Genomic DNA, 89,744 nt, shown 5'->3' with positions numbered 1-89,744 from the left:
GGTTACATTCCGAACCCGGAAGCTAAGCCTCACAGCGCCGATGGTACTGCAGGGGGGACCCTGTGGGAGAGTAGGACGCCGCCGAACAATTCTTCGAGAGAAGCCCCCGCCGGGTGAACCGGGCGGGGGCTTCTCTGTTGTAGGGTCAACGTGCATTGTCATCACACAGGACAGGAGGCCCCCGGGTGGAGGTCCAGGAGACGCGGGTCCAGACCGATCGCGTCCTCACCATCCCCAACCTGCTGAGCATGGGCCGGCTGGTCGGCGTTCCGCTCTTCCTCTGGCTCATCCTGTGGCCGGCCTTCGGCGGCCCCAACAACGACGGCTGGGCGCTGCTGATCCTGGCGCTCAGCGGAGTCAGCGACTACCTGGACGGAAAGCTCGCCAGGCGGTGGGGCCAGATCAGCCGGGTGGGGCAGTTGCTGGACCCCCTGGCGGACCGGCTCTATGTGCTGTCCACATTGGTCGGATTGACGTGGCGTGAGATTCTGCCGTGGTGGGTGACGGCGATTCTGCTGGCCCGGGAGGCGTTTATCGCCTCGCTCCTGCCGATTCTGAACAAGCACGGTTACGGGCCGCTACAGGTCAGTTTCCTCGGCAAGGCGGCGACCTTCAATCTGATGTACGCGTTCCCGCTTCTGCTGCTCGGCAGCGTGGACAGCTGGATCGCGCGGCCGGCCGAGGTGGTGAGCTGGGCGTTCATCTGGTGGGGAACCACGCTGTACTGGTGGTCGGCCATTCTTTACGCCGTCCAGGCGCGGCAGATCGTCAAGGCCCGCTCCGCGGCCTCGGCGTCCACGGCCTGAGACGCGAGCTGAGAGAAGTCCCACGTCGTATCGGTGCGTCGGACGGGACCTTCCGGGTAGAGATCCCTCTGGAACGGTTTGATGGACTCGCAGGTCCACCACCGCGAAGGAGGACGCACCCGTAATGAAAGCCGTTGTAATGGCAGGGGGCGAGGGAACCCGACTCCGCCCGATGACCTCCAGCATGCCGAAGCCGCTGCTTCCGGTCGCCAACAGGCCGATCATGGAGCACGTGCTTCGGCTGCTGAAGCGGCACGGCCTCTCCGACACCGTTGTCACCGTCCAGTTCCTGGCCTCACTGGTCAAGAACTACTTCGGTGACGGTGAGGAACTGGGCATGCATCTCACGTATGCCCACGAGGAGACGCCACTAGGCACTGCGGGGAGTGTCAAGAACGCAGAGGACGCGCTCAAGGACGACTCCTTTCTGGTGATCTCCGGTGACGCCCTGACTGACTTCGATCTCTCTGAATTGATCGCCTATCACCGCAGCAAGAACGCTCTGGTCACCGTGTGTCTCACCAGGGTGCCGAACCCCCTGGAGTTCGGCATCACGATCACGGACGACGAGGGGCGCGTCGAGCGTTTCCTGGAGAAACCGACCTGGGGGCAGGTCTTCTCGGACACGGTCAACACCGGTATCTACGTGATGGAGCCCGAGGTCTTCGACTACGTCGCGGCGGGTGAGTCCGTCGACTGGTCGAGCGACGTCTTCCCGCAGCTGCTGAAGGAGGGCAAGCGGGTCTACGGGTACATCGCCGAGGGTTACTGGGAGGACGTGGGCACCCACGAGAGCTACGGCAAGGCCCAGGCGGACGTCCTGGAGGGCAAGGTCGACGTCGAGATCGACGGCTTCGAGATCTCCCCGGGCGTCTGGGTGGCCGAGGGGGCGGAGGTCGACCCCGAGGCCGTTCTGCGCGGCCCGCTGTACATCGGGGATTACGCCAAGGTCGAGGCCGGCGTCGAGCTGCGTGAGCACACGGTGCTGGGCAGCAACGTGGTGGTCAAACGCGGGGCCTTCCTGCACAAGGCGGTGGTGCACGACAACGTGTACATCGGGCCGCAGAGTAACCTGCGCGGTTGCGTGGTGGGCAAGAACACCGACGTGATGCGGGCCGCGCGGATCGAGGACGGCGCGGTGATCGGCGACGAGTGCCTGATCGGCGAGGAGTCGATCATCGCGGCCAACGTCCGGGTCTACCCGTTCAAGACCATCGAGGCCGGCGCCGTGGTGAACACCTCGGTGATCTGGGAGTCCCGCGGCCAGGAGCACCTGTTCGGGGTCCGCGGGGTCTCGGGCGTCCTGAACGTGGAGATCACCCCGGAGCTGGCCGTCCGGCTGGCCGGTGCGTACGCCACGACGCTGAAGAAGGGCGCCACCGTCACCATTGCGCGTGATCACTCGCGTGGTGCGCGTGCACTCAAACGGGCGATGATCTCGGCGCTGCAGACCTCCGCGATCGACGTCCGCGACCTGGAGAACGTGCCGATGCCGGTGGCCCGGCAGCACACGGCGCGCGGCAGCGCCGGCGGGATCTTCCTGCGGACCACGCCCGGGGTTCCGGACTCGCTGGACATCCTCTTCTTCGACGAGCGCGGTGCGGACCTCTCGCAGGCGGGGCAGCGCAAGCTCGACCGCGTCTACGCACGCCAGGAGTACCGGCGGGCCTTCCCGGGCGAGATCGGGGACCTGACCTTCCCGTCCAGCGTCTTCGACTCGTACGCGGGCAACCTGCTGCGGACGGTGGACACGACGGGGGTCCGCGAGGCGGGCCTGAAGGTGGTCGTGGACACCGCGCACGGCAGCGCCGGGCTGGTTCTGCCCAGCATCCTCGGCCGGCTCGGGGTCGAGGCGCTCACCGTCTCGAGCGGGCTGGACGAGTCGAGGCCGACCGAGGACGCGGAGGAGCGGCGGGCCGGGCTGGCCAGGCTCGGTGAGCTGGTGGCCTCCTCGCGGGCCGCGTTCGGCGTCCGCTTCGACCCGGTCGGTGAGCGGGTCGCGTTCGTCGACGAGCTGGGTCGGGTGATCGACGACGACCGTGCGCTGCTGGTGCTGCTGGACCTGGTCGCGGCCGAGCGGCGCAGCGGGCAGGTGGCGCTGCCGGTGACCACGACCCGGATCGCCGAGCAGGTCGCGGCGTACCACGGTACCCAGGTCATCTGGACCACGACGACGCCGGACGACCTGGCCAAGGCGGCCTCCGCCGAGGGCACGGTGTTCGGTGGGGACGGGCGCGGCGGCTTCGTGGTGCCCGAGTTCAGCGGTGTGCTGGACGGTGCGGCGGCCTTCGTCCGGCTGGTGGGTCTGGTGGCCCGGACCCAGCTCACGCTGAGCCAGATCGATGCCCGGATCCCGCAGGCGCACATCCGGCGTCGGGACATCGCGACGCCGTGGGCAGCCAAGGGCATGGTCATGCGTTCGGTGGTGGAGGCAGCCGGCAACCGGCGGCTGGACACCACGGACGGTGTCCGGGTCGTCGAGGCGGACGGCCGTTGGACGCTGGTCCTGCCGGACCCGGCGGAGGCGGTCACCCACCTGTGGGCCGAGGGCCCGGACGACGACGCGACCGAGGCGTTGTTGGACGAGTGGGCGGCGGTGGTCGACAGCGCGGGGCGTTGACGGCCTGAGGGGGCGAATGCCCTGATCGGCGGGGCGTGCGGCCGCGAGCCGCGCGCCCCGCTGTCCGTTTTCACACCATTGCGGACCGCCCGTCACTCCCCGTCGTGTGGGCGCCGTGTGCGCAGCTCAGGGGCCGTGCACGGGGCCCTTCGCGCGCATGGGACGATGGTCGGCATGCCAGCGACGCCGACGCCGAGTGCCCCGAACGGACGGTACAACCGTCCGGACGCCTCGATGTCCCTGCTGACGAACGTGATGGACCACAGCCTGGACGAGGGTTACGCCGAGGCGGCCGCCGCGCGGGGCGGCGACCACGACAGCCGGATACCCCGCACCCTGCGGGGGCTGCTCACGCTGGGCGCCGGACTGGCGCTGGTCGGAGCCGTGGTGACGGTCGGCGCGGTGAACGCGCACAAGGCGGAGCCCACCCTCGCCAAGGAGCGGGACGCGTTGATCCACCGGATCAACGACAGCAACGGTTCGGCCGACAAGCTCCAGCAGCAGGTCCAGGACCTGCGGCGCAAGGTCGAGGACGCGCAGCAGCAGGCGTTCCCCTCCGGGGAGGGCGATGCGGGCGGCCTGACCGGCACCGTCGGCCTGGGGGAGGTCACCGGGCCCGGGGTCAGGCTGGTGCTGGAGGATGCCCCGGGGACGGGCGCCGGGGGCAATGTCGACCCGCGCGCCGGGCAGGGCTTCTCCAACAGCGGACGGCTGCGCGACCGCGACCTGCAACTGGTGGTGAACGGCCTCTGGGGCTCGGGCGCGGAAGCCGTCTCGATCAACGGCCAGCGGCTGACCGCACTGTCCGCGATCCGCGCCGCCGGCGAGGCGGTGCTGGTGGACAACCGACCGCTCGTCCCGCCGTACACCATCCAGGCGATCGGGGACGGTCCGAAGCTCCTCGCCGCCTTCGAGAACGACATGGCCGGGCAGTACCTGCGGCTGTTGCAGGAGAAGTACGGCATCAAGTCGACGCTCTCCGCCCAGAAGAGCCTGACGCTGCCGGCGGCCGTCGGGGTCACGCTGCGGACCGCCCAGCCGCTCACACCGGAGGCCAGTGCCGCACCGGGTGGCTCGCCCACGGCCACGTCGCCGTCCGGCGCGGCGCCCGGTGCGTCGGCCTCGGGCGCCTCGGCCGGGCCGAGCGGTACGGCATCGGGCGGACCCGGCAGCTCTCCCGGAACCTCGGAGAGCCCCGCCGCGTCCGTTTCACCATCCGCGCACAGCGGTGGCCCGACCCCGAAGCGGCGTCCGTCCACCGGATCCACCAAGACCACGACAGGGACAGGAGCAGCTAGACCGTGATTGCCGTACTGGGTCTCGTGATCGGGGTGGTCGTCGGGCTCTTCGTCCAACCCGAGGTGCCGGACGCCGTCGTGCCGTACCTGCCGATCGCCGTGGTGGCGGCGCTGGACGCGGTGTTCGGCGGTGTCCGGGCGATGCTGGACGGGATCTTCAACGACAAGGTGTTCATCGTCTCGTTCCTGTCGAACGTGGTGGTCGCGGCGCTGATCGTCTTCCTCGGTGACCAGCTGGGCGTCGGTTCGCAGCTGTCCACGGGTGTCGTCGTCGTCCTCGGCATCCGCATCTTCTCGAACGCGGCCGCGATCCGGCGCCATGTCTTCCGTGCCTGAGCCGGGCCGCGAGAAGGCGGCGGAGGAGGAGAAGTCGGACCGGAAGGGCGTCGAGGCGCCCGGTACGGAGGCCGGGGTACCGGACTCCGGGGGCTCCGCTGCCCCGGCCGGGCCCGAGGCCGGGCAGGTCCGGCCGGAGCCGGTGGTACGGCTGACGAAGGACGAGCGCGCGCCTGCTGCGGAGGCCGGGCCGGCGGTCGAGGAGCCGGAGCCCGTCGAGCCGGAGCGCGCCGCGTCGAGGCCCGTGGCCCGGACGGACGGGACGGAGACGGCGCCGGAGGCCGCGTCGGAAGCGGCGCCGCAGGACGGAACCGAGCCCGCGCCCGAGCCCGCGCCCGCAGAGCCCCTGCCCACCGAGCCCCTGGCCGCCGTGCCCGCGTCCGTAGAGCCCTTGCCCACCGAGCCCGAGGCCACCGAGCCCGAGGCCGCCGAGCCCGAGGCCGCCGGGGCCGCTGACGCCGCCGAGCCCGAGGCCGACGGGTGCCCGCCCGCGGGGGACCGGCACGCCGGTCGTCGGCGGCTGAAGGCCGCGTTGTGGCCGCCGCGGCTCTCGCGCGGCCAGCTGGTGGTGGCGCTGCTGCTGTTCTCGCTCGGGCTGGGCCTGGCGATCCAGGTGCGCTCGACCAACGACCACCACAACCAGCTGCGCGGCGCCCGGCAGGAGGACCTGGTCCGCATCCTCGACGAACTGGACAGCCGTCAGCAGCGTCTCCAACAGGAGAAGGCCGAGCTGGAGCAGTCCCTGGCGAAGTTGGAGAACAGCTCCAACCAGGCCAAGGAGGCCCAGGAGCAGACCAGGAAGAAGATGACGGAACTGGGCGTGCTGGCCGGTACGGTCAAAGCCACTGGTCCGGGCATCGTACTCACGGTCGATGATCCCCAAGGGCAGGTGAAGGCAGATATGCTGCTGGACACCCTGCAGGAACTTCGAGCGGCGGGGGCGGAGGCGATTCAGATCAACGATGTACGCGTGGTGGTCAACACCTACTTCACCGACCTGTCGGGCGGCGGGGTGCAGATCGACGGGAAGAAGGTCTCGCCGCCCTATCGGTTCACCGTCGTGGGGAACCCGCAGGACCTGACTCCCGCGCTGAACATTCCGGGCGGTGTCGTCCGTACTCTGGAGAGTCACCAGGCTCGGGCGACGATCACCCAGCAGCAGAAGGTGGTCGTGGACGCCCTCGTGGATCCGAAGTCGCCGCAGTACGCCAAGCCGGCTTCGAAGTGACGGGGCGTCCGACGAACGGCCCGTCACGGGCGGGCGGCACCCGGTGCGGGGTACCGCCGTCGCGTGGGAGAGACTGGTTCGCACCAGTACGCTCCGTAGCACCAACCGCAGCACCAAACGTCGGAGTACCACTCCAGCAGGCCCGGGCCGCAACCGGGCCCGCAGCCTGTCCGAGGTTCTCACCCTGCCCCGCGGGCGGGTCTGTCACACGCAAGGGGATTCGCCCGTGAGTTTCTTCTCGAAGTTGTTCGGTCGCAACAAGGGCCGGGACGCGGCCGCCGTGGAGGCGCCCACCGCTCGGCACCGCCGCTCGGAGGACGAGCCCGCGGTGCCGGGCATGCGCCCCGCCCCCGAGGCCGCGCCCTACGCCGGACAGCAGCTGTACCGGGACGGCGGCGCCGCCCAGTACGCGGGCAATCAGGCGGGCTACGGCGCGTCGGTTGACCCCTCCGGCGACCCGCGCATAGGTTTCCCGTCAGGACCCTCAACCTCTGGTGGAGGGTTTGCCCCGGACCCGTACGCCGGGCACAACCCGTCGGGTGTGCCGCGCCAGGAGGCTGTGAACATGGCTGGCCCCACTCCGTGCCCCAGGTGCGGCAACCAGAACCCGGCCGCGGCCCGCTTCTGTTCGAACTGCGGTACGGCGCTGCGCGGTGGCCCGCTGCCCGAGGGGGCGGCGGAGACCACCTCGACCATCTCGATCTCCGGCCTGGAGTCCCACGACCCCACCGCCACGACCGGCACCGGCACCACGCCGGCCCTCTCGGCCGAGGTGCTGCAGGCGATCGACGCGCTGCCGCCGGGCTCGGCCCTGCTGATCGTGCAGCGCGGTCCGAACTCGGGCAGCCGCTTCCTGCTGGACTCGGACGTCACCACGGCCGGCCGTCACCCGCAGGGCGACATCTTCCTGGACGACGTCACGGTCTCGCGCCGCCACGTGGAGTTCCGCCGCACCCCGTCCGGCTTCAGCGTCGCGGACGTGGGCAGCCTGAACGGCACCTACGTCAACCGGGAGCGGATCGACGAGGTGCCGCTGAACAACGGCGACGAGGTGCAGATCGGGAAGTACCGGCTGGTGTTCTTCGCCGGCCACAACCGGGGGTACTGAAACCAACGTCGGCAGGAGCCCGAGTGAGCAGCGATTCCCCTTCTTCTCTCGGGGCGGCCACCCCCGCGTCGTCGTCCGGTCCGCAGGCGGACCGGGGCGGGCGCGGGGTGGTCGCGGGCCCGCGGCAGCCCGTCCGGTCGGACCGGCCCGCCGGCCGGCGCCGCGGCGGGGACGAACTGCTGAGCATCGGCGCCGTGCTGGCCCACCTGCGTGACGACTTCCCCGAGGTGACCATCTCCAAGATCCGCTTCCTGGAGGCGGAGGGGCTGGTGGAGCCGCAGCGCACGCCCTCGGGGTACCGCAAGTTCAGCCCGGCCGACGTCGAGCGGCTGGCCTACGTGCTGCGGATGCAGCGCGACCACTACCTGCCGCTGAGGGTGATCCGCGAGCACCTGGACGCGATCGAGCGCGGCGAGGCCCCACCCGCGCTGCCGCCCGCCGCCGACGCCCGGCCGGGGCCGCTGGAGGAGGCCGACCGCGAGCTGGTGGCCCACGCCGACGTCGTCTCGGGCGTCCGGCTGGGGCGCGCCGAACTGCTGGCCGCGGCCGAGGCGGGGGAGCGGGAGCTCGCCGAGTGGGAGTCCTACGGGCTGGTCGCGCCCGGTGCGGACGGCGGCTACGACGGCGAGGCGCTGCAGGTGGCCCGGCTGGTCGCGGAGCTCGGCCGGTACGGGCTGGAGCCCCGGCACCTGAGGGCCATGAAGGCGGCGGCCGACCGGGAGGTCGCGCTGGTCGAGCAGGTGGTGGCGCCGCTGCGGCGACACCGGAACCCGCAGACCCGGGCCCACGCGGAGGCCACCGCGCGGGAGCTGGCGACGCTGTCCGTGCGGCTGCACGCGGCGATGGTCCAGGCCGGGTTGCGGACCCGCGGATAGCCGCGGGAGCGCCGGCCCGACCCACCGAGTGCACCGCCCTGACCAGCGGCGTCGGCCCTGCGCTTTCATATCCGGGAGCGGAGCCATAGGGTTGCGTGTGTGAATGAGCTCGACGTCGTGGGTGTCCGAGTGGAGATGCCTTCCAACCAGCCGATCGTGCTGTTGCGGGAGGTCGGGGGAGATCGCTACCTGCCGATCTGGATCGGCCCCGGCGAGGCGACCGCGATCGCCTTCGCTCAGCAGGGCATGACTCCGGTGCGCCCGCTGACGCACGACCTGTTCAAGGACGTCCTGGAGGCGCTCGGCCAGCAGCTCACCGAGGTCCGGATCACCGATCTGCGGGAGGGCGTGTTCTACGCCGAGCTGGTGTTCGCCGGCGGCGTCGAGGTCAGCGCCCGGCCGTCCGACGCGATAGCGCTCGCGCTGCGCACCGGCACGCCGATCTACGGGAGCGAGGAGGTGCTCGCCGAGGCGGGCATCGCGATCCCGGACGAGCAGGAGGACGAGGTCGAGAAGTTCCGCGAGTTCCTCGACCAGGTGTCACCCGAGGACTTCGGGGGCGGCGGCCCGCAGTAGCGCGGGTCCGCGGGGGCGCGAGCGGGGCCTGATCGGCCGTTTCCCTCGCCGTTTTGCCAAAAACCGTCCATCTACCCACACTAGGGGCACGAAAAACCACTCTCCTGAGTGATGTGGTCTGTCTGCCCCGGCGTGGCGATCGTTGACGGGTCATAGGGGACTGCCTACCGTCAGGAGTGGCTGTCCGGGTGGCCGATGCCCGCAGTCGGGTTGCCCGCAGCACAAGTGGACGGAGGTAGGCATGAGCAGCACCGGCGATGACGCGGCCGCAGGAGGCCTGTGCGCCGTGCACGTACCCCGCACCGCTCGTACCGTGACCGACCTGCCCCGCGTGGGCAGGTTCCCGGCCGTGCAGCCGGGCCAGCCCGCGATCGAGCGGCTGGCACCAACGTCCGAACTGCTCGGCTTCCGTGGCCCGACGGCCTGCGCGGCGGCCGGCATCACCTACCGCCAGTTGGACTACTGGGCCCGCACCGGACTGCTGGAGCCCAGTGTCCGCACCGCGTACCCGGCGACCAGCCAGCGGCTCTACAGCTTCCGCGACGTCCTGCTGCTCAAGATCGTGAAGCGGCTGCTGGACGCGGGCGTCTCGTTGCAGAACATCCGGGTGGCCGTCGCCCATCTGCAGTCCGCCGACCAGGCCGACCTGGCCGGACTGACGCTGATGTGCGACGGGGCGACGGTGTACGAGTGCACGACGCCGCAGCAGGTGGTCGATCTGCTGAAGGGCGGTCAGGGGGTGTTCGGCATCGCGGTCGGAGCCGTCTGGCAGGAGCTGGAGCTGACCCTCGGGCGGCTGCACGCGGAGCGGACCGACACCGGCGAGACGCTGGTGGGGCACGACCCGGCGGACGAGCTGGCGCAGCGCCGCAACCGCGCGGTCTGACGAGGCACCGCCACCCGCGCGGCGACGGTGCGTGACCGGATCTGACGAGGCCGTGGGGGGGGGGGGGGGGCGGGGGGGGCCGGGGGGGGGGGGGGGGCCCGGCCCGGGCCCGTCGGTGGTGGGCGCGTGGGGGGGGGCACCGGGATCAGGGGGGGGTGGGGGCGCCGCGCCGCACCGGGGGGGTGGGCGGGGCCCCCCCCCCCCGCGGGGCGCGGGGGGGGGCCCGTGGGGGGGGGGGGGGGGGCCGGGGCGGGGCCCCGGCCCGGCCCCACGGCCTCGTCGTGTTGCCCGGCGGGACGATCGAGGGAGGGCACGTGAGGGTCGGCACCGGGATCTCGGGGCTGCTGCGGCGCCGGGCCGTGGGGATGCGGGCGCGGCTGCGGACGCGGCGGACCCAGCGCAGGGTCTTCCAGGCGACGGCGGTGCTCTGCTCGTCGGTGCTGGCACCGAGCGCCTGGCTGTGGATCGCGGCGGGGGACCGGGTCGGCACGGTGGAGAGCGCGCCGTCCGCGCCGGTGGCGGTGGTCTTCGGAGCGGGGCTGGACCAGGGCAGGCCCTCGCCGTACCTCGAGCACCGGCTCACGGCGGCGCTGGACCTGTACCGGGAGGGAAAGGTGCGGGCCGTGCTGGTGACCGGGGACAACGGGCGGGTCTCGTACGACGAGCCGGACGCGATGTACCGGTACCTGACCGAGCACGGGGTACCGCCGGGGCGGGTGGTCCGGGACTACGCCGGCTTCGACACCTGGGACTCCTGCACCCGGGCGCACCGGATCTTCGGGGTGGACCGCGCGGTGCTGGTCAGCCAGGACTTCCACGTCCGGCGGGCGCTGGCGCTGTGCGAGGCGGCCGGCATCCGCTCGTACGCGGTCGGGGTGCCGGAGCCGCACGACGCCACCTGGCTGTACGGCGGCCTGCGGGAGGTCGCCGGGGCGGGCAAGGCGGCGGTGAACGCCTGGCTGCGGCCGGACCCGGCACTGCTCGGCCCGCAGGAGGACGGCGTCGCGAAGGCGCTGGCGGAGGCGGCGGAGAGGCGGTAGGCGGCGGCCCGGCCGCCGGCGTCGGCCGGGTTCGCACGCACTGTCGGACCCGTGCGCGATGATCGGCGGGTGCGATCTCTGCCGAGCATCATCCACCTCGACATGGACGCCTTCTTCGCGGCGGTGGAGCAGGCGGCCAAGCCGAGCCTGCGCGGCAAGCCGGTGGTCGTCGGGGGGCTCGGCGGTCGCGGGGTGGTCTCCACGGCCTCCTACGAGGCGCGCAGGTTCGGGGTGCACTCGGCGATGCCGATGGCGCAGGCGCGGCGGCTGTGCCCCAACGCGGCCTTCCTGGCCGGGCGCTTCGAGGCCTACCGGCAGAACAGCGAGATCGTGATGGGGCTGCTGCGGGAGCTGTCGCCGCTGGTGCAGCCGCTCAGTCTGGACGAGGCCTTCGTCGACCTGGAGGCCGGTCCGTACGGCCCGGTACTGGCGGAGGCGGACCACGAGACGGGTGAGCGGCTGGTGCTCGCCCTGGCGGAGGACCTGCGGGCGGACATCCACCGCTCCACCGGGCTGACCGGTTCGGTCGGGGCGGCGGGCTCCAAGCTGATGGCGAAGATCGCCTCCGAGCAGGCCAAGCCGGACGGGCTGGTGCTGATCGAGCCCGGGCAGGAGCGGGCCGTGCTCGGGCCGATGCCGGTCCGGGCGCTGCCCGGGATCGGGCCGGCCACCGAGCAGGTCCTGCGGCGGGCCGGGCTGAGTACGGTGGCGGACCTCGCGGAGGCGGGCGAGGCGGAGTTGGTCGCGCTGCTCGGCCGCGCGCACGGCGCCGGGATCCACCAGATGGCGATAGGGCTGGACGAGCGGCCGGTGGTCGCCGACCAGGACGCGAAGTCGGTCTCGGTGGAGGACACCTACGAGGTGGACCTGGCCGACCGGGACCGGGTGCTGCGCGAGGTGGAGGCGCTCTCGACGCGGTGCGTGCGGCGGCTGCGGGCGGCGGGGCGCTCCGGGCGGACGGTGGTGCTGAAGGTCCGGCGGTTCGACTTCTCGACGCTGACTCGCTCGGAGACGCTCGGCGGGCCGACCGACGACCCGGCGGTGATCACCGCGATCGCGCGCCGGCTGGCCGAGCAGGTGGACATCACTGGCGGGGTGCGGCTGCTGGGGGTGGGCGTGGCGCAGCTCGCCGACTACACCCAGGAGGACCTGTTCGCGCAGGCGCTGCGGGAGGAGGCGGCGGAGCACGCCGAGGCGGTCGAGGCGGCGGAGGCCGAGCAGGAGCGGGAGGCGGCCGCGGTGCGGCGCTGGCTGCCCGGGCAGGACGTCCACCACGCCGAGTTCGGCCCGGGGTGGGTGCAGGGCAGCGGGGTCGGGCGAGTCACCGTACGGTTCGAGACGCCGTGGAGCGGGCCGGGCCGGGTGCGGACCTTCGCGGTCGACGACCCGGCGCTGGAGCCGGCCCGGCCGCTGCCGCTGCGGCGGGTGGCGGACGCGGGCGGGACGGAGGGGGAGGAGGGGCCGCAGCGGCCGGAGGGCTGAGGGGCCCGGGCGGCCCTGCCGGTGGAGGGGGTCGGGACGTGGAACGGCCCCACCCGGTGGGTACCGGGTGGGGCCGTTCACACCGTGCCGGCTCCGCGCGTTCGTGATGCCCTCGCGACGTACGGAGGCCGGGTCCGCGCGCCCTGTCCCTGAGCGCGCGGGCCGGACGCCTCGTCAGGCGTCGGTCTTGACCAGCTGGGTGCTGGAGTCCTGCGGGGTCGAGCCGCCCGGGGCGCCCGGGGCGGCCGCGACCGGCTTGGCGGTGCGGATCAGGAACGGGACGGCACCGGCGACGATGCAGACCACGGCGGTGGCCCAGAACGCGTGCTTGTAGGCGTCCAGGGTGGGCAGCAGCACCGGGATCTTGATCGGGAGCTTCATGGTGTCGCCGGTCAGGATGGCGGTCATCACGGCGGTGCCGATCGCGCCACCGACGGTGCGCAGCACGGAGTTCATGCCGTTGGCGATGCCGCTCTGCTCGACCGGGACGGCGCCGTTGATGAAGGCCGGCATCGCGGCGAAGGCGAGGCCGATGCCGAGGCCGAAGATGGCGGAGGCGGTGTAGATGTCACCCTCGTGGCTGTGACGCAGGGCCAGGTAGGCCATGGCGACGGCGCCGAGGACGCCACCGAGGACCAGCGGCAGGCGGGGGCCGCGGCGGGCGATCAGCATGGCGCCGAGCGGGGCGGCCACCATCGAGCCGATCGCGGACGGCAGCAGCATCACGCCGGCGTGCAGGACGGTCGCGGTGAAGCCGTAGTGGGCCAGCTTCTCCGGGGTCTGGGAGAAGTTGCTGATGACCATGAACGAGCCGTACATGCCGAAGCCGATGAGCAGACCGGCCAGGTTGGTGAAGGCCACGGCCGGGCGGGACATCATCTTCAGGTCCACCAGCGGGTGCGCGACCTTGGTCTCGATGATCCCCCAGACCAGCGCGACCACGGCGGCGACGGCGAACAGGCCGAGGGTCTTGGTGGAGGTCCAGCCCCAGTGGTTGCCCTGGCTCACCGCGACCAGCAGGGCGGAGAGCCAGCCGGCCAGGGCGAGCGCGCCGAGCGGGTCGGCGCCGCCCTCCTTGTCGGTGACCGGGTCGGACGGGACGCGCAGGGCCACCAGGGCGATCGCGATCAGGCCGAAGGCCAGGCCCATCCAGAAGATCGACTTGTAGTTCCAGTGCTCCAGCAGGAGGCCGGTGGCCACCAGGCCGAGGCCGGAGCCGACGCCCATCGAGGCGCTGATGGCGGCGACGCCGCCGGTCACCTTCTGCTTGGGCAGCTCGTCGCGGACGATGCTGATCGCCAGCGGCATCACGCCACCGCCGGCGCCCTGGAGGACGCGGGCGACGACCAGCCAGGTGAAGGAGTGGGTGCCGACCGCCAGTGCGGATCCGGCGACCAGGCCGGCCAGCGAGATGAGCAGCATGGGCTTACGGCCCCGGAGGTCGCCGAAGCGGCCCAGCAGGGGAGTCAGCACGGCTGCGGAGAGCAGGTTGGCGGTCATCAGCCAGGTGATGTTGGACGTGGAGACGTCCAGCTCCTTGGCCAGCGAGGGCAGGATCGGGACGACCGCGGTCTGCACCACGCTGAACGACAGCATCGCCAGGATGAGGGCCGGCAGGACCCGGGCGCTGCTCTGCTTCTCGGCCGCGGTGGTGGGCTGTGGTGCCTCACTCACGGTTGCTTCCTCCCGTACATAGTGAATGAACTGAAGTAAATATGCCCGGAGATACTTCAGAGTGTCAAATATCGAGCGGTTAAGCTTTGGCAAAGCGGGGAAGTCCGGGGCACGGCAAGGGCCCCGGAAGGGATCCGGGGCCCTTGGGGGAGAGGGGCGGGCGGTCAGACCACCGGGCGCGAGCCGTCGGAGCGGGCACCGTTGGTGGCCGGGGCGCTGTCGTCGTGGACCTCGACGTGCTCGCGGCGGAGCTCGTCCTGGACGACCTCCTCGGCGGTGTAGCGCTCGACGACCAGGCGCACCCGCTCGATCGGCGCCAGGTACTTGCGGACGACGGGGCGCTCCTCGCGGAGGGTGACCTCCTCGACGTCCTCGGCGATCTCCTTCTCGGTCAGCGCGGCGCGCTCGGCGTCGCTGACCGGCACCCGCTCCACCCGGACCCGCTCGCGGACCACCGGGACGCGGCGCTCGACCTGCTCGCTGGTCACGTACTTGCGCAGCTTCGCGGTGCCCAGGACGTGCCATTCGGTGGTGATGTCGAGCCGCTCCTCGCGGCAGGTGATCTCGACCGGCGCCGTCATGGCCGAGGTGCCGGTGTCGGCGGAAGGCGCGGGCACCGGCGCGGGGGTGGTCGCAGCCGGTGCGGGCTGCGGCTTCGGCTCGAAGACGGGAGCGGTCGCCACGGGGGCGGCGGGTGCGGGGGCGGCGAGGGTCGGCACGTGGGTCTCCCGGGCGGTGTCGGTGCCGAGGGCGCCGGGGCCGGCGACCGCGGTGGTCGGGCCCGGCTCGGCGGAGTGGAAGGCGAGCGGCGGGGCGGTCGTGGTGGCGGTCGTGGTCGCCGCCGCCGCGACGGCCGGCGCCGTGCCGAAGTCGAGGTCGGGCTGGGCGGTCCGGCCGGGCTCCTCGCCGGCGGTGCGGGCGTCCACCGGGGTGTCGAGCCCGTAGTAGCGGTAGAGCTGGAGCTCCTGGGCCGGCGACAGGTGCTGGCCCACGCCGAAGTCCGGCGAGTCCTTGACCAGCGACTTGTCGTAGGGAACCCGGAGCTCGTCACCGGAGAACTCGCTCGTGGTGAGGGGGACGAAGGCGTCGCGGCCGAAGATGCCGGTTCGCACGGCGGCCCACTCCGGCTGGCCGGTCGCGTCGTCCAGGTACACCTCGTCGACCGTGCCGATCTTGTCTCCGTTGCGGTCGACCGCCTTGTGGCCGATGAGATCCCGGGGGTCGATGTCGGTCTGCACTCTTTCCTCCAGTCCGCTGCGCCTGCGGAACTCCCGCAGGTACGGCGGTCGGAGCACACCCGTCCCGTCCGCCACTTCACACCAAAAGGCATGAATGGGACCGACGCGACCGGGGTGCGCCGGACGGGCTTCGTGCTGGGCCGTCCGGGGGACGCGCGTAGACCTCGAGTGACCTGACGCACCCGTGATCCGAAGGCCGCCCGCTGGTACCCTGGGCCGCGACCGCCGAACCCGCTCGGGAGAGTCCACGACCGCGAAAACCGCTGGTCGGGGCGCCGAAGGAGCAAACCCTCCCCGGAATCTCTCAGGCATCCGTACCGTGCGGGATAGGTCACTCTGGAAAGCAGGGCAGGATCGCCGGCGCGGGAGCCGACGATCACCACCCTCACCGACGGTGCAAGCCGACGGAGCGCCGACAGCGCGACGTGCGGGCGAAGCTCTCAGGTCCCGATGACAGAGGGGGAGGCCTTTCGGGTTCGCCCGCCCGAGCCGGTCCGCCGTCCGCAGCGGATGGCCGTCGGCGTGCGCGCCCCCGCCGGTCCGTGACCAGGAGGCCTCGACCACCATGAACGCCCAGCCGAACGCGGGACGCCCCATCGGCGCCTCGACCCTCACCGAGCTCGAGTCGGCCAGCCCCTTCGAGAACCGCCACATCGGCCCCGACGCCGCCGCCCAGGAGAAGATGCTGGCGTCCGTCGGCTACGGCTCCCTGGACGAGCTCGCCGCCACCGCCGTTCCCGAGGCGATCCGCTCCATCACCGCCCTGGACCTGCCCGCCGGCCGCAGCGAGGCGCAGGTCCTCGCCGAGCTGCGCGAGCTGGCGAGCCGCAACAAGGTGCTCCAGCCGATGATCGGCCTGGGCTACTACGGCACCTTCACCCCGCCGGTCATCCTGCGCAACGTCATGGAGAACCCGGCCTGGTACACCGCCTACACCCCGTACCAGCCGGAGATCTCCCAGGGCCGCCTGGAGGCGCTGCTCAACTTCCAGACCCTGGTCTCCGACCTGACCGGTCTGCCCACCTCCGGCTCCTCGCTGCTGGACGAGGGCACCGCGGCCGCCGAGGCGATGGCCCTGGCCCGCCGCGTCACCAAGGTCAAGGGCGGCGTCTTCCTGGTCGACGCCGAGACCCTCCCGCAGACCATCGCGGTGATCAACACCCGGGCCGTGCCGACCGGTGTCGAGGTCGTCGTCGCGGACCTGTCCGACGGCATCCCGGCCGAGGTCGCCGAGCGCGGCGTCTTCGGCGTGCTGCTGCAGTACCCGGGCGCCACCGGCGTCGTCCGCGACCTCGCCCCGGTGATCGAGCAGGCGCACGGGCTGGGCGCGGTCGTCGCCGTGGCCGCCGACCTGCTTGCGCTGACCCTGCTGAAGTCCCCGGGCTCGCTGGGCGCCGACATCGCCTGCGGCACCTCGCAGCGCTTCGGCGTGCCGATGGGCTTCGGCGGCCCGCACGCCGGCTACCTGTCGGTGCGCGCGGAGTACGCCCGCTCGCTGCCCGGCCGCCTGGTCGGCGTGTCCGTCGACGCCGACGGCAACCGCGCCTACCGCCTGGCGCTGCAGACCCGCGAGCAGCACATCCGTCGCGAGAAGGCCACCAGCAACATCTGCACCGCCCAGGTGCTGCTCGCCGTGATGGCCTCGATGTACGCGGTCTACCACGGCCCGGACGGCCTGGCCGACATCGCCCGGCGCACCCACCGCTACGCCGCCGCCCTCGCCGAGGGCCTGCGGGCCGGCGGCGTCGAGCTGCTGCACGGCGAGTTCTTCGACACCGTCACCGCCGTCGTCCCGGGCCGCGCCGCCGAGATCGCCGCCGCCGCCCGCACCCACGGCATCAACGTCCACCAGGACGGCGCGGACCGGATCTCCGTCTCCACCGACGAGACCACCACCCGCGAGCACCTGGCCGGCGTCTGGGCCGCGTTCGGCGTCCCCGCCGTCGAGATCGCCGAGGCCGCCGAGGCGCTGCCCGCCGCGCTGCTGCGCGAGGACGAGTACCTCACCCACCCGGTCTTCCACAGCCACCGCTCGGAGACCGCCATGCTGCGCTACCTGCGCCGCCTGTCGGACCGGGACTACGCGCTCGACCGCGGCATGATCCCGCTGGGCTCCTGCACCATGAAGCTCAACGCGACCACCGAGATGGAGGCCGTCACCTGGCCGGAGTTCGGTCAGCTGCACCCCTTCGCGCCGATCGACCAGGCCCAGGGCTACCTCACCCTGATCCGCCAGCTGGAGCAGCAGCTGGTCGAGGTCACCGGCTACGACGCCGTCTCGATCCAGCCGAACGCCGGCTCCCAGGGCGAGCTGGCCGGCCTGCTGGCCGTCCGCGCCTACCACCAGGCGAACGGCGACACCCAGCGCGACGTCTGCCTGATCCCGTCCTCCGCGCACGGCACCAACGCCGCCTCCGCGGTGATGGCCGGCATGCGCGTGGTCGTGGTGAAGACCCTGGTCGACGGCGACGTGGACGTCGAGGACCTGAAGGCCAAGATCGAGCAGCACCGCGACAACCTGTCCGTGCTGATGGTCACCTACCCGTCCACCCACGGCGTGTACGAAACCCAGATCACCGAGATCTGCGCCCTGGTGCACGAGGCCGGTGGCCAGGTCTACGTGGACGGCGCCAACCTGAACGCCCTGGTCGGCCTGGCCAAGCCGGGCAAGTTCGGTGCGGACGTCTCGCACCTGAACCTGCACAAGACCTTCTGCATCCCGCACGGCGGCGGCGGCCCGGGTGTCGGCCCGGTCGCGGTGCGCGCCCACCTGGCGCCGTACCTGCCGAACCACCCGCTGCAGGAGGAGGCCGGCCCGGCCACCGGTGTCGGCCCGATCTCGGCCGCGCCGTGGGGCTCGGCGGCGATCCTGCCGATCTCCTGGGCGTACGTCCGGCTGATGGGCGGCGAGGGCCTGAAGCACGCCACCCAGGTCGCGGTGCTGAACGCCAACTACATCGCCAAGCGGCTCGCGCCGCACTTCCCGGTGCTCTACACCGGCCCGGGCGGCCTGGTCGCGCACGAGTGCATCATCGACCTGCGTCCGCTGACCAAGGAGACGGGCGTGACGGTGGACGACATCGCCAAGCGCCTGATCGACTACGGCTTCCACGCGCCGACGATGTCCTTCCCGGTGGCCGGCACGCTGATGATCGAGCCGACCGAGTCCGAGGACCTGCACGAGATCGACCGGTTCTGCGACGCGATGATCGAGATCCGGGCCGAGATCGAGAAGGTCGGCTCGGGCGAGTGGGCGGCCGAGGACAACCCGCTGCGCAACGCCCCGCACACCGCCGCCGCCCTGGCCGGCGACTGGGCGCACGGCTACTCGCGGCAGGAGGCGGTCTTCCCGGCGGGCGTGAACCCGGCGGACAAGTACTGGCCGCCGGTGAGCCGGATCGACGGCGCGTACGGCGACCGCAACCTGGTCTGCTCCTGCCCGCCGCTGGACGAGTACGGCGTCTGATCCCGCGGACGCGGACGAAGAGGGGCAGGGCCCCGGCAGAACGTTTCTGCCGGGGCCCTGCCCTGTGCGCTGTCCGGTCGGCGGCCACCCCGTCGGGCGGTGCCGGGGCCCATGGCCACCGGTCGTACGGCTGCGGCGGTACGGGTCGGGTCGGTCGGGCCCCGGCGCCGGGTCGACCCGGCGCCGGGAGGCCTCAGGCCGCGTGGGCGACGGGGCGGCGCGGGGCGATCACCCGGCCGTCGGGCAGCAGCTCTCCGGTGTCCTCGAACAGGACGACGCCGTTGCAGAGCAGGCTCCAGCCCTGCTCAGGGTGGCAAGCCACCGGCACGGCCGCCTCGCGGTCCTCGGACTCGGCCGTCGGGCACTCAGGACGGTGCTGGCACATACGCGTACCCTCGCTTCGCTCTGCGATCCTCCCCGTGGTGCGGTCCCGGAGGGTTGCTGCCGTCCGGGGCCGCCGCGGTAGTCGGATCCTGTCCGCAACGCCGGCCAGGTGTGGACCGGCGTTCAAGTGGGTAGGACAGGTGGTCCTTCCACGCTGGTTCCCAGTGTCGGCATCTACGGACGCGCGCGCAGCGATTTCGTGACATGCGCCACAAGTCCCGGGCAGAGATCACCCGTTCAGGTGGGGCCCGGAGGAGAAAGCGCACCGACGGGTCAGCCGTGACATGGCCCGGTGGGGCCATTGCGGATGGCCCGCCCAGGTGGTGGCCGTTCGGGTGAGGCCGCCGGGGCGCGCACGGCGAAGGGCCGCCGGGCGGGGTGACCCGGCGGCCGGTGCGGCGGGGCCGCTCTCAGGTGGAGCCGAGCAGCAGCGGCCGGGAGAGCGGGGTGCGGGCGAGCAGCGGCAGCAGCTCGGCGGCCGGGTGGGCGCGGTGCGCGGTGACGCCGAGCGGAGCCGGGGCGAGCGGGATCAGCAGGTCGTCGCCCGGGTCGGCGTCGGGGCCGTGCAGCCAGAGCGCCGTCGCGTACTGGCCCGGGAAGGTGAGCAACCGGGGCTGGCAGCGGACGCGGGAGCTCTGGGCGAGCTGCCAGGCCTCGCGCAGCGCCCGGACGGTCGAGGAGAGGTAGGGGCCGGCGGTGAAGTGGGAGAAGGTGTGGCCCTCGGCGCTCTGCACCACCTCCGCGGCGGCGGCCACCTCGGCGCCGTCCTTGATCAGGAAGCGCCAGCCGGTCCTCCGGGCGGCGGTGAGCTCGGGGCGCGGGCCGTCCAGGACGTGCACCGCGAGCGGATGCGCGGGGAGCAGTGGTCCGGTCGGGTGACGCAGGGCTGCGGCGGCGGGTTGGCGCAGCGCGGCGTCCGAGTCTAGCGCGGCCAGGACCGCGCGCAGGGCACTCGGTGGGGGCTGGGGGGTTTGCAGGGTCATGGCGGGGTCCGCCTCTCCAAGCGAGATCGGCGTGCGAGTGCGGCATACCGGCGTGGCGCGGTGCGTCGTCGGTGACGGGCCTGGCCGTGTCCGGTTGTGCAGGATCGCGGAGCCGGCGCGGTCGCCGCCGTCGAGGAGTGCCTCGGGGCGGGAGAAGACCGGCCGGAGCGCAGTGCGGATTCCTCGAATTCATCGAACAAATGCGCAGGGTGATCTGTTTATCACAGGCTGTGGCGCCGGGCAAGTCCACAGATGCTCTGAATAAGCGTCAGTTCCCTTTCATTGCAAGCCAGTACAAGCATTCGGGTATCGATCTTCGGGGTGGGCATGATGCTGGCACGGTCGGACGGCCGGGTGGGTCAGGAGGAGGGGACCGTGGGCGAGAAGGTCGTGGCGACTCGGGCGGATCTGGCGGACCGGCAGCAGTACCGGCTCAAGCTCCAGGCCTGCCTCGACGCGCTCGGGCGGATGCTGCGCGAGAACCGATTCGACCGGCCCCGGGCGGTGATGGGCCTGGAGATCGAGCTCAACCTGGCCGACGACCAGGGTCTGCCGGTGATGCGCAACGCCCAGGTGCTCAGCGCGATCGGGTCCAGCGACTTCCAGACCGAGCTGGGCCAGTTCAACATCGAGGTCAACATCGTGCCGCACCGGCTCTGCGGGCACGTCTTCGAGGAACTGCGGGAGGAGATCGACACCGGGCTGCGCTACGCGGACCGGCGCGCGGCCGAGGCCGGCGCCCGGATCGTCATGGTGGGCATCCTGCCGACCCTGGAGCACGACCACACCGGGCTGGACGCGATGAGCCACAACCAGCGGTACAGCCTGCTCAGCGACCAGATACTGGCCGCCCGCGGCGAGGACATCGCGCTGGACATCGAGGGCGTCGAGCACCTCCAGCTCGAGTCGATCACCATGGTGGCGGAGGCCGCCGCGACCTCGCTGCAACTGCACCTGCAGGTGACGCCGGAACGGTTCTCCTCGGTGTGGAACGCCGCCCAGGCGATCTGCGGCCCCCAGCTGGCGATGGGTGCGAACTCGCCGTTCCTGTTCGGGCGGGAGCTGTGGCGGGAGACCCGCCCGGTGCTGTTCCAGCAGGCCTGCGACACCCGTTCGGCCGAACTCAAGGCCCAGGGCGTGCGTCCGATCACCTGGTTCGGCGAGCGCTGGGTGGACTCGGTGTACGACCTGTTCGAGGAGAACCTGCGCTACTTCCCGGGACTGCTGCCGATCTGCGACGACGAGGACCCGATGAAGGTGGTGACCTCCGGCGGGGCGCCCCGGCTGTCCGAGATGCGGCTGCACAACGGCACCATCTACCGGTGGAACCGGCCGATCTACGACGTCTCGGGCGGGGTGGCGCACCTGCGGGTGGAGAACCGGGTGCTGCCGGCCGGGCCGACGGTGGCCGACACCCTGGCCAACGCCGCCTTCTACTACGGGCTGGTGCGGGTGCTCGCCGAGCAGCCCCGGCCGGTCTGGACCCGGCTGCCCTTCGATCGGGCGGACGAGAACTTCCGCCAGGGCGCCCGGTACGGCATCGACGCGGTGTTCCAGTGGCCGCGCTCCGGCCGGGCCGGCCGCAGCGGGGGGCTGCAGACGATCTCCGCCGTCGACCTGGTGCTGAACGAGCTGCTGCCGATGGCCCACCAGGGGCTGGACGAGTGGGGCGTGGAGCCCGCCGACCGGGACCGCTACCTGGGGATCATCGAACAGCGCTGTCTGCGCCGCACCAACGGCGCGGCCTGGCAGAGCGCCACCTTCCACCGGCTGCGCGAGCAGTACGGGATGGACCGGTCGGCCGCGCTCGCCGCGATGACCAGGCGCTACGCCGAGCACATGCGCGGCGGCGAGCCGGTCCACACCTGGCCGGTGGGCTAGCCCGGCCGCTGTGTCAGGATGATCGCTCCGGCGGTCGGCCGACGGCCGGAGCGACCGCCCGCCCGCTGGAGTGCCCGTGACCACCCGCCCGACCGCGCCGGAGACCGAGCAGCCCACCCGCCGGCTGCTCGGCGCGGAACTGCTGATCGTCCTCGGGCTCTCCCTCGGGGCCAGCGGGATCAGCGCGCTGATCAGCTTCGCGGGCTCGCTCACCGAACCGCTCCAGCTCGGCCAGCAGGTCGCCACGCTGAACGGCTCGCGCGCGCCCGGGCGGCCCTGGCTGGACCTGCTGTGGCAGCTGTACTACATCGGGCGGGGCCTGATGCCCGTGGTGCTGGTCGGCTACCTGCTGGTGCGCGAGGGCACGTCGCTGAAGGTGCTGGGCTTCGACCTCGGGCGCAAACTCGGCGACCTCGGCCGGGGAGCGGCCGTCGCTGCGGCGGTCGGAGGCTGCGGACTGGCCCTGTACCTGGCCTCGCAGGCGGCCGGGTACAACCTGACGGTCGCGCCCTCCGGGCTGCCGGACGTGTGGTGGCGGGTGCCGGTGCTGGTGCTGTCGGCCTGGCAGAACGCGATCCTGGAGGAGGTCGTCGTCCTCGGCTACCTGCTGCGCCGACTGGGGCAGCTGGGGTGGTCCTGGCCGGCGGCGCTGGTGGCGAGTTCGGTGCTGCGCGGCTCGTACCACCTGTACCAGGGGGTCGGCGGGCTGGTCGGCAACATGGTGATGGGGGCGGTGTTCTGCCTGCTGTACCGGCGCTGGGGGCGGGTGATGCCGCTGGTGGCGGCGCACGCGCTGATCGACACGGTGGCCTTCGTCGGGTACGCGCTGCTCGCCGGGCACGTCAGTTGGCTGCCGACCCCCTGACGGTCGGTCCGCCGGGCGAAGATCCGCCGGCCGCGGATCGGCCGGCTGCGGATCCACCGGCTGCGGATCCGCCGAACGTCGGCGGCTGGGGGCGCGGCGGCCGGGCGAGCAGCCGGTCGACGTGCCGGCGCTCCAGGCCCTGGCCCGGGTCGATCGGCAGCAGCAGCCGGTCGCGGCGCCAGAGCGACGTGCGGACCAGCCGGGGCGGGATCACGTCGTCCACCCAGGCGAACGGACGTCCCCCGGCGTAACGCAGCAGCGGCGCCCACTTGCGGGCGGAGAACAGCTCCATCAGCGGGACGCGCGGATCGTCGGGCTGCGGGACGTAACCGGTGAAGCGCACGAAGGGCAGCGGGTCCAGGCCGATCGCCGGGGCGATGTGGGTGTTGGCGTGCTCCTCCCAGGTGGTGGCCCAGACCAGCTCGTACGCACCGGCGAGTTCGCGCAGCCACTGGCCGTGCCTGGCGGAGAGCAGGACGGCGTAACCGAGCAGGGTGTGGGAGTCGAACCCGGCGTCCGGGTGCGGACAGACCGGGTTCAGCACCCCGTCGACGTCCAGGAACAGCAGCGGCTTCGGCACCGGTGGCCCCCCAAGTGGATGGTGTGTCCTACCCGGTCGGACGAACCAGCAGCACCAGTGGTTGCTCTCCAGCGGGCGCACGCGGGGCGCACAGGGCGCTCACGACGCGGGCGCGGGCACGCGGCCGGGCTCCGTTGCGTCCGGGGTGCCGCGGTCGGCCGCCGGGCGGCGCGGCGTCAGCCGAGGTGGCCGTGGAGGAAGGTGACGGTGCGGCGCCAGGCGATCCTGGCCTGCAGGGGGTCGTAGGTGCCGAGGGTGTTCTCGTCGTTCATGAAGGCGTGTCCGGCCGGATAGAAGTGGAACTCGGGGCGGACGTCGGTGGCCTCGCCGATCCGGATCGCGGCCTCGTCCACGGCGGCCATCGGGATCGAGCCGTCGAGCTCGCCGAAGTGCCCGAGGACGTGGGCCGTCAGACCGCGGTAGTCGAACTCCGGGTCGGGCGGGAGCCCGTAGAAGGAGACGGCGGCGGCCACCTCGTCCCCGCACCGGGTGGCGAGCAGCAGGGCGAAGCCGCCGCCCATGCAGAAGCCCACCGTGCCGACCGCGTCACCGACCACGCCGTCCAGGGACAGCAGGTGGTCGACGGCGCCCGAGAGGTCCTGGACGGCCTGCTCGACCGGCAGCTCCCGTTTGAGGCGGGCGGCCTCGGCGCGGTCGTGGGTGGTGGCGCCGCCGAACAGGTCGGGGGCGAGCACCGTGAACCCCTCGGCGGCGAAGCGGTCGGCCATGTCCGCGACGTGCGAGGTGAGGCCCCACCACTCCTGCACCACCACCAGGCCCGGCCCGACCCCCTGCGGAGGACGGGCCAGGTACCCGTGAGCGGTGCGGCCGCCGCTCGGGAAGGTGACGTTCTGCCGGGAGCCGCGCTCGTCGGGCATGGCTTCCTCTCGGTGGGGTCGGGCCGCGTTCGGCGGGGGCTCGTGCGGTGGGGGCGTGCGGTGTGAGGCGCGCGCGCCGAGGGGTGCGTGCGGTGGTGGTGCGTGCCATGGCGGTGCGGGGGCGGTTGCTCAGCCCATCTCCTCCAGGGCGCGGCCCTTGGTCTCCTTGATGCAGAAGGCCACGAACGGGATGGAGAGCAGCGCGAAGGCCGCGTAGATGACGTACGTCGCGGCGAGGTTCCAGTCGGCGAGGTCCGGGAAGCTGACGGTGATCGCCCAGTTGGCGATCCACTGGGCGGAGGCGGCGACCGACAAGGCCAGCGCCCGGATCCGGTTGGGGAACATCTCGCCGAGCAGCACCCAGACCACCACGCCCCAGGAGAACGCGAAGCAGAGCACGAAGACGTGCGCGGCGACCAGGGCGACGGTGGCGTGGGTGTTGTCGAGGGTGGCGGTGTCGCCCGTACCGTGCCGGTAGGAGAACGCCCAGGCGGCCGCGCCCAGCGCGAGCGCCATGCCGGTGGAGCCCGCCAGGGCCAGCGGCTTCCGGCCGATCCGGTCCACCAGGGCCATCGCGATCACCGTGCCGATCACGTTGATGATCGACGTGGAGAGGCTGATCAGGAGCGAGTTGGACTCGTTGATGCCGACCGACTGCCAGAGGAAGGAGGAGTAGTAGAAGATCACGTTGATGCCGACGAACTGCTGGAACACCGAGGCGCCGATGCCGACCCAGACGATCGGCAGCAGGCCGAAGCGGCCGCCCAGCAGGTCCCGCGGCCGGGGCTTGCGGGTGGACGCCAGCACCGCGCGGATCTCCGCCACCCGGGCGTCCAGGTCGACGTCCTCGCCCTCGACCTCGACCAGCACCTTGCGGGCCTGCGCCTCGCGGTGGTCGGCGATCAGGTAGCGGGGGGACTCCGGGATGGCCAGCGCCATCAGCCCGTACACCAGGGCCGGGATCGTCTCGACGCCGAGCATCCACTGCCAGGCCTGGACGCCGCCGAGGTGGTTGGTCGACTCGCCGCCGGCGGCCTGGTTGAGCGCCCAGTTGGCGAGCTGGGAGACGGTGATGCCGAGCACGATCGCCATCTGCTGGAAGGAGGCGAGCCGGCCGCGGTAGGCGGTCGGGGCCACCTCGGCGATGTAGGTGGGCGCGATCACCGAGGCGATGCCGATGGCGATGCCGCCGATCACGCGCCAGCAGGCCAGCGCCTCGATGTTCGGCGGGAACATCGAGCCGATGCCGCTGGCCGCGAACAGCACGGCGGCCAGCAGCATCGTGCGCACCCGGCCGAAGTGGTCGGCCAGCCGGCCGGCGACCACCGCGCCGACGGCCGAGCCGAGCAGCGCGATGGCCACGACGAAGGCGGTGGTGCCGTGGCCCACCGCGAAGTGCTTCTGGATGCCCGTCACCGCACCGTTGATCACCGCGCTGTCGTAGCCGAACAGGAAGCCGCCCATGGCGGCCGCCGCGGAGATGAACACCACGTGCCCGAGGTGGGCCTCGCCCGAGGCCCGCTGATGGTGGACTGTGGACACACACGCTCCCCGAGGTCGACGGGCCCGCACCGACGGCTGGGCAGGGCTCGTCTCACATTCGAGCAGTGCGGCGGCCCACCCGCCTCAGTTGAGGGCCGAACGGGTGATGCGGAGTCAGTCCCCGGCGCCCACGGCGGCCGTGCGCCGTTGGTGACGCCGCAGCAGTTCGGCGCGGGCGCCGGCGTAGTGGTCGCGGCCGCGACCGGGGCCGGCGGCGCGTTCGGCGAGGCGCTCGGCGATCGCGTGCTGCGCCTCGGCGGGCTTCTTGTCGTCGAACTTGAACTTGGCCCGCACCTCCCGCACCGTCAGGCGGAGCCCGCGCAGACCGGGCAGCTGCCGGGCGAGCTCGTCCGCGCCGGGCACCACCCGGACCTCGGGGGTCTCCGGCTGGAAGTGCGCCAGCTGGCGGTTGAGGATCTCCGCCTTGCCCGCGGTCGACTCGACGATCTCGGCGGTGCAGTGGAAGTGGACCGAGGCGTAGTAACTGGTCGGCGTGCCGGGCGCGCCGCGCCAGTGGCCGGGGGCGAAGGCGTAGTCGTCGGTGACCGCGAGGGTCACGTTGGGGTCGGCCCGGACGGCGGCCAGCAGCGGGTTGGGCGCGGCGAGGTGCAGCAGGATCTCGCCGCGCTCGGCGTCCAGCAGGAAGTGCGTCGGGACCAGCACCGGCCCCTCGTCGGGGCCGCCGTTGGCGGCGAGCAGGCCGAAGTCGCGGCCCTGCGCCAGCCAGGCGCGCCACTCGTCCTCGTCGCCGCGGTCCCAGGACCTGATCAGCATCGGTGCGGCCCTCTCAGCGGGGGTAGCCGCGCAGGTGCGCGGGCAGCGGCACGGACTCGTCGTACGGCACCGGGGCGCCGTGCACCGTGGTGACCGGGATCAGGCCGGACCAGTACGGCAGGTCGGCGTCCTCGGGGTCGTCGTCGGCGCCGTCGGCACGGATCTTGGCCGAGACCTCGTCGAGCTCCAGCCGGATCACGGCGGTCGCGGCGAGCTCCTTGGCGTTGGCGGGGCGGACCGCGCCGGAACGGCCGGGGACCGCGTGGTCGACCAGGGCGGCCAGTGCGACGTCCAGTTCCTGCGGGTCGGTGACCTGGTGGGCGGTGCCGTGGGCGACCACCGACCGGAAGTTCACCGAGTGGTTGAAGGCGGACTTGGTCAGCACCAGGGCGTCGACCTGGGTCACCGTGACGCAGACCGGCATGCCCTGGTCGCCGGAGGCACCGCGCAGCGGACGGCTGCCGGTGGAGCCGTGGACGTAGAGCCGGCTGCCGACCCGGGCGAAGATCGTCGGCAGCACGACCGGGGCGCCGTCGGCCACGAAGCCGAGGTGGCAGATGTAGGCGCTGTCGAGGATGGCGTGGATCGCCTCCTGCTCCCAGGTGGCGCGGTCCCTGTACCGGGTCGGGGTGGTGCGGGGGGTGCGGGCGTAGGTGACGCCGTCGGTGCGCTCCGCGGCGCCGTCGGTGGGCGTGGCCGGCATGACAGACCTCTATGTACTAGTGCATAATGTTGTTTGTGCTAGGAGACTATCCGCTGAAAGGGCGACGCGCCAGCGAAATCGCGGCCCACATCGAACAGGGCGTGAGCAGCGGACGGCTCGCCCCGGGAACCACCCTGCCCCCGCTGCGCGACCTGGCAGCCGAACTCGGCGTCAACCCCAACACCGTGGCCGCCGCCTACCGGCTGCTGCGCGACCGGGGCGTGATCGAGACGGCCGGCCGCAAGGGCAGCCGCATCCTGCCCCGCCCCGCGCTCACCGCTCGGGACCGGATCCGCGTCCCGGTCCCCGCGCACGCCCGCGACCTCGCCGCCGGAAACCCGGATCCGGCCCTGCTGCCCGACCTCACCCAGGCGCTCGCCGCCGCCGCCGAGGCCGCGAGGGCCGAGCCCGTGCTGTACGGGCACCCGAAGGTCGACCCGGAACTGCTCGCACTGGCCCGGGCCTCGTTCGAGGCCGACGGGCTGCCCGGCGGCCCGATCGTGGTCGCCTCCGGCTCGCTGGACACCATCGAGCGCACCCTCGGCGCCCACCTGCGCCCCGGCGACGCGGTGGCGGTCGAGGACCCGGGCTGGGGAAGCCTGCTCGACCTGCTGCCCGCCATGGGGCTGCGGCCCGCGCCGGTGCGGCTGGACGACGAGGGCCCGCTGCCCGACTCGCTGGCCTCCGCCCTCGCCGGAGGCGCCCGTGCGGTGGTGGTCACCAGCCGGGCCCAGAACCCGACCGGTGCGGCGCTCACCGCCCGGCGGGCCGAGGCGCTGCGGGCCGTCCTGGCCGGGCACCCCGGGGTGCTGCTGATCGAGGACGACCACGGCCACGGCATGGTCGACCAGTCGTACCACCCGCTGGTCGGGGCCGGGTCGCAGCACTGGGCGGTGGTGCGCTCGGCGGCCAAGGCGTACGGGCCGGACCTGCGGGTGTCGGTGGCGGTCGGGGACCAGGAGACGATCGGCCGGGTGGCCGGACGGCTGCGGCTGGGCGCGGGGTGGGTCAGCCACCTGCTCCAGCGCACCGTCGCGGAGCTGTGGCGCAGCGACGCGGCGCCGGCCGCGCGGGTGGCGGCCGTCTACCGGGCGCGGCGGGACGCGCTGCTGGGCGAACTGGCGGCGCGTGGCATCGCGGCGCACGGGGAGAGCGGGCTGAACGTCTGGGTCCCGGTGCCGGACGAGGCCTCGGCACTGGCCGCGCTGGTGCAGCGCGGCTGGGTCCCGGCGCCGGGCGCGCGGTTCCGGATCCAGTCGCCGCCCGGGCTGCGGTTCACAACGGCGCGGCTGGAGGCGGCCGACGCCCGGCGGTTGGCCGACGACCTGGCGCAGGTGCTGGGATCGGCCGGGGCCGACTCGCGGCTGGTGTGAGCGCGGCCGGCGGGGTGGCCGGGGGCGGCCGGGTGGCCGGGTGGCCGGGGGCGGGTGGTTCGGGGGCGGGTGGTTCGGGGCCCTGCTCCCGGGGCGGGCGGAGCGCGGGTCGTTCCCCCCGGGGCGGACCCGGCCGAACCCGTCGGTAACAAATGCGGAAACCTGACGCACACGCCTAGCGGCGGCGGCCGGGGCCATGTCATCTTCATCGCGCCACCGGCCGGCGGCCCACCCTCACCTACGCGTCTTCCCGTCCCCACACCGCGGGGAGACCGAGCCGCAGGAGTTTCCGCCGTGCCCGAAAACCGTTCGAGCCTCACCCGCAGCGCACCCCGACTCGCCCGCCGGCTGCTGGCCGCAGCCTTCGCCCTGCCGCTGACCGTGGCGGGGCTGGCCGTCGCCGCCCCGGCCGCGGCCGCCCCGGCCGCCGTCCCCTCGGGGCCGACGGCGAGCGTGGCACTCGGCGACAGCTACATCTCCGGCGAGGCCGGGCGCTGGATGGGCAACGCCGCCGGCGCCAGCGGCAGCCGCAACGGCACCGACCGGGCCTGGAACGGCACTTCGGCCGACCCCTCGGTGGTCTACGGCGCCACGGCGGCGAGCGGCTGCGACCGCTCCGACGTCGCCGAGGTGCTCGGCGCGTCGACGGTCGCCCAGAACCGGATCGACCTGGCCTGTTCCGGGGCCGTGACGGCGAACGTCTTCCGGGCCGCCAACGGCGGCCAGTCGTTCAAGGGCGAGGCCCCGCAGGCCGACCAACTCGCCACCGTGGCACGGCAGAACAACGTCAAGCTGATCACCCTGTCGATCGGCGGCAACGACCTGGGCTTCGGCAGCATCATCTCCGACTGCGTGCAGGACTACCTGATCTGGTACTCGTACTGCCACGGCTCGGCGCAGTCCTCGATCGACTCCAGGATGCCGGCCGCGATGGCCGGGGTGGGCAAGGCGATCGACGAGATCCGCGCGGTGATGACCGCCGCGGGCTACGCGCAGTCGGACTACCGGCTGGTGCTGCAGTCCTACCCGTCGCCGATCCCGCGCAGCGCCGAGATGCGCTACCCGGAGAGCGGCTGGAGCCGTTCGGACACCGGCGGCTGCCCGTTCTGGGACGGGGACGCCGACTGGGCGCGCGACTCGATGGTCCCGCAGATCTCCGGCGCGCTGGCCGGGGTGGCGGCGACCAAGGGCGTCCAGTTCCTCGACCTGTCCGACATGCTGCAGGGCCGTGAGGTCTGCTCGACGGCGACCCGGCAGCCGACCGCGAGCAGCGGTCCGTCCGCGACGACCAGTGAGTGGGCGCGGTTCCTGGACGGCGGGCTCAACACCACCCAGGGCGTCCTCCAGGAGTCGATGCACCCCAACTACTACGGGCAGTTGGCGCTCGGGCGCTGCCTCACCCTGGTGTGGGCGCAGAGCGGCGGGAACTACGCCTGCCGCAACACGGCGGGCAAGGACGCGAGCGGGATGTACCTGACCGCACGCTGACCCGCGTGCCCCGGCGCCCGCCGCGGTGGTTCGCGGCGGGCGCCGGGGGCGTTCCGGGATCAGCCCTTGGCCAGCAGGGACTGGGCGTGAGCGCGCACCTGATCCTTCGTCAGGTAGGCGTCGGTGTACTCGAAGTCGCGCAGGCGGGCGGGCTGGCGGGCGAGGAAGCCGGTGCGGACGAAGTCGTCCCCGGCGGTCGCGTTCAGCAGCCAGTTCGCGCCCACCCGGAACTTGGCCGCATTGGTGCGCATCGCCATCAGGTGGTAGCCGCGGGCCACCAACTGGGCGGGCAGTCCGTGCAGTTCGACACCGACCGGCTTGGAGACCGCGTCCTTGCCGCCGAGGTCGACCACCAGGCCCAGGTCCTTGTGGTAGTACGGCTCCAGCGGTTGGTGGCGCAGCGAGGCGATCACGTTGTCGGCCACCGCGCGGCCCTGCCGGGCCGAGTGCTGGGCGGTCGGCGGGCAGACCGCGCCGTCGCCCTTGGCGAGGTCCGGGACGGCCGCCGCGTCGCCGAGCGCGAACACGCCCTCGAACTGCGGCACCCGCATCTCCGCCGTCACGGCGAGCCGGCCGCGGACCGTCTCCGCATCCAGGGTGCCGATCAGCGGGCTCGCGGCCACGCCCGCGGTCCAGATCAGCGTGCGGCAGGGCAGCACCCGCCCGTCGGTGAACTTGACCGTCTCGGCGCCGACTTCCGCCACCGACACGCCCAGGGACACCTCGATGCCGCGGCCCCGCAGGATCTCCAGGGCGGCGTTGCCCAGTGCGTCGCCGAGTTCGGGCATCAGCTTCGGGGCGATGTCGATGAGGTGCCACTTGATCTGCCGGGCGTCCAGCCGCGGGTACCGGCGGGCGGCGGCGGTGGTGAGGCGCTGCAGGCAGGCGGCCGTCTCGGTGCCCGCGTAGCCGCCGCCGACCACCACGAACTGCAGCCGCGACTCGCGCTCCCGCTGGTCCACGGTGGCCGAGGCGAGGTCGAGTTGGGCGATCACGTGGTCGCGGATGTAGGCCGCCTCGGCGAGCGTCTTCATGCCGCGGGCGTAGTCGGTGAGCCCGGGGATGTCGAAGGAGCGGGTGACGCTGCCGGGGGTGAGCACCAGGACGTCGTACTTCTGCGCGACCACCTCGTCGGTGATCTTGCGGACGACGCAGACCTTGGAGGCCGGGTCCACGCCGATGGCGCCGCCGGGCACGATGTGGGTGCGGCGCAGGGTGCGGCGCAGCGACACGGCCACGGACTGGGGGGTGAGGACGCCGGCGGCGACATGGGGGAGGAGGGGGAGATAGAGCTGGTAACTGAACGGCGTGACCAGCGAGATCTCGGCCTCCGACGGCGAGAGCTTGCGTTCGAGGCGGCGCGCGCACTCCAGGCCGGCGAAGCCACCGCCCACGATCAGGATCCGAGGTCGTTCCATCGCTCATCCCTTTGTCGTGCAGGTCGTCAGAGTCCCCAATCACTGTCCGCCACACTCGCACGGAGCAGCGGTCGCTGCCACTGGGAGAGGGCGTCTGAGGTAGGTGGTGCGGATGGGGCCGGTGTGGCGCGGGGACGGGCCGCGGGACGGCTGCGCACGGCGGTGCGGGGTGCACGGATAAGCTGTCGGGCGTGCTCCCCGAGGTGACGGCGGTCCGGTACGTGACGCCACTGCGAGAAGGCGGCTCGATGCCGGGCCTGGTCGAGGCCGACGACCGGCGGCTGTACGCGCTGAAGTGGGTGGGCGCGGCGCAGGGCCGGAAGGCGTTGGTGGCGGAAGTGCTGGCCGGGGAGTTGGGCCGGCGGCTCGGGCTGCCGGTGCCGGAGCTGGTGACCGTCGACCTGGACCCGGTGCTCGCGCGGAGCGAGCCGGACCACCAGATCCAGGACCAGATGAGGGCCAGCGGCGGCACCAACCTCGGCATGGCCTTCGTCAGCGGCGCCCTCAACTTCGATCCGCTCTGCTTCGACGTGGACCCGGAACTCGCCGGGCAGGTGCTCTGGTTCGACGCGCTGATCGGCAACGTCGACCGCTCCTGGCGCAATCCCAACCTGCTGGTGGCGACCGGCGGGCTGCGGCTGATCGACCACGGCGCGAGCCTGATCTTCCACCACAACTGGGCGGGCGCCGCCGCCTGGGTGCGCCGTCCGTACGACGCCTCCGACCACGCGCTGCTGCGCGCGCGTCCGGACCTGGCGGCGGCGGACAAGGCGCTGGCGCCGCTCGCGGAGGCGGCGGTCGAGGCGGCGGTGGCGCAGATCCCCGAGGTCTGGCTGGTGGACGAGTTCGGCTTCGACTCGCCCGACGAGGTGCGCGCCGCGTACCGTTCCCAGCTGACCGGGCGACTGGCCGGTCCGCGCGACTGGCTGCCGGAGGTGCCCGCATGACCGAGCCGCTGCCGACCGGGCTGCCGGCCCGGGTTCCGGCCGGGCTTCCGGCCGTGGTGGAACTGCACGACTACGAGTACGCCGTGATCCGTGCGGTGCCGAGGGTCGAGCGGGGCGAGTGCGTCAACATCGGGGTGCTGCTGTACTGCCGGCAGAACGCCCACCTGGCGGCGCGCACGCACCTGGACCAGGCGCGGCTGCTGGCGCTGGACCCGGTGGCGGACGTGCACGGGGTGCGGCGGGCCCTCCAGGGGATCGAGGCGGTCTGCCTCGGCGGCCCGTCGGCCGGTCCGGCGGCTTCGGACAGCCCCGGGCAGCGGTTCCGCTGGCTGACCGCACCGCGCAGCGCGATCGTCCAGCCGGGACCGGTGCACACCGGGCTGACCGCGGACCCGGACGCCGAGCTGCGGCGGCTGTTCGACCAGCTGGTGCTCTGAGGCGGCCCGGCGGAGCGCTCGGCGGTGCACCGCGGGCGGGTGGCGGATGCGCGGCGCGTCCGCGCGGACCCCGAACGGCGGAACCGCGAGGCGGCTCGCCGACGGTTGCCGTGGTCAAATCTTGAGTTACTGAAGCACTCCGCCGTACGCTGGCCCCATGGGTTCGACCTCGACGACGACCGTACCGACCAACGCCGAGCTGATGGAGGCGTTGGCCGCCGTCGGTGCCGCGTACTTCCAGGACTTCGCGGCGGCCGCGGCCCGGCACGGGCTCTCCTCCTCCCAGGCCAAGGCGCTGGGCGCGGTGCAGGAGCCGGTGCCGATGCGGGCGCTCGCCGGGCGCCTGGGCTGCGACGCGTCGAACGTGACCGGGATCGTGGACCGGCTGGAGTCGCTGGGCCTGGCCAACCGCGAGGCCGCGGCCGGCGACCGCCGGGTGAAGATCGTGGTGATCACCGACGAGGGCCGGGAGATCCTCAACCGCATCCGCAGCGAGATGGGCCGCACCCACCAGGCCTTCGAGGCGATGACCGACGAGCAGCGGGTCGCCCTGCACTCCATCTGCGCGCAGGTCCTGCCGGTGCTGGCCGGCCGGGCGGGCGCCGCACCGCAGTAGCGGGGCGTCCGCCCGCCGACGATCGGCGTGACCTCGGCTGTTAGGCTTGCGAAGCGTGAGCGCGAAGCCCCAGATCCCCAATGTCCTGGCCTCCCGGTACGCCTCGGCGACCCTGGCCCAGCTGTGGTCCCCCGAGCACAAGGTGGTCCTCGAGCGCCACCTGTGGCTCGCCGTCCTGAAGGCCCAGCAGGACCTGGGTGTCGAGGTGCCGGCCGGTGCCGTCGCCGACTACGAGCGGGTGATCGACCAGGTCGACCTCGGCTCGATCGCCGCCCGTGAGCGGATCACCCGCCACGACGTGAAGGCCCGGATCGAGGAGTTCAGCGAGCTCGCCGGCCACGAGCAGATCCACAAGGGCATGACCTCCCGCGATCTGACCGAGAACGTCGAGCAGCTGCAGGTCCGCCAGTCCCTGGAGCACGTCCGGGACCGCACGGTGGCCGTGCTGGTGCGCCTCGCGAGCCTCGCCGCCCAGCACTCCGAGCTGGTCATGGCCGGCCGTTCGCACAACGTCGCCGCGCAGGCCACCACCCTCGGCAAGCGCTTCGCGTCGATCGCCGACGAGCTGCTGGTCGCCTTCCGCCGCCTGGAGGAGCTGATCGCCCGCTACCCGCTGCGCGGGATCAAGGGCCCGGTCGGCACCGCCCAGGACATGCTGGACCTGCTCGGCGGGGACACCGAGAAGCTGGCCGAGCTGGAGCGCAGGGTCGCCGCGCACCTCGGCTTCGACAACGTGCTGACCAGCGTCGGCCAGGTGTACCCGCGCTCGCTGGACTTCGAGGTGCTCACCGCCCTCGTCCAGCTGGCCGCCGCCCCGTCCAGCCTGGCCAAGACCATCCGCCTGATGGCCGGCCACGAGCTGGTGACGGAGGGCTTCAAGGAGGGCCAGGTCGGCTCCTCCGCGATGCCCCACAAGATGAACACCCGCTCGTGCGAGCGCGTCAACGGCCTGGCCGTGATCCTGCGCGGCTACGCCTCGATGACCGGCGAGCTGGCCGGCGACCAGTGGAACGAGGGCGACGTCTCCTGCTCGGTGGTGCGCAGGGTCGCGCTGCCGGACGCCTTCTTCGCCTTCGACGGCCTGCTGGAGACCTTCCTGACCGTGCTGGACGAGTTCGGCGCCTTCCCGGCCGTGGTCGAGGCCGAGCTCGACCGCTACCTGCCGTTCCTGGCCACCACCAAGGTGCTGATGGGCGCGGTGCGCGCGGGCGTCGGCCGGGAGACCGGGCACGAGGTCATCAAGGAGCACGCCGTCGCCTCCGCGCTGGCGATGCGCGCGGGCGCCCGGGAGAACGAGCTGCTGGACCGGCTGGCCGCCGACGAGCGGATCCCGCTGGACCGGGCCGCGCTGGACGCGCTGCTGGCCGACAAGCTGTCCTTCACCGGTGCGGCCGGTGCCCAGGTCGCCGAGGTGGTCCGCCGGGTGGAGGCCGTCGCGGCCGCCTACCCGGAGGCCGCCAAGTACGCGCCGGCCGACATCCTCTGACGGGGCGGGCGTCCGACGACGCCCGGTCAGCTCTCCGAGGGCCCTGCCGCCGGACCGGTGGCAGGGCCCTCGTGCAGGTGGACGTGGCCCGGGTCGAGCGGCGGGGTGGTGCCGCAGTTCCATGCGCAGTCCGGCTCGGCGACCGGCCGGTCCTCGGGGGCGAGCACGTTGCCGCGGACGGTGGTGAAGGCGATCAGCCCGCCGCAGGCCAGCAGGCCCGCGCAGATCAGCATCGCGGTGTGGAAGGCGGAGTCCACCGTGGACGGCACCCGGTAGTCGTCGCCGCTCAGCCCGGCCAGCGCGGGGAGGGCGGCCACCGCCAGCAGGCCGGCCGCACGGGCGGCGGCGTTGTTGACACCGCTGGCGATTCCCGCGTGCCGTACCTCGACGGCCGCCAGCACCGTGGCGGTCAGCGGTGCGACCAGCAGCGTCATCCCGCTGCCCATCACCACGACGGCGGGCAGCACGTCCGCCCAGTAGGAGGACCCGGGGCCGGTGCGCAGCATCAGCAGCACCCCGGCGGCGCACAGCAGCGGGCCGACGGTGAGCGGGATGCGCGGGCCGATCCGCTTGCCGAGGCGCCCCGCGCGCGCCGAGAAGCCCAGCATCAGCAGCGTGATCGGCACCAGGGCGAAACCGGAGACCAGCGGGCTGAAGCCGGACACGATCTGCAGCTGCACCACCAGCAGGAAGAACACCCCGCTGAACGCCGCGTAGACGCACAGGGTGACCAGGTTCACGGCCGTGAACAGCCGGGACGAGAACAGGCCGAGCGGCAGCATCGGCTCGGGTGCGCGGCGTTCGACGGCGACGAAGGCGGCCCCGAGCAGCAGGCCGGCCGCGCCGGAGACCCAGACGGCCGGGGACAGGCCCTCCCCGGCGGCGGTGAGGGCGTAGGTGACGGCGCCGAGGGCGAGCGCGGCGAGCAGGGCGCCGGGGACGTCGAAGCGGCCGGAGGCGGACTCGTCGCGGCTCTCCGGTACGTAACGGGAGGTCACCGCGACCACGGCGGCGGCCAGCGGCAGGTTCAGCAGGAAGATCCAGCGCCAGCCGGGGCCGTCCACCAGCCAGCCGCCGAGGAAGGGGCCGACGGCCGCGGACACCCCGCCGAGCCCGGACCACAGGCCCACCGCGGCCGAGCGGTCGTCAGGGTCGAACACCGCCTGGAGCATGGCGAGCGAGCCGGGGGTGAGCAGCGCCCCGCCGATGCCCTGGACGGCCCGGGCCAGGATCAGCACCTGGATGTTCGGGGCGGCGGCGCAGGCGGCGGACGCGGCGGCGAACCAGATGACGCCGATCAGGAACACGCGGCGCCTGCCGTACCGGTCGCCGAGCGCTCCGCCGAGCAGGATCAGACCCGCCAGCGTGAGCAGATAGGCGTTCAGCGTCCACTGCAGGGCTGCCAGGGAGGCGCCCAGGTCGGCGCCGATCCGGGGCAGGGCGACGTTCACCACGGTGCCGTCGAGCATCGCCATGCTGGAGCCGAGCACCGTTGCCAGGAGCACCCAGCGACCCTGCGCGGTGCTCAGGCGCAGGGTGCCGGCCTTGGAGGTGGCCACGGCCCGATCCTGCGCCCCGTGGGGTGCACGTGACAAGGGTCACCGGAAGGTGTGTTCGCCGCGCACGATGCGTGACGGGTGCGCCGCACTGGGTGTCCGTGTTCGCCGCAGGGTCGTGGATCAGTGGCGCCACGTGTTTGGATTGTGTACGTACAGTGTGCCGGATCATGCGGAGGGTCACCGGTCGGCGGGGGATCGTGCTGCGTTCAAGAGATCGACATTGCTTCACCCGAACGGATGGGTTTTAGTTCAGCGACCGCTCGGCCAGCCCGGGTGGATCCACCGGGTGGAACGCCGAGTCCTGCCGCTGCCGGGTGGTTCGAACTGAGCTCTGTACGGCAGGAGCGGGGGACCCACAGGTAAGTCGCCGGACCGGATCCGCGCTTCGCAGCGCGAACGTCCAGGACCGGCTAGGGGTGAAGCCGCGCATGCGGCCGGGCAACTCCAGCCCGAACCCGACAGCTCACCTCGCAGGCGTCGGAGAGGAAAATTCCATGCCTGCTCAGGCCCGTCGTATCGCCCTGCCCCGCGCAGCCCGCATCGGCATCGCGACCGCCGTCACCGGTGTGTCCTTCGTGCTTCCGCTCGTGACCACCGTGAGCGCCCAGGCCCACACCGCCCCCGCGGCCCCGGCCGCCGCTCCGGCGGCGCAGCCCGCCGCCGCCGCGGACGCCCCGGCTGCCGCTCCGGCCGCTGCCCCGGCCGCCGCCCAGGAGAGCTACCGCGTCGTCAGCGGCGACAGCCTGTCGAAGATCGCCGACGCCAAGCACGTCGAGGGCGGCTGGCACGCGCTGTACGAGCGCAACCGCTCGGTGGTCGGCGCCAACCCGAACCTGATCTTCCCGGGTCAGCAGCTGTCCATCACGGCTCACGCCGACGCCCCCAAGCCGGCTGCTCCGGCCAAGCCCGCGGCTCCGGCCAAGCCGGCCGCCCCGGTGCAGACCCGGACCGAGGCCGCCAAGCCGGGCGCCCAGGTCCAGACCCAGGTTCAGACCGCCGCCCCGGCACCGGCCGTCACCGCCGCGCCGGTCGCCGCCACCTCGGGCTACGTCGCCCCGCTGGCCCACCCGGTGCTGGGCGAGGCCTACGGCGTGGCCGGCTCGATGTGGGCCTCCGGGCACCACACCGGCCAGGACTTCGTCGCCGCCACCGGCACCCCGCTGCGCGCGGTCGCCAACGGTGTCGTGGTGAAGGCCGGCAACGGCGGCGCCTACGGCAACGAGGTCGAGATCAAGCTCGCCGACGGCAAGTACGCCCAGTACGCGCACCTGTCCGTGATCGGCGTGAAGATCGGTCAGACCGTCACCGTCGGCCAGCAGCTCGGCCTCTCCGGCGCCACCGGCAACGTGACCGGCCCGCACCTGCACTTCGAGATCCGCACCGGTCCGGAGTACGGCTCGGACATCGACCCGGTCGCCTACCTGCGCGCCCACGGCGTCGCGCTCTGACCCGGTCCGACCGCAGGTCGGCCCCGCTCGGACGCAGCTCCGACCGCGGGTTCCAGAACCACCGCTGGTGCGGGGCGAATCGACCGCCCGGGATGGTCATGTCGGGTGACCGCTCGACCGGGTGATCGCCGCACCGGTGGACATGGGCGCGGGACACGCCCAAGGCCGGCCCGGTGCCACGAGGACTCCTCGTGGCACCGGGCCGGCCTCTGCCGTTTCCAGGGGGGCGGCTCCGCGGGCGCACCCGGGCTGCCGCGGCGGGACGGTGGGCCGCGCCGGGGCCGGTCAGTTCCGGCGGGCGGGCAGGCCGTGCTCGGCGGCGCCCAGCAGGGCGTGCATCCGGTGGCCGAAGTCCTCGGTGTCACCGGCGGGTTGCGGGAAGACCAGGCGGACGTCGCGGTGGCCGTGCGGGTGGTCCAGGCGCAGCACCAGGCCGTAGCGGTCCAGGGCCAGCGGGCGGACATCCGGGTGTCCGGAGAGCAGGCCGGGGTCGAGCAGCCTGGTGAGCAGGGCGAGGGCGTCGGCGTGCTCGTCGGCCAGATGGGTGAGCAGCGCGGCCTCGTGACGGGCCAGCGGATCGGGGGCCGCGGCGGCGAGGTCGGCGGCGGTGAGCGCGCCGGTGCCGTACGGGGTGGCGAGGACGGCGTGGGCGACGTCCACGCGCAGGTGGACGCTGAGGCCGTCGTCGGCGAGGTGGGCCAGGTGCAGCCGGCCGGCCAGGGTGAGGCGGGCGCGGATCCGGTCGCGGACGGCCACCGGGGAGACGTCGGTGACGTCGACCACGACGGCCAGGCCATCGACGGCGCCGACGGCGGCCGTGGTGAGCGGGGCGTCGAGCGGGGCGCGCAGGCGCAGCCGGGTGCCGTGGACGGAGACCGGGGCCTCCAGGTCGTGGCGCTCGCCGAGGGCGCGGACGGTGAGCGAGGAGGTCGCGCTGAGCAGGCTCCGGGCGCGTTCGGCGGTGGTGGGCTCGGGCTCGGTGCCGGCGGTGGACGGGGTCATGCGCCCACCTCGTGGAGCGTGCTCATGAACGGACCTCCTGTTGGTTAGGTGAGGCTAACCTAATGTCCGGGTGGGGGTGTGGCAAGCGGGCGACGGCGCAGGGTACGCCGAGGGCCCGGACGCGCGGTTGCGGCATCCGGGCCCTGCGGGGTCGGGCGGTGGCGGTTCGCGCCGGCCGGTGTCCGCCGGTGCCCGCCGGTGCGTCGTCAGCCGACGACGGCCTGGGCGTCGATCTCCACCAGCATGGACTCCTGGGGGAGTTCCACGAAGACGGTGGTGCGGCAGGGCTTCACGCCACCGGGCTTGACGTTCTCCTCGATGAACTCGGCGTAGGCCTCGTTCATCAGCGGGAAGTCGGCACGCTTGGTGAGGTAGACGCGGAACATCACCACGTCCTCGATGGTGGCGCCGCCCGCCTCGACGACGGCCTTGACGTTCTCCAGGGTGCGGCGGGTCTGGGCCCGCACGTCACCGTGGTGGACGATCTCGCCGGTGGCCGGGTCCTGTGCGCCCTGACCGGACACCTGCAGGATCGGGCCCTTGCGCACGCCCTGGGAGAACATCCAGGCGGGGGCGGGGGCGCCGTCGGTACGAATCTCGGTCTTGTCGGGCACGGGGCTCCTTCTGTCGTGGCGGGTCGTCGGCCTGTCGTGACGGCTCACCGGCCTGCCGTGGGGGGTCATCGGTTTCGCTCGGGTCGGCCGCAGTCGGCCGAAACGGCGCGGGCGGTGGCGAGCAGCTGCGGCAGGAGGTCCAGCACCTGCTCGTACGGGAGGGCGACGTCGGGCACGGAGATCGACGCGGCGGCGACCACCCGTCCACTGGCGTCCCGGATCGGCGCGGCCACGCAGTTGATGAAGGACTCGTGTTCGGCGTGGTCCTGCGCCCAGCCCTGGGCGGCGACCTTGTCCAGCTCCGCGAGCAGCGCTTCGGGCGTGGTGAGGGTGCGCCCGGTGTGCGGGGTGAAGTCGATCCCGGCCACCACCCGGCGGCGCTCGGGCAGCGGCAGGTTCGCGAGCAGCACCTTGGAGACGGCGGCGCAGTGCAGTGCGGCGCGCAGACCGATCCGGGAGTACATCCGGACGGGATGGCGGGAGTCGAACTTGTCGATGTAGACCACCTCGCCGCCCTCGTACGCGGCCAGGTGCACGGTCTGGCCGGTGGCGGCGTTCAGCTCGGCGAGGTGCGGGGCGGCGATCCGGCGGATGCCGCGCTGCTCCAGGGCGAGGCCGGAGAGCGCGAACAGGCCCGCGCCGAGGTGGTAGCGGTAGGCCGCGTCGCGGTAGACGAACCGTTCCTCCTCCAGGCTCTGGAGGAGCCGGAGCACGGTGGTCTTGTGGACGCCGAGCACCTCGGCCAGCTGGTCGAGGGAGCGCTCGCCCTCGCCGAGCTGGGCGAGGATGCGCAGGGCGCGGGTGACGGTCTGGCTCATCGGGCTCGGACTCCGGTCGGGGGGCTGGAAGGAGTGCTCATCGTGCCGGTGCCCGGAGCGCGGGGGAGACGATGCCTCCGGCGGTGACCCGGGTGGCCGCCCAGTCGGCGGCCGGGGCGTCGAGCAGCGCCGCCACCACGTGCGCGGGCGGCAGTTCGGCCTGGTCACCGGGAGTGGTCAGCGCGCAGGCCGCGCTCAGATGGCCGAGCCGCAGCCGGCGGCGCTGGTCCAGGCCGCGGAGGGTGCCGGCCAGGTAGCCGGCCGCGAAGGCGTCACCCGCGCCGGTGGCTTCGACCACCTCGACGGCCAGCGCCGGTTCGCTGACCGCAGTGCCGTCCCGCTCCAGGGCGGTGACCACCCGGGCGGCGTCCTTGACCACCACCGTGGCGGGGGAGGGGAAACGGCGGCGCAGCGCGGCGGGCTCGCCGGTGCCGAAGGCGTCCAGCGCCTCGTCGGTGCCGAGCAGCAGCAGGTCGGCGGCGTCCAGCAGGGGCGGCAGCACGGCGGGGTCGCGGTCCCGCCACAGCGCGGGGCGCCAGTTGAGGTCGAAGCTGACCAGTCCCGGGCCTTCGGCGGGCGGGACCCCGGAGCCCGGTCGGCGCTCGACGACGAGAGCGCGCAGCAGGGCCAGGCAGTCGTCGGAGAGCGCGGCGGTGATGCCGGACAGGTGCAGCATCCGGGCGCCGGCCAGCAGCGCGGCGGCGGCCGGGTCGGCGAGCAGGGCGGGGGAGAGCGTGGCGGCCGCGGAGCCGCGCCGGTGGTAGTGCAGGCGGCTGCGGCCGGGACCGAGGTCGTACCGGTGGCCGCTGGCACCGCCGACCTCCTTGAGGTACAGGCCGGTCGGGCGGTGCGGGTCGACGGAGACGGCGGAGACGTCCACACCCCGGGCGGCGACCTCGGCGACCAGCCGGCGGCCGAAGCCGTCGTCACCGACCCGGCTGATCCAGGCGGTCGGCACACCGAGTGCGGCCAGCGTCCCGGCCACGTTGGACTCCGCGCCGCCGACGGAGAGCCGGAAGTTCTCCACCACCTCCAGCGGGCCGGGGCGGTCCGGCAGCAGGACGGCCATCGACTCGCCCACGCACACGGCCGTCGGGGGAGTCCCGGGCGGGGTCGGGCCCGGTGTGTCCTGTCGCGGCATCTGGTGGGCTCCTCTGTGCGGTCGGCGGTCGGCGGTCGGCGTCGTGCGCGGCGTTCCGTCGACGGGTGTTCCGTGCGCGGGTGTTCCGTCGACGGGCTCTCCGTGCACGGGTGTTCCGTCGGCGGCCGTTCGTCGACGGGCGTTCGGTGGGGGCCGTTCCGTGCGCGGGTGCACCGTCGGCGGCCGTCCCGTACGCAACCGTTGCGGGCGAGTCGACCTGTCGACCTGTCGACCTGGTCCGACCGTCAGTCGGGTCCGTTGACCGTGATCCGGCGCCGATGCTAGAACCGTGCTGGCAGCATGTGCAACCCACGTTGCGCATGTTGCAATCCGGCGAGTTGGAGGACAGGGTGGAGCAGACGTTCGCGAGCAGCGTCGACGGACCGGGCATCGCCGGGGACGCGGTGGCGGCACTGGCCGACGAGACCCTCGACTGGCGGTTCAAGGCCGCCCCGCCGAAGAGTTGGGGCCACTCCGTCCGGGACTGGCTCGCCACCGGGCCCACCCTCTCCGCGCTCGGCACCCCGCTGCTCACCCTCGATGCCGCCGCCCTCGACCACAACGTCCGCACCATGGCCGACTGGTGCGCCAAGGCGGGCGTCGCACTTACGCCGCACGGCAAGACCACCATGGCTCCCGCGCTGTGGCAGGCCCAGCTGACCGCCGGCAGCCACGGCATCACCCTCGCCAACCTGCCCCAGGTCAGGGTCGCCCGGGCCTTCGGCGTGCAGCGCATCCTGCTCGCCAACACCCTGGTCGACCCGGCCGGGCTGGCGTGGCTCGCCGCCGAACTGACCGCCGACCCGGGCTTCGCCTTCCTCTGCTGGACCGACTCCACCGAAGGCGTCCGGCTGATGGACGAGGCGCTGCGCGCCGCCGGGGCCGAGCGGCCGGTCGAGGTGCTGGTCGAACTCGGCGGCCCGGGTGGGCGGACCGGGGCCCGCGGGGTGGACGCCGCCGTCGAGATCGCCGCCGCCGTGCTGCGCGCGCCGACCCTGCGGCTCGCGGGTGTCGGCGGATACGAGGGCGCGCTCGCCCACGACGCCACGGCCGAGGGGCTGACCACCGTCCGCCACTACCTGAAGGCCCTCGGCGAACTGCACGGCCGGCTCGCCGGCGCCTACCCGGACGGCACCCCGCCGGTGGTCTCGGCCGGCGGCAGCGCCTACTTCGACCTGGTGGTCGAGGAGTTGGCCGCCCTGCCGGAAGCCCTGGTGGTGCTGCGCTCGGGCGCGTACATCGCCCACGACGACGGCTTCTACCGGGGCATCTCGCCGCTCGCCCGGCACGGCGGCGACACCGCCCCCTTCCGGGGTGCACTGCACGGCTGGGCCAGGGTGACCTCCCGGCCCGAACCGAACCTGGCACTGCTGGACGCGGGCAAGCGCGACCTGCCCTTCGACGAAGGCCTGCCCGAGCCGCAACTCGTACGCGGCAGGGCGCACTTGACCGGCACGGCGGCCCGGATCACCGCGCTCAACGACCAGCACGCCTTCCTGCGCGACGCCGGAGACCTCGCGCCGATCGGCGCGGTGCTGCGGCTCGGCGTCTCACACCCGTGCACGGCCTTCGACAAGTGGACGGCGATCCCCGTACTGGACTCCGCCGACGCGGCCGAGCCGAAGGTCACCGGGCTGGTCAGGACGTTCTTCTGATGGCGGGGGCGGGGGGAACGGGGGGAACCGTCCGCCCCACGGAGGTGGCGGCCCCCCGAGCCGAGAGGACCGTCTTCAAGGGAGCGACGGTCGTCGACGGCACCGGGGCCGAACGCTACCGGGCCGACGTCCGGATCGCCGACGGCCTGATCACCGAGATCGGCCCGGACCTGGACGGCCCCGCCGTGGTCGACGCGGACGGCCTGGTCCTCACGCCCGGCTTCATCGACATGCACGCCCACTCCGACCTGGCCCTCCTCCTCGAGCCCGAGCACCCGGCCAAGATCACCCAGGGCGTCACCTGCGAGGTGCTCGGTCAGGACGGGCTCTCCTACGCCCCCGTGGACGACACCACGCTGGCTGCACTGCGCCGCCAACTGGCCGGCTGGAACGGCGATCCTCCGGACCTCGACTGGGACTGGCGCGACGTCGCCGGCTACCTGGACCGCATCGACCGCACCCGGCCGGCCGTGAACGCCTGCTACCTCGTGCCGCACGGCTCCCTGCGGATGCTCGCCATGGGCTGGGCGGACCGCCCACCGACCGCCGCCGAACTCGACCGGATGCGGCACGTGCTGGCGAAGAGCCTGCTGGACGGTGCGGTCGGCATGTCCAGCGGCCTCAGCTACACCCCAGGGACGTACGCGGACACCGCCGAGCTGGTCGAGCTGTGCACGGTGGTCGCGGCCTACGGCGGCTTCCACGCTCCGCACCAACGATCGTACGGAGCAGGGGCGTTGGAGGGGTACGCGGAGATGGTCGAGATCGCCAGGCGGTCCGGCTGCGCACTGCACCTGACCCACGCGACGATGAACTTCGAGGTCAATCGGGGCCGGGCGGACGAACTGCTGGCGCTCGTCGACCAAGCGATCGCCGAGGGCGTCGACATCACCCTGGACAGTTACCCCTACCTGCCCGGCTCCACCACCCTGGCCGCGCTGCTGCCGAGTTGGGTCGGCGAGGGCGGACCGGCCGCCACTCTGACCCGGCTGGCCGACCCGGTGGCGTGCGAGCGGATCCGGCGCGAACTGGAGGAGACGGGCAGCGACGGTTGCCACGGGGTGGCCGTCGACTGGGCGACGGTGCAGGTCTCCGGCGTCGGTTCGGCCGAACTGGCTGACGCGGTCGGCCGGACCATCGCCGAACTCGCCGGGAGCCCCCGACCTGCCGGCCCCGCCGGGAGCCCCCTACCCGCCGGCCCCGCCGGACGCGCCGCCGCCACCTGGCGGCGGGACGGGACGGAGGTCTTCCTCGACCTGCTGCGGCGGGACGGCCTGGCCACCACGATCCTCCAGCACGTCGGGCACGAGGAGAACGTCCGGGCGATCATGCGTCACCGTGCGCACACCGCCGGCAGCGACGGCCTGCTGGTCGGCGCCCGGCCGCACCCGCGCGCCTGGGGCACCTTTCCGCGGTACCTGGGCCACTACAGCCGGGAGTTGGGAGTGCTGACCCTGGAGGAGGCGGTCGCCCGGATGACCGGTCGCCCCGCCGCCCGGCTGGGACTCCACCGGCGCGGGCGGATCGTCCCCGGACACCACGCCGACCTGGTGCTCCTCGACCCCGAGCGCGTCCGGGACACCGCCACCTTCGAGCGACCCCGGCTGCCCGCCGAGGGGATCGAGTACGTGTACGTCAACGGCACCGCCGTCGTCCGGCAGGGACGCACCACCGGTGCTCGCCCGGGCCGCGCCCTGCGCCGCACCGACCGAGGAACTCTGGCCCCATGACCGCTCCTTCCACAGGCCTCGCCGCCGATCCGCCGACCGGCTCCCGGGCACTGGACGGGGAGTCGGTGATCGCGGTGGTCCGCGCGCCGCGCATCCCGGACGCCGCCGCGCTCTGCGCGGCACTCGCCGAGGGCGGGATCCGGCTGACCGAACTCACCTACACCACACCGGATGTGACGGCGCATCTGGCGCGAGCCGCCGGGGCCGGGTGGCGGGTCGGCGTCGGGACGGTGCTGACCGCGGAGCAGGCCGAGCGGGGCATCGCCGCCGGCGCCTCCTTCCTGGTCACCCCCGGCTGCCGGCCCGAGGTCGCGGAGGCGGCGCGGGCGGCCGGGGTGCCGGTGGTCCTGGGAGCCCTCACGCCGACCGAGGTGGCCCGGGCCGTCGACCTCGGGGCTGCCGCCGTCAAGATCTTCCCGGCCAGGGCGTTCGGGCCCGGCTACTTCAGGGACCTCCACGGGCCGTACCCGGAGGTGCCGCTGGTGGCCTCGGGCGGGGTGAACGCGGGCAACGCCGCCGAGTTCCTGGCGCAGGGTGCGCTCGCCGTGTGCGCGGGGACGGACGTGGTGCCGCCGGAGACGGTCGCGGCGGGGGACTGGGCGGAGATCACCCGGCGGGCCCGGGCGTTCACCCGGGCCTGTGCGGCGGCGGGCGAGACCGCGCGGTAGCGGCGGGACCGGGCGGTGGCAGTGGGGCCGGCTGGTGGCGGTGGGGTCGGGCAGCCGCGAGTCGCCGCGTGGTGGAGGTGGTCTGTCGGGACGGTCGGGATTGGACGAGAATCGTTGGCAGCCCGGTTCGGTCCGACTCGGCTCGCTCCGACTCGGCGCGGTCCGACGCTCGGGTCGGCACAGCCCAGCCCAGCCTTCGGCCCCAGGCCCGTACGGCCCCCGGCCCCGGCCCCGGTAGGAGGACCTGCCCCATGACCTCGTCCCGCCCCGCCCCCGACTGGCTGGCCGACGCCGTCCTCTATCAGATCTATCCGCAGAGCTTCGCGGACTCGAACGGCGACGGCATCGGCGACTTCGCGGGCATCACCGAGCACCTCGACCACCTCGCCTGGCTCGGTGTGGACACGGTCTGGCTCAACCCCTGCTTCGCCTCGCCCTTCCGCGACGCCGGTTACGACGTCAGCGACTACCTCACGCCGGCGCCCCGCTACGGCCGTACCGAGGACCTGGTGGCCCTGGTGGAGGCGGCGCGCCGGCGGGGCATCCGGGTCCTGCTCGACCTCGTCGCCGGGCACACCTCCGACCGCCACCCCTGGTTCCTGGCCTCCGCCGAGGACCCGTCCGACCACCGCTACATCTGGTCGGACCGGCAGGTGGACGGCTTCGTCGCCTCGCCCGGCAGCCGCCCCGGCTGGTACCGGCCGAACTTCTTCGACTGCCAGCCCGCGCTCAACTTCGGCTACGCCCGCAGCCGTTCGGAGGAACCGTGGCGCCAGCCGGTGGACGCCGAAGGGCCGCTCGCCAACCGGGCGGCGCTGCGCGGGATCATGGCGCACTGGCTGGGCCTCGGCGTGGCCGGGTTCCGGGTGGACATGGCGTACTCGCTGGTCAAGGACGACCCGGAGAAGGCCGAGACCGCGAGGCTCTGGACCGAATTGCGGGCCTGGCTGGACCGCGCCCACCCCGAGGCCGTGCTGCTCGCGGAGTGGGGCGAGCCAGCCGCCGCCGTCGCGGCCGGGTTCCACGCGGACTTCTTCCTGCACTTCGGCGGGGCGGACCACGGCCTTCCGCTGCGCTCGCTCTGGAACAACGGGGGCGGGACGGTGGAGGAGTTCTGGCAGCAGGGCCCGTGCTTCTTCGACGCCGAGGGGCTCGGCACCCCGCAGCCCTTCCTGGACGCCTGGCGCTCCGCCGCCGAACTGACCGGGGGCAGCGGACACATCGTGCTGCCCACCGCCAACCACGACTTCTCCAGGCTCGCCACCGGCCCGCGCGGCGAGGAGCAACTCGCGGCCGCCTTCGCCTTCCTGCTCACCTGGCCGACCCTGCCCGCCGTCTACTACGGCGACGAGATCGGCATGCGCTACCTGCCGGGGCTCCCCGACGTCGAGGGCAGCGTGCTCGGACCGCGCTACAACCGGGCGGGCTCGCGGACCCCGATGCAGTGGACGCCCGGCCCCGGCGCCGGCTTCTCCACCGCCCCGCCCGAGCGGTTCTACCTGCCGGTGGACCCGGATCCGCGGCGGCCGGACGTGCTCTCCCAGCGCGCCGATCCGACCTCGCTGCTGCACACCGTCCGCCGGCTGATCGCGCTGCGCCGGGCGCACCCCGGGCTGGGCTCGTCCGGCGGCCTGGAAGTCCACAACGCCGGCTACCCGCTGGTGTACACCCGGGCCGGGCGGTACCTGGTGGTGGTCAACCCGCGGCGGGAACCGGGGGCGGTGCGGCTCGCGGACGGCTGGGCCGGGGCGCGGCCGTTGGAGGCGCAGGGCGCGCGGCTGGTGGGCGGCGAACTGCGGGCGGACGGCTTCTCGTACGGAGTGTTCGAGCTGCGCAGCTGAGCCGCGTGCCGGGCGGAGCCGGCTCGGCTTCCGATCGGCGTCCGATGGTTGTAAGCTACATCTGTAGATGGTTGCATTTACCACCTGAAAGGGTAGGGATCGCGGCCGTGACCGAGAGCTCGCCGGAGGACGGTACGAACACCATGAGCACACCCCAGCCACCTGCCGCAGCGCCCGCCCCGGGGCACTCGCTCAAGCACCTCGCCGTCCACCTGCTCACCCCGCTGCTGATGTGCCTCGGCATGGCGCTCGCCTACCAGGGTGCGTTCCACCAGCCGGAACCGAACCACCTCAAGGTCGCCGTCGTCGGGGCGGGGCCGCAGGCACAGGGCCTCGCGCAGACGATCCGGACCAAGGCGGGCTCCGCGCTGGACGTCCGCACGGTCGGCGACCGCGCCACCGCCGAACAGCAGCTGCGGGACCGCGCCCTGGTCGGCGCCTTCGTCCCGGACGCCAGGAACCCCGAGCTGATCGTGGCCAAGGGCAACTCGGACACCTCGGTGGTGGCCGCCACCGAGGTGTTCACCAACGTCACCGACAGGCAGGGCGTCCCGCTGCACGTCACCGACCTCACCACCCTTGCCGAGGGCGACCCGACCGGACAGGGCCTGTTCTTCCTGCTGGTCGCCCTGAGCATCGGCTCCTACGCCAGCGTCGCGGTGATCGGCGCGGCCGGTGCGGGCCTGAGCATGCGGGTCCGGGCGATGGTGGGCCTCGCGGTCTCGCTGGTGGTGAGCGTGATCGGGATCGTCACCGCCGGGCCGCTCTTCCACGTGGTCGACCGCGACCACGCCGCCGTGTGGGCGCTCGGCTGGCTCTACTCGGCCGGCATCCTGCTGATCGGCATCGGCCTGCACAGCTTCCTGAAGAAGTGGACCACGCTGGCCCTGATGGTGCTGTTCGTGATGCTGAACTTCACCTCCTCCGGCGGGGTCTACCGCCCCGAGCTGCAGAACGGATTCTTCGGCGCGCTGCACGGATTCTGGAACGGTGCCGGCTTCCTGGAAGGCGCCCGCACCGTCATGTACTTCGACGGCGGCGCCGGGCTCGGCGGGCACGTGGTGACGCTGGTGGTGTGGCTGCTGCTCGGCGGCGCGGCGGTGCTCGCCGCGGCGGCGTACGAGCGCCGCGGACGCCGTGCGGTGGAGACGCCGGCGGAGGCCGAGGAGGAGATGGAGGAGGCGGTCGCGGTCTGAGGACCGTGGACGACGGGGGTTCGAAGGGCTTCACCCGGTGCCGGGGCATCGACACCGGGTGGGGATCGGCGGCCCGTGCCCGGCCTTGGACAAGCCGGGCGCGGGCCCGTTCGCGTTCCGGGCCAGGTCACGCTCCCGGTTCCCCGAGCGGCGCGCCGGTCGCAGGGGCGGCCGGAGCGTCGAGCCAGGCGATGAGTTCGGCGGTGTGCTCGCCGAGCCGGGGCGGTGGCAGGTCGTACCGGGGCGGGGTGCGGGAGAGGCCGATCGGATTGGCGACCAGGTCCATCGGGCGGCCGTTCGCTTCGTCCCGACCCTCCTGTCCGTCCTGTCCGTCGTGTCCGTCCCGTTTCTCCTGCCGGTGCCGGCCCTCCCGCCCGTGCGGGCCCTCCTGCCCGTGTCGCCCCTCCTGCCTGTGCCGGACCTCATGTGCGTGTCGGCCCGGTACGGTCGCCCGGGGGTGCAGACCGAGGGAGTCGGCGAGGGCGAAGGCCCCGGCCAGGTCGTTGACCGGGCCGCACGGCACGCCGAGCGGGGTGAGCACCGCGAACCACTCGGCGGCGGTCCGCCGCCGGAGCCGGGCGGAGAGCTCGGTGGCGAGCACCTCGACCTGTGCGACCCGGAGGCTGTTGGTGGTGAAACGAGGGTCGGCGGCGAGTTCCGGTGCGTCCAGGCCCCGGCAGAGGGCGGCGAACTGCCGGTCGTTGCCGACGGCGACCACCAGCGGTCGGTCGGCGGCCGGGAACACCTCGTACGGGGCGATGGAGGGGTGGCGGTTGCCGAGGACGCCCGGTACCACCCCGGCCAGGGTGTAGCCCCCGGACTGGTTGACCATTCCGGAGAGCAGCGTGGAGAGCAGGTTCACCTCCACCCGCTGGCCGCGCCCGGTGGCCTCGCGCTCGCGCAGCGCGGCCAGCACGCCGACCGCCGCGTGCAGCCCCGTCAGCACGTCGACCAGCGCGACGCCCGTCTTCACCGGCTCGCCGGGCGCCGGGCCGGTGACGGACATCAGACCGCCGACGGCCTGCACCAGCAGGTCGTAGCCGGGCAGTCCGGCACCCGGGCCGGCGCCGAAGCCGGTGATCGAGCAGTAGACCAGCCGGGGGTTGAGGGCTTCGGCGTCCGCCGGGCCCAGACCGTGCCGGTCCATCGTGCCGGGGCGGAAGTTCTCCACCAGCACGTCGGCCCGGCGCACCAGTTCGAGGGCACGGGCGCGGTCGGCGGGATTGCGGAGGTCGAGGGTGAGGGAGCGCTTGTTGCGGTTGACGGAGAGGAAGTAGGTGGCCTCGCCGTGGGCGTGCGGCGGGCCCCAGGCGCGGGTCTCGTCGCCGGTGCCGGGCCGCTCGACCTTGATGACGTCGGCACCGAGGTCGGCGAGCAGCATGGTCAGGTAGGGCGCGGCGAGCACCCGGCCGAAGTCGGCGACCAGCACGCCGTCGAGCGGCAGGCCCGTCATGCGGTGTCCTTCCTCGCCGCAGCCGTACGCGCGGCCGGCGGCCGGGTGAAGCAGCAGTCCCCGCAGAGGCCCGCGCCCGGCCCGGTGCGGTAGTAGAGGCAGCAGCTGGTCCGACGGAAGGCCGTGCCGTTCCGCCCCGTGCGCAGCACGCCGGACCGGGCCAGCGGCGGACGGTCCAGCAGCTCCGCGACCAACTCCCGGGCCCGGCCCGGTGCGTGCGGGTCCAGCACCCGCAGGGTTCCGGCCAGGGCGGAGGCGGCGTTGCCGCGCAGCAGTCCCGGCGAGAGCGGGACGGCGGCCCGGACGGCCGCCGCGAGCGGCTCCAGGCGGCTCACCAGGACGGCCCGGTGCAGCTGGTCGCCGAGGCTGCCGGCATCGGTCGACGGCTGGTCGGGCGGAGTCCAGAGGTCGATCGGGCCCTGGTCGGGGATCCGCACCCAGGCCCGCTCCAGCGTCGGGACCGTCCCCAGCAGGACGGCCGCGCCGAGGCCCACCGACCAGAAGCGGGCGGCCAGACCGAGGTGCAGGATCGAGGCCGCGACGCGGAGCTCGACGGTTCCCAGTCGCCGGGCCACCACCCGGATCCGGGCGGCGAGCGGCGCGTCCGGCCCGGTGCCGTACAGCTCCGGCAGTGGGCGGAAGCCCGGCGGCGGGCCGCCCGGCGAGGTGTCGAGCGCGAAGTACGGGCCGACGGCGGCGAGGTGGGCGTAGTCCGGGGAGCGGCGGTGGTCGGGCTGTCCGGGCTGTCCGGGGTGGTCGGGCTGTTCGGGCTGTCCGGGGTGGGCGGGTTGTCCGGGGCGGGTGGGTGCGGGGTTCAACGGCTCTCCCCGGTGGAGTCGTCGAACCCCGCACCTCGGCCGGACGGCCCGGCTTCAACCGGTCGGGGGTGCGGGGACATCTGGGCGGGCCTCCAGGGGTGCGGTCGGACACCGATCACGGGGATGAACGGTACCGCCGCGCCCGCCCTGGCGGTGCGGGGCCTGCCTGGCTCGCACCGGCCCGGACCGGACCGGCCCGGCCCGTTCCGGCCCCTGGCGCCCGCTGCCGCCCGTCAGTGCCCGTGGCCGCCGCCCCGGGCCCCGCGCGGGCGGGTGAGGGTGAAGCGGTCGACCGGGACGAGCTCGCCGTAGGGGCCGTGGACGGCGTAGTACGTCACGTTGATGGTGGTGTCGCCGCCGTGCTCGCCCGGGTCGACGTCGAAGGAGGCGAAGCCGTACGGGTTGTCCGCGTCGCGGAAGGCGGACCAGGGGGCGTCCTCGATCACGTAGACCGGGGGCCGCTTGCCGGTGGCCTTGTCGACGGGGCCGACGCCGGTGATGACACGGGCCTTGGGCGGGGTGAAGAAGAGCTGGTTCGACGGGGCGGAGGTGCCGCCGCCACCGATGACCATGTGGACGGTGCCGCGGGTGGTGTCGATGGTCTCGGTGTCCGTGCCGGAGGGAACCGGCGTCCGGGTGTCGGTCGGCTGCTGGCCGCGGATCGGGTGGGAGCGCTCGTAGTGGTGCTCGTGGCCGCAGACCACCAGGTCGACGCCGTACTTGTCGAACAGCGGCACCCAGGTCTCGCGGATGCCGAGGTCGGCGCCGTTGAACTTGTCGGCGGTGGAGATCACCACCTGGTGCATGCAGACCACGATCCAGTCGATCCCCGGGTCCGCGTTGGCGGCGGTCAACTGCCGCTCCAACCAGCGCTGCTGGGCACCGCCGGAGTAGCCCCGGACGTAGGAGTTGCCACCGTCCTGGTAGGCGACGTCGTCGTTGTTGAGGCTGATCACCCGGACCGAGCCGGCCGTGAACGCGTACCAGAGGCCGTGCAGTCCCTCGTCCGAGCCGGCGTCCGGCAGGTCGAAGTAGGTCTGGTAGGCGCCGTAGCCGATCGGGCCGTTGCCGCGCTCGTTCTCGTGGTTGCCGGCGGCCGGCATCCAGGGGCGGTGGCGGGCCGAGCGGGTGTTGTTCTCGAACCAGTCGGACCAGGTGCGGACCCGGTCGGTGGCGAGGTTGGCGTAGCAGAGATCACCGTTGACCAGGTGGAACAGCGGGGCGACCCGCTCGACCCCGGCGGTGGTGTCGCCCGCTGCGGGGCTGCCGAGGTTGTCGTTGACGTAGCCGCCGGCGGTCTTCCTGCCCAGGGTGGGGGTGCCCTGGTCGCCGAAGCTGGTGAAGGTGAAGGCGGCCCGGCCGCGTGGGGCGGTGCGGACGGTGCCGAGCTCGGGGGTGGCGCCGTCGTGCACGGCGGCGTACACGTAGTCCGTGTCCGGGCGCAGGTCGGTGAGCCGTGCGTGGTGCACCTGGACCTCGGTGCCGGAGGCGGCGTCCCGGTAGGTGCGGGTCTCGGCCTGCGCGCTGCGGCCGAAGCCGCCGTGCGAAGTCCCGTACATCACGCGGGGGTTGGAGACGGACTCGGTGGTGTGCCAGGAGACCGTGACCTCGCGCGAGGCGTCCGAGCCGAACTGGAGGTGGAGCCCGCCCACCCGTGGGGCGCCGGAGCGGTCCGGCCGCTCCCACAGCAGTGGGGAGGCGGCGGCGGGGGTGGGCGCGATGCCGGAGAGGGAGACGGCGCCGCCGAGGCCGAGGCCGGTCGCCCCGGCCAGGAGTCCGCGCCTGCTGACGGGGGGACGTCCACTGGATGCGTTCATGGCGGCCAGCCTCACCGGGCGGAGGTGAACCGCGCCGGACCGGCCGTGTGAAATCTTCCCGGCGCGTGGCGGCCGAGCCGTCAGGGCTGTCGGGGCCGTCAGGGCTGTCCGGGCCGTCCGTCGGGTGGCGGCGCTCCGCCCGCCGGGGAATGCAGGAGCGGGGGGGCCGGGCCCCGGGGGGGGGGGGGGGGCCGGCGCCCCCCCCGGGGGGGGGGGGGGGGGCCGGGGCCCCCGCGGAACCTACGAGGTGGGGGTGGCCTCCGGACTTGACGTCCTCCGGCCGGTAGTTCGATCGTCGACCGAGGTACCAGCGGCAGACCCTGATCCGTCTCGATCTGTCGCCACTGCTTCTTGCGGTCGAACTTCCTTCAGCTACCTCGCAGGTCCACCACCCATGATGCCCCTCCTACGGCGTGTGCACCAGGGGTGAACAGGCAGAATTCGGGCAAATTTCGCAAGCCGTGCGCTGTGGGGGAGGCGCGGGCTGCGGGCTGCGGGCTGCGGGCCGTGCAGGCTGCCACCGGCCGTCACCGGGCGCCGCCGCGCGTCACCACCCGTCCACGAAGGCGAGCGTCCGGTGGTACGGCCCGTCCGGCCCGGTGCTGCGGTAGTCCTCGGTGCTGCTGCCGGTCCTCACGGTGCGGTCCCCGTCGTGGCGTTGGGCGGTGGCCCGCAGGGTGTGGTCCACGGTCGAGCGCTCGGTGACGTGGCCGCCCGTCGCGGTGGTGGCCTCCTGGTGGTAGCCGAGGTCCATCGCGGTGCGCTGGTCGGTGTTGCCGGCCGCGTCGTGCGTCACCCGGTAGCTGACGTCCAGCGGCTCGCCCTCGTGGACGGTGGTGGTGCGGTGCGGTCCGCCGCCCCAGGTGGCGGTGGTGCGGGTGAGGTCCGTGCGGTTGTGCAGCGTCACGTCGTTGCCGCTGTCGCGCAGTTGCTGGCCGGAGCTGAAGGCGAGGTCGTCGCGGACCTCGGTGGTGATCCGGCCGTGCGAGGTCTGCACCCAGCCCCGGGCGAGGTCGTGCCGGGCGGCCGTGACGGTCCAGTCGCCGCTGCCGCCGCCGTGGTCGGTGAGCTCGGTGCCCACGGTCGCCTCGGGGGCGACCCGGTAGTCGGTGAGCTGGCCCGAGGTGTGGCCGGCACCGTGGTCGGTCTCGGCGAACAGGTTGACCTGGCCGGTCCAGACGTCGTTGCTCTGCGCCTCGCTCGCGTTGACGGTGATGCCGACGGTGTGCGGGCGCCCGTCCAGCAGCAGGCCGACGTACGGGGTGAGGTCGAGGCGGTACGCGGGCAGGTCGAAGGCGAAGACGCCCGGCACCGGCCGCCACAGCAGCGGGTCCCAGCCGCCGGTGTAGATCACCGGGTAGGGCCAGACCGCTCCGGCCACCCGGCCGTCCACGGTGAGCCGCAGCTCGCGGAACGGGCCCTTGCCGCAGACGCCGATCGACGGGTTGGCGGCGGCGAAGGCGTCCGGCGCGGAGGCGTAGGCGAACTCCTCGCAGGCGCCGCCGCCCCGGGCGTAGACCTCGGCGGTCAGCCGCTGGAGGTTCTGCGGGAAGGCGAGTTCGCGCCCGGCGGTCGGCGCGGCCTGGGTGAGGGCGAACGGTCCGGTGGTGAGCAGCTGGTCGGCGCCGTGGGCGGCGGGCCAGCGGTCGTTCGCGGTGTAGAAGGTCAGGCTCGCGGAGATCCGGTAGACACCGGTGTAGGTGGCGTCGGTGACGTTGGCGAGGTCGAGGGAGAACGGCTGCGGTCCGGCCGCGAGGAGCGGTGCGTAGCGGGTCAGGTCGCGCTCGACGTTCCACTGGATGCCGTCCTTGGACGGCTCCGGGGTGGAGGAGAGCAGGACCTGCACGCCGCCGAGGCGGACGCTGAAGATCCGGTCGAACTGCCGTCCGGCGACCTGCCCGTGGAGGTCCATGACCACCGCGGACCAGGGGCCCGCGCAGTCGGCGGGCGGGGTGACGGTGCTGGTGTACGGGGTGTCGGGCGGGTTGCCGTAGCCGTTGCGGAACTCGCGTTCGTGCATCACCTCGACGGTGCAGGAGCGGGAGTCGGGGCGGGTGAGCGGCTTGGTGGCGGTGACCGGGTCGTGGTAGTCGCTGCCGAAGTCGGCGTGCGCGGGGCCGGCGGTGGTGAGGGTGGCGGCGAGGGTCAGGACGGCGGCGCCGATCAGGCGGGCGGTGCGGCGTAGGAGGGTGCCGCGGCCGCGGGCGCCGCGGGTGCCGTGGGTGTCAGGGCGGCCGGTGCCGCGGGCCGGGGTGTCGGGATCGCGGGTCGGGGTGCCGTGGGGTCCGGCGTGGCGGGCTGGGGTGTCGGTGCGGCGGAGCGGCGGGCGCAGGGCCAAGGCGGATCCCCCGGGGTCGGGCGGCCCGTCGGCGCGCGACGGGCCGGATGGGTGATCCGGGCATCCTGTCGGGGGTGGCATGTGACCGTCAAGAGCCCCTGCCGGCTTCCGCCGGCTGCCTACGGCTCCTCCAGCGCCGCCGCCTCCTGCCGGACCAGGTCACGCAGCACCGCCGGCGTCGGGCGGTGGTCGTCCGTCCGCCACTGCATCTCCAGCGGCAGCGTCGCCCGGCCGTCCAGCCGCACGGTGACCACGTCCTCGGTGAGGTGGCCGGTCATCGAGCCGGGGACCAGTGAGAAGGCGCGGTTGCGGGCGAGCAGGTAGAGCCGGGAGCCGACGATCCGGGGCGGGCTCACCAGCACCGGCGGGTCGATCCCGTGCGCCGCGCACAGGCCGAGCACGTGGTCGTAGTACCGGGGGTGCTGCTCGCGCGGCCACAACAGCAGCGGCAGGTCCCGCAGTTCGGTGAGGCGCAGGCCGGTGGTCCGGCCGGCCAGCGGGTGGTCCCGGCCGAGGGCGACCAGCACCGGCTCGTCGGCGATCCGCTCCAGCCGGTAGCCGGGCACCTCCTCCAGGAACCGGCCGAGGCCGAGGTCGGCGAGCTCGGCCGCCAGGGTGGTGGAGACCTGCCCGGTGTCCACGGCGAGTTCGGTGGTGGTCAGCGCGGGCAGCTCCTGCTCGGCCCGGCTGACCACGGCGGGCAGCAGCCGGTTCACCACGCTCGGGGAGGCGACGATCCGGACGGTCCCGAGCCGGGACTCCTCGTGCAGCCTGACCCGGGCCAGCAGTGACTCGGTCTGCTCGAGCAGCCGGGTGCTCTCCGCGGCCATCACCTCCCCGGCGCCGGTCAGCGCGACGGAGCGGCGGCTGCGGTCGAACAGCTGGGCGCCGACGGTGCGTTCCAGCCGGGCGACCTCCTGGCTGACCGTCGGCTGCGAGATGTGCAGCCGCTCGGCGGCGCGTCCGAAGTGCAGCGTCTCCGCGACGGCGAGGAAGACCTCCAGCTGGCGCAAGGTGAGACCCATGCCCATCAGCCTAGTGCGAACCGATAGCCAGAAAGCTATCGGAAGCCTCAGGACTCATTCTGGATTCCGATGTTGACCGTCCATACGCTGAGCGTCGCGTTGCCCCACCGCAGTGGCACCCGACAGGAAGCTGGCACCATGACCGGACTGCCCACCAGCACCCCCGCCATCAAGGTCGCCGAGGAGGTCGCGCAGGCCGTCGCCGACCGGCGGCCCGTGGTCGCCCTCGAGTCGACGATCTTCACCCACGGCCTGCCGCGGCCGCGCAACCTGGCCGTCGCGCTGGAGGCCGAGAACCAGCTGCGGGAGGCGGGCGTCGTCCCGGCCACCATCGGGGTGCACGAGGGCGTGCCCACCGTCGGTCTGAGCACCGAGCAGATCACCGAACTCGCCGCCACCGACGGCCTGGACAAGGTCAGTCTGCGCGACCTTCCGGTGGTCGCCGCGTTCGGCCGGCACGGCGGCACCACCGTCGCCGCCACCGCCTTCCTGGCCCACCGCGCGGGCGTCCGGGTCTTCTCCACCGGCGGCCTCGGCGGCGTCCACTTCGGCGCCTCCGAGACCTTCGACGAGTCGGCCGACATGACCACCCTGGCCGCCACCCCGGTCACCGTGATCAGCGCCGGCGTGAAGTCCATCCTCGACATCCGGGCCACCCTGGAGCGCTTCGAGACCTTCAACATCCCGGTCATCGGCTACCGCACCACCAAGTACCCCGGCTTCTACGTCACCGACTCCGGCCACGAGATCAACTTCAGCGTCCGGTCGCCCGAGGAGGCGGCCAGGGTGATCGACGCCCGCGACCGGCTCGACCTGCCCCAGGCCGTCCTGATCGCCAACCCCGTCGACCCGGCCAAGCAACTGCCGCCGGAGGAGTTGGACGGCATCCTGGCCCGTGCCTGGGCCCAGGCCGAACGCCTGGGCGTCACCGGCAACGCCTCCACCCCGTTCCTGCTCGACTTCATCCAGCGGGACACCGGTGGCCGCAGCCTGGAGGTCAACGTCGAGGTCTACCGCGGCAACGTCCGCCTCGGCGGCGAGATCGCCACCGCCCTGGCCGCCGCCGCGTCGACCGGGGCCTGACCCGTGCTCGGGGTGCTCGGCGACCTCGTCGAGGACATCGTGGTCTGGGTCGACGGCCCGCTGCGCCACGGCACCGACTCCAGCGCCCGGGTCTTCCGGCGGCGCGGCGGCAGCGCGGCCAACGTGGCCTGCTTCGCCGCCGGGCAGTACCCGGCCCGCTTCCTCGGCTGCGTCGGCGCGGACCCGATCGGGGACGGCGTCGTCGCCGAACTCGGCGGCCACGGCGTGGACGTACGGGTCCAGCGGCGCGGTCGCACCGGCAGCATCGTGGTGCTCATCGACCAGGACGGCGAACGCACCATGCTGCCCGACCGCGGCGCCGCCACGCTGCTGGAGCGCGTGCCCGAGCAGTGGCTCGCCGGTCTGACCCACCTTCACGTGCCCGGCTACTCCTTCGACGGGGAGCCGGTCGGCGCCACCGCGGTGGACGCGCTCGTCCGCGTCCGGCAGGGCGGCGGCAGCACGTCGGTGGACGCCTCGTCGACCGGCATGCTGGAGCAGTTCGGACGTGAGCGGTTCCTCACCCTGCTGGGTGAGTTGGCGCCGACCCTGCTGTTCGCCAACCGCTCCGAGTCGGCCTTCCTCGGGCTGCTGGTGGACGGCCTGCCGGGGCCCGAACGCGCCCGGCTGGCGGGCACCACAGTGGTCACCAAGGCCGGGGCCGGGGCGACCACCGTCGACGTGCCCGGCCAGGAGCCGTTCACCGTGCCGGTCCCGCCGGTGGCGCAGGTCCGGGACCTCACCGGGGCCGGGGACGCGTTCGCGGCGGGCTTCCTGGCCGGCTTCCTGGACACCGGGGACCTGCGGCTGGCGGCCGCACTCGGGCACCGCAGCGCGGCCCGGGTGCTGGCCTCGCCGGGGGCCAGCATGGGGTAGGCGGCGGTGGGCCGGGATCGGCGGGGGTCGGCGGCGCCGGGGGGTCGGTGTCCGCGGACGGGCCGGCGCCTCGGCCCACCAGGCGGGGCCTCGGCCGCCGACCGGGCCGGGGCTTCCGCCGAGGGGGTCGGCGGCGCCGGCGATCGGGCCGTGGCTTCCGCCGAGGGGGTCGGCGGCGCCGGCGATCGGGCCGTGGTTCCGGCGATCGGGCCGGGCGTCCGCCGAGGGGCAGGCTTCCGCCGACCGGTTCGCTCGGCGGGGACGGCTACGCCCGCAGGGCGTCCTTGCGGAGGAAGCGCTTCAGCCGCTGCCACGTCCAGGCGTTGATCACGTCCTCCGCGGTGAGCCAACCGCGCTGCGCCGTACCGACGCCGAGGCGCGGGTAGGCGAGGTGGCCGGTGGCGTGCGCGTCGCTGTCGATCGCGAAGCGCACGCCGTGCCGCCTGGCCCGCAGGATGTCCTCGTCGCGCAGGTCGAGCCGCTGCGGGGCGCTGTTGATCTCGATCGCGGTACCGGTGCGGGCGGCGGCCGCGAACACCGCGTCCAGATCCACGTCGATCGGCCCGCGCCGGCCGATCCGGCGGGTGGTGAGGTGGCCGATGACGTGCACGTGGGGGTTCTCGCAGGCGCGGATCAGCCGACGGGTCTGGGCGGCGCGGTCGAGGGTGAAGTGCGAGTGCACGGAGGCCACGCAGACGTCGAAGCCGGCCAGGAACTCGGGCGGCCAGTCCACGCCGCCGTCCGGGCCGATGTTCAGCTCGGTGCCGTGCAGCAGCCGCAACTTCGGGTGCCGGTCGGCGAGTCGGCGCAGCTCCGCGCGCTGGGCGAGCATCTTCTCGTCCGTCATGCGCTGCATCACCAGGTCCGGCGCGTGGTCGGTGACGGCGAAGTAGGAGTAGCCGCGTGCCGCCGCCGTGTCGATCATCTCGGTGAGGGTGGCCAGGCCGTCGGTGAGGTCGGTGTGGGTGTGCAGGTCGCCGCGGAGGTCCGACTCCTGGATCAGTTCGGGGAGTTCACCGTTCAGCGCGGCCTCGATCTCGCCGCGGTCCTCGCGCAGCGGCGGCGGGATCCAGGGCAGGCCGAGGGCGGCGTACACCTCGTCCTCGGTCTCCGAGACGATCTTGGCGCCCTCCACCTCGGCGCCCTTTCCGGAGGCCTCCCCGGCGTTCCTGCCGGAGCCCTTCCGAGGAGCTCTCGAGGCCTTCGCGCCGCCCGTCCCGGCGCGTTTGCGGCCATCGCCGGCCACCTCGAACAGCCCGTACTCGGAGAGCTTCAGCCCGGCCCGCACCGCCATCGTGCGCAGCTTGATGTTGTGCGCCTTGGACCCGGTGAAGTAGACCAGCGCCGCGCCCCAGTCCTCCTCGGGGACGACCCGCAGGTCCACCTGGACGCCCTGGGTGGTGCGGACCGACGTCTTGGTCGGCCCGCTCGCGATCACCTCGGCCACGTACGGGAGTCGGGTCAGCGCGGCCATCAGCGGGGCGGAGTCGGCGGCGGTCGCCAGCACGTCGATGTCACCGACCGTCTCCCGCATCCGCCGCAGCGAACCCGCGTACGCGCAGCGGGTGCAGCCGGGGACGGCCGACAGCGCCTCCACCACCTGGTCGGCCAGCTCGATGGCGGTGTCGAGCAGGGTGCGCCCGCCGGACTGCCGCATCAGCTCGATGCCGTGCAGGATCTTCTCGCCGCTGCGCTCCCCGAACCCCGCCAGGCCGGACAGCTTGTCGCCGCGGACGGCTTCGGCGAGTTCGTCGACGGAGGCGATGCCGAGGTCGCGGTAGAGGGAGAGGGCGCGCTTGGGGCCCACGCTGGGAACGGCCATCATCTCGCGCACGCCGGCCGGGATCTTGGCGCGCATGGTCTCCAGCGCGGGGATCCTTCCGGTGGCGAGGTACTCGGCGATCTTCTCGGCGGTGGACTTGCCGACGCCGGGGATCTCCTGGAGTCCCTTGACGTCCAGACCCGCCAAATCCTCCGGGTGGCCGCCGACCGCTCGGGCCGCCTTCTCGTACGCGCGGGCCCGGAAGGCGTCCCCACCGGTGATGTTGATCAGGTCGGCGTACTCCTGGAGCAGCTCCCTGACCTGGTCGTTGAGCCGGGGCATGGGGCAAGTCTAGGTTCGGCGGCCGCAGTTCGCCGCCCGGTCGGTCAGTCGTAGGCGACCGTCAGCAGCAGGACCACGGTGAGGCCGCCGCCGGGTGTGGGCTCGACCGAGAGCCGCCCGCCCGCGGCCAGCACCAGGCTGTGCAGCGCCGGGCCCACCGGCCCGGTGGCGCGTACGCCCGTCGACAGCCGGTCGATCCCCGCGGGCGGCTCGTAGGACCCGCGGTCGGAGATCCGCAGCTCGACCCGCTCCCGCTCGTACGCCGTGCAGCCGGCCCGGGCCGCCGACCGGGGCGCCGCCCGGCCGGTGCCGACGACCTCCGCCCGGACCAGCACCCCACCGCCCAGCGGGCTGCGCCGGATCGCGTGGTCGACCAGCCCGGCGAGCGCGGCCTCCATCCGCCGGGCGTCCCCGGTCACCACCGGCAGCCCCGGTGCCAGCCGGACCGTGACCGCTGCCGCCCGGCCGCCGCCCCGCACCACCCGGCGCACCACCTCGGCGACCTGGACGTGCCGCGCCTGCGGATCGCAGCCGGCCTGGCGGCCGGTCCACCGCAGCCGCTCCAGCTCGGCGCGGGAGAGCGACCGGGGCGAGGCGATCGCGAAGGGCCGGAAGGGGTCGCGGCCCTCCGGCGCGGCACCGCCGTCCGTGCGGTCGGAGCCGCCCGGGCCGCCGAGTGCGCCGCCGAGCGGGCCGCCGAGCGCGCCGCCGAGCGGGCCGCCGAGCGCGCCGCCGAGCGCGCCCAGTGCCCGGGCCCCCGAAGCGACGTAGCCCCAGAGCTTCCCGCGTGCCATCGCCCTGCCCCTCGTACCCGACCGGCGGCCGCCATCCGTGCCGCGGCCCACCGGGGCCTGCCGACCGGCTTGCCCTGCTGCCAGCCTGCGCCTGCTCCGCCCGGGTGACAATCCGGCTCCGGGAGGCGATGGCGGCCTCGGCCCCCGCCGAGCGGCAGGCCGGGCACCCGCCGTCCGGCGGGGCGGCCGGCGGTCGACGGTCCGGTGCCGTGCGGGGGTCGGCCGGGCCCGGGGAGCTCTGGTGGGGGCGCGAGCTCTGGTGGGCGCGAGCGCTGGTGGGGGCGCGCCACGCCGGCGTCCAAGGAACCGCAAACAGGCGTTCGCAAAAAACCCTTTGCAAACAGGTGTGTGTGGTCCTACGCTGCCGACCATGACCGAAGAACGCGGCTGGATGCACAGTGACGACCCACAGATCGTCCTGACTGCCAAGGGCATGAAGGCGATGGCCCACCCGGTGCGCATGCGCCTGGTCGGACTGCTGCGCAAGCACGGCCCGTCCACGGCGACCAGACTGGCGGAGCAACTGGGGCTCAACTCCGGAGCCACCAGCTACCACCTGCGCCAGCTCGCCGCGGCGGGCTTCGTCGAGGAGGACACGGAGCGGGGCAACGCCAGGGAGCGGTGGTGGCGCTCGGCGCACCGGCTCACGGTCTGGACCGGGGACGACATGGCCGACGAGGAGCCCGAGACGGCCGTCGGGTTCCTGCGTTCGGTGCTCACCGCCCACACGCTGACCGCCCAGCGCGCGCTCGACGCCTTCGAGACCATGCCCCGGGAGTGGCGCAAGGAGGTCCACTTCAGCGACCTGCTGCTGCAGCTCACACCGGCCGAGGCCGGGCAGCTGTCCGACGAGCTGAACGCGGTGATCAGCCGCTACCGCCGGGTCGGTGCCGAGGGGCCGGTCCCCGCGGGCAGCGAGCAGGTCTCCGTGGTCCTCCACGTGCTGCCCGACCCGGCCGAGGGAAGGCCCGAATGACCGCGACCGAGCCCGCGACCGCGACCGCGGCTGCCGCCGCCGGCCCGCCGGTGCGCAGCCTCCGGCCCCTTGTCGGGGTGCTCGCCGCCACCGCCGTCTCCCTGACCGGGACACGCATCTCGGCCATCGCGCTGCCCTGGTTCGTCCTCGCCACCACCGGCAGCGCCACCATGACCGGCCTGGTCGCCTTCGCCGAGATGGCGCCGTACGTGCTGGTCAAGGCGCTGACCGGGCCGCTGGTCGACCGCCTCGGGCCGCGCGTGGTGTCCTGGAGCACGGACGCGGTGAGCGCGCTCGCCGCCGGGCTCGTCCCGCTGCTGCACGCGCGCGGCCTGCTGCCGTTCTGGCTGCTGCTCGTGATGGTGGCGGTGATCGGGGCGGTGCGTGGCCCGGGGGACCTGGCCAAGTCCGTCATGGTGCCGGAGGCGGCGGACCGCGCCAGGGTGCCCCTGGAGCGCGCCACCGGGCTGTCCGGCGTCACCGAACGGCTCGCCTCCACCGTCGGCCCGGCGGTGGGTGGCGGGCTGGTCGCACTGGTCGGGCCGCTGGCCGGACTGGCGGTCAACGCGGGCACCTTCGCACTCGGCTCGCTGCTCGTCGCCCTGGCACTGCCGCAGGGCATGGGGCGTCCGGCCGTCCCGGCCGGCGCCGCGTCGCCGGAGGAGTCCCACCAGGGCGGCGGTTACTGGCAGCAGTTCCGGGAGGGCTTCGGCTTCCTCCGGACGGAGCCGCTGCTGCTCACCGTGATCGTGATGGTCGGCATCACCAACCTGCTCGACGCCGGGTTCAGCACGGTGCTCGTCCCGGTGTGGGCCAGGGAGTCCGGGAACGGCCCGGCCGTGATCGGCCTGATCGGCAGCGTCCAGGGCGTCACGGCGGTGGCCGGCAGCCTGATCGCTGCGGCGCTCGCCCACCGGCTGCCCCGCCGTACGGTCTTCTTCGTCGGCTTCCTGGTGGCGGGGGCACCGCGATTCCTGGTGCTCGCGCTCGGCGCGCCGATGTGGGCCGTGGTCACCGTGTTCGCGGTCGGCGGTTTCGGCTCCGGCTTCCTCAACCCGATCCTCGGGGCGGTCCTCTTCGAACGGGTGCCCCGCCACCTCCTCGGCCGGGTCCACGCCCTGGGGGACTCCCTCGCCTGGGCCGGCATCCCCCTGGGCGGGATCGTCGCAGGCGGGGCGGTCGCGCTCGTCGGTCTGATACCCAGCCTGCTCACGGCAGGGGTCCTGTACTTCGCCACCACGACGCTGACCGGTCTGCGGCCGGAGTGGCGGGACATGGACCGACTGCGCGGGCACGCGAGTGCCGCGGCCACCGAGCGGCGGACCGAGCCAGCTCGTAGCTAAGGCATCGACCGGGCAGCGCGAGTGCCGCGGCCACCGAGCGGCGGACCGAGCCGGCTCGCACCTAAGGCATCGACCGGGCAACGCGCGGGCGACCGGCCCAGCGCAGGAGCAGGAGGCTGACCAGGGCGGCGAGGGCGCACCAGGTGGAGACGAAGGCGAACCGCCAGAGCAAGGCGCAGGCCAGGGCGCCCGCCCCGGTGAGCAGACCGAGGCGACGGAGCAGACGGTCGCCGCTGATCAGGAGGGAGCCGACGGTGGCGAGGAGGTAGCCGGTGAGCAGGAGCGCCGGGTGCGGGAGGCCGATCGCGTAGTCGAGGGTGTGCCCGTGCGGGGTGGCCGTCACCGGGTGGCCTGCGACTGCCGCGGTGAGGGGGATCGCCACCGCTGCGCCCAGCAGGACCAGCGCGGCGAGCACGCGGCGTCGCGCCGGGCCGGCCGGGTCGCCCGGCTCGGTGGCCGCGCACCACACCGCGGTCGGGACCAGCACGGGCAGCAGCGGCAGGGCGATCGCCGCCCAGGCGGTCCGGGCGGCCCCGGCCGGTCCGTCCGCCAGGCCGTCGTCCGCACCGAGCCAGACCAGTGCTTCGATCAGCTGGTGCACCCCGAGGACCAGCGGGAGCGCGGCGAGCGGCAGCCGCTGGGGCCGGCCGGACCGCCGGGCGCGGACCAGGCATGCCACACCGGCACCCGCCACCAGCCCGCCGGCCAGGGCGTCCGCCTGCGCGCTCCAGCACATCGGCCCGCTACCCGCCCCTCGGCCGTCCGTCCTCCGGGCTTCGACCCTCCCCCTTCTGGCCGGTCGCGTTGTTGCCGGCCCTGTCGTAGCGGGTCGTGTCCGCGCCCTCCGGAGGCCGGTCCGCTGCGTCTCCGCTGCCGTCCTGGCCCTCGCTGGCCGTGCGGGCGGCCGCGCCCTGGTCGTCGCGCCCGTCCTTCTCGTCCCCGTCCCCGTCCCCATCCCCATCCCCGTCCCCGTGTGCTCCCCCTTCCCTCTCGCCGTCCCGCTTCCCGTCCTCGGCTGGGGGGCCGCTGTCCCCGGGGCCGTCCTCCGGTGATGCCCCGATGTTCTCCAGCGTGTCCCGGACGGTGCCGGGCATCGCCGGATGCCGACCGATCACGATCACCCCGATCACGATGGCCAACAGCCCGATCACCTCCCAGGCCAGCGCCGCCGGGGTGACCCGCAGCCGGTCGCCGAGGAAGCCGACCGCGCAGGCGATCCCGGACAGCGGCTGGGCGGCGGTCAACGCGGGCAGGGACATCCGCAGCGGCGCGGCCTCGAAGGCGCTCTGCACCAGCAGCAGCCCGACCACGCCCGCCACCACCACCGCGTACGGCTGCCAGGTGCGCAGCACGGCGGCCAGCCCGTCGTGGTCCAATCGCTGGGTGGTGGTGCGGGTGAGCGCGTCCTGCAGCCCGTACAGCAGACCAGCGGCGAGCGCCAGCAGTGTGGCCTCCTCCAACAGCGGCAGTCGGCGGGCGAACGAGACCAGCAGCAGGGTCAACCCGACCACCGTGCCGACCACCAGCCAGTGCCGCAGCTCCCCGGCGGGCTCCCCGCCCCCGGTCGGCTGCCCGGCCACGATGAACGCCGTCACCCCGAGGCCCAGCAGGAGCACCCCGCCCCAGCCGGAACGCCCCAGCGTCTGACGGGTCAGCACCCGGGCGAGCGCCATCGCGAAGAGCAGATTGGTCGCCAACAACGGCTCGACCAAGGACACCTGGCCCTGGTTGAGCGCGAGAGCGGAGAGCAGCAGCCCGCTGACCATGAAACCGGTGCCGAGCAGCCACTCCGGCATCCGCAGCAGGTCCAGCAGCAGCCGCCAGTGCAGGAGGTCGGCACGAGGAGCCCGCTGCGCCGCGTGCTGCTGGAGGACGAAGCCCAGTCCCAGAAAGCAGGCTGCGCCGAGGGCGAGGAGGAAGACCGCCACGGAGGGACCACCAGATCGTCGCTGCCCCGCGCCGCGCCGGCGGGTCCGGGGTGGGGTCGGCGGTCGCGGCGTGCTTCCGTCAGCGTACCGCCGGGGCGGCGGCCGGGCCGACCGGACGCGGCCGCACCGGCGATCCCGGTCCGCCGGCAGGCCCCCGCCGGCGCCACCCGCTCGGGCTTGCCGCTTCCTGTCGGGCAGGCGCACGCTGGTGTGAGCGGCCACCACGGGCCACCGCCCGTGCCGGCCCGATCAGGCGCGACGGGGGCCTGCGCCAGGAGGTGTGGCATGCACAACCAGTGGGACGTGGAGCTGAGCTTCGATGAGGACGGTGTGCACACGGCGTGCAACGCCAGGCTGGTCGGCGCGAGGGCGCCCGGCCTGAGCGCGCACGGCGAGGCCGTGAAGAGCGCGGACGACCGCCCGCTCGCCAGGATCGGCGAGGAGGTCGCGGCATCCCGCGCCCTGGAGGAGCTGTCCCGCAAGCTGCGGGCCCAGGCCACCGGGGAGATCGAGGACGAGGGACACCGCCCGGGCTACCTGATCTACTGAACCCCCTGCCCTCGGCGGCCCCTCCTGCCCCCCGGGACGGCCGGACCGGCCACTCCCTCCGGCACAGCGGCGCCCCCGCAGCCCGAGGGCTCGACCGCCCCACCACCGCCGGGAGTTGAGCCCGCGCGGGCCTCCGCCCGGTGACCGGCTCGGTAGCGGCCCGGTGTCGTTCCGGCGAGGTCGGTGGACGCTGTGATGAAGCTGCTGGGGTTAGCCCGTCCACGAGGATGGGCGGTCCGGGTGGTGTCGTGGCCGTGCGCCAGAGCACCAGCGCGTGATGGACGCGCAGGTAGGTGCGTCACTCGTAGAAGGCACCTCAGAGGTCATGGCGGAACACCCGGCTGCGGAACTGGGCGATCGACGGCACCCGGGAGCGCGCCTTCATCGCGCTGATACGTAGGGCGACCGGGACCGGGTCGCCTCGGTCGACACCGTGATCATGCGCGCACGCTGGAACGCGGCCGGGGCCTTGCGGGAGGACCCTCAAGGACTCCTGACAAAAGTGGTGGGCTTGACCTGGTCGGAGGACGGTGTCGTGCACGAGGTCGCCGGGTAGCGGGACGCGGGCAGCCGCGTGATCGCATGCGATAAACCCGGCGACGTCGACGAACTTCCCCGGGATGCTGGTCGCCCATGGATGAGGTCGAAGTCGTCGTCGCCCATTCCGAGCGTGCGACTCTGCGCGTCGGCGACGTGTTCCTGAAGGTGGACACCGATCAGACGCGCATCGACGTCGAGGTCGAGGCCATGTCCCTGCGCCGGTCCCGACCCCGGAGATCCTGTGGCGCAAGGCGCCCGTCCTCGCGATCGCCGCACTCCCTGGGACAGCGCTCGGCCGTCTCGGTGAGCCGTCAACCGCGTCGCCGGCGGCGTGGGCCGCGGCGGGCGCCGCCATCCGGAGGCTGCACGAAGCACCGTTGCCGTCCTGGGCCGGTCGGCGCCGCCGGAATCCCGACGAGTTGATGGCGGAACTCGACGGCGAGTGCGACTTGCTGGTGACGAACGGCGTCCTGCCCGCCGACCTGGTCACCCGCAACCGCCAGGTCGCCGAGGCCGCGCTCCGTCCGTGGATTCCAGCGTTCACGCACGGCGACCTGCAGGTCGATCACGTCTTCGTCGACGGCGACGAGGTCACGGGCATCATCGACTGGTCCGAGGCGGGCCGGGGTGATGCCCTGTTCGACCTCGCCACCTTGACGCTCGGACACGAGGAGCACCTCGACGACGTCATCGCCGGTTATGGCACCGCTGTCGACCGCGACGTGATCCACGCCTGGTGGTCATTGCGAAGCCTGCTGGGGGTTCGCTGGCTGGTCGAGCACGGCTTCGACCCCTTCGCGCCGGGCTGTGAGGTCGACGTGCTGAGGTCCCGGATGTGAGGCTTTGGGGCCGGACTGACCACGTGTGCGTTCTGAGATACTCAAAGTGGATCCCGGTGTACAGCACGAACAGGATCCCGCACAGCACCTTGGGACTATCCAGACGCTTACGACCTGGACGCCGCGGATTGCGCGGGAGGACAGGCAACAGCGGCTCGATGCGCGCCCGTAACTCGTCGTCGATTTCCCACGGCCTGGCAGCGGTCTTCCTGGACTCGACTGGCTCGCACCCCTCTTCGGCCAGCATCAACGAGCACTGATGCTCCGTCACTCCAGGCGGTTCAGAAACCTCATTTTGTCAGGAGTCGTTGGAGGAGCTGCTGAGGTTGAACTCGTGATGTCGCCGGGTGGATCAGGTGGGTCTGATTGCCGGGCCGGTTTCGGCGAGGCGGCCGTCTGTGACCAGACCGCTGGCCGCCGCTGATCACCTGGTTCGCTCAGTGCGGTCGTCGTACTCTTCGCGGGCGGCGATGACTTCTTCAATGTGGAGCACGGACCACTCGGTGAGCGCCTTCAGTGGTTCCCGTAGCGTCTGGCCCAGCGCGGTCAGCTCATACTCCACGTGCGGCGGCACCTCTGGATAGATGGTCCGGCTGACCAGTCCGTCGCGTTCGAGGGTGCGCAGCGTCTGGGTGAGCATCTTCTCGCTCACGCCCGCCAGCGCGTGCCGGAGCTGGCTGAACCGGGAGGCCCCGTTCCGGCCGAGTTCGCCGAGCACGAGGACCGCCCACTTGCTGCCGATCTGATCGAGCAGGTCCCGCGACGGGCAGCCGCGCTCGTACGGATCGAATGACGGCATGGGCCCGGTCACATTCTCGACAGCAGTCATACGGCTCACCTCGATGCTTTCGCTGCGGTAAGTACCGTACCAGGAAGTGGCTACTCCCCAACAGAAAGTGTCCAGGTCATTCTGTGTTCCATCCCGCGGCGGACGGACCGCGGCAGGCGTGCGAGGCACGCGGGGAAGGAATGACCATCATGTCGATCGTCGTCACCGGAGCCACCGGCCAGCTGGGCAGGCTCACCGTCGAGGCACTGCTGCGGCGTGGGATCCCGGCCGCGGACATCGTCGCGACCGGCCGGGACATCACTGGGATCAAGGATTTGGCCGACCGGGGCATCACGGTGCGCCGCGCCGACTTCGCGGACACCGACGGCCTGGCCGAGGCATTCGCGGGGGCGGAAAGGCTGCTGCTGATCTCGGCCTCGGTCCCCGTGGACGAGCGGGTCGCCAACCACCGCCGCGTGATCGACGCCGCGGCGTCCGCAGGCGTGTCGCTGGTGGCGTACACGAGCACGACGCACGCGGACACGGCCACCACCGTCATCGGCGCCACGCACGGCGAGACCGAGGCGTACCTGCGGGACCGCGGGATCCCGAGCGTGCTGCTGCGCAACGGTTGGTACCTGGAGAACTACACCGGCCAACTGCCGCAGATCCTGCAGAACGGTGCGGTCGTCGGCGCCGCAGGCGAGGGGCGGATCAGCGCCGCCTCCCGCGCCGACTACGCCGAGGCCGCAGCGGTCGTCCTCACCGGCGAAGGCCACACCGGCGCCGTGTACGAGCTCGGCGGCGACGAATCCTTCACCCTGACCGAGCTCGCCGCCGCGATCTCCGCTGCGGCCGGGAAGCAGGTTACCTACGCTGACCTCCCGGTGGCCGACTTCGCCCAGGTACTGGCCTCCGCCGGCCTACCCGCCGAGCTGGCGGAGGTCCTCGCTGACGCTGACCGCGGTATGGCCCGCGGCGAGATGTACACCGACTCCGGCGACTTGCGCCGCCTGATCGGCCGTCCGCCCGTGACCCTGGCCGAGGCGCTCGCGGCCGTCTTGCATGACCGCGGGTGAACTCGTGATGCGGGCGGGCTGCTCAGGTGGGTCTGATCGTCAGGCCGTGTCGGTGGGGCACCCGTCCATGAGTTCACTGCGGTACTGGATGTGCCGTAGACCGCGCCGGATGCGCTGGAGAAGGTGTTCGGGTGGGTGGTGTGCTGAAGGCGACGTTGGAGAGCCAGCCGCGCCGCAGCAGCGACCGGATCCCTTCGACGGGGTTGAGGCCGGGCGCGTAGGGCGGCAGGTAGTAGACGGTGAGCCACTCCCGGGCTGCTGCCCGCTGCCGCAGGCCGGCGGCCTTGTGGACGTTGAGATTGTCCCGGACCAGCACGATCGGGCGCCGAGCTGCTGATGGGCGGCGGTCAGCAGATTGCGTAGTCGCGCCAGGAGAAGCTCCTGCGACCGTCGCGTTGACCGTCGTCCCGGCGCGGCCGGTAGATCACCCGGGACCGGCGGCCGGGTTCGTAGCAGGTCAGCGCGGCGATGAAGACCCGTCTGCGGGACCGGCCCCGCACCCGTACGGCCGGGGACCGGCCCCGCTGTGACCAGGTCTCGGCCTGCGGCGGGAGCGGACGCGTCGACAGGCGATGACGCAGCAGGCCGCTTCGAGGAAGGCCTCGTCGATGTCGTCGCGGATTTCCCAGCGGATCCGCAGCGTCGGAGCCGTGGAGCCAGGCGTTGGTCCGCTCCACGACCCACCGCACGGCTCCGAGACCGGAGCCGTGCGGCACACCCCGGCGAGCGATGACGGGCTTGATGCCTCGCTTCCACAGAAGTCGACGGTACTTGTCGAAGTCGTGGCGCCGGTCAGTCAGCGAACAACTGCCTCGGCCGACCGGTCTCGGTCCCTTTGGGCGGCTGCGACGGGCCTAGCGGTGCGGGCCGTCGATCACCGCCCGCGGCCAGTGCAGCTCGCCGGCACGGTGCAGTCGGTCACCAGCACGCGGTGCAGCGGGTCCTACACCCCGGCCTCGTGCCAGTCCCGCAGGTGGCGCCAACATGTCATGCCCGAACCGAAGCCGAGCTCTGGGGCAGCCACTCCCAGTGGATTCCGGCGTGCAGCACGAACGGGATCTCCTGCGGGCGGCCGAGCTTGCGAAGCTGCTGCTCCCGCACCGGCAGCAGCAGCTCGATCCGGCCCACAAGTCGTCCAGACCTGCCACGGCGGCCTCTTCCCCATGGCCTACTCAACGGGCTGACAGGTGAACGGACTCGGGCGTTGCGCCGTTCTGTCGGCTCCATTCAGGCGTGGAGCATGTCTCGAGCTCGGCCGCCTTCGCGCTGGTGCTGTCCACCGCGAAGGTGTCGCCGTGCGCGCGGTGCCGCACGGCCTGGACCCGTCCCTCCGGGCGAAGGCGACGGGCGGCCCTGTGGGGTGCGAGGCAGGTGTGAGTGGGCCTACCAACAGCTCTACAGCAGCGACCAGGGGCGAGCCGAAGGGTTCCCCGCTTCTCCACCCCCACGACGACCGCTGCTTCCCACACGCATTCGGAGGTCGGCCCCCGATCAGCCGTGTGAACGACGCTGCGGGTCGACACAGACGGCCCAGGGCTGGCCGCCCCGCTGCGCCGTGACGGTGTTGCGACCGGCTGCGGAAGCTGCGGAGGCCGATCGCCACGCGGCCCGGGCGGCGGTCGAGCCGGGGGGTCGGGGGTGGCGCGAGGGGCGTGGGAAGTCGGTTGGGCCGACTTCCCACGCGGTTGGGCGGGCGCCGGGGGCTGGGCGGGGATCGCCGGGCCGACGTGGGCCTACCAGCAGCCCTGCAGGAGCGACCAGGGGCGAGCCGAAGGGCTCTCCGGCTTCCTTCACAGCTGCGACGACCGCTGCTTCCCACACCGCACGGGGAGGCCGGCGCCTGATCAGCCGTGGGAACGACGCTGCGGGTCGACACAGGCGGCCCAGGGCTGGCCGTCCCGGTGTGCCGTGTCGGTGGTGCGACCGGCTGCGGAAGCTGCGGAGGCCGCTCGCCGCCGGGTGGGTCGGCGTGGGAAGTCGGTTGAGCAGACTTCCCACGCGGTTGGGCGGGCGCTGCGGGAGGGCTGGGTGAAGATCGCCGGGCCGTCTTAGGGGCCGGGGGTCAGGGGTGGCTGCGGCGGAGGAAGGTCAGGACCTGGTGGTTGACCTCGGGGGCGGCGGCGGTGGGAAGTGTGTGGTGGGAGGTGCCGGGGAGCACGGCGGTGCCGGCGTGGGGTACGGCGCGGCGGGTGGCTTCGGCGGCGCGGCGGGAGTCGTGGGTGCGGGAGTCGACGGCGTAGAGGGCGAGCAGCGGAGTGGTGAGGGTGCGCAGACGGGCGTCGGTGGGGCGGGGGCCGGTGACGACGGGTGAGGCGGGGAAGTCGGCGTAGCCGAGGGCGTACAGCTCGCGCCAGGCGGGGTCGAGCCCGTGGCCGCCGCCGGACTCCCAGTCCAGGTAGGCGCGGGCGCGGGCCGCGGTGCGGCGGGGGAGGAAGAGGGGGAGCGCCCGTAGCAGGTAGCCGGGGCGCAGGCCGGTGAAGCACTGGGTGGGGTCGAGGAGGGCGAGGCGACTGACGCGGGCGGGCGCGTGCAGGGCGTACTCGAGGGCGATCCACGCGCCGTAGGAGTGGGCGCAGAAGTCGGCTTCGGCGACGCCGAGCCGGTCGAGTACGGCGTCCAGCCAGCCGAGCAGGCCGGGGACGTCGCCCAGCGGCGTGCCGTCGTGGACGCTGCGGCCCGGGTCGCCGATGAGGTCGAGGGCGAGAACGCGGTGGCCGGCCTCGGCCCAGGCGCCGGCGTTGGCGAACCACATGGCGGAGGTTTCGCCGCCGCCGTGGAGGAGGACGAGGGGGCGGCCGTCGGCGGGACCGCAGGCGTTGATCCGGGTGGTGCCGTGGGCGGTGCGGACGGTGAGCGGCTCCACCGGGGCGGGCCAGTGGTCGAGCAGCGCGTCGTAGGCGGCGAGGAAGGCAGCGGTGGCGGTGCGGGCGGTGCGGGCGGACATGGCGGGCCTCCGCGGTGTGGTGTGATCGGCGACCGGGAACCACGCCGTGGTCGCTCGTTGAACAAGTATCTCGCTGAGCGAGAGAATACTGCATGCCAGTGCCTGGGGAAGGACGAGAGGGTGTCCGAGGTTGAGGAGCCGATGCGGCTGGTGCACCTGCTGCGCGGTCTGACGGTCGAACTGGATCTGTTCGGGGCCGAGTTCGCGGCCCGCAACGGCCTGCATCCGACCGATCTGCGGGCGTTGATCCACCTGCTGGACGCCGCCCGGGCCGGGGAGGTGGTCACCCCCGGGCGGCTCGGGGAGGCGCTGGGGCTCAACTCGGCCGGGACCACGGGCCTGGTGGACCGGCTGGAGCGGCTCGGGCTGATCCGTCGCGAGCGCGACCCGGGGGACCGGCGGAAGGTCCGGTTGGTGGTGGAGGAGCGCGCGATGGAGCTGGGGCAGGGCTTCTTCGGTGGGCTGATCGCGGACCTGGTCGCGGCGGTGGGCCGGTTCGACCCGGCGGATCTGGCGACGGCCCGCCGCTTCCTGGAGGCGATGACGGCCGTGGTGGCAGCCGCCCGGGCAGAGCGGTGACGCCGCCGGGGAGGGGGCGCTGTTACGCGAGCAGAGCGGTGACGCCGCCGGGACTCGGGCGATGCCGTGCGAGTCGGAGTGACGCCTCCGGGGGGCGGCGGGTGGGAGGAGGGTCAGGCGGATCCGAGGGCCCAGCTGATCACGGAGAGGGTTGCCATCGAGGCCAGGGTCGACCAGAGCACCGCGTTCCGGGCGAGGTCGGCACCCCGACCGTACTCGCGCGCGTAGGTGTAGACGTTCTGGGCCGTCGGCAGTGCGGAGAAGAGCACCACGGTGAGCAGTTGGTGCGACGGCAGGTGCAGCAGCGGGCCCGCGACCGCGAGGGCGGCGAGGGGCTGGACCAGGGTCTTGACCGCGACGGTCAGCCCGACCTCGGCGCGGTGTGAACGGCCGTTCGCGGGTGGGCGGTTGTGCAGCGACATGCCGAGGGCGATCAGGGCGGTCGGGACGCCGGCGCCGCCGAGCAGTTCGCAGGAGTGGTTGAGTTCGGCGGGCAGGTGCAGTCCGGTCGCCGAGGCGACGGCGCCGAGGGCGGTGGCGAGCAGGATCGGGTTGCGCAGCGGCAGGGTGAGCAGCGCGCGGCGCCCGGCTGCGCCGCTGTCCAGGACGGCGAGGACGGCCGGGGTGACCAGCAGGATCTGGAACAGCACCACCGGCGCCACGAAGGAGGCGTCGCCGAGCACCTGCACGGCCACGGGTATGCCGAGGTTGGCGGAGTTGACGTATCCGGAGGCCATCGCGCCGATGGCGAGTTCGCCGGGCTTGCGCCGGAAGAGCAGGTGGCCCGCGACCAGTCCGAGGCCGGTGGCCACGGCGGTGCCGGCCGCGAAGGCGAGCATCGAGGGGTTGGCGAAACGGTCCAGCGGGGTGCGGGCGATCATCAGGAAGAGTGCGGCCGGCATCGCGACGTGGAAGACGAATCGATTCAGCACGACCTCGGCCTGGGGCCCGAGCAGTCCGCTGCGGCCGACGAGGTAGCCGATCCCGGTGAGGACCCAGATGGGAGCGAAGCCGGCGAGCAACGGGTGCAGGGATGGCATGGTTCCTCGGATCGCTCGGACGGGTCTGCCGGGTTCGGCGGGGGTCGCCCGCCAGGGCGTCAGCGCCCCGGGTGGTGACCCTGGGCGCCGTGAAGCCCCGGGGCAGTAAACCAGCAGGCGTCCGCCCGGCGATCACGGGCCTCCGATGAGCTGCACGGGCCTACGATGAGCTGATGGAGCACCGGTACCTGACCCTGTCCGAGGTGGAAGCCGTCGCGCGTCGCGCCCACCACGGGCAGGTGGACAAGAACGGGCGCCCGTACAGCGAGCACGTCGCGGCGGTCGCCGCCGGGACGGCCGCCCGCGGCGGGAGCGAGGAGCAGATCGCGGCCGGCTGGTTGCACGACACCGTCGAGGACGAGCGGTTGAGCCGGGAGTGGCTGGCGCAGGCGGCGCTGCCGGAGGCGACGAAGGCGATCGTGGACGCGCTCACCCGCCGCCCGGACGAGTCGGTGGAGGCGTACACCGCGCGCATCCTGGACACCCCCGGCGCGCTGTTGGTCAAGCGGGCCGACCTGGCGCACAACTCGGACCCGGCCCGGCTGGCCGCGCTGGACCGGGCGACCGCCGAGCGACTGGCCGCCAAGTACGCGCGGATGCGCGAGCTGCTGGGCATCACCGGGGAGCTGTGAGCCGGGGAGCTGTGAGCCGGGGAGCTGTGAGCCGGGGGAGCTGTGAGCCGGGGGAGCTGTAGGCCGGCGCGGGGCGCGGGCTGAGGAGCTGCGGGCCGGGGGTTGTGGGCCGGGCAGCCGTGAGCGGGCGAGCCGCGAAGCGGGAACCGTGAGCTGAGCCGTCGAGGGAGCTGTGACCGAGGCAGCCCCGGAGCGGGGCGCTGTGCACCGGGAACGCGTGAGCCGACCGCGCCCCGGCGGGGAGCGGTCGGCGGCCGGGGAGCCACGAGAGGGCCCGGGGCCGCGCTGGTCGCGCGGGCCCGGGCCCTCTCGGGTCACCCCAGCGGTCCCTGTCCGACCCCCGGGGTGAGGGGGAGATGGTCAGGAGACGGGTGGAAGCCGGTAAGCCGGTGGTCGGTCGGCTTAGTACCAGTGGTGGGTCTGCCAGAAGCTCCAGGCAGCGTTCGGGCTGCCGTAGCGGGAGTTCATGTAGTCCAGCGCCCACTTGATCTGGGTCTTCGGGTTGGTCTTCCAGTCGGCGCCGGCGGAGGCCATCTTGGAGCCCGGCAGCGCCTGGCCCAGGCCGTAGGCGCCCGAGCTCGGGTTGGTGGCGGTCACGTTCCAGCCGGACTCGTGCGAGATGATCTGGCTGAACGAGGCCAGCTGGTTCGCCGGGACGATCTGCGCGGCGATGGTCTGCGGGGTGGCGGCGTTCGCGGTGGCGGGCAGCACACCGGCGCCCAGGGCGGTCAGACCGGCGGCACCGGCAAGAATCGCGGCGGAAGTACGCATACGGAGCTTGAAAGCGGGCATGAAGAGCAAGACCTCAATCAGGTTGGGCCGGGTCGCGCCCCACCCAGGACCACGGGCCGGACAGGGGCCGTTGCGGTTGCGGGGCGCGACTCGGCGGTAAGCCGTTCACCGGCGGGACAGGAGCCGGTGTGGCTGGCGACGAGAGCAATTGTTGCCAGACCGGATCGGCCCCCGCCAAGACCCCCTCGTTACGATGCGCCGTCGTAGCCGGCGGCATTCCGTGGAATCGAAAGAGTCGGTCGCCTGCGGCCGGAAAACCACCTCTGAGCTGCGGAAACGCCCCCCGGCGGGCGGCCTCTTGGGCGGTCGGCGCACGCGCGGCGCCTTTCCACTACCGCGCGTCGTAGGCTGTTTTCGCCTGTGAGCGCACTCACCGTTCGGCAGGCCCTCCTGTCACCGGACGGTGCGGTTGTGGCACTTTGCGTACAGACGATCTGTGCCCGGCGCCACAGGAATCCGTCGCGAATCGGAGGCGTTCGCTCACCAACCGTCACCGAACGTCGCCGAGCCGCCGGTGCCGCGTCGCCCGGGAGGCGAGCCGTTCCGCTTCGCCGGTGATCGCCAGGGCGTCGAGCGCCGCGGCGATGGCGGTTCCCATGCGCTCGCAGAAGGCCTCGGGTTCCTCGGCGGCGTCCGGCAGCTCCGGGACGACCTCGTCCACCAGGCCGACCTCCGCCAGCCGGCGCGCGCCGATGCCCTGGGCCCGGGCGAGCTCGGCCGCGTGGTCGCCGTCGCGGTGGACGATGGCCGAGGCGCCCTCGGGCGGCAGCGGTGCCAGCCAGGCGTGTCCGGCGGCGAGCACCCGGTCGGCCGGGAGCAGGGCCAGTGCGCCGCCGCCGGAACCCTGGCCGAGCAGGACGGCCAGCACGGGGGTGCGAAGCGCCAGCAGGGTGGTCAGGCAGTGGGCGATCTCCACCGCGATCCCGTCCCGTTCGGCCTGGGCGGAGAGCTCGGCCCCGGCGGTGTCCACGACGGTGAGGAGAGGCAGCCCCAGCTGTTCGGCGAGCCGGGCGGTCCGGCGGACGGCCCGCAGGTCGGCGGCGGTGAAGGGGCGCTCGTGCTCGGTGTCCTGCCGCTGCTGGCCGACGACCAGGACGGGATGGCCGCCGAGCACGGCGAGGGCCCGGACCAGCGCACCGCCACGGCCGCCGGGCGCGTCCAGCAGGACCAGTTCCCCGGCGGTGCGGCGCAGCAGCTCGCGGGTTCCGGGGCGGTCGGGGCGGCGGGTGCGGCGCACGGAGTCCCAGGCATCGGGTTCCTCGTCGGGCCCGCCGGCCGGGCCCTGGACGTCGGCCGCCGGGCCCGGGACGTCGGCGTCGTCGGCGTTCCCGCGGGTGCCCCCATGAGGAGCGTTCCCTCGAGTGTCCCCATGAGAGCGGGCGCGGGTGTGCCCGTAAGAAGGGGTGTCCCCGTGGGGAGGGGTCTCCTCCTGGGGAGGGGTGTCCCCAGGGGAGGCGGGAGGGGCCGTGCCGAGGACGGCGAGCGTACGGCGGAGCAGCTCGCGCAGCTCCTGCGGCGGAACCACGGCGTCCACCAGTCCGTGGCCGGCCAGGGTCTCGGCCAGCTGGACGTCCGCCGGCAGTTCCACGCCGCGCAGCTCCTCGTACACCCGCGGGCCCAGGAAGCCGAGTCGGGCGCCGGGCTCGGCGAAGACCAGCTGTCCGAGCGTGCCCCAGGAGGCGAAGACGCCGCCCATGGTGGGGTTGCGCAGGTACGTGAGGTAGGGGAGGCCCGCGGCGCGGTGGGCCTGGACGGCGGCGGTGATGCGGAGCATGCAGAGGAAGGCCGCGGAGCCCTCCTGCATCCTGGTGCCGCCGGAGACCGGCAGGGCGAGCAGCGGCAGGCGCTCCAGGGTGGCGCGCTCGACGGCCCGGGTGACGCGTTCGGCGGTCGCGACCCCGATCGAGCCGCCGAGGAAGCCGAACTCGGAGGCGATCAGGGCGACCGGCCGTCCGTCGATCAGGCCGAGGCCGGTGAGCACGGCCTCGTCCACGCCGGTGCGCCCGCGGGCCCGGTCGAGCGAGGCGCGGTAGTCGGGGTCGGCGGGTGGTCCGGGCACCGGTTCGTCCCAGCTGCGGAAGCTCCCCTGGTCGACCAGGAGCCCGATCAGCTGGTGCGCCGTCGGCGAAGTGCGCGCTCCCGTGCTCATGTCCACCCCGTCAGTGATCGTTCCGGCCGGCACGGTGCGTCACTCTATGCGGCGCGGGTGGCGCGATGTGGGAGGGCTGTGAAGGTGTGAGCAGGCCGACAGCGGCGTGATCGGCAGTTCGACGGCGGTCGACGCAAGGGGGGAGCGGACGGTTCGTGGACGGCCTCGGGCGAGTGCCCCCGGGGCCGGGCGTACAGTCGAAGTCGCTTATGAGGCAAGAGAGTTACCCGCTGGTAAAAGCTTGGATCAGGGGCTGTCGCGATTGACCGTGGCTCGCCAGACTGATGGACATGACCCGCACTCTACGCGCGTGGAAGACCCGCGCTGCCGCCGTCACCGCCGTCGCCCTGCTGACCCTCGCCCCGGTCGCCGTCGCCACCGACGCGCACGCCGAGGTGAGCGGCACGGTCTGCCTCTCGGTCCTCCCGCCCGAGGCCACCGACACCCTCGACCTGATCGCCAGCGACGGGCCGTTCCCCTATTCCCAGGACGGGGTGGTCTTCCAGAACAGAGAGGGCGTCCTTCCCCGCGAGTCCTACGGGTACTACCACGAGTACACCGTCATCACCCCCGGCGCCCCGACCCGCGGCACCCGCCGGATCATCACCGGCCAGCAGGACCAGGAGGACTACTACACCGGCGACCACTACGCCACCTTCTCCCTGATCGACCAGACCTGCTGACGGCCCCCGTCGCGACCCCGGCCCCGGTGGAACTCCCCGCCGGGGCCGGGGTCGCGACGGGCCCGGCCCGGAACACCGCTCGGCCGCACGGTTGCTAGGGTCGGGGCATGGCACCGAGCAGCGCGAACCCCCCGGGACGGCTCCGGCGCGACGCGCAGCGCAACCGCGACCAACTGCTCGCCGCCGCCCGCGAGATGTTCTCCCGGCACGGCCTCGACGTGCCCCTGGACCAGATCGCCAAGGAGGCCGGCGTCGGCAACGCCACCCTCTACCGGCACTTCCCGACCCGCGAGGCGCTGATCGCCGAGGTCTTCGCGGACGCGGGCGCCGCCCTGGCCGCGGCAGGGCAGGAAGCCCTGGCCGCCGAGGACGCCTGGACCGCCCTGGAGCACTACTTCGCGCGGATCTTCGAACTCGTCGCCGCCGACCGGGGCATCAACGACCTGGTCACCCAGGCCATCCCGGCGATCCCCGGCATGATGGAGATCAGCCGAGGGCACGCCGTCACCGTCGGCGCCCTCATCGCCCGCGCCCAGCAGCAGGGCACCATGCGGCCCGACGTCGTCACCATGGACCTGCTCTTCCTGCTCGGCCCGCTCTGCCGCGCCCTGCCGGCCGCCACCGAACTGCGCCCCGACCTCTGGCGCCGCTACCTCGCCCTGCTGCTGGACGGCTTCCGCGCGCAGGCCACCCACCCGCTGCCCGTCCCGCCGATCGGCGAGGAGCACCTGGACCGGATGTTCGCCGACCTCTGGGAGGCGGAGGCGCCCGAGGCCTGATACCCGGCGAGCGGGGTATCAGGGTGGCGTACGGAACGGCCGGCGCGGCGTCAGGGCGGTGTCAACAGCGCAGCCGCGCAGGGTGCCGGGCCGCTTGGGTGGAGCGAAACGGGTAGGGCGACGCGACGGTGCGGTACCGATCGGCACGGACGAGAGGCGGGTTGAGCGGGCATGGCGGGGACGGATGCGGACGAGGGTCGGATCGTGGTCGGCGTCAGCGGCTCGCTCGGCAGCCTCGCCGCCCTCCACCACGCGGTCGCCGAGGCCCGGCGCAGGGATGTCGAGGTACTGGCGGTGCTGTGCTGGATCCCGCCCGGGGACGAGTACGGATTCCGCCGCTCGGTCTGCCCGCCGGCGCTCGACGCGGGCCGCGACGCCGCCGTGGCGCGACTGCGGCAGGCGCTCGACCAGGCCTTCGCGGGTGGTCCCGTCGGCGTCCGGCTGCGCGGCCAGGCCGTCCGCGGGGAGACCGGCCACACCCTGGTGCACTGCGCGGACCGGCCGGGGGACGTCCTGGTGCTCGGCGCCGGCCGCGAGCGGGGCCGGCTGTCCAGGCTGTTCGCGCCGTCGGTCGCCGCCTACTGCGTGCGGCACGCCTCCTGCCCGGTGCTGACCGTGCCGCGCCCGCAGCTCCAGCGCGACCTCGAAGCGCTGGAACGCGGGCACGGGCTGCGGGAGTTGATGTCGGGCGTCGAGGCGTCGCGCCTGAGGCACAAGGCGTGAGGCGTGAGGCTTGGGGCGTGAGGCGTGAGGCCTGAGGCACAAGGACTGAGGCACAACCCGCCTGGCCTGAGAAGAGCCACAGGCGATCAGTGCCCCGCCGCACGCCGTGACTCGGAAGCAAAGGCCTGCCAGGTGCCCGACGCGGACCATGCCGGGCGCAAGGCTGTCTGCCCGTGCCAGTGCCATGCCCCGGTGTCATTCCCCGGGAGCCTCCGCCACGGGCGCGCACTCGGCAAGCAGGTCGACGACGTCCCGCCAGGCCCGCCGTGCGTGCTGCGGGTGGTAGCCGACGCCGGGGACCGTGGGGTGGTCGACCGGCGGGTGGTGGAAGGCGTGCAGGGCGCCGCCGTAGACCGTGAGGCGCCAGTCGACCCCTGCGGCCTGCATCTCGGCGGCGAACGCGGTCCGTTGCGCGGGCGGCATGATCGGGTCCTCCGACCCGACCCCGGCCCACACCGGGCAGCGGATGTTCGCCGCCTCGCCCGGCCGGCCCGTGGTCAGGGCGTTGACCGTCCCGATCGCGCGCAGCTCGACACCGTCGCGCCCGAGTTCCAGCCCGACGGCGCCTCCGGTGCCGTAGCCCACGGCGGCGATCCGGTCGGGGTCGGTCCGCGATTCGTCGCGCAGCACGTCGAGCGCAGCATGGCCGATGCCCCGCATCCGGTCGGGATCGGCGAGCAGCGGCATGCACCGGGCCAGCATCTCCTCGGGGTCGCCCAGATAGCGCCCGCCGTGGAGGTCGAAGGCCAGCGCCACGTATCCCAGCTCGGCGAGCGCGTCGGCCCGGCGGCGCTCGACGTCGCTGAGCCCCATGCCCTCCGGTCCGATCAGCACCGCGGGCCGGCGGTCGGTACCCGCCGGGAGGGCGAGGTGCCCGACCATCGTCAGGCCGTCCGCCGGGTACTCGACCGTGCGCGTCGTGATCGTCCTCATGGGACGGACTGTAGTGAGCGTCGAGCCCGGTCGGGTTGACGCTCTGCTGCGGGCAGATCAGCGCGTCCGTCGGGAATGCGGGGGGCGGGGTCCGGGGCTTCGACCTCGTTCCGGTGCCCCGCCGACGTGCACTTGAGTCACACCGCCGGTAGTCGTGCCGCCGCCCCGGAAGCTCTCAGGCGGCAGCCGCCGGCCACGGCAGTCCGGCGGCCCGGGCGAGGACGGCGGCGGTCCGGCGGCCGGTCTCCAACCTGTCGGGCTCCGTGGCCGGCACGCAGCGCTGGGCCCGGGGGTCGTAGACCGTCATGATCACACCGGCGTGGTCGGTGGGGAGTTCGAGCAACTCGGCCGCCGGCACGAGGGTGTGGAGTTGGCGGGTGAGCTCGGCGGGCACGATCTCGTCCGCGGTGCCGAGCACCAGCCGGATCGGTACCGGGGACGGAGCCGCACGGAGCACGTCGAGCGGGCTGTCGCCGGTGGTGGTGGTCGGGCGGCCGTACGCGGAGGCGATGCCGACGGCGGCGGTGGGCCGCAGTTCTCCCGGGGTGTCGGGGTGGGTGGCCACGGCGATCGCCTCCCGGCCGCCGAGCGACCAGCCGGCCAGGACGAAACGCTCCGGGTCCCCTCCGTACGCCACGGCGTTGCGGCGGGCGAAGGCGAGCGAGGCGAGCAGTTCGGCGCGGCCGCCGTCCGCGCGGTCGGAGCGCCAGTCCGGGACGAGCACCAGCAGGCCGAGTCCGGCGGCCTCGCGGGCGAGGGTCGCCATCACGTCGCGCTCGTCGGGGCCGGAGCCGTGCCAGAGCAGCACGACCGGGGCGGCCGCTCCGGCGCCGGCGGCGGGGCGGTGGACGTCCAGCAGGCGCCCGTCCGCGTACGGAACGACCTCGGGTTGAGCGCTCGTCATGCGGGGTTCGCCTCCGATTCGGTGCCTGATCATGCAGCTGGTACTGTACTTCCTGTCGCGAGGGAGATGATCTCTCGTCAGGCGTCAGTGGTGCTACCAGAGCACGTCCTACTTTCAGTAGGAAGAGTCCGTGCGACCCGGGCCTGGCGCTCCATCGTCGGACGGGGTCCGGTGCCTTTCCAGGTGCCGGGCCCCGTTCGCGTTCTCCGGCCGGAACCCCCGGTGTGTCAGGGCGCGAAGGACCGAGCCCGGCGGCCCGTGGAGGGGAGGACAGGAGAGCGGGGCGAGCCACGCGGGCTCAGGCGGCGTCCCCGGCTCCGCCGGCCGGTGCGGCGACCAGGACGAACTCCGCGTCGGCGTCGTCCCGGACCAGCGCGGACCGGCCGAAGGGCGTGGCCTCGGGGCCGGAGAGCACACTGCCGCCGAGGGCTCGGACCCGGTCGGCGGCGCGGTCGGTGTCGGCGGTGGCGAAGTGGGTGCGCCAGGAGGCGGACCGTTGCCCGTCCACCGGGCCGATGCCGCAGGCGGGCAGGCCCGCGGCCCGGGCGAGGGTGTGTCCGGCCCGCGGGCGGTCGTAGCCGTAGCCGAAGACCCGCCGGTAGAAGAGACGGGCGGCGTCCGGATCGGGGGAGAGGTGCTCGTTCCAGGTGAGCGTGCCCGGCTCGTTCACCAGCCCGGAGCCCTCGACGGGGTCGCCCTGCCAGAGGCCGAAGGGCGCGCCGAGCGGGTCGACGGCGAGGGCGGCGCGGCCCTGGTCGGGCACCTGGTACGGCTCCCGCGTGATCCGGCCGCCGTGGGCACGGACCAGCACGACGCTGCGGTTCAGGTCTCCGCAGGCGAGGTGGGTGATCCAGGCGGCGGGCTCGGCGGCGGAGGCGGGGACGATCGCCGCGACCTGCGCGCCGTGGCGGGTGGCGACCACCTCGCCCGGGCTGGTCGGTACGAAGTCCCAGTCGAACAGCGCGCCGTAGAAGTGCTGCGCCCGGGTGACGTCCGGCCTGGTGAGCACGACCCAGCACGGGACGCCCTCGTGGTACCTGCCCGCCTTCGGCATGCCGCCCTCCCGGGCCCGTGGTTCCGGTGCTGTGGATCCGGCGCCGTCGTTGCGTTGCGTGGTTCCGGTGCCGGTCGTTCCCGTGCCGTCGTCCTGGCGGCCGCCGACGTTCCGGTGCCGTCGGTCCCGTGCGGCGGGAGGCGGCGGTCTGCGCGGCGACCCTCCCCGCCAGCCTCCGCGCCCGGCGGGGAGGAGGCAAACCGGGGCTCAGCCGACCCCGCGCGGACGGAACTGGATGCTGATCCGCGGGCCCACCGGCCGGGCCGTCTTCGGGATCGCGTGCTCCCAGGTGCGCTGGCACGAGCCGCCCATCACCACGAGGTCCCCGTGACCGAGCGGTCGGCGGACGACCGCTCCGCCGCCGGACCGCGGTCGCAGCGCGAGGACGCGCGGCTCGCCCACGGACAGGATCGCCACCATGGTGTCCTCGCGGGCGCTGCGGCCGATCCGGTCGCCGTGCCAGGCCACGCTGTCCCGGCCGTCCCGGTAGTAGCAGAGCCCGAGGGTGCGGAACGGCTCGCCCAGCTCCTGCGCGTAGTGCCGGCTCAGCGCCGCCCGGGCCTCGCCGAGCACGGGGTGCGGCGGCTCGGCGTCGGCGGTGTAGTACGCGAGCAGCCGGGGAACGTCGACCGTGCGCTCGTACATCTCGCGCCGCTCGGCCCGCCAGGGCACGGTCGCGGCCAGCTGTTCGAACAGTTCGTCCGCGCCGTGCAGCCAGCCGGGCAGCACGTCCAGCCAGGCGCCGTTCCCGAGCACCAGCCGCCGCAGGCCGTCGAGCGGGCCGAGTCGGATGCCGCCGGTGTCGACGTCGTCGAACAGGGAGGGCTGGAGGTGGTGGACGGTGCTGCGCATGGGGTCAGCGTACGCCTCGAATCGAACGGATGCTCGAACCGCCGGTTGTGGGGGCCGCCCGGCCTCGAAGCCCCGGGGCTTCGGGAGACCCCAGCCCTGAGGGGGCCCCGGACTTGGGGGCGCGAGGCTTCGGAGAACCCCAGGATTCTGGGGTACCCGGCGGGTCGGGCCGGTCGAAGACTGGCGGTATGGACACCAAGGAACAGAACAAGAGCACGGTCACCGCGTTCATCGACGCGCTCTTCACCAAGGGTGACCTCGAGGCGGTCGACGAGTACCTCGCCGAGGACTTCGTCAACCACGACCCGCCGCTCGGCGGCGCCGCCGACCGGGAGGGGATGCGCAGGGCCGGGGCGATGTTCCGGTCCGCCTGTCCGGACTGGCACAGCGACCAGCACCTGGTCGTCGGGGAGGGCGACCTGGTGGTCGAGCACTTCACCGCGAGCGGCACCCACCGCGGCGAGCTGCTCGGCGCGCCGCCCACCGGTCGAACGCTCACCCTGCCGGGGATCAACATCTTCCGGCTCCGCGACGGGCGGATCGTCGAACGCTGGGGGCGCCTCGACGAACTGGGGCTGCTGCGCCAGCTCGGGCTGGCCCTGGTGTGACCGGGGCCCCGGCGAGTAGCGTCGATCCCGTGGCGGCATCGCTGGTGGAACGCCGGACGGCCGACCTGGTCGACCGGTGCTACGCCGGGTCGGACCCGGCCCGGCTGCGGCAGGACGTGTTGCCGCGCCTGCTGCGGCTGGTCCCCGCCGACGCCGTGTTCTTCGCGGCCGCCGATCCCGACTCACTGCTGTTCACCTGGAGCGCGGCGGACGAACCGCTGGTCGGGGAGGCCGCCCGCTTCCTCGACAACGAGTTCGGTGCGGCGGACGTCAACAAGTTCGCCGAGCTGGCGCGCTCCGCCGATCCGGTGGCCAGCCTCGGCCGGGCGACCCGGGGCGACCTCGCCGCCAGCCCCCGGTTCCGGGAGATCATGGCGCCGCTCGGGCTCGGCGACGAGCTCCGGGTGGCGCTGCGCGCCGGCGGCAGCTGCTGGGGGTTCCTCTGCCTGCACCGTGAGCGGGCGGACAACGGCTTCGACGACGCGGACCTCGCGGTGCTGCGGACCGTCGCCCCGCACCTGGCCGAGGGGTTGCGGCGCGCGGTCGCCCTCGGGCTGGCCGGCTCGACTCCCGCCCGGACCGCCGCCCCCGGGGTGCTGCTGCTCGACGCCGATGGCGCGCTGCTGTCCGCCAGCGCGGAGGCCCGGGACTGGCTGGCCAGGCTGGAGCCCGCCGACTTCCCCGCCGGCGCCCGGCTGCCGGTGGCCGTCAGTGCGGTGGCCGCGTGGCTGGCGAGGCTCGACCGCGAGCCGGCCGAACGGGTTCCGCCCCCGACGGTGCGGGTGCGGGACCGCTTCGGCGCGTGGTGGACGGTGCAGGCCAGCCGCCTCACCGGGCCGCCCCGGCCGCAGACCGCGGTGATCGTCGAGCCCACACCGCCGCAGCAGCGGTACTCGCTGCTGCTCGGTTCCTACGGGCTGAGCCCGGCGCAGACCCGGGTCGCCACGCTGGTGCTGCGGGGTCGCTCGACCCGTGAGATCTCGGCCGAGCTCTGCATCTCGCCCAACACCGTGCAGGAGCACCTCACGGCGGTCTTCGACCGGCTCGGCGTGCGCAGCCGCCGGGAGCTGGTCGCGCTGGCACTGGCGGGCGGCGGCCGCCGCCCGGCGGGAGTCTGAGGACGGGCCCTTAGCCTGCCGGTATGGCGATCAACGGTTTCGGGGCCACCGAGTTCCAGCTCGTTCTGCTGCGGCGGATGGCCGACTACCAGCCCGGCCTGGTCGAGGACGCGCTCCGGCGGCTCGGTGCGACCCGCGCCTCGATGCGGGAGGCCAACAAGCGATGGCAGGCGATGGTCCGCGCGCCCCGGTTCCCGCGCGGAGCCGGCCGGTACGGCGCCGTGCTGGGCCCGGCGGAGGCGAGCCTGCCACGGCGGATCGGGGACCTGGCGTGCGTGGCGCGGCAGTGGGCGCTGCCGCTCTGGCCGGAGCTGCGGTTCGAGGTCCTGCTCGGTCCGGCGGAGATCGGTGCGCCGGTGCTGAACGAGTGGTTGGTCCGGGCGGCCGACGCCCCGGTGCCCGTGCTGCGGACGGTGGCCGACCTGGCGCCGTGGAGCTGTGTGGTGGGGGACGTGGGCGCCGCCTTCCCCGGGGCCGTGCCGCGCGAGGGGAGCGCGCCGACCAGGTTCCAGCTGGACTTCGAGGCACCGGATGCGGACGGGCGGGTGGGCGCGTGGACGGCGGACTTCACCTGGGGCCTGGTGCAGGAGGTCCGGCCGAGGGCAGCCCAGGGCGGGTGATCGTCCGAATGATGCAAGGCGATATTCAGTGAATGCCTTTGATTTGCAGGGCGAAGCGGGACTATGGCAGCATAATCGCAGACACTGAACAGTCCAGGTATCGGAAAGCGAAGGATCATGTCGGACGTCGCGCGCGTCATCGTCGGAGTCAGCGGCTCGCTGCACAGCCTCACCGCGCTGCACCGCGCGGCCGAGGAGGCCCGGGCCCGGCGGGCCGTGCTGGTCCCGGTGCTCGCCTGGACTCCGGTCGGCGGCGAGCGCAGCTACCGCGCCCGGCCCTGCCCGCCGCTGCTGCGCGCCTGGCGCGACGCCGCCGAGGCCCGGTTGGAGTGCGCGCTGGAGCAGGCCTTCGGTGGACTGCCGGTCGGCGTTCCGGTGCGACCGCTCGTCATGCGCGGCGAGCCCGGCCGGGTGCTCACCGAACTGGCCGACCGTCCGGGCGACCTGCTGGTGATCAGCACCGGCCGCCACGGCTCGGTGCGCGGACGACTGCGCCGGCTGCTGCGGGGCTCGGTCAGCCGCTACTGCCTCGACCACGCCCCCTGCGGCGTGCTCGCCGTCCCGCCGTCCACCCTGCACGACGACCTGCGCGCGCTGCACCGCGGCATCGACCTGCGGGAACTCGTCTCTGCCTGACGGCGCGTCAACTCCGGTGCACGGTCCGGCCGCCGATCACCGTACGGACCGGCCGCAGGTCCCGGAGGGCGGCCGCCGGGCAGGTCAGCGGATCCAGCGGCCACAGGGTGAGGTCGGCGAGCATGCCCGGCCGCAGGCAGCCCCGCTCGGCGCTCTCACCGGTCAGCCGGGCGGCGTTCACGGTGTGCAGCGCGACCGCCTCGGCCCGGCCGATCGCGTGCTCCGGGCCGACCACCCCGGCCGTGGTGGAACGGGTGGTCATGCCCCACACCGACACCATCGCCCCGTACGGGCCGACCGGGAAGTCCGAGCCGGCCGAGAGCTGCGCCCCCTCGTCCAGCCACTCGCGCAGCGGGAACAGCGCCGCGGTGCGCTCCTCGCCCCAGGCCCGCTGCTGGGCGAGCGCGCCGTCGTGCAGCAGCGGGTGCTGCACCGTCACCGGGACGCCGAGCGCGATCGCCCGTGCCCGCTGGTCCGCCCGGGCCAGGCCGCCGTGCTCCACCACCAGCGTGCCCGGCGGCAGGCCGGGGCGGCGCTTCAGCACCTGCTCGAAGGCGTCCAGCAGCACCCGCAGCCCGCGGTCGCCCCACGCGTGCACGCCGACCCGCCAGCCGCGCTCGACCACCCGGTCCACCGCCGCGAGCAGTTCCACCGGCTCCCAGAGCAGCCGGCCGTGGTAGCAGGGCTGCCCCTGGTACGGCTCCTCCAGCGCGCCCGCCTCGAAACCGCCGTCGATGCCGAACTTCACGCCCCACAGCCGGAGTCGGTGGTCGTCCCGGCCGCCGGCCCGCCAGTCGTCCATCCGGTCCAGCAGGGCGTCCACCTGCTCCGGGGTGCGGGCGGTGAAGCCGGAGACCAGCGCCCGCACCCGCACCGCGAGCGCGTCCTCGGCGCGGGCCGCGTCCAGCACGTCGAGGTCCTCGACCGGGACCAGGCAGTCGCGCACGGTGCCGATCCCGGTGGCGGCGTAGTCGGCGGAGGCGGCCCGCAGGCCGTCGATCCGCTCGGCCAGGGTCGGGCGGGGCAGCACCCGCTCGACCAGTTCGGTCGCCCGGTTGACCAGCCGGCCGGTCAACCGGCCCCGCTCGTCGCGCTCGATCACCCCGCCCGGCGGCGCCTCGGTGGCCTCGGTGATCCCGGCCAGTCGCAGCGCGGCCGAGTTGAGCACCATGTTGTACGCACCGCGCCGCACCAGCACCGGGTGGTCGGCGGTGGCGCCGTCCAACTCCTGCGTGGTGGGCAGGCGCTGCTCCGCCAGCGCCACCTCCTGCCAGTTGACGGTGGTGCGGATCCACTCCCCGGCCGGGGTCCGGGCGGCGCGCTCGCGGATCAGGCCGAGGAACCCGGCGAGGTCGTGCGCCCGGTGGACGGGGACGCCGCGGACGCTGTGCGCCGCCAGGATCAGGTGGGTGTGGGTGTCGTCGAAGGCGGGCAGCACGGTCGCGTCCGGGGCGTCCACCACCTCGGTCCCGGGCCCGATCAGGGCGTCGAGGCCGTCGGGTGCGGCGGAGAGGGCGGCGATCCGCCCGCCGGTGACGGCCACCGCCCGCTGCGGCGGCTCGCCGGGCGTGCGGCCGGGGTCGAGGGTGTGGACGGCGGCGGCGCGGATCAGCAGGTCGGCGGGGGAGGGGTCGGTCTTTCCGGCGGACATGGCGGCTCCTGGGATTCGGACAGTCCGGTGACCTTCTCGACGTACCGCAGACTGGGTTCGGCGAGCCGTCCGTGCAACTCGGTGAACACGGCGCGGGCCGGGACGGCGTTCCAGTCGGCGGGCAGCAGCGGCTCGGGCAGTCCGGGGTCGAGGTAGGGCAGCCGGCGCCACTCGGTGAGCATCGGCACGTAGGCGCGGAACGCCTCGACCGGGTCGGTCCGGTGCTGCCCGCGCAGCTGCTCGGCGACCGGCCGCCAGGCGTCGGTGAACGCGGCGTACTGCGCTTCGATCGCCGGGAGGTCCCACCAACTCGCCACCGCCGTGCGGAGCTCAGCGAAACCGGCGTACTCGGCGGAGAGGAAGAGGTGGACGTAGGCGCTCAGTCCGAGGCGCTCCAGCAGCCGGCGGGCGTCCGGCAGCAACCGGGCGGGCGCCAGCCAGACGCCGGGGGCGGCGTTGCCGAAGCCGAGCCAGCTGAGCCGGGAACGCAGCTGGTGGCGGTGGGCGCGTTCGGACTCGGGCACCGAGAAGACCGCCACCACCCAGCCGTCGGAGAGCTCGGCGGGCTCCAGACTGTGGAAGATCCGCCGGTCGCCCTCCTCGAACACCGGCTCCATCGCGGGGGCGAGCCGGTAGCCGGTGCCCGCACGGCGCTCCTGGAGCAGGGTGCCCGCCTTCTTGAGCCGGGATATCGCCGAGCGGACGGCCGGGGCGTCGACGTCCAGCTCGGCCATCAGCGCGATCAGGTCGGCGATCGATATCCAGCCGCCGAGGCGGCGGACGTACTCGCCGTAGACGGTGTGGATCAGGGAGCTGGGCCGGGGTGCGCTCTCCGACATTCCGGGCCCTCCTCCCGACGGCTGGGGGTGATCATAGCGGTGGTGCCGCCCGGCGGGCGCGGGCACCCGTGGGCCGCCCTGTGGAGGCCTTCGGGCGGACCGGCAGGTCTGCGCGTGGACCGGCCGGCCTGTGCGGGAACCTGCGGAGGGCTGCGGGTCGGCTTCACGGGGCCGGGCGCCTGACGGGCGCTACGCGTAGGCGCCGGAGAGCAGGTGCCCGGCGCCGGGGGCCACGGCGGGCAGGCCGAGGGCGCGCAACAGCTGGTGGGTGGTGCAGATCGAGGCGGAGACCACCGGCTTGCCGAGCTGCTGCTCGGCCTCCGCCACGGCCGCCAGCGAGGGCATCTGCACGCAGGCGGAGAGCACCACGGCGTCGGCCTCGGCGTGGGCGAGGCCCTTCGCGATCGCGGGCAGCCTGGCCGGGTCGTGGGCGGCCACGTCGAGGTTGTCGGCGATCTCCAGCGCGACGTGGTCGAGGACCTCGATGCCCTCCTGGGCGAGGTAGTCGACCACCGTCCGGGCCAGCGGCCGCAGGTAGGGGGTGACCATGGCGACCTTCTCGGCGCCGAGCGTCCGAAGGCCCGCGACCAGGGCACCCGCGCTGGTGACCACGGGCGCGGGAGCGCCGTTCTCCACCGTGCGGCGGTGCAGCCGCCGTTCGGCCTCGCGGTGGTAGCCGGGACCGGTGGCCATCACGGCGACCAGGCAGGCGTAGCCGATCACGTCGACCCGGGCGTCCGAGAGTTCGGCGGCGCAGCGGTCCGACTCGGCGTCCATGGCGCGCAGTTGCTCCGGGGTCACCCTGGTCATCCGCATCCGGCTGGAGTGGAAGGTGAACCGTTCGGGGGCGACCGCCTCGCGGGCCCGCAGCAGGGCGGGCACCTCGGTCTCCATGGTGACGTTGGAGCTCGGGACGATCTGGCCGATCCGGTACGTCGGCATCAGCGGGTACTCCCTTCGGCGCGTGCCCGGTCCGGGCGACGGGCGGGTGGATCGCGGGGACGGGCGGCGGTTCGCGGGGGCAGCGGACGGTGGATCGCGGGACCGCTGGGTGGCGGATCGGGAACGGCGGGTGGCGGGTCGCGAGGCCGGCGGGGGGGGGGGGGGGGGGGGGGGGCCCCCCCCGGGGGCCCCGGGGCGGGGGGGGGGGCCCCCGGGGGGGGGGGGGGGGGGGCCGGGGGGGGGGGGGGGGGGGGGACCCCCCCCCCCGCCACAAA

The 89,744-nt window shown here is 73.7% G+C and carries 76 protein-coding genes, 1 rRNA gene, 5 pseudogenes and 2 riboswitches; of the genes and pseudogenes, 43 read left to right on the top strand and 39 right to left on the bottom strand.

From position 1 onward, the window contains the following. The 12 genes from rrf to ACGF07_RS24845 all read left to right on the top strand — a co-directional run. A 5S ribosomal RNA gene (rrf, locus tag ACGF07_RS24900) occupies positions 1-87 on the top strand; the annotation flags it as partial. Positions 88-185: 98 nt separating this feature from the next. Then, positions 186-806 carry a CDP-alcohol phosphatidyltransferase family protein gene (locus tag ACGF07_RS24895; protein WP_392902116.1) on the top strand — a complete coding sequence of 207 codons (621 nt, stop codon included), beginning with the start codon at positions 186-188 and terminating at the stop codon, positions 804-806. 124 nt (positions 807-930) lie between these two features. Beyond that, on the top strand, positions 931-3,426 hold the full coding sequence (locus ACGF07_RS24890; protein WP_350737089.1) for a mannose-1-phosphate guanyltransferase: 2,496 nt from the start codon (positions 931-933) through the stop codon (positions 3,424-3,426). 174 nt (positions 3,427-3,600) lie between these two features. After that, on the top strand, positions 3,601-4,731 hold the full coding sequence (locus ACGF07_RS24885) for a DUF881 domain-containing protein (RefSeq protein ID WP_392902114.1): 1,131 nt from the start codon (positions 3,601-3,603) through the stop codon (positions 4,729-4,731). Further along, complete coding sequence (locus tag ACGF07_RS24880; RefSeq protein ID WP_030062488.1) at positions 4,728-5,060, top strand: small basic family protein; 333 nt, start codon at positions 4,728-4,730, stop codon at positions 5,058-5,060. The genes ACGF07_RS24885 and ACGF07_RS24880 overlap by 4 nt, the downstream gene beginning before the upstream one ends. Beyond that, entirely contained in the window at positions 5,044-6,288 is a 1,245-nt protein-coding gene (locus tag ACGF07_RS24875; RefSeq protein ID WP_392902112.1) for a DUF881 domain-containing protein, read from the top strand. Before ACGF07_RS24880 ends, ACGF07_RS24875 begins: the two co-directional genes overlap by 17 nt. 565 nt (positions 6,289-6,853) lie before the next feature. Next, positions 6,854-7,396 carry an FHA domain-containing protein gene (locus tag ACGF07_RS24870; RefSeq protein WP_350737084.1) on the top strand — a complete coding sequence of 181 codons (543 nt, stop codon included), beginning with the start codon at positions 6,854-6,856 and terminating at the stop codon, positions 7,394-7,396. Between the two features lie 179 nt (positions 7,397-7,575). Continuing rightward, the gene (locus ACGF07_RS24865; protein WP_392902126.1) at positions 7,576-8,271 is read left to right on the top strand and encodes a MerR family transcriptional regulator; all 696 of its coding nucleotides are present in this window, start codon (positions 7,576-7,578) and stop codon (positions 8,269-8,271) included. 99 nt (positions 8,272-8,370) lie between these two features. After that, positions 8,371-8,847, top strand: coding sequence for a bifunctional nuclease family protein (locus ACGF07_RS24860; RefSeq protein WP_030062493.1), 477 nt, complete (start codon positions 8,371-8,373; stop codon positions 8,845-8,847). Between the two features lie 241 nt (positions 8,848-9,088). Next, on the top strand, positions 9,089-9,733 hold the full coding sequence (locus tag ACGF07_RS24855) for a MerR family transcriptional regulator (protein ID WP_392902110.1): 645 nt from the start codon (positions 9,089-9,091) through the stop codon (positions 9,731-9,733). Between the two features lie 365 nt (positions 9,734-10,098). Continuing rightward, on the top strand, positions 10,099-10,773 hold the full coding sequence (locus ACGF07_RS24850) for a vancomycin high temperature exclusion protein (protein WP_392902124.1): 675 nt from the start codon (positions 10,099-10,101) through the stop codon (positions 10,771-10,773). Positions 10,774-10,842: 69 nt separating this feature from the next. Then, positions 10,843-12,255: a DNA polymerase IV gene (locus tag ACGF07_RS24845; protein ID WP_392902108.1), complete on the top strand. Its 1,413-nt coding sequence runs from the start codon at positions 10,843-10,845 to the stop codon at positions 12,253-12,255. A 174-nt stretch (positions 12,256-12,429) separates the two neighbouring features. Here ACGF07_RS24845 and ACGF07_RS24840 read toward each other — a convergent pair whose 3' ends face one another. Further along, positions 12,430-13,929 carry an MFS transporter gene (locus ACGF07_RS24840; protein ID WP_392902106.1) on the bottom strand — a complete coding sequence of 500 codons (1,500 nt, stop codon included), beginning with the start codon at positions 13,927-13,929 and terminating at the stop codon, positions 12,430-12,432. A gap of 164 nt (positions 13,930-14,093) precedes the next feature. After that, positions 14,094-15,167 carry a PRC and DUF2382 domain-containing protein gene (locus ACGF07_RS24835; RefSeq protein WP_392902104.1) on the bottom strand — a complete coding sequence of 358 codons (1,074 nt, stop codon included), beginning with the start codon at positions 15,165-15,167 and terminating at the stop codon, positions 14,094-14,096. A gap of 226 nt (positions 15,168-15,393) precedes the next feature. Next, positions 15,394-15,497, top strand: a riboswitch (glycine riboswitch). 235 nt (positions 15,498-15,732) lie between these two features. Between ACGF07_RS24835 and gcvP the strand changes: the two genes are divergently transcribed. After that, entirely contained in the window at positions 15,733-18,633 is a 2,901-nt protein-coding gene (gene gcvP, locus ACGF07_RS24830; protein ID WP_392902102.1) for an aminomethyl-transferring glycine dehydrogenase, read from the top strand. Positions 18,634-18,826: 193 nt separating this feature from the next. Here the strand turns inward: gcvP and ACGF07_RS24825 are convergent, their stop codons facing one another. Then, complete coding sequence (locus ACGF07_RS24825) at positions 18,827-19,018, bottom strand: DUF5999 family protein (RefSeq protein ID WP_030288352.1); 192 nt, start codon at positions 19,016-19,018, stop codon at positions 18,827-18,829. A 409-nt stretch (positions 19,019-19,427) separates the two neighbouring features. After that, the gene (locus tag ACGF07_RS24820; RefSeq protein ID WP_350737067.1) at positions 19,428-20,000 is read right to left on the bottom strand and encodes a hypothetical protein; all 573 of its coding nucleotides are present in this window, start codon (positions 19,998-20,000) and stop codon (positions 19,428-19,430) included. A 375-nt stretch (positions 20,001-20,375) separates the two neighbouring features. On the opposite strand from ACGF07_RS24820, the gene ACGF07_RS24815 reads away from it, so the two are divergent. Together ACGF07_RS24815 and ACGF07_RS24810 are read left to right on the top strand one after the other, a co-directional pair. Further along, entirely contained in the window at positions 20,376-21,881 is a 1,506-nt protein-coding gene (locus ACGF07_RS24815) for a glutamate--cysteine ligase (RefSeq protein ID WP_392902100.1), read from the top strand. 70 nt (positions 21,882-21,951) lie between these two features. After that, positions 21,952-22,746, top strand: a complete 795-nt coding sequence (locus ACGF07_RS24810) for a CPBP family intramembrane glutamic endopeptidase (protein ID WP_392902098.1) — start codon at positions 21,952-21,954, stop codon at positions 22,744-22,746. Here the strand turns inward: ACGF07_RS24810 and ACGF07_RS24805 are convergent. The 5 genes from ACGF07_RS24805 to ACGF07_RS24785 all read right to left on the bottom strand — a co-directional run bounded on the left by ACGF07_RS24805 (position 22,724) and on the right by ACGF07_RS24785 (position 27,223). Then, on the bottom strand, positions 22,724-23,326 hold the full coding sequence (locus ACGF07_RS24805) for an HAD domain-containing protein (protein ID WP_392902096.1): 603 nt from the start codon (positions 23,324-23,326) through the stop codon (positions 22,724-22,726). The two genes, ACGF07_RS24810 and ACGF07_RS24805, sit on opposite strands and share 23 nt — an antisense overlap. A 176-nt stretch (positions 23,327-23,502) precedes the next feature. Then, positions 23,503-24,204, bottom strand: coding sequence for a dienelactone hydrolase family protein (locus ACGF07_RS24800; protein WP_392902094.1), 702 nt, complete (start codon positions 24,202-24,204; stop codon positions 23,503-23,505). A gap of 129 nt (positions 24,205-24,333) precedes the next feature. Then, complete coding sequence (locus ACGF07_RS24795; protein ID WP_350737053.1) at positions 24,334-25,746, bottom strand: sugar porter family MFS transporter; 1,413 nt, start codon at positions 25,744-25,746, stop codon at positions 24,334-24,336. A 114-nt stretch (positions 25,747-25,860) separates the two neighbouring features. Then, positions 25,861-26,520 (bottom strand): FMN-binding negative transcriptional regulator, encoded by a 660-nt coding sequence (locus tag ACGF07_RS24790; RefSeq protein WP_392902092.1) that lies wholly within the window; start codon positions 26,518-26,520, stop codon positions 25,861-25,863. A gap of 13 nt (positions 26,521-26,533) precedes the next feature. Continuing rightward, on the bottom strand, positions 26,534-27,223 hold the full coding sequence (locus ACGF07_RS24785; RefSeq protein ID WP_392902090.1) for a pyridoxamine 5'-phosphate oxidase family protein: 690 nt from the start codon (positions 27,221-27,223) through the stop codon (positions 26,534-26,536). A gap of 35 nt (positions 27,224-27,258) precedes the next feature. On the opposite strand from ACGF07_RS24785, the gene ACGF07_RS24780 reads away from it, so the two are divergent. Together ACGF07_RS24780 and ACGF07_RS24775 are read left to right on the top strand one after the other, a co-directional pair. After that, positions 27,259-28,596: an aminotransferase class I/II-fold pyridoxal phosphate-dependent enzyme gene (locus tag ACGF07_RS24780; RefSeq protein ID WP_392902088.1), complete on the top strand. Its 1,338-nt coding sequence runs from the start codon at positions 27,259-27,261 to the stop codon at positions 28,594-28,596. Positions 28,597-28,890: 294 nt separating this feature from the next. Continuing rightward, positions 28,891-30,084, top strand: coding sequence for a GDSL-type esterase/lipase family protein (locus ACGF07_RS24775; protein ID WP_392902086.1), 1,194 nt, complete (start codon positions 28,891-28,893; stop codon positions 30,082-30,084). 59 nt (positions 30,085-30,143) lie between these two features. Here the strand turns inward: ACGF07_RS24775 and ACGF07_RS24770 are convergent, their stop codons facing one another. Next, positions 30,144-31,502 carry an NAD(P)/FAD-dependent oxidoreductase gene (locus tag ACGF07_RS24770; protein WP_350737039.1) on the bottom strand — a complete coding sequence of 453 codons (1,359 nt, stop codon included), beginning with the start codon at positions 31,500-31,502 and terminating at the stop codon, positions 30,144-30,146. Between the two features lie 191 nt (positions 31,503-31,693). Here ACGF07_RS24770 and ACGF07_RS24765 point away from each other — a divergent pair, with 191 nt between their 5' ends. The 4 genes from ACGF07_RS24765 to purB all read left to right on the top strand — a co-directional run bounded on the left by ACGF07_RS24765 (position 31,694) and on the right by purB (position 34,988). Continuing rightward, positions 31,694-32,449 (top strand): HipA family kinase, encoded by a 756-nt coding sequence (locus tag ACGF07_RS24765; protein WP_392902084.1) that lies wholly within the window; start codon positions 31,694-31,696, stop codon positions 32,447-32,449. Then, complete coding sequence (locus ACGF07_RS24760; protein WP_392902082.1) at positions 32,446-32,886, top strand: DUF3037 domain-containing protein; 441 nt, start codon at positions 32,446-32,448, stop codon at positions 32,884-32,886. Before ACGF07_RS24765 ends, ACGF07_RS24760 begins: the two co-directional genes overlap by 4 nt. 157 nt (positions 32,887-33,043) lie before the next feature. Next, complete coding sequence (locus ACGF07_RS24755) at positions 33,044-33,502, top strand: MarR family winged helix-turn-helix transcriptional regulator (RefSeq protein WP_392902080.1); 459 nt, start codon at positions 33,044-33,046, stop codon at positions 33,500-33,502. Positions 33,503-33,557: 55 nt separating this feature from the next. Continuing rightward, entirely contained in the window at positions 33,558-34,988 is a 1,431-nt protein-coding gene (purB, locus tag ACGF07_RS24750) for an adenylosuccinate lyase (RefSeq protein WP_350737031.1), read from the top strand. A gap of 26 nt (positions 34,989-35,014) precedes the next feature. On the opposite strand, the gene ACGF07_RS24745 is transcribed toward purB, so the two are convergent. Then, a complete protein-coding gene (locus tag ACGF07_RS24745) occupies positions 35,015-36,547 on the bottom strand; it encodes an MFS transporter (protein WP_392902078.1) in 1,533 nt (510 codons plus the stop codon). A 317-nt stretch (positions 36,548-36,864) separates the two neighbouring features. Beyond that, positions 36,865-37,039, top strand: a riboswitch (cyclic di-AMP (ydaO/yuaA leader). A 2-nt stretch (positions 37,040-37,041) separates the two neighbouring features. Between ACGF07_RS24745 and ACGF07_RS24740 the strand changes: the two genes are divergently transcribed. Then, a complete protein-coding gene (locus ACGF07_RS24740; RefSeq protein ID WP_392902076.1) occupies positions 37,042-37,995 on the top strand; it encodes a peptidoglycan DD-metalloendopeptidase family protein in 954 nt (317 codons plus the stop codon). A 285-nt stretch (positions 37,996-38,280) separates the two neighbouring features. On the opposite strand, the gene ACGF07_RS24735 is transcribed toward ACGF07_RS24740, so the two are convergent. From ACGF07_RS24735 to ACGF07_RS24720, 4 genes are all read right to left on the bottom strand, one after another. Continuing rightward, on the bottom strand, positions 38,281-38,997 hold the full coding sequence (locus ACGF07_RS24735; RefSeq protein ID WP_392902074.1) for a DUF2470 domain-containing protein: 717 nt from the start codon (positions 38,995-38,997) through the stop codon (positions 38,281-38,283). Between the two features lie 206 nt (positions 38,998-39,203). Continuing rightward, complete coding sequence (locus ACGF07_RS24730) at positions 39,204-39,611, bottom strand: RidA family protein (RefSeq protein WP_392902072.1); 408 nt, start codon at positions 39,609-39,611, stop codon at positions 39,204-39,206. 65 nt (positions 39,612-39,676) lie between these two features. Then, complete coding sequence (locus tag ACGF07_RS24725) at positions 39,677-40,429, bottom strand: IclR family transcriptional regulator (protein ID WP_392902070.1); 753 nt, start codon at positions 40,427-40,429, stop codon at positions 39,677-39,679. 37 nt (positions 40,430-40,466) lie between these two features. After that, complete coding sequence (locus tag ACGF07_RS24720) at positions 40,467-41,570, bottom strand: sugar kinase (RefSeq protein WP_392902068.1); 1,104 nt, start codon at positions 41,568-41,570, stop codon at positions 40,467-40,469. Positions 41,571-41,920: 350 nt separating this feature from the next. Between ACGF07_RS24720 and ACGF07_RS24715 the strand changes: the two genes are divergently transcribed. The 5 genes from ACGF07_RS24715 (at position 41,921) to ACGF07_RS24695 (ending at position 48,660) form a co-directional block, all read left to right on the top strand. Continuing rightward, entirely contained in the window at positions 41,921-43,225 is a 1,305-nt protein-coding gene (locus tag ACGF07_RS24715; protein WP_392902066.1) for an alanine racemase, read from the top strand. Next, the gene (locus ACGF07_RS24710; RefSeq protein WP_392902065.1) at positions 43,225-44,955 is read left to right on the top strand and encodes an amidohydrolase family protein; all 1,731 of its coding nucleotides are present in this window, start codon (positions 43,225-43,227) and stop codon (positions 44,953-44,955) included. Before ACGF07_RS24715 ends, ACGF07_RS24710 begins: the two co-directional genes overlap by 1 nt. Then, complete coding sequence (locus ACGF07_RS24705) at positions 44,952-45,623, top strand: bifunctional 4-hydroxy-2-oxoglutarate aldolase/2-dehydro-3-deoxy-phosphogluconate aldolase (protein ID WP_392902063.1); 672 nt, start codon at positions 44,952-44,954, stop codon at positions 45,621-45,623. The genes ACGF07_RS24710 and ACGF07_RS24705 overlap by 4 nt, the downstream gene beginning before the upstream one ends. Positions 45,624-45,874: 251 nt before the next feature. Beyond that, complete coding sequence (locus ACGF07_RS24700) at positions 45,875-47,464, top strand: alpha-amylase family glycosyl hydrolase (RefSeq protein ID WP_392902061.1); 1,590 nt, start codon at positions 45,875-45,877, stop codon at positions 47,462-47,464. Positions 47,465-47,607: 143 nt separating this feature from the next. Then, positions 47,608-48,660: a hypothetical protein gene (locus ACGF07_RS24695; RefSeq protein WP_392902059.1), complete on the top strand. Its 1,053-nt coding sequence runs from the start codon at positions 47,608-47,610 to the stop codon at positions 48,658-48,660. Positions 48,661-48,787: 127 nt separating this feature from the next. Here the strand turns inward: ACGF07_RS24695 and ACGF07_RS24690 are convergent, their stop codons facing one another. The 5 genes from ACGF07_RS24690 to ACGF07_RS24670 all read right to left on the bottom strand — a co-directional run bounded on the left by ACGF07_RS24690 (position 48,788) and on the right by ACGF07_RS24670 (position 56,111). Beyond that, positions 48,788-50,113: a CaiB/BaiF CoA transferase family protein gene (locus tag ACGF07_RS24690; RefSeq protein WP_392902058.1), complete on the bottom strand. Its 1,326-nt coding sequence runs from the start codon at positions 50,111-50,113 to the stop codon at positions 48,788-48,790. Beyond that, positions 50,110-50,931 (bottom strand): (2Fe-2S)-binding protein, encoded by an 822-nt coding sequence (locus ACGF07_RS24685; protein WP_392902056.1) that lies wholly within the window; start codon positions 50,929-50,931, stop codon positions 50,110-50,112. The genes ACGF07_RS24690 and ACGF07_RS24685 overlap by 4 nt, the downstream gene beginning before the upstream one ends. 233 nt (positions 50,932-51,164) lie before the next feature. Then, complete coding sequence (locus tag ACGF07_RS24680) at positions 51,165-52,748, bottom strand: purple acid phosphatase family protein (protein ID WP_392902054.1); 1,584 nt, start codon at positions 52,746-52,748, stop codon at positions 51,165-51,167. Between the two features lie 547 nt (positions 52,749-53,295). Continuing rightward, positions 53,296-55,086 carry a peptide-N4-asparagine amidase gene (locus tag ACGF07_RS24675; protein ID WP_392902053.1) on the bottom strand — a complete coding sequence of 597 codons (1,791 nt, stop codon included), beginning with the start codon at positions 55,084-55,086 and terminating at the stop codon, positions 53,296-53,298. 119 nt (positions 55,087-55,205) lie between these two features. Next, the gene (locus tag ACGF07_RS24670) at positions 55,206-56,111 is read right to left on the bottom strand and encodes a LysR family transcriptional regulator (protein WP_392902051.1); all 906 of its coding nucleotides are present in this window, start codon (positions 56,109-56,111) and stop codon (positions 55,206-55,208) included. Between the two features lie 138 nt (positions 56,112-56,249). Between ACGF07_RS24670 and ACGF07_RS24665 the strand changes: the two genes are divergently transcribed. Further along, positions 56,250-57,194: a pseudouridine-5'-phosphate glycosidase gene (locus ACGF07_RS24665; RefSeq protein ID WP_392902049.1), complete on the top strand. Its 945-nt coding sequence runs from the start codon at positions 56,250-56,252 to the stop codon at positions 57,192-57,194. A gap of 3 nt (positions 57,195-57,197) precedes the next feature. After that, positions 57,198-58,070 (top strand): carbohydrate kinase family protein, encoded by an 873-nt coding sequence (locus tag ACGF07_RS24660; protein ID WP_392902047.1) that lies wholly within the window; start codon positions 57,198-57,200, stop codon positions 58,068-58,070. Between the two features lie 265 nt (positions 58,071-58,335). Here the strand turns inward: ACGF07_RS24660 and ACGF07_RS24655 are convergent, their stop codons facing one another. Both ACGF07_RS24655 and ACGF07_RS24650 read right to left on the bottom strand, forming a co-directional pair. After that, a complete protein-coding gene (locus tag ACGF07_RS24655) occupies positions 58,336-60,174 on the bottom strand; it encodes a helix-hairpin-helix domain-containing protein (protein WP_392902046.1) in 1,839 nt (612 codons plus the stop codon). 44 nt (positions 60,175-60,218) lie between these two features. Beyond that, entirely contained in the window at positions 60,219-60,968 is a 750-nt protein-coding gene (locus tag ACGF07_RS24650) for a hypothetical protein (RefSeq protein WP_392902044.1), read from the bottom strand. A 370-nt stretch (positions 60,969-61,338) separates the two neighbouring features. On the opposite strand from ACGF07_RS24650, the gene ACGF07_RS24645 reads away from it, so the two are divergent. Both ACGF07_RS24645 and ACGF07_RS24640 read left to right on the top strand, forming a co-directional pair. Further along, on the top strand, positions 61,339-61,944 hold the full coding sequence (locus tag ACGF07_RS24645; protein WP_392902042.1) for an ArsR/SmtB family transcription factor: 606 nt from the start codon (positions 61,339-61,341) through the stop codon (positions 61,942-61,944). Then, positions 61,941-63,287 (top strand): MFS transporter, encoded by a 1,347-nt coding sequence (locus ACGF07_RS24640; RefSeq protein ID WP_392902041.1) that lies wholly within the window; start codon positions 61,941-61,943, stop codon positions 63,285-63,287. The genes ACGF07_RS24645 and ACGF07_RS24640 overlap by 4 nt, the downstream gene beginning before the upstream one ends. 61 nt (positions 63,288-63,348) lie before the next feature. Here ACGF07_RS24640 and ACGF07_RS24635 read toward each other — a convergent pair whose 3' ends face one another. Together ACGF07_RS24635 and ACGF07_RS24630 are read right to left on the bottom strand one after the other, a co-directional pair. Continuing rightward, complete coding sequence (locus ACGF07_RS24635; protein WP_392902039.1) at positions 63,349-64,023, bottom strand: DUF6629 family protein; 675 nt, start codon at positions 64,021-64,023, stop codon at positions 63,349-63,351. A gap of 352 nt (positions 64,024-64,375) precedes the next feature. Then, positions 64,376-65,215, bottom strand: a pseudogene (locus ACGF07_RS24630) (DMT family transporter); the annotation flags it as partial. Between the two features lie 285 nt (positions 65,216-65,500). Between ACGF07_RS24630 and ACGF07_RS24625 the strand changes: the two are divergent. Together ACGF07_RS24625 and ACGF07_RS24620 are read left to right on the top strand one after the other, a co-directional pair. Further along, on the top strand, positions 65,501-65,764 hold the full coding sequence (locus ACGF07_RS24625; RefSeq protein ID WP_350736967.1) for a dsRBD fold-containing protein: 264 nt from the start codon (positions 65,501-65,503) through the stop codon (positions 65,762-65,764). Between the two features lie 633 nt (positions 65,765-66,397). After that, positions 66,398-67,143: pseudogene (locus tag ACGF07_RS24620) on the top strand (phosphotransferase). 34 nt (positions 67,144-67,177) lie between these two features. Here the strand turns inward: ACGF07_RS24620 and ACGF07_RS24615 are convergent. Both ACGF07_RS24615 and ACGF07_RS24610 read right to left on the bottom strand, forming a co-directional pair. After that, positions 67,178-67,390: pseudogene (locus ACGF07_RS24615) on the bottom strand (hypothetical protein); the annotation flags it as partial. Positions 67,391-67,567: 177 nt separating this feature from the next. Next, a complete protein-coding gene (locus ACGF07_RS24610) occupies positions 67,568-67,972 on the bottom strand; it encodes a winged helix-turn-helix transcriptional regulator (protein WP_392902037.1) in 405 nt (134 codons plus the stop codon). Positions 67,973-68,112: 140 nt separating this feature from the next. Between ACGF07_RS24610 and ACGF07_RS24605 the strand changes: the two genes are divergently transcribed. Continuing rightward, positions 68,113-68,991: an SDR family oxidoreductase gene (locus ACGF07_RS24605; RefSeq protein WP_392902035.1), complete on the top strand. Its 879-nt coding sequence runs from the start codon at positions 68,113-68,115 to the stop codon at positions 68,989-68,991. A 22-nt stretch (positions 68,992-69,013) separates the two neighbouring features. Here ACGF07_RS24605 and ACGF07_RS24600 read toward each other — a convergent pair. The 3 genes and pseudogenes from ACGF07_RS24600 to ACGF07_RS24590 all read right to left on the bottom strand — a co-directional run bounded on the left by ACGF07_RS24600 (position 69,014) and on the right by ACGF07_RS24590 (position 71,935). Further along, positions 69,014-69,491: pseudogene (locus tag ACGF07_RS24600) on the bottom strand (transposase). A gap of 59 nt (positions 69,492-69,550) precedes the next feature. Beyond that, positions 69,551-70,156: pseudogene (locus ACGF07_RS24595) on the bottom strand (transposase); the annotation flags it as partial. A gap of 897 nt (positions 70,157-71,053) precedes the next feature. Next, positions 71,054-71,935, bottom strand: a complete 882-nt coding sequence (locus ACGF07_RS24590; protein WP_392902033.1) for an alpha/beta fold hydrolase — start codon at positions 71,933-71,935, stop codon at positions 71,054-71,056. Between the two features lie 141 nt (positions 71,936-72,076). Here ACGF07_RS24590 and ACGF07_RS24585 point away from each other — a divergent pair, with 141 nt between their 5' ends. After that, on the top strand, positions 72,077-72,514 hold the full coding sequence (locus tag ACGF07_RS24585; protein ID WP_392902122.1) for a MarR family winged helix-turn-helix transcriptional regulator: 438 nt from the start codon (positions 72,077-72,079) through the stop codon (positions 72,512-72,514). A gap of 113 nt (positions 72,515-72,627) precedes the next feature. On the opposite strand, the gene ACGF07_RS24580 is transcribed toward ACGF07_RS24585, so the two are convergent. Beyond that, on the bottom strand, positions 72,628-73,554 hold the full coding sequence (locus ACGF07_RS24580; protein WP_392902031.1) for an AEC family transporter: 927 nt from the start codon (positions 73,552-73,554) through the stop codon (positions 72,628-72,630). A 173-nt stretch (positions 73,555-73,727) separates the two neighbouring features. On the opposite strand from ACGF07_RS24580, the gene ACGF07_RS24575 reads away from it, so the two are divergent. Then, the gene (locus tag ACGF07_RS24575; RefSeq protein WP_350748924.1) at positions 73,728-74,186 is read left to right on the top strand and encodes an HD domain-containing protein; all 459 of its coding nucleotides are present in this window, start codon (positions 73,728-73,730) and stop codon (positions 74,184-74,186) included. Positions 74,187-74,588: 402 nt separating this feature from the next. Here the strand turns inward: ACGF07_RS24575 and ACGF07_RS24570 are convergent, their stop codons facing one another. Then, a complete protein-coding gene (locus ACGF07_RS24570) occupies positions 74,589-74,957 on the bottom strand; it encodes a transglycosylase SLT domain-containing protein (RefSeq protein WP_350748927.1) in 369 nt (122 codons plus the stop codon). 511 nt (positions 74,958-75,468) lie between these two features. Then, positions 75,469-77,127 (bottom strand): carboxyl transferase domain-containing protein, encoded by a 1,659-nt coding sequence (locus ACGF07_RS24565; RefSeq protein WP_392902029.1) that lies wholly within the window; start codon positions 77,125-77,127, stop codon positions 75,469-75,471. A 290-nt stretch (positions 77,128-77,417) separates the two neighbouring features. On the opposite strand from ACGF07_RS24565, the gene ACGF07_RS24560 reads away from it, so the two are divergent. The 3 genes from ACGF07_RS24560 (at position 77,418) to ACGF07_RS24550 (ending at position 79,312) form a co-directional block, all read left to right on the top strand. After that, positions 77,418-77,810: a ribonuclease gene (locus tag ACGF07_RS24560; RefSeq protein ID WP_392902027.1), complete on the top strand. Its 393-nt coding sequence runs from the start codon at positions 77,418-77,420 to the stop codon at positions 77,808-77,810. 107 nt (positions 77,811-77,917) lie between these two features. Next, positions 77,918-78,589 (top strand): TetR/AcrR family transcriptional regulator, encoded by a 672-nt coding sequence (locus tag ACGF07_RS24555; RefSeq protein WP_392902026.1) that lies wholly within the window; start codon positions 77,918-77,920, stop codon positions 78,587-78,589. 171 nt (positions 78,590-78,760) lie between these two features. After that, a complete protein-coding gene (locus ACGF07_RS24550) occupies positions 78,761-79,312 on the top strand; it encodes a universal stress protein (protein ID WP_392902024.1) in 552 nt (183 codons plus the stop codon). A gap of 195 nt (positions 79,313-79,507) precedes the next feature. On the opposite strand, the gene ACGF07_RS24545 is transcribed toward ACGF07_RS24550, so the two are convergent. From ACGF07_RS24545 to ACGF07_RS24530, 4 genes are all read right to left on the bottom strand, one after another. Then, on the bottom strand, positions 79,508-80,245 hold the full coding sequence (locus ACGF07_RS24545) for a dienelactone hydrolase family protein (protein WP_392902022.1): 738 nt from the start codon (positions 80,243-80,245) through the stop codon (positions 79,508-79,510). A gap of 175 nt (positions 80,246-80,420) precedes the next feature. Next, on the bottom strand, positions 80,421-81,149 hold the full coding sequence (locus ACGF07_RS24540; RefSeq protein ID WP_392902020.1) for an alpha/beta hydrolase: 729 nt from the start codon (positions 81,147-81,149) through the stop codon (positions 80,421-80,423). 298 nt (positions 81,150-81,447) lie between these two features. Next, complete coding sequence (locus ACGF07_RS24535; protein WP_392902018.1) at positions 81,448-82,203, bottom strand: VOC family protein; 756 nt, start codon at positions 82,201-82,203, stop codon at positions 81,448-81,450. Positions 82,204-82,410: 207 nt separating this feature from the next. Further along, positions 82,411-83,055 (bottom strand): alpha-ketoglutarate-dependent dioxygenase AlkB, encoded by a 645-nt coding sequence (locus ACGF07_RS24530; RefSeq protein ID WP_350746694.1) that lies wholly within the window; start codon positions 83,053-83,055, stop codon positions 82,411-82,413. 188 nt (positions 83,056-83,243) lie between these two features. Here ACGF07_RS24530 and ACGF07_RS24525 point away from each other — a divergent pair, with 188 nt between their 5' ends. The 4 genes from ACGF07_RS24525 (at position 83,244) to ACGF07_RS24510 (ending at position 86,037) form a co-directional block, all read left to right on the top strand. Then, positions 83,244-83,663, top strand: a complete 420-nt coding sequence (locus ACGF07_RS24525) for an ester cyclase (protein ID WP_350746692.1) — start codon at positions 83,244-83,246, stop codon at positions 83,661-83,663. A gap of 29 nt (positions 83,664-83,692) precedes the next feature. Beyond that, a complete protein-coding gene (locus ACGF07_RS24520; RefSeq protein ID WP_392902016.1) occupies positions 83,693-84,781 on the top strand; it encodes a LuxR C-terminal-related transcriptional regulator in 1,089 nt (362 codons plus the stop codon). A gap of 23 nt (positions 84,782-84,804) precedes the next feature. Beyond that, a complete protein-coding gene (locus tag ACGF07_RS24515) occupies positions 84,805-85,401 on the top strand; it encodes a hypothetical protein (protein ID WP_392902014.1) in 597 nt (198 codons plus the stop codon). Positions 85,402-85,518: 117 nt separating this feature from the next. Beyond that, positions 85,519-86,037 carry a universal stress protein gene (locus ACGF07_RS24510; protein ID WP_392902012.1) on the top strand — a complete coding sequence of 173 codons (519 nt, stop codon included), beginning with the start codon at positions 85,519-85,521 and terminating at the stop codon, positions 86,035-86,037. Positions 86,038-86,044: 7 nt separating this feature from the next. Here the strand turns inward: ACGF07_RS24510 and ACGF07_RS24505 are convergent, their stop codons facing one another. The 3 genes from ACGF07_RS24505 to ACGF07_RS24495 all read right to left on the bottom strand — a co-directional run bounded on the left by ACGF07_RS24505 (position 86,045) and on the right by ACGF07_RS24495 (position 89,469). Then, positions 86,045-87,688 (bottom strand): amidohydrolase, encoded by a 1,644-nt coding sequence (locus ACGF07_RS24505; protein ID WP_392902010.1) that lies wholly within the window; start codon positions 87,686-87,688, stop codon positions 86,045-86,047. After that, positions 87,646-88,527, bottom strand: a complete 882-nt coding sequence (locus ACGF07_RS24500; RefSeq protein ID WP_392902008.1) for a PaaX family transcriptional regulator C-terminal domain-containing protein — start codon at positions 88,525-88,527, stop codon at positions 87,646-87,648. Before ACGF07_RS24500 ends, ACGF07_RS24505 begins: the two co-directional genes overlap by 43 nt. A gap of 189 nt (positions 88,528-88,716) precedes the next feature. Further along, on the bottom strand, positions 88,717-89,469 hold the full coding sequence (locus ACGF07_RS24495; RefSeq protein ID WP_350746674.1) for an Asp/Glu racemase: 753 nt from the start codon (positions 89,467-89,469) through the stop codon (positions 88,717-88,719). Between the last annotated feature and the right edge of the window lie 275 nt (positions 89,470-89,744).

The sequence above is a fragment of the Kitasatospora sp. NPDC048194 genome (assembly GCF_043202455.1).
In the GTDB taxonomy this organism is placed as follows: Bacteria; Actinomycetota; Actinomycetes; order Streptomycetales; family Streptomycetaceae; genus Kitasatospora.
The sequence above is the reverse complement of the archived record's forward strand: the minus strand, read 5'-3'. Positions and strand labels throughout refer to the sequence as shown.

What these genes read in the sequence shown, in the direction of transcription:
- ACGF07_RS24890 (WP_350737089.1), top strand. Translation starts at nt 931, where the DNA reads ATGAAAGCCGTTGTAATGGCAGGGGGCGAGGGAACCCGACTCCGCCCG.
- ACGF07_RS24885 (WP_392902114.1), top strand. Translation starts at nt 3,601, where the DNA reads ATGCCAGCGACGCCGACGCCGAGTGCCCCGAACGGACGGTACAACCGT.
- ACGF07_RS24875 (WP_392902112.1), top strand. Translation starts at nt 5,044, where the DNA reads ATGTCTTCCGTGCCTGAGCCGGGCCGCGAGAAGGCGGCGGAGGAGGAG.
- ACGF07_RS24870 (WP_350737084.1), top strand. Translation starts at nt 6,854, where the DNA reads ATGGCTGGCCCCACTCCGTGCCCCAGGTGCGGCAACCAGAACCCGGCC.
- ACGF07_RS24855 (WP_392902110.1), top strand. Translation starts at nt 9,089, where the DNA reads ATGAGCAGCACCGGCGATGACGCGGCCGCAGGAGGCCTGTGCGCCGTG.
- ACGF07_RS24850 (WP_392902124.1), top strand. Translation starts at nt 10,099, where the DNA reads ATGCGGGCGCGGCTGCGGACGCGGCGGACCCAGCGCAGGGTCTTCCAG.
- gcvP (WP_392902102.1), top strand. Translation starts at nt 15,733, where the DNA reads ATGAACGCCCAGCCGAACGCGGGACGCCCCATCGGCGCCTCGACCCTC.
- ACGF07_RS24825 (WP_030288352.1), bottom strand. Translation starts at nt 19,018, where the DNA reads ATGTGCCAGCACCGTCCTGAGTGCCCGACGGCCGAGTCCGAGGACCGC.
- ACGF07_RS24820 (WP_350737067.1), bottom strand. Translation starts at nt 20,000, where the DNA reads ATGACCCTGCAAACCCCCCAGCCCCCACCGAGTGCCCTGCGCGCGGTC.
- ACGF07_RS24800 (WP_392902094.1), bottom strand. Translation starts at nt 24,204, where the DNA reads ATGCCCGACGAGCGCGGCTCCCGGCAGAACGTCACCTTCCCGAGCGGC.
- ACGF07_RS24790 (WP_392902092.1), bottom strand. Translation starts at nt 26,520, where the DNA reads ATGCTGATCAGGTCCTGGGACCGCGGCGACGAGGACGAGTGGCGCGCC.
- ACGF07_RS24785 (WP_392902090.1), bottom strand. Translation starts at nt 27,223, where the DNA reads ATGCCGGCCACGCCCACCGACGGCGCCGCGGAGCGCACCGACGGCGTC.
- ACGF07_RS24770 (WP_350737039.1), bottom strand. Translation starts at nt 31,502, where the DNA reads ATGGAACGACCTCGGATCCTGATCGTGGGCGGTGGCTTCGCCGGCCTG.
- ACGF07_RS24760 (WP_392902082.1), top strand. Translation starts at nt 32,446, where the DNA reads ATGACCGAGCCGCTGCCGACCGGGCTGCCGGCCCGGGTTCCGGCCGGG.
- ACGF07_RS24755 (WP_392902080.1), top strand. Translation starts at nt 33,044, where the DNA reads ATGGGTTCGACCTCGACGACGACCGTACCGACCAACGCCGAGCTGATG.
- ACGF07_RS24740 (WP_392902076.1), top strand. Translation starts at nt 37,042, where the DNA reads ATGCCTGCTCAGGCCCGTCGTATCGCCCTGCCCCGCGCAGCCCGCATC.
- ACGF07_RS24735 (WP_392902074.1), bottom strand. Translation starts at nt 38,997, where the DNA reads ATGACCCCGTCCACCGCCGGCACCGAGCCCGAGCCCACCACCGCCGAA.
- ACGF07_RS24725 (WP_392902070.1), bottom strand. Translation starts at nt 40,429, where the DNA reads ATGAGCCAGACCGTCACCCGCGCCCTGCGCATCCTCGCCCAGCTCGGC.
- ACGF07_RS24720 (WP_392902068.1), bottom strand. Translation starts at nt 41,570, where the DNA reads ATGCCGCGACAGGACACACCGGGCCCGACCCCGCCCGGGACTCCCCCG.
- ACGF07_RS24710 (WP_392902065.1), top strand. Translation starts at nt 43,225, where the DNA reads ATGGCGGGGGCGGGGGGAACGGGGGGAACCGTCCGCCCCACGGAGGTG.
- ACGF07_RS24705 (WP_392902063.1), top strand. Translation starts at nt 44,952, where the DNA reads ATGACCGCTCCTTCCACAGGCCTCGCCGCCGATCCGCCGACCGGCTCC.
- ACGF07_RS24700 (WP_392902061.1), top strand. Translation starts at nt 45,875, where the DNA reads ATGACCTCGTCCCGCCCCGCCCCCGACTGGCTGGCCGACGCCGTCCTC.
- ACGF07_RS24695 (WP_392902059.1), top strand. Translation starts at nt 47,608, where the DNA reads ATGAGCACACCCCAGCCACCTGCCGCAGCGCCCGCCCCGGGGCACTCG.
- ACGF07_RS24690 (WP_392902058.1), bottom strand. Translation starts at nt 50,113, where the DNA reads ATGACGGGCCTGCCGCTCGACGGCGTGCTGGTCGCCGACTTCGGCCGG.
- ACGF07_RS24680 (WP_392902054.1), bottom strand. Translation starts at nt 52,748, where the DNA reads ATGAACGCATCCAGTGGACGTCCCCCCGTCAGCAGGCGCGGACTCCTG.
- ACGF07_RS24670 (WP_392902051.1), bottom strand. Translation starts at nt 56,111, where the DNA reads ATGGGTCTCACCTTGCGCCAGCTGGAGGTCTTCCTCGCCGTCGCGGAG.
- ACGF07_RS24665 (WP_392902049.1), top strand. Translation starts at nt 56,250, where the DNA reads ATGACCGGACTGCCCACCAGCACCCCCGCCATCAAGGTCGCCGAGGAG.
- ACGF07_RS24655 (WP_392902046.1), bottom strand. Translation starts at nt 60,174, where the DNA reads ATGCCCCGGCTCAACGACCAGGTCAGGGAGCTGCTCCAGGAGTACGCC.
- ACGF07_RS24650 (WP_392902044.1), bottom strand. Translation starts at nt 60,968, where the DNA reads ATGGCACGCGGGAAGCTCTGGGGCTACGTCGCTTCGGGGGCCCGGGCA.
- ACGF07_RS24645 (WP_392902042.1), top strand. Translation starts at nt 61,339, where the DNA reads ATGACCGAAGAACGCGGCTGGATGCACAGTGACGACCCACAGATCGTC.
- ACGF07_RS24640 (WP_392902041.1), top strand. Translation starts at nt 61,941, where the DNA reads ATGACCGCGACCGAGCCCGCGACCGCGACCGCGGCTGCCGCCGCCGGC.
- ACGF07_RS24635 (WP_392902039.1), bottom strand. Translation starts at nt 64,023, where the DNA reads ATGTGCTGGAGCGCGCAGGCGGACGCCCTGGCCGGCGGGCTGGTGGCG.
- ACGF07_RS24625 (WP_350736967.1), top strand. Translation starts at nt 65,501, where the DNA reads ATGCACAACCAGTGGGACGTGGAGCTGAGCTTCGATGAGGACGGTGTG.
- ACGF07_RS24610 (WP_392902037.1), bottom strand. Translation starts at nt 67,972, where the DNA reads ATGACTGCTGTCGAGAATGTGACCGGGCCCATGCCGTCATTCGATCCG.
- ACGF07_RS24605 (WP_392902035.1), top strand. Translation starts at nt 68,113, where the DNA reads ATGACCATCATGTCGATCGTCGTCACCGGAGCCACCGGCCAGCTGGGC.
- ACGF07_RS24590 (WP_392902033.1), bottom strand. Translation starts at nt 71,935, where the DNA reads ATGTCCGCCCGCACCGCCCGCACCGCCACCGCTGCCTTCCTCGCCGCC.
- ACGF07_RS24585 (WP_392902122.1), top strand. Translation starts at nt 72,077, where the DNA reads ATGCGGCTGGTGCACCTGCTGCGCGGTCTGACGGTCGAACTGGATCTG.
- ACGF07_RS24580 (WP_392902031.1), bottom strand. Translation starts at nt 73,554, where the DNA reads ATGCCATCCCTGCACCCGTTGCTCGCCGGCTTCGCTCCCATCTGGGTC.
- ACGF07_RS24575 (WP_350748924.1), top strand. Translation starts at nt 73,728, where the DNA reads ATGGAGCACCGGTACCTGACCCTGTCCGAGGTGGAAGCCGTCGCGCGT.
- ACGF07_RS24570 (WP_350748927.1), bottom strand. Translation starts at nt 74,957, where the DNA reads ATGCGTACTTCCGCCGCGATTCTTGCCGGTGCCGCCGGTCTGACCGCC.
- ACGF07_RS24565 (WP_392902029.1), bottom strand. Translation starts at nt 77,127, where the DNA reads ATGAGCACGGGAGCGCGCACTTCGCCGACGGCGCACCAGCTGATCGGG.
- ACGF07_RS24560 (WP_392902027.1), top strand. Translation starts at nt 77,418, where the DNA reads ATGACCCGCACTCTACGCGCGTGGAAGACCCGCGCTGCCGCCGTCACC.
- ACGF07_RS24555 (WP_392902026.1), top strand. Translation starts at nt 77,918, where the DNA reads ATGGCACCGAGCAGCGCGAACCCCCCGGGACGGCTCCGGCGCGACGCG.
- ACGF07_RS24550 (WP_392902024.1), top strand. Translation starts at nt 78,761, where the DNA reads ATGGCGGGGACGGATGCGGACGAGGGTCGGATCGTGGTCGGCGTCAGC.
- ACGF07_RS24545 (WP_392902022.1), bottom strand. Translation starts at nt 80,245, where the DNA reads ATGAGGACGATCACGACGCGCACGGTCGAGTACCCGGCGGACGGCCTG.
- ACGF07_RS24540 (WP_392902020.1), bottom strand. Translation starts at nt 81,149, where the DNA reads ATGACGAGCGCTCAACCCGAGGTCGTTCCGTACGCGGACGGGCGCCTG.
- ACGF07_RS24535 (WP_392902018.1), bottom strand. Translation starts at nt 82,203, where the DNA reads ATGCCGAAGGCGGGCAGGTACCACGAGGGCGTCCCGTGCTGGGTCGTG.
- ACGF07_RS24530 (WP_350746694.1), bottom strand. Translation starts at nt 83,055, where the DNA reads ATGCGCAGCACCGTCCACCACCTCCAGCCCTCCCTGTTCGACGACGTC.
- ACGF07_RS24525 (WP_350746692.1), top strand. Translation starts at nt 83,244, where the DNA reads ATGGACACCAAGGAACAGAACAAGAGCACGGTCACCGCGTTCATCGAC.
- ACGF07_RS24515 (WP_392902014.1), top strand. Translation starts at nt 84,805, where the DNA reads ATGGCGATCAACGGTTTCGGGGCCACCGAGTTCCAGCTCGTTCTGCTG.
- ACGF07_RS24510 (WP_392902012.1), top strand. Translation starts at nt 85,519, where the DNA reads ATGTCGGACGTCGCGCGCGTCATCGTCGGAGTCAGCGGCTCGCTGCAC.
- ACGF07_RS24505 (WP_392902010.1), bottom strand. Translation starts at nt 87,688, where the DNA reads ATGTCCGCCGGAAAGACCGACCCCTCCCCCGCCGACCTGCTGATCCGC.
- ACGF07_RS24500 (WP_392902008.1), bottom strand. Translation starts at nt 88,527, where the DNA reads ATGTCGGAGAGCGCACCCCGGCCCAGCTCCCTGATCCACACCGTCTAC.
- ACGF07_RS24495 (WP_350746674.1), bottom strand. Translation starts at nt 89,469, where the DNA reads ATGCCGACGTACCGGATCGGCCAGATCGTCCCGAGCTCCAACGTCACC.